Annotated in this window: 102 protein-coding genes, 1 tRNA gene and 1 pseudogene (1 of these 104 cut by a window edge); 46 read left to right on the top strand and 58 right to left on the bottom strand. The window is 71.8% G+C overall.

What is annotated here, in order from left to right:
* Nucleotides 1-563: 563 nt before the first annotated feature.
* The 3 genes from ACFOW4_RS29595 to ACFOW4_RS29585 form a co-directional block, all read right to left on the bottom strand.
* Nucleotides 564-755 carry a hypothetical protein gene (locus ACFOW4_RS29595; RefSeq protein ID WP_377533574.1) on the bottom strand — a complete coding sequence of 64 codons (192 nt, stop codon included), beginning with the start codon at nucleotides 753-755 and terminating at the stop codon, nucleotides 564-566.
* A gap of 142 nt (nucleotides 756-897) precedes the next feature.
* A complete protein-coding gene (locus ACFOW4_RS29590; protein ID WP_377533573.1) occupies nucleotides 898-1,809 on the bottom strand; it encodes a TIGR03620 family F420-dependent LLM class oxidoreductase in 912 nt (303 codons plus the stop codon).
* Nucleotides 1,810-2,010: 201 nt separating this feature from the next.
* Nucleotides 2,011-2,655, bottom strand: coding sequence for a M23 family metallopeptidase (locus ACFOW4_RS29585; protein ID WP_377533572.1), 645 nt, complete (start codon nucleotides 2,653-2,655; stop codon nucleotides 2,011-2,013).
* 126 nt (nucleotides 2,656-2,781) lie between these two features.
* Between ACFOW4_RS29585 and ACFOW4_RS29580 the strand changes: the two genes are divergently transcribed.
* Nucleotides 2,782-2,988, top strand: coding sequence for a hypothetical protein (locus ACFOW4_RS29580; protein ID WP_377533571.1), 207 nt, complete (start codon nucleotides 2,782-2,784; stop codon nucleotides 2,986-2,988).
* Nucleotides 2,989-3,055: 67 nt separating this feature from the next.
* Here the strand turns inward: ACFOW4_RS29580 and ACFOW4_RS29575 are convergent, their stop codons facing one another.
* A complete protein-coding gene (locus ACFOW4_RS29575; RefSeq protein ID WP_377533570.1) occupies nucleotides 3,056-3,703 on the bottom strand; it encodes a CGNR zinc finger domain-containing protein in 648 nt (215 codons plus the stop codon).
* Nucleotides 3,704-3,795: 92 nt separating this feature from the next.
* Here ACFOW4_RS29575 and ACFOW4_RS29570 point away from each other — a divergent pair, with 92 nt between their 5' ends.
* From ACFOW4_RS29570 to ACFOW4_RS29550, 5 genes are all read left to right on the top strand, one after another.
* Nucleotides 3,796-4,542, top strand: a complete 747-nt coding sequence (locus ACFOW4_RS29570; RefSeq protein ID WP_377533569.1) for a metallophosphoesterase — start codon at nucleotides 3,796-3,798, stop codon at nucleotides 4,540-4,542.
* A 2-nt stretch (nucleotides 4,543-4,544) separates the two neighbouring features.
* Complete coding sequence (locus ACFOW4_RS29565; RefSeq protein WP_377533568.1) at nucleotides 4,545-5,213, top strand: LysE family translocator; 669 nt, start codon at nucleotides 4,545-4,547, stop codon at nucleotides 5,211-5,213.
* Between the two features lie 136 nt (nucleotides 5,214-5,349).
* Nucleotides 5,350-6,606 carry a ricin-type beta-trefoil lectin domain protein gene (locus ACFOW4_RS29560; RefSeq protein WP_377533567.1) on the top strand — a complete coding sequence of 419 codons (1,257 nt, stop codon included), beginning with the start codon at nucleotides 5,350-5,352 and terminating at the stop codon, nucleotides 6,604-6,606.
* 85 nt (nucleotides 6,607-6,691) lie between these two features.
* Nucleotides 6,692-7,228: a DUF2231 domain-containing protein gene (locus ACFOW4_RS29555; RefSeq protein ID WP_377533566.1), complete on the top strand. Its 537-nt coding sequence runs from the start codon at nucleotides 6,692-6,694 to the stop codon at nucleotides 7,226-7,228.
* 42 nt (nucleotides 7,229-7,270) lie between these two features.
* A complete protein-coding gene (locus ACFOW4_RS29550; RefSeq protein WP_377533565.1) occupies nucleotides 7,271-7,603 on the top strand; it encodes a nuclear transport factor 2 family protein in 333 nt (110 codons plus the stop codon).
* Here ACFOW4_RS29550 and ACFOW4_RS29545 read toward each other — a convergent pair.
* Both ACFOW4_RS29545 and ACFOW4_RS29540 read right to left on the bottom strand, forming a co-directional pair.
* The gene (locus tag ACFOW4_RS29545) at nucleotides 7,593-8,513 is read right to left on the bottom strand and encodes a LysR family transcriptional regulator (protein ID WP_377533564.1); all 921 of its coding nucleotides are present in this window, start codon (nucleotides 8,511-8,513) and stop codon (nucleotides 7,593-7,595) included. The two genes, ACFOW4_RS29550 and ACFOW4_RS29545, sit on opposite strands and share 11 nt — an antisense overlap.
* A 63-nt stretch (nucleotides 8,514-8,576) precedes the next feature.
* Complete coding sequence (locus ACFOW4_RS29540) at nucleotides 8,577-9,311, bottom strand: SDR family oxidoreductase (protein ID WP_377533563.1); 735 nt, start codon at nucleotides 9,309-9,311, stop codon at nucleotides 8,577-8,579.
* 360 nt (nucleotides 9,312-9,671) lie between these two features.
* Between ACFOW4_RS29540 and ACFOW4_RS29535 the strand changes: the two genes are divergently transcribed.
* Nucleotides 9,672-10,415, top strand: coding sequence for a cellulose binding domain-containing protein (locus ACFOW4_RS29535; RefSeq protein WP_377533562.1), 744 nt, complete (start codon nucleotides 9,672-9,674; stop codon nucleotides 10,413-10,415).
* A gap of 75 nt (nucleotides 10,416-10,490) precedes the next feature.
* Here ACFOW4_RS29535 and ACFOW4_RS29530 read toward each other — a convergent pair whose 3' ends face one another.
* Nucleotides 10,491-11,393 carry a DMT family transporter gene (locus ACFOW4_RS29530; RefSeq protein WP_377533561.1) on the bottom strand — a complete coding sequence of 301 codons (903 nt, stop codon included), beginning with the start codon at nucleotides 11,391-11,393 and terminating at the stop codon, nucleotides 10,491-10,493.
* A 37-nt stretch (nucleotides 11,394-11,430) separates the two neighbouring features.
* Between ACFOW4_RS29530 and ACFOW4_RS29525 the strand changes: the two genes are divergently transcribed.
* Complete coding sequence (locus ACFOW4_RS29525) at nucleotides 11,431-12,843, top strand: PLP-dependent aminotransferase family protein (RefSeq protein ID WP_377533560.1); 1,413 nt, start codon at nucleotides 11,431-11,433, stop codon at nucleotides 12,841-12,843.
* A 10-nt stretch (nucleotides 12,844-12,853) separates the two neighbouring features.
* Here ACFOW4_RS29525 and pdxY read toward each other — a convergent pair whose 3' ends face one another.
* Nucleotides 12,854-13,705 carry a pyridoxal kinase PdxY gene (gene pdxY, locus ACFOW4_RS29520; RefSeq protein ID WP_377533559.1) on the bottom strand — a complete coding sequence of 284 codons (852 nt, stop codon included), beginning with the start codon at nucleotides 13,703-13,705 and terminating at the stop codon, nucleotides 12,854-12,856.
* Nucleotides 13,706-13,849: 144 nt separating this feature from the next.
* Between pdxY and ACFOW4_RS29515 the strand changes: the two genes are divergently transcribed.
* Complete coding sequence (locus ACFOW4_RS29515; protein WP_377533558.1) at nucleotides 13,850-14,149, top strand: GNAT family N-acetyltransferase; 300 nt, start codon at nucleotides 13,850-13,852, stop codon at nucleotides 14,147-14,149.
* Nucleotides 14,150-14,162: 13 nt separating this feature from the next.
* On the opposite strand, the gene ACFOW4_RS29510 is transcribed toward ACFOW4_RS29515, so the two are convergent.
* Nucleotides 14,163-14,483, bottom strand: coding sequence for a hypothetical protein (locus ACFOW4_RS29510; RefSeq protein WP_377533592.1), 321 nt, complete (start codon nucleotides 14,481-14,483; stop codon nucleotides 14,163-14,165).
* Nucleotides 14,484-14,501: 18 nt separating this feature from the next.
* Between ACFOW4_RS29510 and ACFOW4_RS29505 the strand changes: the two genes are divergently transcribed.
* Complete coding sequence (locus ACFOW4_RS29505; protein WP_377533594.1) at nucleotides 14,502-14,699, top strand: hypothetical protein; 198 nt, start codon at nucleotides 14,502-14,504, stop codon at nucleotides 14,697-14,699.
* On the opposite strand, the pseudogene ACFOW4_RS29500 reads toward ACFOW4_RS29505, so the two are convergent.
* Nucleotides 14,645-14,788: pseudogene (locus tag ACFOW4_RS29500) on the bottom strand (low temperature requirement protein A); the annotation flags it as partial. The gene ACFOW4_RS29505 and the pseudogene ACFOW4_RS29500 sit on opposite strands and share 55 nt — an antisense overlap.
* A gap of 145 nt (nucleotides 14,789-14,933) precedes the next feature.
* Here ACFOW4_RS29500 and ACFOW4_RS29495 point away from each other — a divergent pair.
* Nucleotides 14,934-18,272 carry a S8 family serine peptidase gene (locus ACFOW4_RS29495; protein WP_377533557.1) on the top strand — a complete coding sequence of 1,113 codons (3,339 nt, stop codon included), beginning with the start codon at nucleotides 14,934-14,936 and terminating at the stop codon, nucleotides 18,270-18,272.
* A gap of 42 nt (nucleotides 18,273-18,314) precedes the next feature.
* Here the strand turns inward: ACFOW4_RS29495 and ACFOW4_RS29490 are convergent, their stop codons facing one another.
* The 4 genes from ACFOW4_RS29490 to ACFOW4_RS29475 all read right to left on the bottom strand — a co-directional run bounded on the left by ACFOW4_RS29490 (nucleotide 18,315) and on the right by ACFOW4_RS29475 (nucleotide 26,371).
* Entirely contained in the window at nucleotides 18,315-21,179 is a 2,865-nt protein-coding gene (locus tag ACFOW4_RS29490) for a BTAD domain-containing putative transcriptional regulator (protein ID WP_377533556.1), read from the bottom strand.
* Nucleotides 21,180-21,315: 136 nt separating this feature from the next.
* Nucleotides 21,316-21,795, bottom strand: a complete 480-nt coding sequence (locus ACFOW4_RS29485) for a sigma-70 family RNA polymerase sigma factor (RefSeq protein WP_377533555.1) — start codon at nucleotides 21,793-21,795, stop codon at nucleotides 21,316-21,318.
* A 166-nt stretch (nucleotides 21,796-21,961) separates the two neighbouring features.
* The gene (locus ACFOW4_RS29480) at nucleotides 21,962-24,775 is read right to left on the bottom strand and encodes a BTAD domain-containing putative transcriptional regulator (protein ID WP_377533554.1); all 2,814 of its coding nucleotides are present in this window, start codon (nucleotides 24,773-24,775) and stop codon (nucleotides 21,962-21,964) included.
* A 132-nt stretch (nucleotides 24,776-24,907) separates the two neighbouring features.
* The gene (locus ACFOW4_RS29475) at nucleotides 24,908-26,371 is read right to left on the bottom strand and encodes a protein kinase (protein WP_377533553.1); all 1,464 of its coding nucleotides are present in this window, start codon (nucleotides 26,369-26,371) and stop codon (nucleotides 24,908-24,910) included.
* Between the two features lie 303 nt (nucleotides 26,372-26,674).
* On the opposite strand from ACFOW4_RS29475, the gene ACFOW4_RS29470 reads away from it, so the two are divergent.
* Entirely contained in the window at nucleotides 26,675-27,385 is a 711-nt protein-coding gene (locus ACFOW4_RS29470) for a DNA alkylation repair protein (RefSeq protein ID WP_377533552.1), read from the top strand.
* Nucleotides 27,386-27,570: 185 nt separating this feature from the next.
* Entirely contained in the window at nucleotides 27,571-28,038 is a 468-nt protein-coding gene (locus ACFOW4_RS29465; RefSeq protein WP_377533551.1) for a hypothetical protein, read from the top strand.
* A gap of 53 nt (nucleotides 28,039-28,091) precedes the next feature.
* On the opposite strand, the gene ACFOW4_RS29460 is transcribed toward ACFOW4_RS29465, so the two are convergent.
* On the bottom strand, nucleotides 28,092-29,708 hold the full coding sequence (locus ACFOW4_RS29460) for an FAD-binding oxidoreductase (RefSeq protein ID WP_377533550.1): 1,617 nt from the start codon (nucleotides 29,706-29,708) through the stop codon (nucleotides 28,092-28,094).
* Nucleotides 29,709-29,895: 187 nt separating this feature from the next.
* On the opposite strand from ACFOW4_RS29460, the gene ACFOW4_RS29455 reads away from it, so the two are divergent.
* Together ACFOW4_RS29455 and ACFOW4_RS29450 are read left to right on the top strand one after the other, a co-directional pair.
* Nucleotides 29,896-30,234 (top strand): hypothetical protein, encoded by a 339-nt coding sequence (locus tag ACFOW4_RS29455; protein WP_377533549.1) that lies wholly within the window; start codon nucleotides 29,896-29,898, stop codon nucleotides 30,232-30,234.
* A 205-nt stretch (nucleotides 30,235-30,439) separates the two neighbouring features.
* Nucleotides 30,440-31,993: a bifunctional 3-(3-hydroxy-phenyl)propionate/3-hydroxycinnamic acid hydroxylase gene (locus tag ACFOW4_RS29450; RefSeq protein ID WP_377533548.1), complete on the top strand. Its 1,554-nt coding sequence runs from the start codon at nucleotides 30,440-30,442 to the stop codon at nucleotides 31,991-31,993.
* Here ACFOW4_RS29450 and ACFOW4_RS29445 read toward each other — a convergent pair.
* From ACFOW4_RS29445 to ACFOW4_RS29435, 3 genes are all read right to left on the bottom strand, one after another.
* Nucleotides 31,981-33,468 carry a dihydrolipoyl dehydrogenase family protein gene (locus tag ACFOW4_RS29445; protein ID WP_377533547.1) on the bottom strand — a complete coding sequence of 496 codons (1,488 nt, stop codon included), beginning with the start codon at nucleotides 33,466-33,468 and terminating at the stop codon, nucleotides 31,981-31,983. The genes ACFOW4_RS29450 and ACFOW4_RS29445 overlap by 13 nt on opposite strands.
* Nucleotides 33,469-33,573: 105 nt before the next feature.
* Nucleotides 33,574-34,857: a phosphatase PAP2 family protein gene (locus ACFOW4_RS29440; RefSeq protein ID WP_377533546.1), complete on the bottom strand. Its 1,284-nt coding sequence runs from the start codon at nucleotides 34,855-34,857 to the stop codon at nucleotides 33,574-33,576.
* Nucleotides 34,858-35,021: 164 nt separating this feature from the next.
* Nucleotides 35,022-35,609, bottom strand: coding sequence for an AAA family ATPase (locus tag ACFOW4_RS29435; RefSeq protein WP_377533545.1), 588 nt, complete (start codon nucleotides 35,607-35,609; stop codon nucleotides 35,022-35,024).
* Nucleotides 35,610-35,764: 155 nt separating this feature from the next.
* Between ACFOW4_RS29435 and ACFOW4_RS29430 the strand changes: the two genes are divergently transcribed.
* From ACFOW4_RS29430 to ACFOW4_RS29420, 3 genes are all read left to right on the top strand, one after another.
* Entirely contained in the window at nucleotides 35,765-36,403 is a 639-nt protein-coding gene (locus tag ACFOW4_RS29430; RefSeq protein ID WP_377533544.1) for an AraC family transcriptional regulator, read from the top strand.
* Between the two features lie 67 nt (nucleotides 36,404-36,470).
* Nucleotides 36,471-37,289 carry an alpha/beta fold hydrolase gene (locus tag ACFOW4_RS29425; RefSeq protein WP_377533543.1) on the top strand — a complete coding sequence of 273 codons (819 nt, stop codon included), beginning with the start codon at nucleotides 36,471-36,473 and terminating at the stop codon, nucleotides 37,287-37,289.
* 121 nt (nucleotides 37,290-37,410) lie between these two features.
* Nucleotides 37,411-38,124 carry a hypothetical protein gene (locus tag ACFOW4_RS29420; RefSeq protein ID WP_377533542.1) on the top strand — a complete coding sequence of 238 codons (714 nt, stop codon included), beginning with the start codon at nucleotides 37,411-37,413 and terminating at the stop codon, nucleotides 38,122-38,124.
* A gap of 23 nt (nucleotides 38,125-38,147) precedes the next feature.
* Here ACFOW4_RS29420 and ACFOW4_RS29415 read toward each other — a convergent pair whose 3' ends face one another.
* Nucleotides 38,148-38,591: an OsmC family protein gene (locus ACFOW4_RS29415; protein ID WP_377533541.1), complete on the bottom strand. Its 444-nt coding sequence runs from the start codon at nucleotides 38,589-38,591 to the stop codon at nucleotides 38,148-38,150.
* Between the two features lie 673 nt (nucleotides 38,592-39,264).
* Between ACFOW4_RS29415 and ACFOW4_RS29410 the strand changes: the two genes are divergently transcribed.
* Both ACFOW4_RS29410 and ACFOW4_RS29405 read left to right on the top strand, forming a co-directional pair.
* Nucleotides 39,265-39,591 carry an HD domain-containing protein gene (locus ACFOW4_RS29410; protein ID WP_377533540.1) on the top strand — a complete coding sequence of 109 codons (327 nt, stop codon included), beginning with the start codon at nucleotides 39,265-39,267 and terminating at the stop codon, nucleotides 39,589-39,591.
* A complete protein-coding gene (locus tag ACFOW4_RS29405; RefSeq protein ID WP_377533539.1) occupies nucleotides 39,563-40,501 on the top strand; it encodes an NADP-dependent oxidoreductase in 939 nt (312 codons plus the stop codon). The genes ACFOW4_RS29410 and ACFOW4_RS29405 overlap by 29 nt, the downstream gene beginning before the upstream one ends.
* Before the next feature lie 100 nt (nucleotides 40,502-40,601).
* Here the strand turns inward: ACFOW4_RS29405 and ACFOW4_RS29400 are convergent, their stop codons facing one another.
* The 8 genes from ACFOW4_RS29400 to ACFOW4_RS29365 form a co-directional block, all read right to left on the bottom strand.
* Entirely contained in the window at nucleotides 40,602-40,961 is a 360-nt protein-coding gene (locus ACFOW4_RS29400) for a VOC family protein (RefSeq protein ID WP_377533538.1), read from the bottom strand.
* Between the two features lie 139 nt (nucleotides 40,962-41,100).
* Nucleotides 41,101-41,757, bottom strand: coding sequence for a 3-oxoacid CoA-transferase subunit B (locus ACFOW4_RS29395; RefSeq protein ID WP_377533591.1), 657 nt, complete (start codon nucleotides 41,755-41,757; stop codon nucleotides 41,101-41,103).
* A 5-nt stretch (nucleotides 41,758-41,762) separates the two neighbouring features.
* On the bottom strand, nucleotides 41,763-42,461 hold the full coding sequence (locus tag ACFOW4_RS29390; protein ID WP_377533537.1) for a 3-oxoacid CoA-transferase subunit A: 699 nt from the start codon (nucleotides 42,459-42,461) through the stop codon (nucleotides 41,763-41,765).
* Nucleotides 42,462-42,464: 3 nt separating this feature from the next.
* Nucleotides 42,465-43,655, bottom strand: a complete 1,191-nt coding sequence (locus ACFOW4_RS29385; RefSeq protein ID WP_377533536.1) for a thiolase family protein — start codon at nucleotides 43,653-43,655, stop codon at nucleotides 42,465-42,467.
* 2 nt (nucleotides 43,656-43,657) lie between these two features.
* Nucleotides 43,658-44,551, bottom strand: coding sequence for a dioxygenase (locus ACFOW4_RS29380; protein WP_377533535.1), 894 nt, complete (start codon nucleotides 44,549-44,551; stop codon nucleotides 43,658-43,660).
* Nucleotides 44,551-45,609 carry a maleylacetate reductase gene (locus tag ACFOW4_RS29375; protein ID WP_377533533.1) on the bottom strand — a complete coding sequence of 353 codons (1,059 nt, stop codon included), beginning with the start codon at nucleotides 45,607-45,609 and terminating at the stop codon, nucleotides 44,551-44,553. Before ACFOW4_RS29375 ends, ACFOW4_RS29380 begins: the two co-directional genes overlap by 1 nt.
* On the bottom strand, nucleotides 45,606-47,354 hold the full coding sequence (locus ACFOW4_RS29370; protein ID WP_377533532.1) for an FAD-dependent oxidoreductase: 1,749 nt from the start codon (nucleotides 47,352-47,354) through the stop codon (nucleotides 45,606-45,608). Before ACFOW4_RS29370 ends, ACFOW4_RS29375 begins: the two co-directional genes overlap by 4 nt.
* 188 nt (nucleotides 47,355-47,542) lie before the next feature.
* Nucleotides 47,543-48,499 carry a helix-turn-helix domain-containing protein gene (locus ACFOW4_RS29365; protein ID WP_377533531.1) on the bottom strand — a complete coding sequence of 319 codons (957 nt, stop codon included), beginning with the start codon at nucleotides 48,497-48,499 and terminating at the stop codon, nucleotides 47,543-47,545.
* Between the two features lie 153 nt (nucleotides 48,500-48,652).
* Between ACFOW4_RS29365 and ACFOW4_RS29360 the strand changes: the two genes are divergently transcribed.
* From ACFOW4_RS29360 to ACFOW4_RS29350, 3 genes are read left to right on the top strand one after another with little or no spacing between them, the layout of a single operon-like run.
* Nucleotides 48,653-49,777: a CapA family protein gene (locus ACFOW4_RS29360; protein ID WP_377533530.1), complete on the top strand. Its 1,125-nt coding sequence runs from the start codon at nucleotides 48,653-48,655 to the stop codon at nucleotides 49,775-49,777.
* 18 nt (nucleotides 49,778-49,795) lie between these two features.
* Nucleotides 49,796-50,302 (top strand): SigE family RNA polymerase sigma factor, encoded by a 507-nt coding sequence (locus ACFOW4_RS29355; RefSeq protein ID WP_377533529.1) that lies wholly within the window; start codon nucleotides 49,796-49,798, stop codon nucleotides 50,300-50,302.
* Nucleotides 50,299-51,672, top strand: coding sequence for a hypothetical protein (locus ACFOW4_RS29350; protein ID WP_377533528.1), 1,374 nt, complete (start codon nucleotides 50,299-50,301; stop codon nucleotides 51,670-51,672). Before ACFOW4_RS29355 ends, ACFOW4_RS29350 begins: the two co-directional genes overlap by 4 nt.
* 403 nt (nucleotides 51,673-52,075) lie before the next feature.
* On the opposite strand, the gene ACFOW4_RS29345 is transcribed toward ACFOW4_RS29350, so the two are convergent.
* Both ACFOW4_RS29345 and ACFOW4_RS29340 read right to left on the bottom strand, forming a co-directional pair.
* Nucleotides 52,076-53,272, bottom strand: coding sequence for an MFS transporter (locus ACFOW4_RS29345; RefSeq protein WP_377533590.1), 1,197 nt, complete (start codon nucleotides 53,270-53,272; stop codon nucleotides 52,076-52,078).
* Nucleotides 53,273-53,340: 68 nt separating this feature from the next.
* Complete coding sequence (locus tag ACFOW4_RS29340; protein WP_377533527.1) at nucleotides 53,341-53,607, bottom strand: helix-turn-helix domain-containing protein; 267 nt, start codon at nucleotides 53,605-53,607, stop codon at nucleotides 53,341-53,343.
* 75 nt (nucleotides 53,608-53,682) lie between these two features.
* Here ACFOW4_RS29340 and map point away from each other — a divergent pair, with 75 nt between their 5' ends.
* Nucleotides 53,683-54,501, top strand: a complete 819-nt coding sequence (map, locus tag ACFOW4_RS29335) for a type I methionyl aminopeptidase (RefSeq protein WP_377533526.1) — start codon at nucleotides 53,683-53,685, stop codon at nucleotides 54,499-54,501.
* A gap of 56 nt (nucleotides 54,502-54,557) precedes the next feature.
* On the opposite strand, the gene ACFOW4_RS29330 is transcribed toward map, so the two are convergent.
* The 6 genes from ACFOW4_RS29330 to ACFOW4_RS29305 form a co-directional block, all read right to left on the bottom strand.
* Nucleotides 54,558-56,117: a glucoamylase family protein gene (locus ACFOW4_RS29330; protein WP_377533525.1), complete on the bottom strand. Its 1,560-nt coding sequence runs from the start codon at nucleotides 56,115-56,117 to the stop codon at nucleotides 54,558-54,560.
* A gap of 31 nt (nucleotides 56,118-56,148) precedes the next feature.
* A complete protein-coding gene (locus ACFOW4_RS29325; RefSeq protein ID WP_377533524.1) occupies nucleotides 56,149-57,054 on the bottom strand; it encodes a carbohydrate ABC transporter permease in 906 nt (301 codons plus the stop codon).
* A gap of 4 nt (nucleotides 57,055-57,058) precedes the next feature.
* Nucleotides 57,059-57,988, bottom strand: coding sequence for a carbohydrate ABC transporter permease (locus ACFOW4_RS29320; protein ID WP_377533523.1), 930 nt, complete (start codon nucleotides 57,986-57,988; stop codon nucleotides 57,059-57,061).
* A 1-nt stretch (nucleotide 57,989) separates the two neighbouring features.
* On the bottom strand, nucleotides 57,990-59,249 hold the full coding sequence (locus tag ACFOW4_RS29315; RefSeq protein ID WP_377533522.1) for a sugar ABC transporter substrate-binding protein: 1,260 nt from the start codon (nucleotides 59,247-59,249) through the stop codon (nucleotides 57,990-57,992).
* A gap of 73 nt (nucleotides 59,250-59,322) precedes the next feature.
* The gene (locus tag ACFOW4_RS29310; protein ID WP_377533521.1) at nucleotides 59,323-60,357 is read right to left on the bottom strand and encodes a LacI family DNA-binding transcriptional regulator; all 1,035 of its coding nucleotides are present in this window, start codon (nucleotides 60,355-60,357) and stop codon (nucleotides 59,323-59,325) included.
* Nucleotides 60,358-60,644: 287 nt separating this feature from the next.
* Entirely contained in the window at nucleotides 60,645-61,571 is a 927-nt protein-coding gene (locus tag ACFOW4_RS29305; RefSeq protein WP_377533520.1) for a helix-turn-helix transcriptional regulator, read from the bottom strand.
* 334 nt (nucleotides 61,572-61,905) lie between these two features.
* Between ACFOW4_RS29305 and ACFOW4_RS29300 the strand changes: the two genes are divergently transcribed.
* A complete protein-coding gene (locus ACFOW4_RS29300) occupies nucleotides 61,906-64,701 on the top strand; it encodes an AAA family ATPase (protein ID WP_377533519.1) in 2,796 nt (931 codons plus the stop codon).
* A 36-nt stretch (nucleotides 64,702-64,737) separates the two neighbouring features.
* On the opposite strand, the gene ACFOW4_RS29295 is transcribed toward ACFOW4_RS29300, so the two are convergent.
* A complete protein-coding gene (locus tag ACFOW4_RS29295) occupies nucleotides 64,738-65,154 on the bottom strand; it encodes an SRPBCC family protein (RefSeq protein WP_377533518.1) in 417 nt (138 codons plus the stop codon).
* 328 nt (nucleotides 65,155-65,482) lie between these two features.
* Here ACFOW4_RS29295 and ACFOW4_RS29290 point away from each other — a divergent pair, with 328 nt between their 5' ends.
* The 4 genes from ACFOW4_RS29290 to ACFOW4_RS29275 all read left to right on the top strand — a co-directional run bounded on the left by ACFOW4_RS29290 (nucleotide 65,483) and on the right by ACFOW4_RS29275 (nucleotide 69,162).
* Nucleotides 65,483-66,319 carry an alpha/beta fold hydrolase gene (locus ACFOW4_RS29290; protein ID WP_377533517.1) on the top strand — a complete coding sequence of 279 codons (837 nt, stop codon included), beginning with the start codon at nucleotides 65,483-65,485 and terminating at the stop codon, nucleotides 66,317-66,319.
* A 175-nt stretch (nucleotides 66,320-66,494) separates the two neighbouring features.
* Nucleotides 66,495-67,502, top strand: coding sequence for an alcohol dehydrogenase catalytic domain-containing protein (locus tag ACFOW4_RS29285; protein ID WP_377533516.1), 1,008 nt, complete (start codon nucleotides 66,495-66,497; stop codon nucleotides 67,500-67,502).
* Between the two features lie 41 nt (nucleotides 67,503-67,543).
* Complete coding sequence (locus ACFOW4_RS29280; protein WP_377533515.1) at nucleotides 67,544-68,431, top strand: SDR family NAD(P)-dependent oxidoreductase; 888 nt, start codon at nucleotides 67,544-67,546, stop codon at nucleotides 68,429-68,431.
* Entirely contained in the window at nucleotides 68,431-69,162 is a 732-nt protein-coding gene (locus tag ACFOW4_RS29275) for an aldehyde dehydrogenase family protein (RefSeq protein ID WP_377533514.1), read from the top strand. Before ACFOW4_RS29280 ends, ACFOW4_RS29275 begins: the two co-directional genes overlap by 1 nt.
* A 625-nt stretch (nucleotides 69,163-69,787) precedes the next feature.
* Here the strand turns inward: ACFOW4_RS29275 and ACFOW4_RS29270 are convergent.
* Both ACFOW4_RS29270 and rph read right to left on the bottom strand, forming a co-directional pair.
* A complete protein-coding gene (locus ACFOW4_RS29270) occupies nucleotides 69,788-70,339 on the bottom strand; it encodes a hypothetical protein (protein WP_377533513.1) in 552 nt (183 codons plus the stop codon).
* Between the two features lie 149 nt (nucleotides 70,340-70,488).
* Nucleotides 70,489-73,086: a rifamycin-inactivating phosphotransferase gene (rph, locus tag ACFOW4_RS29265; protein ID WP_377533512.1), complete on the bottom strand. Its 2,598-nt coding sequence runs from the start codon at nucleotides 73,084-73,086 to the stop codon at nucleotides 70,489-70,491.
* A 375-nt stretch (nucleotides 73,087-73,461) separates the two neighbouring features.
* Between rph and ACFOW4_RS29260 the strand changes: the two genes are divergently transcribed.
* On the top strand, nucleotides 73,462-73,683 hold the full coding sequence (locus ACFOW4_RS29260; RefSeq protein WP_377533589.1) for a hypothetical protein: 222 nt from the start codon (nucleotides 73,462-73,464) through the stop codon (nucleotides 73,681-73,683).
* 138 nt (nucleotides 73,684-73,821) lie between these two features.
* On the opposite strand, the gene ACFOW4_RS29255 is transcribed toward ACFOW4_RS29260, so the two are convergent.
* The 3 genes from ACFOW4_RS29255 to ACFOW4_RS29245 form a co-directional block, all read right to left on the bottom strand.
* Nucleotides 73,822-73,986 carry a DUF6966 domain-containing protein gene (locus ACFOW4_RS29255; RefSeq protein WP_377533511.1) on the bottom strand — a complete coding sequence of 55 codons (165 nt, stop codon included), beginning with the start codon at nucleotides 73,984-73,986 and terminating at the stop codon, nucleotides 73,822-73,824.
* A 493-nt stretch (nucleotides 73,987-74,479) separates the two neighbouring features.
* On the bottom strand, nucleotides 74,480-74,950 hold the full coding sequence (locus ACFOW4_RS29250; RefSeq protein WP_377533510.1) for a VTT domain-containing protein: 471 nt from the start codon (nucleotides 74,948-74,950) through the stop codon (nucleotides 74,480-74,482).
* Complete coding sequence (locus tag ACFOW4_RS29245; protein WP_377533509.1) at nucleotides 74,947-75,540, bottom strand: CDP-alcohol phosphatidyltransferase family protein; 594 nt, start codon at nucleotides 75,538-75,540, stop codon at nucleotides 74,947-74,949. Before ACFOW4_RS29245 ends, ACFOW4_RS29250 begins: the two co-directional genes overlap by 4 nt.
* Nucleotides 75,541-75,689: 149 nt before the next feature.
* Between ACFOW4_RS29245 and ACFOW4_RS29240 the strand changes: the two genes are divergently transcribed.
* The 3 genes from ACFOW4_RS29240 to ACFOW4_RS29230 all read left to right on the top strand — a co-directional run bounded on the left by ACFOW4_RS29240 (nucleotide 75,690) and on the right by ACFOW4_RS29230 (nucleotide 77,885).
* Nucleotides 75,690-76,787 carry a sensor histidine kinase gene (locus ACFOW4_RS29240; RefSeq protein ID WP_377533508.1) on the top strand — a complete coding sequence of 366 codons (1,098 nt, stop codon included), beginning with the start codon at nucleotides 75,690-75,692 and terminating at the stop codon, nucleotides 76,785-76,787.
* Complete coding sequence (locus ACFOW4_RS29235) at nucleotides 76,784-77,431, top strand: response regulator (protein ID WP_377533507.1); 648 nt, start codon at nucleotides 76,784-76,786, stop codon at nucleotides 77,429-77,431. Before ACFOW4_RS29240 ends, ACFOW4_RS29235 begins: the two co-directional genes overlap by 4 nt.
* A gap of 82 nt (nucleotides 77,432-77,513) precedes the next feature.
* Nucleotides 77,514-77,885, top strand: coding sequence for a hypothetical protein (locus ACFOW4_RS29230; RefSeq protein WP_377533506.1), 372 nt, complete (start codon nucleotides 77,514-77,516; stop codon nucleotides 77,883-77,885).
* A gap of 54 nt (nucleotides 77,886-77,939) precedes the next feature.
* On the opposite strand, the gene ACFOW4_RS29225 is transcribed toward ACFOW4_RS29230, so the two are convergent.
* The 6 genes from ACFOW4_RS29225 to ACFOW4_RS29200 form a co-directional block, all read right to left on the bottom strand.
* Nucleotides 77,940-78,275, bottom strand: coding sequence for a hypothetical protein (locus ACFOW4_RS29225; RefSeq protein WP_377533505.1), 336 nt, complete (start codon nucleotides 78,273-78,275; stop codon nucleotides 77,940-77,942).
* 376 nt (nucleotides 78,276-78,651) lie between these two features.
* Nucleotides 78,652-79,209, bottom strand: coding sequence for a dihydrofolate reductase family protein (locus ACFOW4_RS29220; protein WP_377533504.1), 558 nt, complete (start codon nucleotides 79,207-79,209; stop codon nucleotides 78,652-78,654).
* 42 nt (nucleotides 79,210-79,251) lie between these two features.
* Nucleotides 79,252-80,259, bottom strand: coding sequence for a hypothetical protein (locus tag ACFOW4_RS29215; RefSeq protein ID WP_377533503.1), 1,008 nt, complete (start codon nucleotides 80,257-80,259; stop codon nucleotides 79,252-79,254).
* Between the two features lie 197 nt (nucleotides 80,260-80,456).
* Nucleotides 80,457-80,945, bottom strand: a complete 489-nt coding sequence (gene lepB / locus ACFOW4_RS29210) for a signal peptidase I (RefSeq protein ID WP_377533588.1) — start codon at nucleotides 80,943-80,945, stop codon at nucleotides 80,457-80,459.
* A 540-nt stretch (nucleotides 80,946-81,485) separates the two neighbouring features.
* Nucleotides 81,486-81,560, bottom strand: a tRNA-Val gene (locus ACFOW4_RS29205).
* Between the two features lie 50 nt (nucleotides 81,561-81,610).
* Nucleotides 81,611-82,285 carry a TIGR02611 family protein gene (locus tag ACFOW4_RS29200; protein WP_377533502.1) on the bottom strand — a complete coding sequence of 225 codons (675 nt, stop codon included), beginning with the start codon at nucleotides 82,283-82,285 and terminating at the stop codon, nucleotides 81,611-81,613.
* 294 nt (nucleotides 82,286-82,579) lie between these two features.
* Between ACFOW4_RS29200 and ACFOW4_RS29195 the strand changes: the two genes are divergently transcribed.
* Entirely contained in the window at nucleotides 82,580-83,011 is a 432-nt protein-coding gene (locus ACFOW4_RS29195) for an SsgA family sporulation/cell division regulator (protein ID WP_007457244.1), read from the top strand.
* A 104-nt stretch (nucleotides 83,012-83,115) separates the two neighbouring features.
* Here the strand turns inward: ACFOW4_RS29195 and ACFOW4_RS29190 are convergent, their stop codons facing one another.
* Nucleotides 83,116-83,892, bottom strand: a complete 777-nt coding sequence (locus tag ACFOW4_RS29190) for a RhlG family 3-oxoacyl-ACP reductase (RefSeq protein ID WP_377533501.1) — start codon at nucleotides 83,890-83,892, stop codon at nucleotides 83,116-83,118.
* A 240-nt stretch (nucleotides 83,893-84,132) separates the two neighbouring features.
* Between ACFOW4_RS29190 and ACFOW4_RS29185 the strand changes: the two genes are divergently transcribed.
* From ACFOW4_RS29185 to ACFOW4_RS29175, 3 genes are all read left to right on the top strand, one after another.
* Nucleotides 84,133-85,131 (top strand): helix-turn-helix transcriptional regulator, encoded by a 999-nt coding sequence (locus ACFOW4_RS29185; protein WP_377533500.1) that lies wholly within the window; start codon nucleotides 84,133-84,135, stop codon nucleotides 85,129-85,131.
* A 7-nt stretch (nucleotides 85,132-85,138) separates the two neighbouring features.
* The gene (locus tag ACFOW4_RS29180) at nucleotides 85,139-85,594 is read left to right on the top strand and encodes an RrF2 family transcriptional regulator (protein WP_377533499.1); all 456 of its coding nucleotides are present in this window, start codon (nucleotides 85,139-85,141) and stop codon (nucleotides 85,592-85,594) included.
* Nucleotides 85,595-85,728: 134 nt separating this feature from the next.
* On the top strand, nucleotides 85,729-85,908 hold the full coding sequence (locus ACFOW4_RS29175; protein WP_030333600.1) for a DUF4236 domain-containing protein: 180 nt from the start codon (nucleotides 85,729-85,731) through the stop codon (nucleotides 85,906-85,908).
* Nucleotides 85,909-86,005: 97 nt separating this feature from the next.
* Here the strand turns inward: ACFOW4_RS29175 and ACFOW4_RS29170 are convergent, their stop codons facing one another.
* Together ACFOW4_RS29170 and ACFOW4_RS29165 are read right to left on the bottom strand one after the other, a co-directional pair.
* Nucleotides 86,006-86,890: a hypothetical protein gene (locus tag ACFOW4_RS29170; RefSeq protein ID WP_377533498.1), complete on the bottom strand. Its 885-nt coding sequence runs from the start codon at nucleotides 86,888-86,890 to the stop codon at nucleotides 86,006-86,008.
* Nucleotides 86,891-86,914: 24 nt separating this feature from the next.
* A complete protein-coding gene (locus ACFOW4_RS29165; RefSeq protein ID WP_377533497.1) occupies nucleotides 86,915-87,436 on the bottom strand; it encodes a VOC family protein in 522 nt (173 codons plus the stop codon).
* Nucleotides 87,437-87,486: 50 nt separating this feature from the next.
* Here ACFOW4_RS29165 and ACFOW4_RS29160 point away from each other — a divergent pair, with 50 nt between their 5' ends.
* Together ACFOW4_RS29160 and ACFOW4_RS29155 are read left to right on the top strand one after the other, a co-directional pair.
* A complete protein-coding gene (locus tag ACFOW4_RS29160) occupies nucleotides 87,487-87,948 on the top strand; it encodes a MarR family winged helix-turn-helix transcriptional regulator (protein WP_377533496.1) in 462 nt (153 codons plus the stop codon).
* 57 nt (nucleotides 87,949-88,005) lie between these two features.
* Nucleotides 88,006-89,532, top strand: a complete 1,527-nt coding sequence (locus tag ACFOW4_RS29155; RefSeq protein WP_377533495.1) for a tetratricopeptide repeat protein — start codon at nucleotides 88,006-88,008, stop codon at nucleotides 89,530-89,532.
* Nucleotides 89,533-89,750: 218 nt separating this feature from the next.
* Here ACFOW4_RS29155 and ACFOW4_RS29150 read toward each other — a convergent pair whose 3' ends face one another.
* On the bottom strand, nucleotides 89,751-91,166 hold the full coding sequence (locus ACFOW4_RS29150) for an ATP-binding protein (protein WP_377533587.1): 1,416 nt from the start codon (nucleotides 91,164-91,166) through the stop codon (nucleotides 89,751-89,753).
* A gap of 59 nt (nucleotides 91,167-91,225) precedes the next feature.
* Nucleotides 91,226-91,882: a response regulator transcription factor gene (locus ACFOW4_RS29145; protein WP_377533494.1), complete on the bottom strand. Its 657-nt coding sequence runs from the start codon at nucleotides 91,880-91,882 to the stop codon at nucleotides 91,226-91,228.
* A 97-nt stretch (nucleotides 91,883-91,979) separates the two neighbouring features.
* Here ACFOW4_RS29145 and ACFOW4_RS29140 point away from each other — a divergent pair, with 97 nt between their 5' ends.
* Nucleotides 91,980-93,131 (top strand): outer membrane lipoprotein carrier protein LolA, encoded by a 1,152-nt coding sequence (locus ACFOW4_RS29140; protein WP_377533493.1) that lies wholly within the window; start codon nucleotides 91,980-91,982, stop codon nucleotides 93,129-93,131.
* A gap of 75 nt (nucleotides 93,132-93,206) precedes the next feature.
* On the opposite strand, the gene ACFOW4_RS29135 is transcribed toward ACFOW4_RS29140, so the two are convergent.
* Nucleotides 93,207-93,842: an SGNH/GDSL hydrolase family protein gene (locus tag ACFOW4_RS29135; RefSeq protein WP_377533492.1), complete on the bottom strand. Its 636-nt coding sequence runs from the start codon at nucleotides 93,840-93,842 to the stop codon at nucleotides 93,207-93,209.
* Between the two features lie 223 nt (nucleotides 93,843-94,065).
* Between ACFOW4_RS29135 and ACFOW4_RS29130 the strand changes: the two genes are divergently transcribed.
* Nucleotides 94,066-96,285 (top strand): HelD family protein, encoded by a 2,220-nt coding sequence (locus ACFOW4_RS29130; protein WP_377533586.1) that lies wholly within the window; start codon nucleotides 94,066-94,068, stop codon nucleotides 96,283-96,285.
* 41 nt (nucleotides 96,286-96,326) lie between these two features.
* Here the strand turns inward: ACFOW4_RS29130 and ACFOW4_RS29125 are convergent, their stop codons facing one another.
* Nucleotides 96,327-96,734 (bottom strand): hypothetical protein, encoded by a 408-nt coding sequence (locus ACFOW4_RS29125; protein ID WP_377533491.1) that lies wholly within the window; start codon nucleotides 96,732-96,734, stop codon nucleotides 96,327-96,329.
* A gap of 213 nt (nucleotides 96,735-96,947) precedes the next feature.
* On the opposite strand from ACFOW4_RS29125, the gene ACFOW4_RS29120 reads away from it, so the two are divergent.
* Both ACFOW4_RS29120 and ACFOW4_RS29115 read left to right on the top strand, forming a co-directional pair.
* Nucleotides 96,948-98,990 (top strand): glycerophosphodiester phosphodiesterase family protein, encoded by a 2,043-nt coding sequence (locus tag ACFOW4_RS29120; protein WP_377533490.1) that lies wholly within the window; start codon nucleotides 96,948-96,950, stop codon nucleotides 98,988-98,990.
* 228 nt (nucleotides 98,991-99,218) lie between these two features.
* The gene (locus ACFOW4_RS29115; protein ID WP_377533489.1) at nucleotides 99,219-99,596 is read left to right on the top strand and encodes a hypothetical protein; all 378 of its coding nucleotides are present in this window, start codon (nucleotides 99,219-99,221) and stop codon (nucleotides 99,594-99,596) included.
* A gap of 60 nt (nucleotides 99,597-99,656) precedes the next feature.
* Here ACFOW4_RS29115 and ACFOW4_RS29110 read toward each other — a convergent pair whose 3' ends face one another.
* The 4 genes from ACFOW4_RS29110 to ACFOW4_RS29095 form a co-directional block, all read right to left on the bottom strand.
* Entirely contained in the window at nucleotides 99,657-100,613 is a 957-nt protein-coding gene (locus ACFOW4_RS29110) for a sporulation protein (RefSeq protein ID WP_377533488.1), read from the bottom strand.
* Nucleotides 100,614-100,720: 107 nt separating this feature from the next.
* Complete coding sequence (locus ACFOW4_RS29105) at nucleotides 100,721-101,752, bottom strand: HEAT repeat domain-containing protein (RefSeq protein WP_377533487.1); 1,032 nt, start codon at nucleotides 101,750-101,752, stop codon at nucleotides 100,721-100,723.
* A 45-nt stretch (nucleotides 101,753-101,797) separates the two neighbouring features.
* Nucleotides 101,798-102,574, bottom strand: coding sequence for a DeoR/GlpR family DNA-binding transcription regulator (locus tag ACFOW4_RS29100; protein ID WP_377533486.1), 777 nt, complete (start codon nucleotides 102,572-102,574; stop codon nucleotides 101,798-101,800).
* Nucleotides 102,575-102,610: 36 nt separating this feature from the next.
* On the bottom strand, nucleotides 102,611-104,614 hold the full coding sequence (locus ACFOW4_RS29095; RefSeq protein ID WP_377533485.1) for a beta-galactosidase: 2,004 nt from the start codon (nucleotides 104,612-104,614) through the stop codon (nucleotides 102,611-102,613).
* Nucleotides 104,615-104,895: 281 nt separating this feature from the next.
* On the opposite strand from ACFOW4_RS29095, the gene ACFOW4_RS29090 reads away from it, so the two are divergent.
* The 3 genes in view from ACFOW4_RS29090 to ACFOW4_RS29080 are tightly spaced (at most 22 nt apart) and all read left to right on the top strand, a layout consistent with a single transcriptional unit that may run on beyond the window.
* Nucleotides 104,896-106,227 (top strand): ABC transporter substrate-binding protein, encoded by a 1,332-nt coding sequence (locus ACFOW4_RS29090; protein WP_377533484.1) that lies wholly within the window; start codon nucleotides 104,896-104,898, stop codon nucleotides 106,225-106,227.
* A gap of 22 nt (nucleotides 106,228-106,249) precedes the next feature.
* Nucleotides 106,250-107,206, top strand: coding sequence for a carbohydrate ABC transporter permease (locus ACFOW4_RS29085; protein WP_377533483.1), 957 nt, complete (start codon nucleotides 106,250-106,252; stop codon nucleotides 107,204-107,206).
* Nucleotides 107,203-108,016: the 5' portion of a carbohydrate ABC transporter permease gene (locus ACFOW4_RS29080; RefSeq protein WP_377533482.1), read on the top strand. 101 nt of this gene lie beyond the right edge of the window; only the first 814 of its 915 coding nucleotides appear in the window; its start codon is at nucleotides 107,203-107,205; its stop codon lies beyond the right edge, outside the window. Before ACFOW4_RS29085 ends, ACFOW4_RS29080 begins: the two co-directional genes overlap by 4 nt.

Below are 108,016 nucleotides of genomic sequence, written 5' to 3'. Positions count from 1 at the left end.
TCCGCCGTGTCAAACCGCTGTAACCCGGTTCGAACTGCTTCACACCATATTGCGGGCACCACTGAATCAACCGGCTCGCGCCGCTCTCAACTGTGGATTCGACAAGCCGGCCGCCGCGGTTTCCCGCGTACTCGCCCGGTTCCCTGCCGGTCGTTAACCTTACCCGGTCGGTTTCGCCGCTCCAAATCCGCCTCGCGGCGGATCGGGGGCACCTCCCGGACCGGGATCTGGTGGGTACAACCCACCCGACCCCGAGGTCATTCCGTCCGGTCCGAGCCAGCGGCTCGACCCTTCCGGTCGAGGAAGACAGTACTCCCTCAGGTCGGCGCGCGTGCGAGGACCCCGACGAAGACGCCGTCATCTGCGCAGGAGGCGGGGCGCCAACCGGAGCTACCGCCTCGAACGTCCAGGTCTCGGCCCGTCTGAGGTAGCCCAACGGGCGTCCCTTCGGAGCCTGGCGCAGGGCGGCCCCGTCGGGTGCGGACTCCCGGTCGCGGGTGCCGGCCGAACGGCGTACCGCGTACCGCGTCCCCGGCGGCTCGGCCGCCGGGATCCGCCACGCGCTAGTGGCGGCCCCGCAGCGGTACGACGGCGCTGAGCAGGATCAGCAGGGTCGCCGCGGCGAAGGTGAGTCCGATGCCGACGCCGTCGACCAGCACCCCACCGGCGAGGGGTCCCGCGGCCAGGCTGATCTGCGAGGCGCTGACCAGGATGGCCATTCCGCCCTCGAGCCCGTCGGTGGCCGCCCGCGCCATCCGCCAGCCGACGAGGTGCCCGATCAGCGCGCCCAGCGGCAGGCTGATGACGGTCGCGGCCGAATACCCGCTGCTCGGATGGGCTGGTGCGGCAGACCGGCTGGTCTAGGCGGTGGTGCGATTGATGGAGCGGTCCGACACGTCAGGCGGTGGCACCGCGGGTCAGGGCCGGGAGCAGGCTGGCCAGCTCGCGCCACTGAGGCAGCGGCAGGTCTCCGCCGTCGTCCGGCTGGCTGCGCAGGACGTGGAGGGTGACGTGGTCGGCGCCGGCATCCAGGTGGGCCTGGACACGGCGGGCGACGTCGTCGAGGTCCCCCCAGGCGACCAGCGCGTCGATGAGCCGATCGCTGCCGCCGGGGACGAGGTCCTGCTCGCCGAAGCCCAGGCGGGTCAGGTTCGCGCGGTAGGCGGGGAACCCGATGAACATCCCGATGCCGTCACGCGCCGCCGCGCGGGCCCGGGCGGGATCGCGGTCCAGCACGACCGCCAGGTGCGGGGCGACGACCGGCGCGCTACCCACGCGGGCGCGTTGCCCGGCCGTGTACTCCGGAGTCACCAGGAACGGATGCCAGCCCGAGGTGCGGGCGACGGCGAGGTCGACCATCTTCGGCCCGAGCGCTCCGAGCATCCGGCGGTCGACCGCAACGGGGTGGGGGGCGGTGTCCAGGCCGTCGAGGAACCGGCCCATGGAGACCGTGGGGCTGCCGTAGTCCTGGCCGGCGTTGGCGGCGGAGTGGGCGTTGCTGATCCCCAGGCCCAGCAGGGCGCGGGGTCCGTAGCTGGTGTCGAACGCGATCATCCGGTCGCCGAGGGCGGCCGGGTCGTGGCCCCAGATCGACAGCACACCCAGGGCGACGGTGGCCCGTGGCGCCGAGGCCAACAGGTGGCCCAGGTCGTCAAGTGCCCCCTTCCCGTCGAGGCCGGGGATCCACAGAGCTCGATAGCCCAGTTCGTCGAGCTCGGCGGCGGCTTCCCGTACCTGCGGTCGGGAGGCCCCGCGCAGTTCCATGCTCCAGATCCCGACCGGGCCCAGGGCGTTGCGAATGGCGTCCACGTCGACCTCCTCCAACTTCAGTACCGCTCGGTACAGAAGAGAACCTAGCAGGATCGCAGGGCATTCCCCAATTTTGTACCGACCGGTTCCGCAGGGCCGGAGGGCGGCACGAGGGGTGGGACGGCGCTGGCCGGCGATGGGATCAGGCGCTCGGCGCGGCCGGTGTGCCTCCGGCCCCGCCCCGCCGGACGGCGGCTGCCCTCAGTCGGTGAGGCAGTTGTTGCTCGTCCGCCTGACCGTGTACTCGGTGTCGTCGTTGGTGATGCCGGACGGCGAACCGTCGAAGTGGGCCTCGACCTTGTCCCAGCCCCGACGCTGCTCGTAGTGCAGGTGCGGTGCGCCGGAGTTGCCGGTGCTGCCGACCCGACCGATCTGCTCCCCCTGCGCGACCTCCTGCCCGACCCGAACCAGCGGCGGTTCGAGCAGGTGCAGGTACTGCGTCTCCCACTTGCCGCCGTGGTCGATCTTCACCCAGTAACCGCCGCCGCGGCCACGCGGGCCGTCCGGGTCGTTCGGGGTGCGGCCGCCCAGGGACCCGTTGATGCCCGCCACGGTGACCGTGCCGCCGTACGACGCGAGCACCGACTGACCCCACGCCGGGCCCTCGAGGGGGAACAGGTCCACGTCGTAGTCGCCGTGGCCGGGGTAGGTGCCGAGCTGCCAGGTCTCGCCGCAGGCGACGGGGAGTTGGAAGAGCGGGCGCGGGCCCGGTGGCCGCAGCAGCGGTACGACGACCACGGCGAGGGCGAGGACCGTGACCACCGCGCCGATGGCGATGAGCGCCCGGGAGGTACGGCGGCGGGTGCGTGATCTGGTGCGGTGGCCGGTCGTCACGGGCCCGAGCATGGCAGAGGCCGGCAAGCGTCTCGCTGCCGGGCGATCGCCACGGGCACTCGTTGCGTTTTGCCCGCCAGGCCGAGGGTAGGGGCCAGGGGCCTGCACATCGAAGCTCCCCGAGAGGAATTCGTTTCCGTGGATTCCAGCAAGCCCGAGGAGTGCTGGCGGCACGGCAAGGCGGTCGGAGCGTGGGGCGCCGGTGCCGCTGTGCCGCGGGCAGGAGGGGGTGCAGACACCCCCGGCGTCATCGCGGGTGACTCCGGGATCACCGCCTTCACCGCGTTGCACCAACTGATGGCCGCACACTGGATCTGGGAACGGTTCCCGGCATCGGTCGCCTGACGCACCCACCTGCTGACGAGGGGCTGTCCTCCGCTGTACCGGGAGGGCAGCCCCTCGTCCGGCAAGCTCAGCCCGCGCCGGATGTGGGTGGTGGCGTCGAGGTGGGTCGGCCCGAGGCATCCGACCGGTTCGCCGCGTGGCGCTGGTAGTGCCGAGACACGCGGGCGCGGTTGCCACAGGACGGCTTGCACCACTCCTGGCGTGGATGTTCCTTGACGAAGTAGCGCACGCAGCGCGGCGCCGGGCAGGCGAGTAGTTGGGCACGGGCCGGGCTGGCCAGAAAGTCGATGGCGGCCCGGGCCAGCCCCGCGGTGAGCCGCAGTTGGGCATCGGCCGGCTCGCCGCGCCAGGCGACCGTCGGCGTCGACTCGTCCGGCCAGTTGAGCACGGGCCGGACCGGCAGCCGCCCGGCGGCCTGGTTGAGGTGATCGACGGCGTCCGGAACGGGAAGCAGCGCCGAGGAATCGGCCCGGCTCGGCGGCCCGGGGCGGACCGCCCGTGCGAGGAGGGTACGCACGGCACGCCTCAATGCGACCACGTCGAGCCGGAGTTGCTCGTCGGGCGTGCCGGGCTCGGCATCGTATCCCCGCAGCGGTTCGGCGTGCTCCCGGATCCAGGTTGCCAGTCCGGCGACGTCGGCGAGGTCGTCGACGACGCCGCCGTTGCCGTCGTGCCGGATGGTGCCGGCCAGGGCGAGCACGAGCTGCTGTGACATCAAGTCTCCTCTGGTACCTGCCTGTCTGGCCCGGCTCGACCGAGTTAGCGTCCCTAATGCCAAGGCCAGGGACAACCATTAGGGACAACTCCGTGCTCGTCATCGCACACCTCAGCGACACGCACCTCGACAGCCATCCCCGGTCGGCCGAGCGGACCGCCCGGGTGATGGACTACCTGCACGCCCTGCCGCGACCGGTCGACGCGATCCTGATCAGCGGGGACATCGCCGACCACGGCGAGGTGGCCGAGTACCGGATCGCCGCGAAGCTCTTCGCGTCCCCTCTGCCGGTCCTGGTCTGCCCCGGCAACCACGATGTCCGCGACGCGTACCGCAAGGGCCTGCTCGGTGACGAGGCCGGCGGGAGCGGCCCGATCAACACCCGGTACGACGTGGCCGGCGCGGTCTTCCTGCTCGCCGACTCGTCGGTTCCGGGCGAGGACGACGGCCACCTCGACGCGGAGACCATGGGCTGGCTCGCCGATCAGCTCGGCTCGGTGCCGGCCGGGACGCCGGTCTTCGTCTCCTTCCACCACCCGCCGGTCGCGCTGCACCACCCCGTCATCGACCCGATCCGGTTGCTTCCCGCCGAGCCGCTGGCCGAGCTGCTGGCCGCCCATCCGCAGGTCGTCGCGGTACTCACCGGGCACTTCCACACCGCCGCCGCGAGCACCTTCGCCGGTCGGCCCCTGCGGATCGCGCCCGGCGTCGTCTCCACGCTCCGGCTGCCCTGGGAGGGCGACGGTCCGCTGGTCGACCTGCGACAGCCGCCCGGGGTGGCGTTCCACGTCTACGACGACGCGGGGCTGCTGACCACCCACTACCGGGTGGTGGTCTGAGGATGCGGGGGATCTCCGTACTCGGCTTCCTGGTCGCCCTCGCGCCGATCACCATGACGCCGGGGGCCAGCCTGACCCTGGTCGTGTCGCGGGTCGCCGCTGGTGGGCGCCGGCAGGGTTGGTGGGTGATCCTGGGTACGGTCACCGGGATCTACGTGCACGCGACTCTCGCCGCCGTCGGGCTCGCCGCGCTGGTGCTGCGTTCGTCGCAGGCGTTCTGGATCGTGAAGCTGGCCGGCGCCGCCTATCTGGTCGGGCTCGGACTGTGGCTGCTGTGGTCGGCGACCCGTCGCCGGCACCCGACCGACCCGGCCACGCCGAGCGAGCCCGCCACGCCGAGCGACCCGGCCGCCCGCCGGCCTCGGCGGCTGCCGTGGCAGGGCCACCACCCGTACCTTCAGGGGTTGCTCGGCAATGTGCTCAATCCCAAGGCCGCCGCCGTCTATCTGACCCTCGCTCCGCAGTTCCTCCACTCGCACACTTCGGTGCTGATCCCGATGCTGGTGCTGGCCACGGCGCACGCCGCGCTGCACACCTGCTGGCTCGCCTGCTGGACCGCCATCTCGGGCGCGGCGGCCCGGCTGCTGCGTACCGTCCGGGTGCGTCGGGCACTCGACCGGCTGACCGGCGCGATCCTGGTCGGTCTCGGTATCCGCGCCGCGACGGGCTGATCCGCGAGCGGCCGGCCGAGTTCAGCTCACCTCCACTGATAACACTCTTGACAGACATACGTAACATCGACATGCTTCGTTGGGAGAGCGCTCTCCGGGTCCGTCGGCCGAGCCCTCACCACCTGAGGAGGCTGCCGTGTTCACAGCCCGCCCCGCCCTCCGTGCCCGAGCGATCGCCCTGGCGGTCGCCCTCATCGCCACCGCCGCGGCCCTCGTCCTCCCGGCGCACCCCGACCGGGCCGAGGCCGCCATCGGCCCGATCAGCTGGCAGGACGAGTTCAACGCCCCCGCCGGCGCACCCGTCGACCAGAGCAGGTGGCGGTTCGACATCGGCGGTGGCGGCTGGGGCAACAACGAACGGCAGTACTACACCAACAGCACCAGCAACGCGGTCCACGACGGCCAGGGCAACCTCGTCATCACCGCCCGCCGGGAGAACCCCGCCAACTACCAGTGCCACTACGGGCGCTGCGAGTACACCTCGGCGCGGCTGCTGACCGCCGCCACCTTCACCCAGGCGTACGGCCGGTTCGAGGCCCGCATCAGGATCCCTCGCGGTCAGGGCATCTGGCCGGCGTTCTGGATGCTCGGCACGGGCAGCGGCGGGTGGCCCACCGTCGGCGAGATCGACATCATGGAGAACATCGGCCGGGAACCCAACACCGTCTACGGCACGGTGCACGGACCCGGCTACTCCGGCGCCGGCGGCATCACCGGCAGCCGCACGCTCGCCAGCCCGCTCGCCGACGGCTTCCACACCTACCGGGTCGACTGGGAGCCGAACGTGATCACCTGGTACCTGGACGGGGTTCAGTACCACCGGGTCGACCCCGCCCGGCTCGGTGGCAACCGATGGGTGTTCGACCACCCCTTCTTCATGATCCTCAACGTGGCCGTCGGCGGTAACTGGCCCGGCTACCCGGACGCCTCCACCCAGTTCCCGCAGCAGATGCTCATCGACTACGTCCGGGTGTCCAGCTACACCTCGGGCGGCGGCGAGCCGGCCCCCGGCACCACCCGCATCCGGGGGGCACAGAGCGGCCGCTGCGTCGACATCCCCGGCGCCAACCCGGTCGACGGTGCCAAGCTGCAGATCTGGGACTGCAACACCACCGCCGCGCAGGCCTGGACCTTCGCCAGCGACGGGACCATCCGCGCCATGGGCAAGTGCATGGACCCGGCCTGGGCCGGCACCGCCAACGGGACCGAGGTCAACCTCGTCACCTGCAACGGCAATCCGGCCCAACGCTTCACGCTGAACGCCGCCGGTGACCTGGTCAACCTGAGCGCCAACCGGTGCGTGGACGTCCGGGACGCCAACCCCAACAACGGCGGGAAGCTGCAGTTGTGGGACTGCACCGGCGCCGCCAACCAGAAGTGGTCACGCGCCTAGGAATTCCCCTCCCCGCAGTGGACCGTCCGGTCACCGGATTTCGGGGCTGACACGTTCCGCCGACACCGATAGCGTCCATGCCGACGTGACCGTGGGCCCGTCACCGCCGGAGGAGACGCCGATGTTCGAGGAGTTCATGGGCGTCCCCGCCCACCCGCTCGTGCTCCACGCCGCCGTCGTGTTCGTGCCGCTGCTGGCCGCCCTGACGCTTGGCTACGCGTTCCTCTCCCCCGTCCGTCCCCACACCCGCTGGGTACTGGGGCTGCTCGCCCTCGGCACCCCGGTCGCCGCGCTGTTCGCCAAGCTCTCCGGCGACGCCTTCCTCAACCGCCTCAAGACCGCCAACCGGGTCAGCCCCGAGTACGTGCCGAAGCTGGAGGCCCATCAGCAGTTGGGCAACCTCACGCTCTACGCCACGATCGGGCTGGCGGTCGTGGCGCTGGCCCTGGTCTGGTTCGTCCCGCCACGAGCCGCCGTGGCGGACGCCGCCGGTGGTGGCGGATCCGGCCGGGCGCTGACCGTGTCGTTGCAGGTCCTATCGCTGGTTGCCGCCGGCCTCGGGGTCTACTACGTGATCCGCACCGGCGACTCCGGCGCGAAGGCGGTCTGGACGGGTCTCTGACCCCGCCTCGGCGGGGCTGCGGTTTGCTGAAGAATGAAACCCATGACCTCCACCGACGTTCCTGGCGCGATCCGCGCCTTCATCGACGCGACCAACCACGGTGACCCGGAGGCCTTCGCCGCCGCTTTCACCCAGGACGCCTACCTCAACGACTGGGGCCGCGAGTTCCACGGGCGCGACGGCGTGCGCGACTGGGACCGTACCGACAACATCGGCGTGCAGACGCACTTCACGCTTCTGGCGATCGAGCCCGGCCCGGACCCCGACAGCTACGTCGCCACCCTGAAGGTGAGCGGCAACGGCTACAACGGCACCGGCCCGATGACCTTCCAGCTACGCGACGGTCTGATCGCGAGCCTGCGCATCAGCGGCTGACGCCTCCGGCGCCCCCGCTGTACTCGTCCACGTACTCGTCCACCAGTTCCAGCAGGGCCCTCGTGGCCGCGCCGATCGCGCGCTGCGACGCCGTCGCGACGTGCAACGACCACTCCAGCGACTGGTCGGTGACGGGCAGCGCCCTGCAGAGCGGGCTGCGCGGCACCGCCCGGGTCGGCAGGATCGCCACCCCCAGGCCGTGACTGACGAAGTTCCCCGCCACCGTCACGTCGGTCGCCTCCAGGGCGATGGTCCGCTCCAGGCCGGCGGCACTGAATGCCCGGTCGTTGGCGGTGCGGGTCGCGTAGCCCAGCGGGTAGTCGATGAAGCTCTCGCCGGCCACCTCGGCCAGGGTGACGGAGTCCCGCCGGGCCAGCGGATGATCGGCGGGTACCACCAGGACCTGCGGCAGCCGGACCAGCTCACGGGTCCGCAGGCGCGGGAAGGGGTGCCCGCTGACCCCGAGGAAGGCGACATCCAACTCGCCCTCGACGAGTGAGCGCGCCAGCCCGGCCGACCCGTCCCAGGTGGCCGCCCGCAGGCGCAGGTTCACCTGTGGGTGCTCCGCGTGGAAGCGGCCCAGCAGGCGGGCGAAGTCGATCCCACCCACGCCGCTGAGGGAGCCGACCACCAGCGTCCCGCGCAGTTCCCTGCCCACCTCGTGCACCGCGTCCCGGGCCGCCCGCGCCGCGTCCAGCGTCGCCCGGGCCCGGGGCAGCAGCGCCTCTCCGGCATCGGTGAGCACGACCCGCTGCGCGCTGCGCTCGAAGAGCACCGCCCCCAGCTCACGCTCCAGCGCGGAGATCGCCGCCGACACGGCCGACTGCACGACGTGCAGCCGGGCCGCCGCCCGGGTGAAGCTGCGCTCCCCCGCGACGGCGACGAAGTACTCCAGGTGCCTCAGTTCCACCGCCACACGATGCCACGGTGGGATGACCGGCTGTCCGGGGCTCGGCCGAGAGACCCGCCGGGCTCAGATGGCCCCGCCGTTGGCGTACAGCACCTGGCCGTTGATCCACCGCGCCGGTCCCGCGAGGAAGGCGACGATCTCGGCGATGTCGCCCGGCGTACCGAGGCGCTCCATCGGCGGTTCGGCCGCGATCCGGGCCACGAGCTGCTCGTCCTTGCCCTCGAAGAACAGGGCAGTCGCGATCGGGCCGGGCGCCACCGCGTTCACCGTGACGTCGCGTCCGCGCAGCTCACGCGCCAGGATCAGGGTGATCGCCTCCACGCCGCTCTTGGTCGCGGCGTAGGCGGCGTATCCCGGCCGGGCGAACCGGGTGATCGAGCTGGAGAGGTTGACGATCGCACCGCCGGCGCGCACCCGGCGGGCGGCCTGCTGGTCGACCACGAAGGCCCCCCGCAGGTTGACCCGCAGGACCCGGTCCAGCGCCGCGAGGTCGAGGTCGGCGATCGGGGACACCGGCATGACGCCGGCCGCGTTCACCACGACGTCCACCCCACCGAACTCGCGCTCGGCGGTGTCGAACAGCTCCGCGACGGCGTTCTCGTCGGCCACGTCGGCTCGGACCGCGATGGCCCTGCCGCCCGCGCCGGTCACCTCCGCGACCGCGGAGTCCGCCTCGGCCGTGTTACCCGCGTAGTTCACGACGACCGCGTACCCGTCCGCCGCGAGCCGCTTGACGATCTCCCGGCCGATCCCCCGGGAACCACCGGTGACGATCGCCACACGCTGCGAATTGGTCATGACAATCTGCTCCTCGCTCGGGCTGTCGGTCGGTCGGAGTCCAGCCTCGCGCACGGCCCGGACCACCACCAACGAATCATCGAGATGATCAACATCAGCCTCGCTGATGGTGGCGGGGACGGCGGTAAGCCGCCCGGCGGACGGCCGTGCCGTTCCTCCCCGAACGGGCACGGATCGCCGAGTTGTGTCACCATCCACTGTCGGTAGCTGAGGTCGGCGCCGGGCTGGGCCTGCCGACGCTGTCGGAGCCGCCGTCGAGGGAGATGTTCGAGGCGATACTCGTCGGGCTTCGCCCGCCGCGAGCGGGCGGGTGACATGCGCAGGCGCCTGTCCGGTGGGACCTGAAGGGGGAGAAAGGCAGTGCCGGCAACACCGCCCCAGCCACGGCGTACCGTGCCGATCATCGTGCTGGACCGGATCGTGTCCATCGCCCGGGCCGTACGGCGGGCGCTCCCCGGTCGGGGTCGAGGCTCGTGGGCCACCTGGGTGGCCCTGGTCGCCGCACTCGGGGTACTGGTCGCGACGGCCGTCTCCGTGATCGGGGTGCTGCGCACGCCGGAGGCGCCGGCACCGCTGACGCTCAACACGCCGCCACCCGTCGACGAGGTGGGCACCCCGCCGGTCGGCACCTCGCGGGGGCAGGCACAACCGGCCGCCACCGCCCCGACGACGTCCGCGCCCCCACCAGCCGCCACCACCACCGCGGCCGCACCAACCGTCGGATCGTCGAGCGGCGTGCCGTCTCCGACCGCCCCGACAATCGCACCCACGCCGGCAGCCCTGCGCGCCGACTTCGCCGTCGCGGAGAGGGCTCTGTTCAGCTACCGCGCCGCCGTGACGATCAGCAACGCCGGGCAGGTGCCGGTGCCGCTGTGGAAGCTGGTCATCACCCTGCCGAGGGAGTCGCTGAGCGTCGAGTCGGTCGACGGCGCGCAGGCGAGCCGGGACGGTGCGGTGTGGACGTTCGTGCCGGACGGGAGCACCGGGCAGGTGCCCGGCAGCGGTTCGGTCCAGGTGACGTTCCGGGTCAACGGCACCGCGGTCGGCTCGGCCCCCACCGGCTGCAGCATCGACGGCGCCGCGTGCACCGGCCTGGACGACTGACCGGGCACGTCACCTCTCCGCTCGTTCCGGCGTTTGCAGGTCTCGGCCTGCCCCGGCGCGCCGCACGAGGCTCGGTCAGCGGGTGGACGTCGTGCCCGCCGCGCCGAGGCGTGCCCGGACGGCGACGCCGGCACACAGGACGACGGCCAGGCCGCCCACGATGGTGGTCCAGGTGAGCCGCTCGCCGAGCAGCAGACCGGCCCAGCAGATCGACAGGACGGGCTGGACGAGCTGGACCTGGCTGACGTGGGCCATGGGGCCGATGGCCAGGCCGCGGTACCAGGCGAAGAAGCCCAGGAACATGCTGACGACACCCAGGTAGGCGAAGGCCGCCCACTGCACGGGCGTCCCGGATGGGGGCTGCCGCAGCGCCGACAGGACGGTCAGGAACGCCATCAGCGGAGAGCAGAGCACCAGCGCCCACGACACCGTCTGCCAGGCGCCGAGCTCGCGCGCGAGCAGCCCACCTTCCGCGTACCCGATGGCGGCGGCCACGACGGCGCCGAGCAGGAGCAGGTCCGACCGGCGCAGATGCCCCAGGCCGCCCCACTGGGCCGAGGCGAAGCCCGTCGCCGCCACCGCTCCGACGCCCGCGACGACCCAGAACATCGCCGGGGGCCGCTCGTGGGTGCGCAGCACTGCCATCGCCGCCGTCGCGGCCGGCAGCAAGGCGATGACAACGGCACCATGACTCGCGGGGGCGGTGGTGAGCGCGTACGAGGTGAGCAGGGGGAAGCCGACCACGACCCCACCACCGACCACCGCGAGGCGTGCCCACTGCCGCCCGCCGGGCAGCCGCTGGCGGGCGATGGCAAGGGCGCCGGTGGCGAGGGCGGCCGCGACGAACGCACGGGCCGAGCCGATGAACAGCGGCGACAGACCGCCCACGGCCACCCGGGTGAACGGCAGGGTGAAGGAGAACGCCGCTACTCCGAGCAGCCCCCAGAGGAGGCCGGCGGTGCGCGAGGGCGGTATCACCGAGGCGCGAGGGAGAGTAGCGCTACTATGCCTTGTCATGAATGACGGTAGCAGTTTCCGCATCGCGACGGCGCTGCGGGACTGGGTCGCGACCGCACCGCCCGGCACCCGGCTGCCGTCCACCCGAGCCCTGGTCGCACAACATCAGGCAAGCCCGGTGACGGTGCAGAAGGCGCTGCGCGAGCTGGCGGCCAGGGGCCTCATCGAGAGTCGGCCCGGCGTGGGGACCTTCGTCCGGGCCGCGCGCACGGCCCGCACCGTGGACTACGGGTGGCAGACCGCCGCCCTACGCGCACCGCAGTCCCGGATCCAGATGGTCCCCACGGCTCTGCGCAGCGTTCCGAACGACGTCATCGCCCTGCACGCGGGCTACCCCGATCGCGAGCTCCTGCCCGAGCGGCTGGTCCGGTCGGCCCTGACCCGGGCGGCACGAGGCGACACCGCCCTGTCGCGTCCGCCCGTGGCCGGGCTCCCCGAGCTGCAGTCCTGGTTCGCCCACGAACTCGGCGCCTCGAGCCCGGTCGGCGTCGCCCCGCCCACACCCGGCGACGTCGTCGTCCTGCCCGGCAGCCAGAGTGGGCTGAGTTCCATCTTTCGCGCCCTCGTGACCGGTGGCCGGCCGCTGCTCATGGAGTCCCCGACGTACTGGGGCGCCATCGCCGCGGCCGCGCAGGCCGGCGTCCGCGTCATTCCCGTGCCCACCGGTCCCGATGGCCCGGACCCGGCCGACCTCGACCGCGCCTTCGCCGAGACCGGCGCCCGGCTCTTCTACGCCCAACCCACCTACGCCAACCCGACCGGGGCGCAGTGGTCGACCGAGCGCGCCGAACAGGTCCTGGGTGTCGTCCGAGCGCACGGCGCCTTCCTCGTCGAGGACGACTGGGCCCGCGACTTCGGCATCGGCACCACCCCCCGACCGATCGCCGCCCACGACGACGCCGGTCACGTCCTCTACCTGCGGTCGCTCACCAAGAGCGTCTCGCCGTCGCTGCGCATCGCCGCGGTCATCGCCCGCGGACCGGCCCGCGAGCGCATCCTGGCCGACCGCGGCGCCGAATCGCTGTACGTCAGCGGCCTGCTGCAGGCCGCGGCACTCGACGTCGTCACCCAACCCGCCTGGCAGACCCACCTGCGCGGGGTACGCGAGCAGCTCCGCACCCGCCGCGACCTGCTCGTGACCTGCCTGCGGCACCACGCCCCGCAGGCCCACATCGAGGCGGTGCCCGCCGGCGGGCTGAACCTGTGGCTGCGCCTCCCTGACGGGACCGACCTGCAACAGCTGACCCGGGACTGCGAGCGCGCCGGCGTGCTCGTCGCCCCGGGCACCGACTGGTTCCCTGCCGAGGCCACCGGCGCCTTCCTGCGTCTCAACTACGCCGGACCCAACCCCTCGGCCTACGCGGAAGGTGCTCGCGTCCTGGGGGAGGCTCTGGACCGGTCGACCCCGTAGACGCGGTGGGTCATTGCAGCCGTCGGGCGGTGAACCTGGTCGGCGGCTCCGCGATCGCGTCCTGGGCCGCGATCAGCTGGATCTCCCGGGTGCCGGCCGCGAGGGTCGCCTCGAGGACGGTGAAGACGGAGGCGATGGTGCGTTCCAGTGCCGTCGCGGGCGATCCCGTGGTGCACAGGTGCGCGAGGTACAGCGCCGCCGTGACGTCGCCGCCACCGTTCGGGTTGATGGGCAGTAGCGGCGTGGTCACCGCCCAGGCGCCCTCGTCCGAGACGGCCACCACCTCCAGTGACCCCTCCGGCACGTCGCCGTGGATCACGCTGGTGACCAGGACGTGCCGCGGTCCGGTCGCGCGCACCACGTCGACCGCCTCCAGCACCTCGCTCAGCGAGCTCGTCGTACGGCCGGCGAGGAAGTCCAGCTCGAAGTGGTTCGGGGTGATGATGTCCGCGCGTGGGACCACGACGTCCCGCAGGTACTCCGGGATTCCCGGCCGGACGAACATCCCACGGCCGATGTCGCCCATCACCGGGTCACAGCAGTACACCGCTTCCGGGTTGGCCGCCTTGACCTTGTCCACCGCGTCGAGGATCACCGCGCCCATCGCCGGGTCACCCTGGTAACCGGACAGCACCGCGTCGGCGGTTCCGAGGACTCCGCGGTCCGCGATGCCCGCGACCACGTCGGCCACGTCGGTCGGCGCCAGCAACGGGCCGCGCCACGCGCCGTACCCGGTGTGGTTGGAGAAGTGGACCGTCAGTACCGGCCAGACCTCGTGCCCGAGCCGCTGGAGGGGGAAGACGGCCGCGGAGTTGCCGACGTGGCCGTAGGCGACCGAAGACTGGATGGACAGGATCTTCACCGCACCATCATGGCGGTTGCCGTCGGCGCCACACGTACCGGCCGCCGTTTCTCCTCGAGTGGCCCACCCGCCCGCGGGGTCGGCCGCCGGCGGCGTAACCATGCTCACCAGCCGATCGGCTGGTGAGCGTGGTTGGATGTTCCGGTGCAGTTCACCGTGACAGACGCGCCGAGCCGGGACCGGTTCGAGGCGCGCGACGAGACGGGCGCGCTCGCCGGGGTGGTCACCTACCAGCTGACCGGCGGCGTCATCGCCTACACCCACACCGAGATCGATCCGGAGTTCGAGGGCAAGGGCGTCGGATCGACGCTGGCTCGCGCGGTGATGGACGACGCGCGGGCCAGGGGCCGGACAGTGGTGCCGATCTGCCCGTTCCTCGCCGGGTGGCTGGGCAAGCACCCGGAGTACGAGGACATCGTCGCCCAGTCCCGCAAGATCAAATAGTCGGCACGGGCGCTCAGACCCTGGCGGTACGCACCGCACCGGCCCGGTGCAGGGCGAAGCCGGTGGCCACACCCGCGGCGACGACCGCGGTGAGCAGGACGAGCGTCACGACCGGAGGCAGGTCGAGCAGCGTCACCGCGACCACGGCCGGCACCCCCGACCCGGGCCAGATCACCGCCACGCGCACCCGCCTGGACAGCGCCGCCTGCATGACGGCGGCGCTGAGGAGGTAGCCGGCCAGGCCCGCCGCGAGGATCCCGCGCGTACCGGCCGAGACGTGGTCGTCCCCGGCGTGCGCGATCGCGTGCTCCAATCCGACCGCCGTGGCGGCCAGCGAGATCGCGAGCGGTAGGTGGAGGTAGAGGTAGACGTCGTGGACGTCGTGCCGGGTGGCCGCACCGCCCTCCTCGACCAGGCGCCGCTTCGCCGCACGTCCGGCGCCACCACGGCCACCGAGGCCAGCCAGATCAGCGCGCCCGCCCCGTGGGAGAGCAGGTACGGCCGGATGGTGGCGCGGGAGTCGGCCACGTGCCGCCAGGCGCGCAGATAGCCGACGATCAGCACCAACCGGACCAGCGCGTACGCCGGGGCGAACCACCGCCCGGTCTGCTCGTCGATGCCGTCCACCGAGGCCGCCATCCGCACCACCCCGGCCATGGCGGTCAGGCTCCAGCCGGGTGGCGCGGTCAGCAGCGGGAGTGATCCAGGTCACTTCGGATGAACTTTCACCCTCCGGTCACGTCCGGATCACCCGGATACCCCTCGCGTTCATCCAGGGAGAATGATGCGTTCAGTTCGCAAGATATCGGCGCTGGCACTGCTGGTGCTGGGCGTCTCGGCGGTGGCTCCGGGCGGTCTACCGGCCTCCGCGCAGCCCCGGGTCGCGAAGCCGACGACCGGACCCGCGGTCGCGTCCAAGCCCCGGACGGTCACTCTGCTCACCGGCGACACCGTCCACGTCAGCACCGTGAACGGCCACACGGCCGTCGACGTCGTGCCGGGCAAGGGCCGGGAGAAGATCCCGTTCCTCACCAACAGCGCCGGTGAGGACGTGCAGGTCATCCCCGCTGACGCCGTCGGCCTGCTCAACCGGGGCAAGCTCGACGAGCGGCTCTTCGACATCTCGACGCTTGTCGACTTCGGCTACGACGACACCCGTGCCACCCTGCCGCTCATCGTGCAGCACAGCAGCGCCGCGCCCGCCGACCTGACCGGTGCCCGGACCACCCGGAAGCTCTCCGGGGCGAGCGCCGTCGCGGAGAACCGCGCGGACGCCGTGGCCTTCTGGAACAACCTCACCTCCGCGTCGAACGGCACCGAGCGGCGACTGCGGGCCGGGTTCGACAAGATCTGGCTCGACGGGCTGCGTCAGCCCACCCTCGACGTCAGCGTGCCGCTGACCGGCGCGCCCAAGGCCTGGGAGGCCGGCTGGACGGGAACGGGGGTGAAGGTCGGCGTGGTCGACACCGGCATCGACCAGACACACCCCGACCTGGCCGGTCACGTCGCCGCCGCGGAGAACTTCACCGCCGAGCCGGACGCCCTCGACCGGGTCGGCCACGGCACCCACGTCGCCTCCACCATCGCCGGCAGCGGGGCCGCGTCGGAGGGCCGGTACAAGGGCATGGCGCCCGGCGTCACCCTCTACAGCGCCAAGGTCTGCATGGAGGAGGGCTGCCCGGAGTCGGCGATCCTCGCCGGCATGACCTGGGCGGCGGAGCAGGGCACCAAGGTCATCAACATGAGCCTGGGTGGCCCGGACAGCCCGGGGACCGACCCGCTCGAGGCGGCCCTGACCGACCTCACCCACCGTTACGGCGTGCTCTTCGTCGTCTCCGCGGGCAACGAGGGCCAGGCCGGCGAGTCCACGATCAGCTCGCCCGGCAGCGTGGACGAGGCGCTGACCGTGGGCGCCGTGTCCAAGACGGGCGAGCTGGCCGAGTTCTCCAGCCGCGGCCCGCGCGTGGGCGACGCCGGCATCAAGCCGGACATCACCGGTCCCGGCGTCGGCATCCTCGCCGCCCGCAGTTCGACCTCCGGCCTGTGGCCGAGCGACGAGAACCCGCAGTACACCAGCCTCAACGGCACCTCGATGGCGGCTCCGCACGTGGCCGGCGCGGCGGCGATCCTGGCCCAGCAGCACCCGGACTGGACGCCTGAGCGGATCAAGTCCACCCTGATGGCGGCCGCGCAGCCGAGCGCCACCATCGGTGTCTACGAGCAGGGCGCCGGCTTCCTCAACGTCGCCCGGGCGATCGAGCAGAATGTCACGGCGAGCCCGGTCAGTGTCGCCTTCGAGCGGACCGCCGCCGCACAGCAGCGCACGATCACGTACGCGAACAGCGGCTCCTCCGCCCTCACCCTGGCGGTCTCGCTCGACGCCAAGGACGCCGACGGCGCCCCGGCGCCGGCCGGCCTGTTCAGCCTCAGCGCCTCCTCGGTGACGGTCCCGGCCGGCGGCACGGCCAGCGTGACCGTGAACGTGCAGGCCGACACCGGCCTGCCGGACCGCTACTTCGGCGGTGAGGTGACGGCCACCGGCGGCGGAGCGCAGGTGCAGACCCCGGTCGCCCTCGACATCGCCCGCAGCGCGCTGACCCTCAAGCTGATCGGGCCGGACGGCGGCGCGCCCACGGCCGAGCAGGGCTGGGTGACCGTCCTGACCGACCTGGACCGGCAGACCGTCCTGGTGCTCGGTGACCCCCGCACCAGCACGTACCGGGTCCGCGCGGGCCGCTACCTGCTCCAGACCTACCTGGTGACCGGCGACCCGTACCTGCCGAACATCACCTCGATGGTGCGGCCGAGCCTCGACCTGACCCGGGACCAGGCGCTCACCGTGGACACCCGTACGGCGAAGCCGATCGCGGTGTCGGTGCCGAACGCGAAGGCCACCGCGGTCCACGAGGAGTTCGGCTGGACGATCCGGACCGAGCAGCCGCAGGTCTGGGGCAGCAACGACCCGTTCGGCGTGGTGATGGGCCTCCCGTTGGACCACGCGCGGACCGCGCAGATCGGGGCTGGCACGACGCCTGGCTTCGTTTCCTACGTCAACGGGATCTGGGGCCAGGTGAGCGAGGAGGGCACCCTGTACAACAGCCCGTACGTCTACCGGGTCTACCTGTACGAGCCGGAGAAGATGATGACCGGGCTGACCCGCAAGCTGGGCGCGGGTGACTTCGCCACGGTCCGCTCCCAGGTCGGCGCGGACGTGGCCGGCGTGCCGGTGTCGCGGATGGCGGTCGCGCACGCGCCCGGCAACTCGCCGATCTACCGCGACGAGCGCAACGGCCCGCCGAGCTTCTCCTACGACGCGCCCGCCACCATCACCGAGTACTACAACCAGGACAAGAAGGCGGTGTGGCAGTCGACCTCGTACCAGCTCAGGTACACGTACTACGAGTCGGAGTGGACCAGCTTCAAGCCCGGGCGCACGTACGACGTGAAGTGGGCCAACGGGGTGGCCGGGCCGGTCTTCCCGGAGCCCAACTTCGGCCAGCAGTTCGCCACCCGCTACTTCGGCGACGTGATCGGGGGGCCGGGGCCGCTGCACGGCGACGGCACCGGGCACATGGGCTTCCGGCATGTTCGGGGCGGAAGCGTGCAGGTGAACCTCTACCGCAACGGGGTCAAGATCGGCGACGAAGCGAGCCAGACGCCGTCGGTGTGGCAGGTGCCCGCGGAGACGGGTGACTACCGGCTGGCCGCGACCTTCCACAGCGACCCCGAGTTCACCCTCTCGACGCTGGTCGACGCGGAGTGGACCTTCAAGTCCGGCCACGTGGCCGACGGTGAACTGGTGAAGCTGCCGCTGACGGCGATCCGCTACACCCCGGAGCTCGACATCGACAAGCGGGCGCCGGCCGGTCAGCTGTTCGCGATCCCGGTCTCGCTCGACCGTCAGGTCGGGGCGGCGCCGGGCAAGACCAGGAGCCTGACCGTCGAGGCGTCCTTCGACGACGGCAAGACCTGGCAGCAGCTGACCGTGCGACGGTCCGGCGAGAAGGCGGTGGCCTGGGTGCACAACCCGACCGGCACCGGCTTCGTCTCGCTGCGCGCCGCCGCGGCGGACACCAGCGGTAACACGGTCAAGCAGACCATCATCCGCGCCTACCGGTACTGACGGTGGGTCCCGGACGCGGCGCCCACCGGCGCCGCGTCCGGGTCAGCGGTGCCAGAGCAGCCGGTCGCGGATCCGACGGGCCAGTGGCGAGTCCGTCCCGTCGAGCTCGGCGAGGGCGTCGCTCCACGCCCTCCCGGCCAGGACCGGGTCGCCGTTGGCGGAGTGGAAGTCACCGATGGCGACCAGTACCTCCGCGGTGTGGTGGGTGGCCCGGGCGCCGCGGAAGGTGTCGATCGCCTGCTGCCAGACCGCCATCGCGTGCGGCAGGTCGTCGATCATCGAGTACGTGTGTGCCAGCCACGCCTGGGTGGTGCCCAACCCGTGCAGGTCCCCGATAGCCTCGAACTGCCGCCGCGCCTCGACGAACATGCCCAGCGCCTCGGCGTGCCGGCCGAGCCAGCCCTGCGCCCGCGCGATGGCCAGCAGGGCGTTGGTGGCACCCCGCACGTTGCCCTCGGCGCGAAAGAGCGCCCGCGCGGCCTGGGCGTGCCGGATCGCCTCGGGGTAGCGCCGCTGCTCCAACCGGATCTCGGCGATGTTGTTCTCCACGTGGCCCTGCTCGGTACGGCGGCCGAGCCGGTCGAAGAGCGCCCGGGCGTGCTGCAGGTGCGACAGCCCGCGGTCCAGATCGGCCAGGAAGTAGCAGGCACCGGCGAGGCTGCGGTGCAGCAGTGCCTGGGCGACGAGGTCGCCCCCGGTCCCGGCGAGGCCGGTGCCCACCGTCGACGCCCACGCGGCGAACTGCCCGGTGTCCTGGAAGAAGTTCTGCATTGCCAGCGCGATCTGCCAGGCCGTGCGGCTCCGGCCGCGCTCCCCGGCCCGCGCGACGATGTCGGTCAGTACCCGCTGTTCGGAGGCGAACCAGGCCATCGCCTCGGCCCGGCCGGCGAAGCCGCGTCCCGTGACCCCGTGCTCGGACGGTTCCGGCTCCGGCAGCGGCACCTGCGGTTGCAGGGGCAGGTGCGCCGCGTACGCGCTGAGCTGGTAGTAGTCGTAGACCCGCTCGACGGCGGCGTCCCGCTCGGCCGCGTCGTCGTGCTCCTCCCCCAGCTCCGCGGCATAGGCGCGCAGCAGATCGTGCATCCGCCACCGGCCGTCGCCGTTCTGGACCAGCAGCTGCGCCGCGAGCTCGGCGAGCAGGCCCCGGGCGACGCGCAGGGACAGCCCGCCCAGGGCGGCCGCCCCTTCCGTACTCACCTCCCCGGCCGGGTGCAGGGGCAGCAACCGGAAGAGCCGGGCCGCCCCGGGAGTCAGGGCCCGGTAGGACCAGGAGAAGATCGCCTCCAGATCGGCGTGCGCGTCCCCGAAGCCGGCCAGCCGCCCGTCGGCCTCGGCCAGCTCACCGGCGATCGCGGGGAGGCTTAGCCCGGGCCGGCCGACGCTGCGGGTGGCGACCAGGGCCAGGGCCAGCGGCAACCGCCCGCACCGCGCGATGATCTCGGCGACGGCGGCCGGCTCGGCGGCCGCCACGTCGCCGAGCCGGCGGGCGAGCAGCTCCCGGGCCTCGGCGTCGGTCAGCAGGTCGAGGTGCAGCGCGTGGGCGCCCGCCGGGCCGGCCCCGCCGGTGATCCGGCGGCGGCTGGTGGCGATGACGAGACTGCCGCAGGTGCCGGGCAGCAGGTGGCGGATCTGGTGCCAGTCGCGGCAGTTGTCGAGCAGGATCAGCATCCGGCGCTCGGCCAGGATGCTGCGGTAGAGGCCGGCCTGGGCGTGCAGCTCGGTCGGGATGGCGGCCGGCGCGGCCCCGAGGGACCACAGGAAGCCGCGCAGCGCCTCCTCCGGCGTCATCACCGAGTCGCCGGAGTCGAAACCGCGCAGGTCCGCGTGCAACTGCCCATCGGGGTAGCGGGCCGCCAGCCGGTGCGCCAGGTGCACCGCGAGGGTGGTCTTCCCGACGCCGGGCATTCCGTCGATGACCAGCGTGGTGATCCGCGGATCCGCGGCCAGCAGCTCCTCCGCGTCGGCCAGGACGCCACGGCGGCCGGTGAAGTGGGGGTGGTCGGCCGGTAACTGCGCCGGCCGCTCCGCCCGGGTCGACTGCGACAACTCCGGGTCGGCGGGCGACCACGATTGGGCCTCCGCGCCGCCGGGCGGCGCTCCGGGCCGGATGAAGACCGGTCTGACGCCACGACGCGACCCCGAGCCATCGGCCGGGGCGGCGTGGTCGAGCAGGCTGTCCCGGGCGGCGCGCAGGTCGTCGCCGGGCTGGATGCCGAGCTCGTCGGCGAGCCGGTGCTCGATGACGGCGTAGGCCGCGAGGGCCTCGGCCCGCCGGCCGTCCGCGGCGAGCGCGAGCAGCAGCCGCGCCTGCAGTGCCTCGTCCAGCGGCTCGTACTCGGCGGCCAGCCGGAGCGCGGGCAGCACCGCGTGCACGCAACCGGCCCGCAGGGCGGCGTCGGTCGCCGCCCGGACGGCCGCGAACCGCTCGCCGTCGACAGCGACGAACTCCGGGTGGGCCCGACCGCCGGTCTGCAGGCCCGAGGCGCACCGGTCGCGCCACAGCGCCAGCGCGTCCCGGTAGAGCGCGACGGCCGACTCGCCGGAGCTGCCGCCGGCCTGGGCGACCAGCCGCCGGAAGCGCAGCAGGTCCAACGCCTCTCCGTCGATCCGCAGCCGGTACTCGGCGCCGTCGCGGACCAGCACGGAGCCCGCGGCCCGCGTCGGCAGGCCCGGCTCGAAGCGCCGCCGCAGCATCCCGACGTGCCGGTGCACCACGTTGACCGCGCTCGGTGGAGGGTCGGACTCCCAGAGCAGGTCGACGAGTTCGGCGATGCTGACCGTGCCGCCGGCCCGGGTGAGCAGCAACGCCAGGATCAACCGCTGCTGCCGGGTGCCCAGATCGATCTCCGACTGCCCCCGCCAGGCCCGGACCGGGCCGAGAACGGCGAAGGAGAGTGGGCCGGTCATTGTGCGGTGTTCCCAGGGCTGGTTGGCACGATCGCGCCAGCATGGCAAAGCCCCGGGCCTCGAGGCGGGCGCGCGTCGGGGCGATGTGAGCCACGACTCAGCGAAGGGAGCGCCGACCGGAGGGATTCGTCCTCGTTCAGGCCGCCTTGAGGCCGGTGTGCAGGGCGCGCAGGGCATGGTGGGTCCGGGACTTCACCGTGCCGATCGGCACTCCCAGCCGGCCCGCGACCTCCGCCGGTGACCTCCCGACCAGGTAGACCTCGGAGAGCAGACTGCGCTGCGCCGGGGTCAGCCGGCGCAGGGCGTACCGGATGGCGTACGACGCGAGCGCCGTGCCGGTGGTGTCGTCAGCAGCGGGAATCCAGGTCAGGTCGACGAGATGGACCTCGGTCGGGCGGCCCCGCCGCAGCCGGACGCCGTCGATGACGAGCCGACGGGCGACGGTGCAGAGCCACCGGCGGGCGGCTTCGGGCTCGGCCGGCACCGAGTCGAGGTGCCGCCACGCCCGCAGCATCGTCTCCTGCAACAGGTCCTCGGCGGTCTGTCGCTGGCCGCGGGTCAGCACGAGCAGGAGACGCAGCACGGCACGGGCGTGGTCGGCGTGCAACCCGGTCATGCGCTCGGCCCGGCCGTCCGTTGATTCGTCGGGTGCCGGCAGCACCATATTTCCCCCCACAAGCAGGAGCAGGAGCAACGGTGAATGCGGCACGAGCCTAGGGACGAGCGCTGCAAATGGACTGATGCGCGAGTGCGGATCGAGTGCCGTCGCCGCGCGCAACCGGTCACCGACGCGACGTGACCGCCGAGAGCAGGCCGGCCAGCCGGCGGCCGGTGCGGGTCTGCGCGTACGGGATCAGAGCCGACGCCTCCTGCCACGCCCGTACCGCGGCGTCCTGGTCGCCGGCGGCGGCGAGGGCGTCGCCGAGCAGCGCCAGCACCTCCGCGGCCGGGGCCGACGCCGAGGCTTCGTGGTACGCGACGGCCGCCTCGCGCCAGCAGTCGACCGCCCTGGCGACCTCCTGGCGGGCGGAATGCACCTGGCCGAGCACCTCCCACGCCTCGGCGACGCCGAGGCTGTACCGCGCCCTGCGGGACAACGCCATCGCCTGCTCGGCGCAGCGCACGGCCTCTTCCTCCCGGCCCAGTTCGGCGTTGCTCGCGGCCATGATCACCAGGGCGTCCGCGAACAGCTTGTCGTCTCCGGCCGCCCAGGGCCCCAGCGTCGCGGAGAGCGTCCGGACGACCTCCTCGTGTCGCCCCTGGGCGGCCAGGATCATCGCCCGGTTGAACGTGGCCCGGGTCAGCTCGTCCTGCAGGCCGAGCCGGGCCAGCAGGTCGAGTGCCTGGTCGAGATGCCCGAGCGCGGTCTCGTGCTCGCGCCGGAAGTAGGCCGCCCCGGCCAGGCTGCGGTGCATCCGGGCCTGACCGACCAGGTCGCCGCCCGCCCGGGCGGCCGCGAGGGCCACCTCGCCGGTGGCCGTCCAGTCGGCCCACCTGCCGGTGCGGTCGAAGAAGTGCTGCATGCCCAGGGCGAGCTGCCACGTCTCGGTGTGCCGGCCCTGCCGCGCGGCCCGGCCGACCAGTGCGATCAGGACCTGCCGCTCGGCGCCGAACCAACGGATGGCTTCGCCGGGCCCGGCGAAGCGCAGCGGCGTCTCGCCCGGCCCCGGCTCGATCATCGGTTGGTGCTCGGACGTGAGCAGCTGTCGGTGCGCCTGATAGCAGGTGGCCCGGTAGAACTGCAGGCAGCGCAGCTCCGCGGCGGCGCGCTCGGCCGGGCTGTCGTTCTCCTCGCCGAGTTCCGTGGCGTAGGCCAGCAGCAGGTCGTGGGTGCGGTAGCGGCCCGGCAACTCCTCGCTGATCAGGTGCGCGCGGCTCAGCTCGCCGATCAGCGCCCGCCCGGCCCGCAGCGGGACGCCGGCCAGGCCCGCCGCCCCGGCGATCGAGATGTCGGGGCCGGGATGGATCGGCAACAGCCGGAAGAGCCGCGCGGCCGGGGCGGACAGCGCCTGGTAGGACCAGGAGAAGACGGCACGCAGGCCGGTCTGCGGGTCGTCGCCGTCGAAGCCGTCCAGGCTGCCGGGCGCTCGGGCCAGCTCGGCGGCGATCTGCGCCGGTGGCGTCCGCGGCAGGGTCGCCGCACGGGCGGCCACCACGGCCAGCGCGAGCGGCAGCCGCCCGCAGCTGGCGATGATGGCGTCGATCGCGGCCGGGTCCGCCGCGACGCGGCCGGCGCCGAGTGGCCGCAGGAGCGCCGCCCGGGCCTCGTCGAGGCTCGGCAGGCCGACCGGCAACGGGTGGGCGCCGGCCGCGGTCAGCAGGCCGCTGAGCCGGCTACGGCTGGTGACGATCGCCAGACAGCCGGGGCTGCCCGGCAGCAGGTGGCGGATCTGCTCGGCGTCCCGGCAGTTGTCCAGCACGATCAGCAGGCGCCGGCCAGCGAGGCTGCTGCGGTACATGCCCGCCTGGGCGTGCAGCTCGGAGGGTATGCCCTGCTGCGGCACCCCGAGCGAGCGGAGGAAGCCGCGCAGCGCCTCGGCCGGGCTCATCGCCGGTTCCCGCCCGTCGTATCCGCGCAGGTCGACGTAGAGCTGCCCGTCCGGGTAGTCGGCGGCGAACCGGTGGGCGAGGTGGACGGCGAGGGCGGTCTTGCCGATCCCGGGCATGCCGTCGATCGCGAGCACCGCCGGCCCGCCCGGGCGCGCGACCGCCGCGCGGGCCTCGGCGATGAGGTCGTCGCGGCCGCTGAAGAACGGCAGGTCCGGCGGTAGCTGCGCGGGCCGGGGCAGGAGCGACGGCGCCCCGGTACGCGGGGGCTGGGTGCGCTGGTGCAGCAGCCGGTCGTACGCCTCCCGCAGCTCCTCGCCCGGATCGATGCCCAGGTCGTCGGCGAGCCGGCGGCGCACCACCCGGTACATCTCGACGGCTTCCGCCTGTCGGCCGTCGGCGGCGAGCGCCAGCAGCAACCGGCTCTGCAACGACTCGTCGAGCGGGTGCTGCTCGGCGGCCTGCCGCAGCGGCGCCAGCACCGCGCTCATCCGGCCGCATCGCTCGGCGGCGTCGGCGGCCTCGCGCACGGCCTGGGCGCGTTCGGCCTCCACGGCGAGGAACGCGGGATGCAGGCGGGATGCCGGTTCCAGGCCCGCGGCGCACCGGCCGCGCCACAGCCGCAGCCCGTCGAGGGAATGCCGCAGCGCCAACTCCGGGTCGCCGTCCTGCAGGCTCCGGGCCGCCAGCCGGCTCAGTGAACGGAACTTCAGCAGGTCGAGGGACTCCTCGTCGGTCCGCAGCCGATAGCCCGCGAGCTCGCGAAGGATGTGCCGGCCCGCCGACCGGGTGGGCAGGCCGGGTTCGAACAGCCGCCGGAGCATCCCGACGTGCCGGTGCACGACGTTCGCGGCGCTGGCCGGTGCCTCCTCGTCCCAGAGCAGGTCGACCAGCTCAGCCAGGGAGACCGGTGCACCGGCCCGGGCCAGCAGCAGCGCGAGCACCAGGCGCTGCTGGCGGGCGCCCAGATGCAGCTCGGCGCCGGCGCGGACGACCCTGATCGAGCCGAGCACCGAGAATCCGATCGTCTCGTCCGCCTCCGCCCGCACGCCGGCAACGGTATCCGGCCGCCCGCGACCTGGTCGTTGCGACCACCGGCGGCGACGAGCGGGCCATACCCGGGACGAAGGCCCCGCCACCGGGGATCACGATGTTGGGCGCCGGTATCCGGTACCGGTCGGTCAGCGCTGGACCCGCGGCGCCGCGGTCCCTCCGGTTGTCGACTCCCCGGCCGTCGGTTCCTCGGTCGGGTCGGTCGTCGGTTTGTCGGTCGGATCCGCCGTCGGCTCCTCGGTCGGATCCGCCGTCGGCTCCTGCGTCGGTTCCGCGGTCGGTGCCGTCGTCGTTCCGCCCGTCGGCGCCGTCGTCGTTCCCGGTGAGGCGCTCTGGGACGATGTCGGGCGGGGCGTACCCACACTGCTCCCGCCCGACGGCGTGGGTCGACCCGTCGCCTTGTCGCCCCCGGTACGGGTGGCCGCTCCGGGCGCTCGCACCGGCAGGCCGGCCGGACCGCGGGTGGCCGGTTCGCCGCCACCGGCACCGGGGCTGGATCCGCCCTGCGGTGGCGGCACCGACGACGGCACCGCGGGAGGCACCGACGGCCGCCCGGTCGGTCCCGGCACCAGCCCGGTCGGATCCGCGAACACCAGGACGGCAACCACCGCGGCCAGCAGTCCGAAGAGTGCCGCGAGAGTGGTGTTTCCCCGACTGGCCGCCCGGTTCGGGGCACCGCTGAGCGCCGGCTGCCGAACGGCCGGGTGCACGGTTCGCAGCTCGGTCGAGGCGGCACTGACAACTGCCGTGACCTGCTCATCGGACGGGCCCGCGAGGGCCTGCGCCACGGCGGCCATGGTCGCCGCCGTCGGGAACCGGTGGGTGGGCTCCTTGGCCATCGCGGTGGCCACCAGTTGCCGAACGTCCGCCGGGACGTCCTCGGGCAGCGGCGGCGGTTCGTCCTCGAGGTGCCGCAGCGCCACCGCGACGGCGTTGTCACCCTGGTACGGGGGTCCACCCGCGAGGCAGTGGTAGACCACGGCACCGAGCGCGTAGATGTCGATCGCCGGCGTGGTCTCGTTCCTGGAAACCTGCTCGGGCGCCATGTACAGGGCGGTGCCGACGACCTGGTTCGCCCCGGTCAGGCTCGACGCCTCCTGGGTGACGGCAACGCCGAAGTCGACGAGTACGACGTGTCCGTCGGGTTCGATGATCAGATTGTTGGGCTTGACATCGCGGTGGACGACGCCGGCGTCGTGCGCGGCCTGCAGGGCGCGGGCGGTCTGCGCGGCGACCGACATCGTCTCGGCCGCGTCCAGTCGGCCGGCCTCGGCGATCCGCTCCGACAGAGGCTGCCCCTGCACGCACTCCATCACGATGTAGGCGAGGGCCGGCGCTCCGGGCCGGGACATCTCGCCGTAGTCGTAGACCTGGGCGATACCCGGGTGACGCAGGGCCGCCATCGCGCGGGCCTCGCGGCGGAACCGTTCGCCGAAGCCGGCGTCGGTGACCAGGCGTGGGTGCAGCATCTTGACGGCCACGCACCGGTCCAGGGTTTCGTCGACGGCCCGCCAAACGTCGCCCATACCGCCGCTGGCGATCCTCTCGACCAGGCGGTAACGGTCTCCGACGAGTTGCCCCACACTCGGCATGAACTTCCGGTACCCCGGACCCACCCATCTCAAGCACGGCACACCGCCGGCAGTCGCCGACCCTCGGCGAGACCTTCGTCGGCGGCCGCGTCGAGCAGATCTGATCACGCGTGCGGTGGGGCGGCCGTCGCCGGTCAGGTCGCCGACGGGCAACCCCGCGGCGCCGTCGTAGGCGGGATACCTGGTCGGCGTGGTGGCGAGCCCACCGGCACCCTGCGTGAAGACCTGGACGGCCGCGTCGGGAGTGTTGCCCTCGACGCTGGTCACCAGGTCGGCCCGGCCGTGACGGTAAATTGCACGGCGATGGCCACGACAGCCGACGTCCGTCGCGAACTCGCCAGCCTCGCCGACGGGCGTCGAGCGGAGGCGTCGAGGCGGTTCCTGCAGATGGTCCCGGGCGGGTACGGCGAGGGCGACACGACCATCGGTGTGTCCGTGCCGGAACAGCGCAGGGTGGCCGCACGGCACTGGCGCGACCTCTCGCTGGCCGAGGCAGCAGAGCTGCTGACCAGCGGCGTGCACGAGGAGAGGTTGACGTCGCTGTTCATCCTGGTGCGCAAGTTCAGCAGGGGCGACGAGGAGGAGCGGGGCCGCATCTTCGACGTCGTCCTGGCCAACACCGACCGCATCAACAACTGGGACCTGGTGGACTCCTCCGCGCCGTACATCGTCGGCCCCTGGTTGCTCGACAGGGACCGCGGCGTCCTGGACCGGTTGGCCGGGTCGAGCCTGGTGTGGGACCGGCGCATCGCCGTCATGGCGACGTTCGCCTTCATCAGGGCCGGCGACTTCCACTGGACCTTCCGCCTCGCTGAACGTCTCCTGCGCGACCCTCACGACCTGGTGCACAAGGCGGTGGGCTGGATGCTGCGCGAGGTCGGCAACCGGGACAGAGCGGCGGAGGAGGAGTTCCTGACCCGCCACTACCGGCTCATGCCGCGGGTCATGCTGCGATACGCGATCGAGAAGTTCGAACCACGGCGACGTGGCGAGTATCTGACCGGCGCGGTCTAGACGGCGACAGGGGGCGGACGCCTTGGCGTCCGCCCCCTGTTCGGGCGGGCGAGTTACCGGGCCGCCCTGCGGCTCGCCGAACGAGGTGCGAGCCCGCACTACGGGGTTGCTGAAGCAAACGATCTTCGCCACACTCCCCCTGACCGTTCCGCCGGACCATTGGCGGCCGACCGCCGAGGGATCCCATGCAGCCGTTGCACCCCGAGCCGACCTCACGGCGCCCCGTCTGGACGTGGGCCGGCGCCGCCGCGGGGCTCGCACTCGCCCTCACCGCGTTTCTCAACAACAGCGAACCGCGCACGCCCGCCGCGGCGCGAGCGCCGATCACCGGCACCTTCGTGGTCTCCGGCGTCGTGCTGCTCGGCGACAGGGACTCCTTCACCAGGGACGACCACGGCGGCTGCGCCGGCACCGGCTCCCACGCCGACGTCACCGACGGCGCCCTGGTGCTCATCACGACCACAGCCGGGTTCGCGTCCGGGACGCTGACCGGCCCGCAGGCGTTCAGCGACGGCACCTGCCGATTCCTGTTCTCCGTCCAGGGGGTGCCGGGCGGGCAGACCACCTACCTGGTGATGGTCGGCGAGCACGGCCCCCGTCAGTACACCGAACGGGAGCTGACCGGCGCGCTGGTGAACCTGCGCCTCGACTGAAACCCGGATCGGGGAGGACGCCGCAGTCCGGTGAGTGAGAACTCCGCTCAGGTTCAGGCGCGATCGACGAGCACGCCGGGGTTGAGGATCCAGGACGGGTCGAGCGCGCTCTTGGCGGCGCGTAGGGCGAGCGCGACCGGTTCCGGACGCTGCCGGTCGTACCACGGTCGGTGGTCGCGTCCGACGGCGTGGTGGTGGGTGATGGTGCCGGCGGCGGCGAGCAGCGCGTCGGAGACGGCGTGCTTGATCTCGTCCCACTGGCCGACGGTGGCGCCCCACCGACCGGTCGCGTACAGGCCGAAGTAGGGGGCGGGGCCGTCCGGGTAGACGTGGGTGAAGCGGCAGGTGACGACGCCGCTCGCGCCGACGGTGCGCAGCGCGTCGCCGGCCGCGTCGAGCACGGCGGCGCGCAGGGCGGGGAATCGGTCCCACGTGCAGGCGGTCTCGAACGTCTCCACGATCATCGACCGGGCGGCGAGTGCGTCGCGCTGGTACGGCATTCGCAGGAACGCCGACCGCCAGGCGTCGGCCTCGGCGGGCCGCTGTCGCGGGCCGGACGAGTCGTCGACGCTGGGCGGCTCCGGCAGGACTCCCCCGTGGTCGCGGCACAGCTCGATGGCGCGGTCCAGGGACGGTGTGACCGGATGGTCGGCCGACTCGAATCCGAGCACGAGCACGCCACCGGTGGTGGCGGCACCCGCGTTGAGGAGCGCCTCGGCGGGGTCGAGCAGCCGGCAGTTGCCGGGGTGCAGCGCCGACTGGGCGATGGCCCGGGTGGCTTCGACCGCCTCGTCGTAGTCGGTGAAGTGCACCGAGGCGCCCGCCCGCCAGCGTGGCCGGTCCTGCAGCCGCATCCACGCCTCGGTGATCACGCCGAGCGCGCCCTCCGAGCCGAGGAACAGCCGGTCCGGGGACGGCCCCGCGCCGGAGCCGGGCAGCCGGCGCGACTGGCTGGTACCCGCCGGGGTGACCACGCGCAGTGACTCCACCAGATCGTCGATGTGGGTCAGGGTCAGGACGGTGGCGTAGTGACCGCCGGCACGGGTGGCCAGCCAGCCGCCCAGGGTGGAGAACTCGAACGACTGCGGGAAGTGCCGCAGCGTGAGGTCGTGCCGCCGGAGCTGGTCCTCCAGCGCCGGACCGAACACGCCGGCCTGGATGCGGGCCGCCCGGCTGGTCGGGTCCACCTCCAGCACCCGGTCGAGGCGCCCGAGGTCGAGACTGACCACCGCGGGGTACGCGTCGCCCAGCCGCGGCTCCACGCCGCCGACCACCGACGAGCCGCCGCCGTAGGGGATCACCGCGATGTCCCGGCCCGCACACCAGTCGAGCACGTCGACGACGTCCTGCTCGGTCACCGGCCGGACCACCAGGTCCGGCGGGTCGTGCACCTCCCCGCGCAGGTTGCGGACGACGTCCCGGAAGGCCTTGCCGTGGGTGTGCGCCGCCCGGTCGGCCGGGTTGGTCGAGCACAGCCGGGCGAGCGACGTCGGCGGATCGACCCGCGGCGGGCGCAGGCGGAGTTCGGCCACCGGCGGCGCGACGTGCTCGGTCAGGTCGGCGTCGGGCAGCAGGGTACGCACCCGGTCGGTCAGCGCGGTGGCCTCCGCGCCGGTGACCGCGTCCTCGACGTGCCCCCAGCCCCACCACGAACGGCGTTTCCCGCCCATGTGGCCTCCCGCCGTCCACCATCGCCAGACCGACTCGCCGGTAAGGTACTCGACGGCCGGCATCCCGTCGATGCCGTCGTGTTCGGCGTGAACGTCAGCGCCGCCACCACACCTTGGAGGTGATCGACATGCCAGACAGGCGTTAGTCCCGCGCACGGTGCGCGGGCGGCCGGAAGGCGGTCGTCACATGACCCGTACCGACATTCACCGACCCGAGCGGGTGCAGCAGCGAGACCCGCTGATGCGTCACTGGTTCACCGACACCCACGAACACGGCCGCGGCCCGTGCGACCTCGACGAGTTCCTCGCCTCGCCCGATCGGATCCGCACCCGCTGCTACCGGCAGACGTCGGCCCAGGCTCCGAACCTCTGCGGCTGCCAGCTCTGCACGTTCCAGTCGCAGCGCCGGCTCGGCCGCCGGCAGGAGCGCGTCGCCTGGCGTTCGATCCGTCGTCGGCTCCTCGCCGAGCACCGCGGCGGCGAGAGCGACCTCGACGTGCCCCCGATCCGCGGAAAGGCCTGGTAGAGCCGTGCCGGCCGGCGGCGACGAGTACGACGCCGCCTGCCGCACCAGCGCGACCACAGGTACCTGCGGCGCGCCGGCGTCAGCTCGCCGATCGAGCGGGCCGCACGCCGGCGCGCAACGTCCTGGCGCAGCGGTGGGCCGGAGGCCATTGACCGGCGATTGGTGGTTCTGTCATGACGGTCCCTGCATCCATCCGTGAGGCACGATGATGGTTCCGGTGGTGATCATCGGCGCGGGTCCCACCGGGCTCACCGCCGCGACGCTGCTCGCCCAGTACGGCGTCGAGTGCCTGGTAGTCGAGCGGTGGGGATCGGTCTATCCCCTGCCCCGGGCCGTCGCCCTCGACGACGAGGTGCACCGCATCCTGGCCCGCCTCGGGCTCCACGACGAGTTCGCCGCCATCTCCAGGCCGCACCGGGGTCTGCGCCTCGTCGACCGGACCATGCGGGTGCTGGCCGAATTCCAGCGCGACCCCGCGACGGGACGGCACGGCTATCCCCAGGGCAGCCTGTTCGACCAACCCGAACTGGAGGCGATCCTCCGCCGGAATCTCGCGCGGTACGGCACCGCCACCCTGCGTGGCAACACCGACGTCACCACGCTGACCCAGGACGCGGACGGCGTACGGCTCGACCTCACCGACACGGTCACCGGCGAGCACGCGGTCCTGCGCGCCGAATACGTGCTGGGCTGCGACGGTGCCAACAGCCTGACCCGGGCCTCGATCAGCGCCACGATGCACGACCTCGGGTTCACCCAACGCTGGCTCGTCGTCGATGTGAGCACCGAGGCCGAGCTCGGCCAGTGGGACGGCGTCCACCAGCTCTGCGACCCGGCCCGCCCCGGCACCTACATGCGCGTTGGACGGACCCGCTACCGCTGGGAATTCCGGCTGGCGCCCGGCGAGACCGCCGACGACTTCCGCGACATGACCCGGCTGCATCCGCTGATCGCGCCCTGGACGGGCACCCACCCCGCGGCGGGGCTGGAGGTCGTCCGTGTGGCCGAGTACACCTTCCGCGCGCGCGTCGCCGACCGGTGGCGCGACCGACGGGTGTTCCTGCTCGGTGACGCCGCCCACCTCACCCCACCGTTCATCGGTCAGGGCCTGGGCGCCGGCCTACGCGACGCGATGAACCTCGCCTGGAAACTCGCCGGCGTGCTCGACGGGACGCTGCCCGAGACCGTTCTCCACACCTACGAGATCGAACGCCGGCAGCACGCGCGCACCATGATCAAGCTGGCGAAGGTCATCGGCACCGCGATGACGGCCGGCGGCAGAGCCGGCGACGTCATCCGCCGCGCGGTGGCGCCGCGCCTGCACCTCGTACCCGGCCTCAAGGAACTGGCCACCGACAGCCAGACGCCCCCGCTGCGCCGATCCGACCTGGTGAAACGGCCACGCCTGCGCCACACCCTCGCGGGCCGACTGTGCCCGAACGTGACCCTCGACGGCGAGCGCCGTCTCGACGACGTGGCCGCGGGACGCTTCGCGATCGTGACGGCCACCGAGCCACCCGCCGCACTGCGGGCAGACATCGAACGACGTGGAGCGGTGCTCGTCGAGGCCCGACCCGGCAGTGAACTACACCGATGGCTGACGAACGGCCGCGCCCACGCGGCACTCGTCCGCCCGGACGGCACCGTCCTCGGTGCCGCCCGCCGCTTGAGCGTGGTGTGCGCCGTCCTGGCCGGTCTCGACCGAAACGTTTGGCGACGAACCACCGGCCAGCCGGGCAGAGGCGGTCACATGGGGTAGTCAGGCGTACCGGGACCCGGCATGGGCCCCTCGCCGGCGGTCGCCGCGGGCCGGTCGGTGGGCCGTCCGTAGGCTTCGAGCAGTCGCAGCCAGACCTCGCTGACGGTCGGGTAGGCGGGCACGGCGTGCCAGAGCCGGTCGAGCGGCACCTCGCCGACGATCGCGATCGTCGCCGCGTGCAGGAGTTCGCCCGCGTCGGGACCGACGAACGTGACGCCGAGCAGAACGTGGCGCTTCTCGTCGACGACCATGCGGGCCGTTCCCGCGTAGTCATCGGCACGCACGCTGGCACCCGCCACGCGACCCAGGTCGTAGTCGACCACCCGGATGTCGTAACCCGCCCTGCGGGCCGCCTCGGAGGTCAGGCCGACGGAGGCGACCTCCGGGTCGGTGAAGGTCACCTGCGGCACCGCCTCGTGGTCGGCGGTCGCGACGTGGGTGCCCCACGGCAGGTCCGAAACCGGCGCACCGGCCGCTCGGGCGCAGATGACGTCCCCCGCGGCCCGCGCCTGGTACTTGCCCTGGTGGGTGAGGAGCGCGCGACGGTTCACGTCGCCGACGGCGTAGAGCCAGGCGATGCCGGGTACGCGCATCGTGTCGTCGGTCTCCATCCAGCCGCCGGGAACGAGACCGATCGTCTCCAGGCCGATGTCGCGGGTACGCGGTCTGCGGCCCGTCGCGACGAGCACCTCCTCGACGGTGATGGTGGACCCGCCCCCGGTCTCGACGCTGACCCCGTTCTCGTCGCGGGTCACCCGGGTGGTCTCGGTGTCGAGCAGCACGGTGGCGCCCAGTTCCCGCAGCGACTTCGCGACGCTCTCCCCCGCGAACGGTTCCATGCTCGGCAGAAGGGCGCCCCGGGAGATCAGGGTGACCGCCGTGCCGAATCCCGCGTAGGCGGTCGCCATCTCGACGCCGACGACGCCACCACCGATGATCGCGAGGCTCGCCGGAACCCTCTTCGCGCTCGTCGCCTCCCGGCTCGTCCAGGGACGGGCGGCTCTCAGCCCGTCGATGTCCGGAATGAGCGCGTCGGAACCTGTGCTCACCACCACCGCGTGGCGGGCGGTCAGCGACTCCGTCCGGCCATCCGGGGCGGTGACCGTGACCTGCTGCGGGCCCGTGATGCGGCCATGACCGCGAAGCAGGGAGACGCCCGAGTCGGCGACCCACTCCACCTGGCCCTCGTCGGACCAGTTGCTGGCGAACGAGTCGCGACGGGCGAGGACGGCCTGCACGTCGAGCTCACCGGTCACGGCCTGCCGGGCGCCGGAGACCTGCCGGGCGGCCCGGAGCGCCTGCGCGGGGCGCAGCAACGCCTTGGAGGGCATGCAGGCCCAGTACGAGCATTCACCTCCGACGAGTTCGCTCTCGACGAGGACGGCGCTGAGCCCACCCCGCACGGCCCGGTCGGCCACGTTCTCACCGACCGGGCCCGCGCCCAGCACGATGACGTCGTATTCGGTTGATTCCATTCGACTGCTCTCATCGCTTGCTCGGCGTACCACTTCGGCCATTCTGCGTCATGGACCCCGCCGAGCACCGCCGCCTCGTCAACGCCGTGCGCGGCGGCCTGCGGGTCACCGCCGTGGCCGGAAGTAGTTCCTGATCGTGTACGCCGTGACCTGCGCGCCGATCTTCGCCCCCTCGACGTCGGCCGTGCGGGTGTGGATGCCGCCCCAGATGCGGGCCTCGATGACCTCGGCGACGGCCTGCGAGAAGCTGCCGAAGTACCGGGTGGTGCCCGATGCTTCGCTGTAGGCGCTGAAGGAGATGTCGTCTCGGCCGAAGACGTGTCGCAGTGCCGACATGCTCGCCGCGGTGAAGCAGGTGTGCCCGGAGGCGAAGTTCGGGTGCGGCGGCGTGACGAGGAGCGGCATCCAGGTGGGATCAGCGTCGGTGGCCGGGTTGCCGTCGGTGTCGGCCAGCTGGATGGCGGTGACCGGCCGCCAGGACATCCAGGCACCCTTCTCGTTGTAACAGGCGGTGGTGGCGTCGGCCTCGGCGAGGTCGACCAGCGCGAACATCCGCGCCGTCTGCAGCACGCTCAGCCGCTGGCTCGTGGCGAGCTGACGCTTGATCTCCCATTCGCCCAGGTGCCGGTCGTGCCACCAGACAGCGGCCTGCGTCTGGTCGACTGTTCGGATGGTGCTGTTGACTGCGCCGATCGCCTTGACCTCGTTGACGTCGCGGGCGTACTGGTCACTCGTGAGCGCCGGCGGGCCGGACGAGCGGAACATTGAGGCGCTGGGGATGAGGAACGGCTTCAGGTTCGCCACCCAGGCCCCGTCGTTGGCGTTGGTCGGCGGGGTGGGCCGCCACTGGCCGGGGCCGGTGCCGACCGGCCAGGCCGGGTCCCCGAACGCCCCGTCGTCGCGCCGGGCGCTGATCATGGCGGCGGCCGTCCGGCTGCCCACGGAGATTCCACGCCGCTTCGCGATGCCGTCGGGGATCGCGGTCAACCACTCGTCGTACTGCGTCCGCAGCCGGGCCTGCTGAGAGGGAAACAGGGAGTCGAGCACGTGGAAGGCCGCCGTTCCGACCGCCGCGTCCACCGACTCCCGGCCGTTGGTGTGTGGTGCGGACAGGTACGGCTGGTACGGCCGGCCGGCGATGGCGTTGACCGCGTCGTAGACGGCCCCGTGCACCATCGCGAAGCTACGCGCCTGGACCTGCGGCTGCTGACTCGCGACATCCCAGATCGCGGTCTGCGCGTTACGGTCCCACACGATGACGGCGTTGCCCGAGGTGCTGGTGTCGGCCGCGGAGGCGGCAGAGGTGACCGCGGCCGGCGACCCGGCGGCGAGGATACCGGCGACGGCCGCGCAGACGACCCTCCGGCGCGTGCGAACCTGACGTGTCACGGTGGGCCCCCTTGCCGGCGATCACGGACGTGACCGCCGCATGGATGTGAGTGCCTTGTGGTGAGGCAACCTACCGCGCCGGGGCACGTCGGGATGCCCCGTTTCGCATTGACGCCGGTGAAATCTCTGGTGTCCTTGCGCGAAGCACGCGACGGGCATTGCCGTCACCGATGTCCTGGTCGGCTACCGCGTGCCCGCTGGAGTGGTCCACGCAACCAGCGATCCGCGGCGGCGTGGCTGTGCAGGCGGACAACGGGCAGGTCGGGGCGCCGGACCAGCAGTTCCTCGACGCGCGCCGCAGCTCGGGAATGGGTGTTCCACGCCCATCGGACGATGTGCTCACGATCGGTGAACATGGTCCACAGCGGTGGTTCGATGTTGCCGTTCCACAGCTGCTGCCGACGCAGACGGCGCACGACGGTTCTCCGGACGATCTGGCGCATCACCGAGGTTCTGGGCAGGTCCAGCCAGACGAGGAGGTCGGCGCGGTCGGCGAGGTGGGTGCGCACGGTTCTGTACTGCCACTCGGTCACCCAGCAGGGACCCGCGCTGAAGCGGTGGACATCGTCCTCGAACGAGGGACGCTTCGTCCAGGACGGCCCATGGAAGAGGCCGTCGATTTCGACGTGCTGTATCTCCAGGAGGGCGGCCACCCGGGCGGCGAGCGTCGTCTTTCCGGATCCCGACGTCCCGGCGATCAGGACCCGTCGAGGTCGGACGGGCAGGGGGTCGACGGCGCCCAGCAGCGGCATGAGGATGAGGGTAGGTCCCACGCGCCCGTGGGAGACTGGACGCGCAGGTCAGCGCCCTGGGGGAGGCGAAAATGCCGTTGGAGAACGAGGACCGGCCGTCGGACTCGCCCTACATTCACCGTGTGTGGCGGAGCCACGCCACCGGAGTCGCGCAGATGACCTCGATCGCAACGTCGCACTGGGAACTCGTGTTCTGGGAGCAGGGCGGCCGTCGCCACGCCGCCGTACGCGGACCGGAGACCGCGGCCTCAAACGCCGAGGTACCCGATGGGTCGGCCTCGTTCGGCATCACGTTCGCGCACGGCACCTACATGCCGCACCTGCCTCCGGCGCGTCTGGTCGACTCCGGCCAGGAGAGCCCACACGCGACCGCGTCCACGTTCCTGCTGCGCGGCCAGGAGTGGCACATTCCCGACTTCGACAGCGCCGAGCAGTTCGTCGCCCGGCTTGTCCGGGAGGGCGTCATCCTGCGCGACCCGCTCATCGACGAGGTCGTGGCGGGCGGAATTCCGGAGATCGGGACGCGATCGGTCCAGCGCCGGGTGGCCGCGGCGACCGGGCTCACGCAGGCCAGCATCCGGCAGATCGAGCGCGCCCGGCAGGCCGCGGCGCTGCTCGGCGAGGGTGCCGCCCCACTCGAGGTGGTCGACCGGCTCGGCTACTACGACCAACCGCACCTCGCCCGATCACTCCAGCGCTTCATCGGCCGCACCGCGACCGCGCTGCGCCGCCCGGATGCCGCCGAGCAGCCCCTGTCGCTTCTGTACAAGATCGGCGACGCGCCCCACTCGTAGCCTCATGGCATCGCGGCACCCGGCCGCGAGGGAGACATCCCGTACCGCCAGCACGAGAGGCAGTCAGATGACCGAGAACGTCAGCGCGGCCGCGGTGTCCGCCGACGGCACCGTGATCGCGTTCACCGCGTGGGGCCAGGGCGAGCCGCTGATCATCGTCGACGGGGCGACGGCCTATCCGGCCATCAACCCGACCAACGAGGAGGTCGGGCGGCTGCTCAGCGACGAGTTCCGGACGTACGCCTACGACCGTCGCGGACGCGGCCAGAGCACCGACACCGCGCCGTACGCCGTGCAGCGCGAAATCGAGGACCTCGCCGCGCTCATCGACGTCGCGGGCGCGCCGGCGACCGTGTTCGGCTGGTCGTCCGGCGCGGTCCTCGCGCTCGACGCCGCGGCCGCCGGTCTGCCCATCGCGCGGCTCGCGCTGTTCGAGCCGCCGTTCGTCGTCGACGACAGCCGTCCGCCGTTGCCGGCCGACTACGTGGAACGCCTCGACGCCGCCGTGGCCGACGGGCGCCCCGGCGACGCCGCGGAGCTGTTCATGACCGCGGCGGTCGGTATGCCCGCCGAGGCCGTCCAGGGCATGCGGCACAGCGAGTTCTGGCCGATCCTGGAGGCGGTCGCGCCGACGATCGCCTACGACGGTCGGATCATGGGGACCACGATGTCCGGCGCCCCGCTGCCCCGTGACCGGTGGGCGTCCGTCACCGTGCCCACGCTGGTGATGCACGGCACCGACACCTTCCCCTTCATCATCGACGGAGCCCGGGCGCTCGCTGAGCTGCTGCCGACCGCCACCCTGCAGGCGGTCAAGGGTGAGCAGCACAGCGCCCCCGCCGACGTGCTCGCCTCCGCGCTGCGCGACTTCGCACAGGCCGGCTAGGCAACGAGGCAGGACAGCCGAACCGCAGGCCGTGGCCGTCGTCCACCCCCGTCACCGGACGAGGGTGGTTCGACGCACTAGCATGGCCGCGATCCGGACGGCTCTGCTGAAACGAGGCGACATGGGATGGCTCCGGCAGTTGCTGGGCGGCGGGCGGGTCCAGCTCGACGCGGGGCGGCAGCAGGTGCTGCTACGCGACGTCCAGCAGCGGTACGGGGCCCACGTGCGGATCCGCTTTCCCGAGCAGGTCGAAGCGGTCACGGGCCTGCTGGACAGCGATGACGGCCTGGTGGTGGCGGCCCGGATCGTGAGCCAGGTCGCCGACGAGGCCCACGCGGACCTCCAGGCCCAGGCCCACGAGCTGCACCGGCGGACGGGCCGGCGACTCCTTGTGCACCGCCGGAACTACCGGCCGCTGTGGAAGGAGGCCGGCCCGGCGCTGCGGTGGCCACTGTTCGCGTTGCCGAGCGGCTTCCACCCGTACGCGCAGCTGGCCGCCGCCGTCGCCGTGGTCGGCGGTCACGCGTCCCGGCTCGACCGGGTGACCGACCCGAACCCGCTCCTGACCCGCGTGTTCGAGGTGCTCGACCTCACCACCGCCGGCTGGGAGTACGGCCGGGTGCGGGTCGACACCGACGCCGCCGCCCTGGCCGATCGACTGATCACCAGCGCCGCGCAGGTCCTCGCCGCCATGGACGACCCGCCCCGGCTGCCACCTCCGGTCCGTGAGCTCATGCGCCGCAGGACCATCCTCGACGTGCACGATGCGGCGGGCCCGCGCGCGGTGGGTCGGATCGACCTGGGCGCGACGATGCGGGAGCGCCTCCTGGCCTGACGGCGAGCCCGGCGCCGGGAGCCTCAGTCCCCGGTGGTAGCGGCGGCTTCGACGATCGAGACGCGGGTGCCCAGTTCGACGGTACGGGAGACCGTGCAGAGCCGGTCGTGCGACTGCTGCAACGACCTGGGCAGCGCCTCGCGTGCCCGGTCGCCGTCCTCACCCGCCGGGAACGTCACGGTGAACTCGACCTTGAGGTTCTCCATCCGGTTGCCTCCGGTGTCGTCCCGGACCTTGTCGCCGGTGACGTCGACGGAGAATCGGGTCGGCTCGGCGCGGCGGCTCGTGATGTGGTCCACGTCCATCGCGGTACAGCCGCCGATCGCCGCCAGGAGCAGTTCCACCGGCGTGAAGATGCCGTCGTCACCCGCGCCTATCGTCATCGATCCGCCCCGGGCGTTCCGCACGACGTACTTCCCCACACTGGTGCGCTCGATCTCCACCGAGCGGAAGGTGTCCTGACTCATGACAGGGAAGTTACCCGGCCCACTGGTCCCCAGGGCGCGTGCCGCCGTCATCCGCCTTCACGACCGAGTTCACGAGCACGTCAGGTGCAGGGTCGTCCCGGCGTCTGCGTGCCCCAGAGACGGCGCCGTCGACCGCGATCCGGACCCGAGGCTCGACGTGACGTCCGCGCCGGTCGGTGACAGCAACACGATCCGGTGGTCGGCACCGCGCGGTGAGCGGCCCGACCCCGGCGGCACTGACCGCCGTCCGATCGGCGAAACAGGAGGCATGGACACCGTCTATTGGTAGCGCGCCATTCCTGGAGATGACGCGGATCCTCGTGGGCGGGGTTGCTCACGTCACCACCATTGCAGGTGAACGAAATTCCCGTGATGTTCGGCTGATTGCGCGCACTTCGGGTTTGTTCAAGAAACGCCGGAGCCGTTGCAGAAACTGGTCTCCGAAATTTTCCTGCCGCCACCGGTGCCCGGTCGACCCACGGCATGAACCCGACACCGGGCGCCTGAGGGAACGGGCCGTGACGGACGACGCGAAGTCGCAGGCCACGTGCCGGACCGACCGCGGGAACTGGCGCTGCGCGTGGTGGAGAAAAGCATTGGGACGTCGCCCTGTCTGGAAATAAGTGATTCCAGGCCGGACGAAGGCGGCGCTGTACGACGATCGGTGGGAAGCATGGAGGTGAAGCACTTTCCGAAAGGTCAGAGGTCATGCCAGAGGTCATCGCGGGGTTACCACCACTCCCGACGGGTCTTCCTCTTCAGCCTGATTCACGCTCACAAGCTTGGCGTGAAACCGGACCCGGAGCTGCTCTATCTGGCGGCCATGTTCCACGACACCGGCCTCCTGACTCCCTTTTCCGATCCCCGGCTTCCAGCGCGTGACGACGGTCGAACGCATGGCCGGTTCGCCCTGGCCGAGCTGATCGGACACAGGCTCACCCACCAGCCCACCGACAGGAAAGGATTCGAGCATGCGAGCGATCACCGTGCGAGACCGTGAAGCGGGTGTCCAGGGCCTCACCCTGACCGACATGCCTCACCCCCACGTTGCGGAGAACGACGCCATCGTGCGCGTACACGCCGCAGGCTTCACCCCAGGAGAGCTCGACTGGCCGGCAACGTGGACCGATCGCGCCGGTCGCGACCGGACACCCAGCATCCCCGGGCACGAGTTGTCTGGAGTTGTGGTCGAGCTCGGCTACGGAACCACCGGCCTCACCGTGGGCCAGCGGGTGTTCGGACTGACCGACTGGGCCCGCAACGGATCCCTGGCCGAGTACGCCGCGGTGGAGGCGCGCAACCTCGCCCCCCTCGCGGCCGACATCGACCACACCGTGGCCGCCGCGCTGCCCATCTCCGGACTGACCGCATGGCAGGGGCTGTTCGTCCACGCCCACCTCACGACCGGCCAGACCGTCCTCATTCACGGCGCCGCGGGCGGCGTCGGCTCGATCGCCGTTCAACTCGCGCGGGAGGTGGGCGCCCACGTGATCGGCACCGGCCGGGCGGACGACCGTGAGGTGGCGCTCGGCCTCGGCGCGCAGACCTTTCTCGACCTGGACGTCGACGATCTGCAGCAGGTCGGCCAGGTGGACGTGGTGTTCGACGTCATCGGCGGCGACATCCTCGAGCGATCGACCGAACTGGTACGCCCGGGCGGCACGCTCGTCACCATCGCCGTGCCACCTGCGGTGCAGCCCAAGGACGGGCGAGCCATCTTCTTCGTCGTCGAACCTGATCGCGCCCAGCTGACCGACCTCGCCGAGCGCGTCCGGACCGGACGGCTGAAGCCCATCGTCGGCGCCGTGCGACCGCTTTCCGAAACGGCCTCCGCGTTCAGCCGCCGACGCCGCACGCCCGGCAAGACGATCATTCAGGTCGCGGACGAACAAGGAACGCAGCAATCGTGACGGTGGTGGGTGAACGGTAGCCTCCGTGGGACGCGACCAACGCGTCCGCCACGATGTCAGCGTCGGCTTCTGCGACGTCCGCTGGGACCCCCGATCGGGGTCAGACGTCGGCTTCGAGGGCGAAGGTGTTGCCGTCCGGATCCTGGAACCACGCGATCCGTCCACCACCGGCCCGAGCAGTGATTCCCTTGGCGTCGTGTTCGAACTGGTCGTAGCGGACGAACTCGACGCCGGACGAGACGAGCTCGTCGACGATCTGGTCGATGTCGTCGACGTACCACGTCGCCAGGGTCGCCGGGGTCTTCCCGGCAGTGGCCGACTGGTAGACATTCAGCGCCGGCCCACCACCGGAACCGTAGACGCGGCTGCCGTCGGCGATGGTGGCGCTGGGGCCGGACCGCAGCACCGGTAGGCCCAGTCTGCCTTCGTAGAACGCGATCGCCTTCTCGATGTCGGACACGGCGATCGAGGCTCTGAGGTGATACCTGCTCAAGGGCATGCACCACTCTGTCACGAGCGGGCGATGGGCCGGTCCCGCTTCAGGGCGCCTCGGGTGGGCCGGGTGACGTCGTCCCGGGCTGCGTGTGGGGTGCCGGTCGTCAGGCCCCTTCCCGGGTGCGATCCAGCAGCGGCACCCCGAGAAGACGCGTCAGCTCGTCGAACGTGACGTCGAACAGCTCCCGTACTGCCACGCCCCCGTCCTCGATGAGGAACACCGCGAGGTCGGTGTAGACGCGGCTGACGCACCCCACGCCGGTCAGCGGGTAGGTGCACTCCGGCACCAGCTTCGGAACCCCGTCCCGCGACAGCAGATCCATCATCACGAATGTCTCCTTGGCGCCGATGGCGAGGTCCATCGCGCCGCCGACGGCCGGAATGTCGTCGGGCCGGCCGGTGTGCCAGTTCGCGAGATCGCCGCGGGCCGACACCTGGTAGGCGCCGAGCACGCAGACGTCCAGGTGGCCGCCGCGCATCATGGCGAAGGAGTCGGCATGGTGGAAGTACGAGGCGCCGGGCAGTTCGGTCACGGGTACCTTGCCGGCGTTGATGAGGTCGAGATCGACCGCGTCCCCCTGCGCCTCGGGCCCCATGCCCAGCATGCCGTTCTCCGTGTGCAGCACGATGCCGCTGCCCGGGGCGAGGTGATTGCTGATCCGGGTCGGCAGCCCGATGCCGAGGTTCACGAAGGCGCCGTGCGGGATGTCGCGGGCGACGCGGGCGGCGAGGTCGTCCTTGCCGAGCCCGCGCCGGCTCACCCCGGTCACTGACCCGCTCCGACCGGCTCGGGTGCCGGCTCTGGCGCCGGGACGCGGACGATGCGGTCGACGTAGATGCCGGGCGTGACGATGACCTCGGGGTCGAGCGCGCCGACCGGCACCAGGTCCTCGACCTGCACCACCGTCGTCGTCGCGGCCGCCGCCATGATCGGACCGAAGTTGCGGGCGGTCTTGCGGTAGACCAGGTTGCCGAGCCCGTCGGCCCGGTGCGCCTTTACCAGCGCGTAGTCCGCCCCCAGCGGGTACTCCAGCACGTAGTGCCTTCCGTCGATCTCGCGGACCTCCTTGCCTTCGGCCAGGGAGGTCCCGTAGCCGGTGGGGGTGTAGAAGGCTCCGATGCCGGCACCGGCGGCGCGGATCCGCTCGGCGAGGTTGCCCTGCGGTACGAGCTCCAGCTCGATCTCGCCGGCCCGGTACTTCTGGTCGAAGTGCCAGGAGTCCCGCTGGCGGGGGTAGGAGCACACGATCTTGCGTACGCGACCCGCGCTGATCAGCGCGGCCAGGCCCACGTCCCCGTTGCCGGCGTTGTTGTTCACGACGGTGAGGTCCGTGGCGCCCGACGCGAGGAGCGCCTCGATGAGCTCGACGGGCTGACCGGCGGTGCCGAATCCGCCGATCATCACCGTGGCGCCGTCGGCGATCCCCGCGACCGCCGCGGTCGGGTCGTCCAGGATGCTGGCCATGACTCAGGCGTCCAGGTTCTCGAGGACCATGGCGAGTGCCTGCCCGACCCCGATGCAGATCGCGGCGACCCCCCACCGCTCGCCGGAGGCCCGCAGCGAGTGAGCGAGCGTGCCGAGCACCCGGGTGCCGGAGGCGCCCAACGGATGACCGATGGCGATGGCGCCGCCGTGTGCGTTGACGATGTCCGGGTCGACGCCCCAGGCGTTGATGCACGCGACGGTCTGAGCGGCGAACGCCTCGTTCAGCTCGACCGCACCCACGTCACCCCAGCCGATGCCGGCGCGCTTGAGGGCCAGGTTGGCGGCCTCCACCGGCGCGAACCCGAAGTACCGCGGGTCGTTCGCGGCCGCACCGCGCCCGGCGACGCGCGCCAGCGGCGGACGACCGACGATCTGCTCGGCGGACGGGCTGCCCAGCAGCACCGCGGACGCGCCGTCGTTGAGGGGCGAGGAGTTCCCGGCGGTCACCGTGCCGTCCTGCTCGCGGAACACCGGTTTGAGGGCGGCGAGCTTCGCCAGGCTGGTGTCGGACCGGATGGACTCGTCGCGGGCGAGCTCCACCCCGGGCACGCCGACGACGAGGTCGTCGTAGAACCCGGCCTCCCAGGCCCGGGCAGCCGCCTGGTGCGAACGCAGCGCGAAGGCGTCCTGCGCGTCGCGGCCGACCCGCTCACGGATCGCGAGCAGCTCGGTGGCCTCGCCCAGCGAGACCGTCCACTCCGGATTCATCCGCGGGTTCACCAGGCGCCAGCCGAGGGTGGTGGACACCAGCGTCGCGTCCCCGGCCGGGTACGCCTTCGCCGGCTTGGGCAGCACCCAGGGCGCCCGGCTCATCGACTCCACACCGCCGACCAGCACCACGTCCGCCTCACCCAGGGCGATCTGCCTCGACGCGACGATGGCGGCGTCCAGGCTGGAGCCGCACAGTCGGTTCACCGTCGAGGCCGGCACCGACGTGGGCAGGCCGGCCAGCAGGCCGGCCATCCGGGCGACGTTGCGGTTGTCCTCCCCGGCACCGTTGGCGTTGCCCAGCACGATCTCGTCGACGCGGTCCGGTTCGAGCGCGGGCGCGCGCTCGAACAGCGTCCGCAGCACGTGCGCCGCCAGGTCGTCCGGCCGCACACCGGCCAACGCACCGCCGTACCTGCCGAACGGGGTCCGCACGGCGTCGTACAGATAGACGTCGGTGGGCATGGTCAGGCCCCCTCTCCTGCCGCGGTCGCGGGCGCCAGGACGATGTCGAACCGCACGCGTGACCACGCGCGGTCTGCCAGGTCGCGGCCGTCGGGGGTGGGGGAACCGGCCGGCTGGGGCGCGAAGTCCTTCACCAACGAGTCCCGTACCCCGAAGACGCTGTCGCGGTCCAGCAGCTCGTCGCCGCGGACGAAGATGTGCGTCACCAGGGTCCTGAGGCCCTCCGCCTGGATCATGAAGTGCAGGTGGGAGGCCCGCATCGGGGACCGTCCGGTGGCGGCCAGCAGCCGGCCGACCGGGCCGTCGTGCGGGATCGGGTACGGCGTCGGAGTGACGGCCCAGAAGCGGTAGCCGCCGTCCGCGTCGCTGTACAGGTGGCCACGGGCGGCGACCCGGTCGTCGCCGTACTGGACGTCGTAGAAGCCGTCCTCGTCGGCCTCCCAGACCTCGATCCGCGCATGCGGGACCGGCTTGCCGTCCGTGTCGGTGACCGTGCCCTCGACCCAGCACGGCTGGCCGGACGCCCCGGCCGCGATGTCACCGCCGAGCTCGATCTTCGGCGAGCCGTCGACGAAGAACGGGCCGAACACCGTCGCCTCGGTGGCGTCGCCGTACGCCTCGTTGTTCACGGTGATGGTCTGCATCGAGGCGCCCAGCACGTCGGAGAGCAGGATGAACTCCTGACGCCGATCGTCGGTGATGTGCCCGGTGGCCGTGAGGAACTCGATGGCGCTCTGCCACTCGCGCTCGGTCAGCCGCACCTCCCGCACGAAGGCGTGCAGGTGTCGGGTGAGTGCCTGCATCAGCTCCCTGACCCGCTGATCGGGCGCGTCGTCGAACGACGCGACCACCCGTTCGACGAGCTGTGACTCGCGGTTCTGCTGCTCCGGGGTCATTACGGCTCCCCTCCGTTCCATGCTCGGCGTAGTAGATCTTCGAGGTTGTCGCGGGTGACCGGCGTCGGATTGTTCGGCGGCACGGCCGCCAGAACGACGTCGACGGCAGCCGGGATGTCGGTCTCGCGCAGCCCGTAGTCCCGCAGGGCGCGAGGTGCGGCCACCTGCACCCGCAGGCGCAGCAACCCCTCCAGGGCGGACTTCGCACCGAAGGCCGCCGCCATCCGCTGCTCGTTGTCGGGGACCGACGGCGCGTTGAACGCGAGGACGTACGGCAGCACCACGGCGTGGGTCTGCGCGTGCGGGAGGTTGTACATCCCGCCGAGCACGTGGCAGATCTTGTGGTGCAGCCCGGAGCCGGCCGAGGCGAACGCCACGGCGGCCAGGTAGGCCCCGTACAGCGTCTGCTCGCGCCCCTCGATGCCCCGCGGATCGCGCACGACCTCGGGGAGTCCCTGGCGCAGGGCGCGGATGCCCTCCAGCGCGAGCGCCTGGTCGATCGGGTCGACCCGCGGCGCCCACATCGAGTCGACGCAGTGCGCCAGCGCGTTCAGCCCGGAGGCCACGCTCAGCGGCACCGGCAGGGAGAGCATCAGGCTGGCGTCGTAGACGATGGACCGTGGCAGTACGCGGGCGTCGACCCCGGTGGTCTTGCGGCCACCCTCGGTCAGCCCCCAGACGTGGGTGGCCTCCGAGCCCGCGTACGTGGTCGGGACGGCGACGATGGGCAGGCCGGTGGTCAGCGCCACCGCCTTGGCCAGGCCGGTGGTGGAGCCGCCGCCGATGCTGACGATGGCGTCGACGCCGTGCGCCTCGGCGGCCGTGCGGGCCCGCGCGGCGACGTCGGTGGGCACATGCATCGCCACCTCGGTGTGGCGCACCGCGCCCGGCAGGGCGGCCACCAACGGGTCGGCCAGCGCGCTGTCGGCCTCCGCGGCGATCACCATCGGGCGGGCCGCGCCGAGCCGGGCCACCTCGTCGGCCACGTGACGCGCCGCCGCGTACGGCGCGAAGACCACCCGCTGCGGCAGGGTCTCGTGCGTGAAGCCGCCGCTCACGCCACACCGCCCCGGCCGAGGATCGCCGACATCGCCTCGCGCAGTGCCCGCTCCGGATCGGCGGGCAGCCGCATCGACCGCCAGGCGATGTGCTTGTCCGGGCGTACCAGGAGCACGCCGTCCTCCTCGATCTCCCGCACCCGCGCCCAGTCGTAGTACAGGTCGGTCACCGCACGCCCGGGGCCGATCACCACGGCCTCCAGCGGTACGCCGAACTCCTGGCCGACCTTCTCGGCGGCGGCCACCCACGGCTCCCCCGCGATGCCGGTGAACACCGTGAACCGGGTCATCGGCGCCAGGTCGAGCGTGGAGACCTTGCGCCGGGCATCGCCCACCCAGGCGTGCGGCAGCCGCGACCCCGGGACCGTGGACGCCTCGTAGTACAGCTCCGGGTCCCGGCTCGGTTCCGACCGGCGGGTGCCGTCGGAGACCACCGCCTCGGACTCGTAGAACTGCCCCAGCTCGACACCGTGCGCGTTGAACTCGTAGTGCTTGAGCTCCATCGCCGACACCAGTGCGGCCCGCTTGGCCGCCCCCTCGGGGGTGTTGGACTTGCGCTCCTCGATGCGCGCGGCCATCTCCGCCTCGTCCGCGGCGTCGAGCAGGCCCAGCGCCTCGAAGAACTGGACGAACTCGCGGCTGGACCTGTTGGCGCGCTGCACGATCTGCCGGGCCACCGGCGCGCGTTCGACCGAGTAGGTCTCCAGCAGCGAAGGCGCGGCCTGCTCGCGGAGGACGGCCGCCAGCTTCCAGGCGAGGTTGTAGGAGTCCTGGATCGAGGTGTTCGACCCGAGACCGTTGCTCGGCGGGTGGCGGTGGACCGCGTCCCCGACACAGAACACCCGACCTGCCTGCAGATGGGTCGCGTACATCTCGTTGTTGCCCCACAGCGACGTGCCGGTGATCTCCACCTCGATGTCGGGCAGCCCCAGCAGGTTGCGCACGATCTGGATGGCGGCGGCCTCGTCGACTACCGGTGGGGGTTGGCTGATGTCGTAGCCCCAGACGACGAGCCACTCGTTCCAGGGCCGCACCATCCGCACCAGCCCGGCCCCGATCCCGCCGACGTTCGAACCCGGCTGGATCACCCAGTAGAGCACCGACGGCCGGTGTCCGACGTACGCCGAGATGTCGGCCTTGAAGGTGATGTTCATCGAGCCGGCGATGTCCATCGCGCCTTCCATCGGAAGGGCGAGGTCGGCGGCGACCTTTGAGCGGGCGCCGTCGGCACCGATGAGGTACCTGGCCCGGATCGTGTACTCCTCGCCGGTGAGGCGGTCGCGAACCTCGACGCTGACACCGTCGGCGTCCTGCCGATGCCCCAGGTACTCCGTGGAGAACCGGGCCTGGGTCCCCCGCATTGCGGCGTTGCGCACCAGGATCGGCTCCAGGTGGGTCTGGGGAATGTCGACCGGCAGGCACGGTGACGCGAGCCGGTAGTCACCCCGCCGGACGGGATGCGTGCCCCAGGTGAGGATCCGTCCGATCTCCTCGCCCGCGATCGAGGTGCAGAAGACGGTGTCGCCCATCAGCTCGTGCGGAGTGGCGTCGGCGAGCACCTGGTCCTCGATGCCCAGGTCCCGGAAGATCTCCATCGCGCGCTGGTTGGTGATGTGCGCCCGCGGTGTGTTGGCCGTCCACCGGTACTTCGTGATCATGATGTTCGGGATTCCCAACGTGGACAGGAACAGCGCTGCTCCTGCCCCCGCGGGACCCGAGCCGATGACCACGACGTCGGTCGTCACCGTCGATCCCTGGGGTAGCGGCGTTGCGGCCATCCCGTCGCTGAACTCTGCCATCGGATCCCCCACTCCACTGCCCGGCGTGTGGCCCTGGCCACTCGCCCGACCAGTGTGCGGCGGTGCTCCGCCGCCGCAGCAAGGGCTGAGGCCCGAACACGGCGGAAAGACGAAGCTGTGGCGGAATCCGAGAACTAGTTGAGCCGGCCCGCCCGGGCCTGCCGACGCAGATCCGTGGCGCGCAGCCCGAACCGCGCCCGGAACGCCTGCGAGAAGTGGGTCGCCGACCCGAAGCCGCAGCGCGCCGCGACCTCGCCGACCGGCAACTGCGGCGAGGACGCGAGCAGCGCACGTGCGCGGTCCAGCCGCCGCGCCAGCACGAACTGCGGCAGCGTCGTGCCCGAGGCGGCGAACGCCCGGGACAGGTGGCGTTCACTGATGCCGACCCCGGCCGCGACCCGGGCAGCGGTCAGGCCGCTGTCGGTCAGGTGATCCTCGATGAACGCACGCGCGTTGGCCAGATGCACCGTGCCGAGGTCGACGCGGCGGCTGCCTGCCATGCTCGCGAGCAGGTCGAGCGCGATTCTCTCGTCGAGAGGCTCGCCTCCCCCGGGACGCAGGGCACGGTCGACCAGCCTCGCGAACGTCCGTGCCGGCACGTCTCCCCCGTTGAAGTCACGCACCAAGGGGGAGCTGAGCGAGGCCAGGCCGGTCAGCTCCCGGAAGATCGGACGTGGCACCTTGATCGCGAGTTCCTCCAGGCCACGGGAGAAACCGCGCATGAACGGACGATCGGCATCGCAGATGAGGACCTGGCCTGGCCGCAGGGTGAGCACCCCGTCGTCGTGGTAGAAGAACGCCTCCCCGACGAGGGTCAGGTAGACCGCGACCGCGTCCGCCGGATGCTTGCGGATCACCTCGGCCGGACGTTCGACGACGTGCGCGTTGCCGCGGACGCGGGCCAGGTGCATCTGGTCGAGCTGGAGGTTGAGCTCGGCCCCGTCGAACGGCGCCTCACCGAGCGTGTGACAGCGCAGACCGATCAGCGCGCAGGCGTTGTGGTGCTCCCACAACGCGATCCTCTGGGCCTCCGGAAGCCCGGTGGTGCTGAAGCTCACCGGCTGCGGGGCGGTCGCCGAACCCGTCGTCACGCTCACCCCCACCTGTGTCCGCCCAACGGTACTACGGCCACCGGAGCGGGACGAGTGACACATAAGCCCATGACGAAACGCCTTTCGCCATTCGGCGCCGCGAGCTGGCGCAATGCCCTGGTGAGGGCCGGGCGCAGTGGGGAAAGCGGCCGGATGGCCGACGACGCGCTGACCCTCCTCCTCGCAGGCGACGTGATGACCGGCCGGGGGGTGGACCGCATCCTGCCTCGGCCGGGCCCGTCCGACCTTCGCGAAGGCGCGGTCCGCGACGCGGAGACCTACGTCGGGCTGGCCGAGTCGGCCAGCGGGCCGATTCCCCGGCCGGTGCCACCACGGTGGCCCTGGGGCGTCGCCCTGTCACTGCTGGACCAGCTGCGGCCGGACGCCCGGATCGTGAACCTGGAGGCCGCGGTGACCGGCCGGGGCGAGCACGCGCCGGCCAAGGCCGTGCACTACCGGATGCACCCGGACAACGTGTCCTGCCTGGCCGCCGCCCGGCTCGACGTGTGCGCGCTGGCCAACAACCACGTGCTGGACTTCGGCCCGGTCGGGCTCGCCGACACCCTCGACGCGCTGGCCGGGGCGGGGATCGCCGCCGCCGGCGCCGGCCGGGACGCCGCGGCGGCGTGGGAGCCGGCCCGGGTGGACCTCGGCCGGGGTCGCCGCCTGCTGGTCTTCTCGGTGGCCGCCCCGTCGAGCGGGGTGCCCCCGCACTGGGCGGCCACCCCCGACGGGCCCGGGGTGGCGTACCTGCCGGAGACCTCCGCCGCCACGGCCGAGCAGGTGGCGGGGCGGATCGCCGCCGAGGCCGAGCGCGCCGACCGGGTGCTGGTCTCCGTGCACTGGGGCACCAACTGGGGGTACGAGGTTCCGGCCGAGCACGTCGAGTTCGCGCGCTGCCTGATCGACGCCGGCGTGGACGTGGTGCACGGGCACTCGTCGCACCATCCCCGGCCGGTCGAGGTCTACCGGGATCGGCTGATCCTCTACGGCTGCGGGGATCTGGTCGACGACTACGAGGGCATCAGCGGGCAGGAGGCGTACCGGCCCGAACTGCGGCTGCTCTGGCTGCCCGCCCTCGACCCGGACACCGGCCTGCTACGCGGACTGCGGGCGGCTCCGCTGCGGATCCGCCGGATGCGCCTGGAGATCGCGAGCCCCGACGAGGCGCGCTGGCTCGCCGATCTGCTCAGCCGCCTGGGCACCCCCTTCGAGGTCGCCGCCGACGGGTTGCTCACCCAATCCCCACAACCGAATGGGGTCCCGGGCCACTCCTAGTGTTGATGGGAGGCCGGGTTGCGGAGTGAACGGGAGTACGTCGAGTACGTGCAGGCACGCATGCCGTGGCTGCGACGGCTGGCGTACCGGCTGTGCGGGCAGTGGTCGACGGCGGACGACCTCGTGCAGGAGTGCCTCGTCGCGCTGTACCGGCACTGGCGGAAGGCGTCGGCAGCGGACTCGCTCGACGCCTACGTCCGGGCGATGCTGGTCCACGCCTACCTGGCCGAGCGCGAGCGGTCCTGGACCCGCCGGGTCCGGCCCGTGGCCGACGTGATCGGGCCTTCGACGGCACCGCTGGCCGGCGCCGACCACCGCGTCGACCTGCTGGCTGCCCTCACGAAGCTGTCCGGCGGGCAGCGCGCGGTGCTCGTCCTGCGGTACTGGGAGGACCTCGACGTCGCTCAGACCGCCGCGGCGCTGGGCTGCTCGGCGGGGACCGTCAAGAGCCAGACCTCGTACGCCATCGCGGCACTGCGCCGCCTACTGCCGAACTACGTGCCGGGAGGGTCGGACACGCCATGAGAGACCTGTTCGCCACCCTGCCGGACGATCCGCCGCCGTTGCCGCCCGGCTACCTGGACGCCGTGCTCGTCCGGGGCCGCCGCTCGGTTCGGCGCCAGCGGATCGGCGCCGCCGCGGTGTGCGCCGTCGTCGTGCTCCTCCTGGCCGTCCTCGTCGCGCCCGGCGTCCAGCTTCCCGTCCAGCCGGCAGCCCCGTCGGCGAAGCCCGGCCTGCCCGACCGGTTCGCCGGGTACTCGATCCTCACCAGCACCGTCGCGCAGGCCCCAGCCGGCCGCGCGATCGCTCTCTACGTCTACGGCAACGGCGAGTCGTTCAACATGTTCCAGCCGCTGGTCGTCGGAGCCGACGGGGACACGTACCGGCGCGTCGACGCCATGGATGAGCGGAACCGCCCGTCGGCGCTGCTCGCCCCGGACGGCACCCGCGTGCTGCTCGGCGACGACCGCGGCGCGACCGGCGACCTGATTCTCGTCGACCTGACCACGGGCGAGCGCCGATCGATCCCGCTCGGCGACCGGGTCGGCGTGCGGCTGCTGGCCTGGTCGCCCGACGGCCGCCACGTCGCGTACAGCGCCGCGCCCCTCACCCGCTCCGGCGAGTTCGGCAGCATCAACTTCGTCGACCCCGAGGTGGCCCGCGTCGGCACGCTGCGGCTGCTCGACCTGTCGACCGGACGCAGCACCGAGGTGCCGGCGATCAGACCGCCGTGGACGGCGGCGTTCGCGCCGGACAGTCGCCGCCTCGCCGTGCAGGTCGGCCAGCAGGCCCGTCTCATCGACCTCGAGGGCCGCGAGTACGGCAACGTCCCCGTCGCGGCGGGACGCGAGCTCGCCGCCGACGTCGGCTGGTCACCGGACGGCCGGTTCCTCGCCACCGTCCCCTGGCTCTCGGACGGTCCTTTCAACGGCACCACCGGCGGCGACACCGGCCACGGCAACTTCCTGTGGAAGGTCCGCGACGTCGAATTCGTACCCCTCGCGGGCGCCGGCACGCCACCGGCGCCGGTCCCGGACGTCGTGCAACTGCTCGGCTGGCGTACGCCGGGCAGCGTGGTCGTCGCGACCATCGACACCGCAGGTCACGCATCGCTCGTCGAGGTGCAGCTCGGCGCCGGAACCCGGCGGACCCTGTCCCACTTCGACACCGGTCGTACCTGCGAGCTGGGCCTTCAGGGCTGCGAGCTGGCGGACCTGCACCTCGCCGCCGGTCTGCTGCCCGACCTGACCGTCCGGGACGCCGGTCGCCCGCGGCGCGGCCCCCGGCAGCTGGTCGCCCACGCCGTCATCGGCGTGGTCGTCCTCGGCGCCGCGTTCCTGCTGTGGCGCCGGGCACGTCCGTCGAAGCAGCGCCGACGACCGGGTGTGGAATAGCCGCTCGTGGACCGGCGCCGCCTCGGTGTCAGGCGGCCGGCTTCGCCTCGGCGGGCAAGTTGACGCTCGGCTGCTCGGCAGAGGCAGCGGCTCGGCGGACCGCGAGCGTCTCCCGGATCCGCCGCCGGGCCGCCCGGCATCGCTGCTCGTCAGCGTAGCCGCGGCGATTTCCCCCATAGATCATGTCCGACTCCTGAAGACACGGGGCGCGGCAGGCATCCCGATACCCGGAACGGCAGCCAAGCCGTGGGCCCGACTCTGCCCGAGCCACGCGCACAACGACCCCTTGTTAAGTTGCTTGACAAAGCAAACATACCGGTGACCGGCTCGCTGACCAACCACTCCCCTATGATCACGGCCACAGAGCGTGGTCATCCGATGACCCAGAACCAGTCAGCCGGGGCTATCGCTGGGAAAGTACGGCCCTTCCGGGGTGACCCACAGGTGCCGGCTTCACCGGGCCGTCGGCCTTGGGCGCACGGGTCGGGACGAGCGCCGTGAGGAGCAGGCCGATGACCGCCGCCGCGACCGCGACGATGAACGCGGTCCGGAACGCCGCCTCCGAGGGCAGCGTCGCCGCGCCGACAGTGATCGTCACCTGTGCCAGGATCACGACCAGGACCGCGCTCGCGGCGGCGCTTCCGACGGAGCGCATCAGCATGTTGACTCCGTTGGCCGAGGCCGTCTCGGTCACCGGGACCGCATCGGTGATCAGCTTTGCCGTCGCCGCGGTTGAGATGCCGGCACCGGCGCCGATGACGGCCGAGGCGATGACGAAGTCACCGACGCTGTCCATCCGTAGGGTGACGTAGATGTAGCCGACGGCGATGACGATCGCCCCCAGCATCATGGCCATCCGGGCCCCCAACCGGGTGATCAGGCGGACCGCGACGGGAGTCAGCAGCAGGGCCACCACTCCGTTCGGGGCGACGGCGAGCCCTGACCACACCAGGCTCTGACCGAACCCGTAGCCGGTGGCGGTCGGGGCCTGCAGGATCTGCGGAAAGACGAAAAGCATGCCGTAGATCGCGAATCCGATCGCGACGGTGGCGAGGTTGGTCATCAGCACCGGTCGCCGTGCGGAGAGCCGCATGTCGACAAGGGGTGACCTGGCACGCAGCTGGTGCCAGCCCCAGGCGAGCAGGGTGACGACGGCCACCGCACCGAGGCCGAGGGTACGGCTGCTGCCCCACCCCCACTGCCCCCCTTGAACGGTCGACAGCAGGAGGCCGATCAACCCCAGGGTCAGCCCGGTGGCACCGACCACGTCGAAGCGCCCCACGGCCCGCTGTGGCGACTCCGGCACCACAAGCGCGACCAGGAGAGCGCAGAGCAGGCCCAGCCCGGCCGATCCCCAGAACAGCACATGCCAGTTGAAGTGCTCGGCGATGAGACCGGCCAGCGGGATGCCCGCTGCGGCACCAACGCCGAGCGTCCCGGTCAGGAGCGCGATCGCCCCGCCGACCCGGTGGATCGGCAGGGCCTCCCGGAAGATGCCCAGGGCGAGCGGGATCGTCGCGATCGCGAAGCCCTGCAACCCCCGACCGATCACCATCAGCCACAGCGAACTGGTCAGGGCGGAGAGGACCGCCGCGGCCAGCGTCAGCAGAAGGAGGTCGAGTCCCTCCGGCGACTACCCCGCCCGCCGCGGTACTGAGCGGCCGGTTTCTAGGACGCCTGGCGGACGGGCATGTCGGCCAGCCAGACGTCGGCCAGGTCGCTGAGCGGGACGTCGAGGGCCTGACTCAGGCACACCACGGTGCCGAACGCCGGTGCGGGAAGGCGGCCCGCCTCGATCTTGCGCAGCGTCTCGGGGGAGATGCCGGCCGCCAGCGCCACCTCGACGAGGCTGCGGCCGGCCCGCGCGGCCCGGAGGGCGGCTCCGACGCGCTGGCCTGCGGCGATCTGCTCGGCCGTGAGTGGTTGGCGAACCATGCCAGCAGGATATCCCTCGGAGCACCCCGGACCCGGCGTGGTATAAAAATACCGCATACGGAGAGGGAGGCTGTCGTGATCGAGCTCAAGTCCGCCGAGGAGATCGGGCGGATGGCGGTGACCGGCAAGTTCGTCGGCGAACTGCTCGCCGAGCTGAGCGGTGTCGCCGCAGTCGGCGTCAACCTGATGGACCTCGAACACCACGCCCGCCGCCGGATCGCCGAACGCGGCGCCGAATCCTGCTACTGGGACTACGCCCCCTCGTTCGGCCGCGGCCCGTTCCGCAACGTGCTGTGCCTGTCGGTGAACGACGCGGTGCTGCACGGCCTGCCGCACGACTACGTTCTGCGGGACGGTGACCTGCTCAGCATCGACATGGCGGCCAGCATCGACGGCTGGGCCGCCGACTCCGCGCTATCCGTCATCGTCGGCACCCCCGACCCGGCCGACCTCAAGCTGGTCGAGGCCACCGAGGTCGCACTGGAGGCCGCGATCAACGCTGCCCAGCCCGGCGGCCGCATCGGTGACGTCTCCGCCGCGATCGGCGAGGTCGCCCACTCCTACGGCTACGGCGTCAACGCCGAGTTCGGCGGCCACGGCATCGGCCGCACCATGCACGAGGCCCCGCACGTCCCCAACAAGGGCCGCACCGGCCGCGGCATGAAACTCCACCCCGGTCTGACCATCGCCATCGAGCCCTGGTTCTGCCGCTCCACCGACAAGATCCGGTTCGACAAAGACGGCTGGACGATCCGCTCCGCCGACGGCTCCCGCACCGCCCACTCCGAACACACGGTCGCCATCACGGACTCCGGCCCCCAGGTCCTGACCCGCCGCCCCGCGCAGGGCGCCACCTCGGCCGACCCGACCGAGAAGTCCGCCACGACTTCCTGACGACGATCCGGCGTCCTCCGCGGCCGGAGCCGGCGAGGCTCCGGCCGCGGATCCACCTACTGCCGCGCGGGTACGGAGAACTCCTCGATCCGCATCACCGGGCGCAGGAACCGCTCGGCGCCGCCACGAGTGAATTCCTTGCGCAGGACGTCGCCGCCGTACAGGTTGCCGAGCGCAGCCATGATCATGCCCTGGTCGAGGGCCAGGTACCGCTTGGCCACGGTGCCACTGCGCACGGCCACCGCGTCGTAGAAGCCGCCGGGCCCGTAGCTGTCGAACTGGCTGCGCAGCCGCGCCAGCTCCGCCCGCGCCTCGGCGGGCGCGTAGCGCATGGCGAGGAACACCGCGTGCGGGGTCACCACACCATCGCCGTACGCGGCAGGCTGCGGCTGGGCGGGACGGCCCTCGCAGCCGGCGAAGCCGTAGTCGACGCTGGTGCGTTCCTGGTCGCTGGTGTAGCCGTTGGTGTCGAGCCCCATGGCGTCCACGCCGTACTCCCGGTAACCGCCCTGCGGGTCCGAGGCCGGCGAGAAGCCCCAGTGGCCGTACTTCGCGTCGTCCATGCCGTGCGCGATCTGGCCGCGTACGTAGACCGGGTGGTTGCGGCCCCAGCTGTCCGGGCCCCACTGCTCCTCGGGCACGAACATGTCCGGCATGAGCTCCTCGAACATGTCGCCGCCCCAGGTCGGCACGAACTGCAGGCCCTGATACCGGTAGGCGCCCTCGAAGACCGGCACGTCCAGGTACTCCCGCCACTGGCCGACCGGACGCATCTCCTGCCAGGACCAGTCACAGGTGTCGGGGAAGGTACGCCACGGCGCGAAGTAGTGCGCGGGCGGCACCTGGCCGAGGGCGATCGCCACGTAGCTGATCATCCGGGTCTCGCTGTTGAACGACCCGTACGTGTGGCAGGTGTAGTGGACGTCCGGGCCGCGGTGCTGGTAGTTGCCCGCGGTGGAACAGCCCGGGGGCGGCTCGACCCAGAAGCCGCCGCGCATCAGCCCGGCCGGGACGTCCGGGCCGCGCGCCGTCGAGTCGTAGAAGAAGGCGAAGTCCATGGCCCTGAGCAGCGGGTCGGACCTGTGACGCAGCTGCGGCACGGCGTTGTGGACGATCATCAGGGCCGCGGCGAGCCAGGCGTTGTCCACGCTGGACGCGAACGGGTAGACCGATGATCCGTCCTCCGGCCAGGTACGCAGCAGTTGCAGCGTGGACGGGTCGTACCAGTTGTAGTACATGCCGGAGTCGGGGTGCCGCTCCAACCTCGCGAGCGAGTCGAGGGCGCGCGAGATACGCCGCACCTGCTCGCGCTCGCCGATGACGTGCAGCTTGCGGGCCGCGACCGCCGACCAGATGTACGCCCCGATGTTGGTGGGCGAGGTGTACCGCGCACGGCTGGTGGGCGACAGGTCACCGCCGATGTTGTCCGCGGGCAGGCCGGTGGTCGGGTCGGCCATGGCGGCCATGGAGCGCCAGGTGTCGGCCGCCCAGGAGGCGGCCCCGGTGGGCGCGCCGACCCCGGCGGATGGTGGCGCGGCGGCGGCGCTGGCCGCGCCGGAGGCCGCGAGGGTGAGTGCGAGCGCCGCCGACAGGGCGACGCGGGCGGGACGGATCATGTGGCTACCTCCGGAGGTGGTTCCGGGCCGGCTACTTGAGGCCGGTGGTGGCGATGCCGCGGACGAAGTGCCGTTGCAGCAGGAGGAAGACGATCAGCACGGGCAGCACCACCACCACGGAGCCGGCGAGCAGCAGCCCGAACTTCGTCTGGTTCTGGCCCACGCTGAACAGGGCGAGGGCGACCGGGAGCGTGTACTTGTCCTCGGTCGTGGCCACCACGAGGGGCCACAGGAAACTGTTCCAGAAGGTGAGGAAGCTGAGGATGCCCAGCGCGGCGAGCGCCGGACGGCACAGCGGCAGGACGATACGCAGGAAGATGCGCAGCTCGCCGGCGCCGTCCACCCGCGCGGACTCGATCAGCTCGTCGGGGATGGAGAGCATGAACTGGCGCATCAGGAACGCCCCCAGCGCCCACGCCAGGAAGGGCAGCACCAGACCGGCGTACGTGTTGGTGAGGCCCATGTTGGCGACCAGCACGAACAGCGGCACGAAGGTCACCATGCCGGGGACCATCACCGATCCCAGCACCAGTCCGAACAGCGCCCTGCGGCCCGGAAAGCGCAGCTTGGCCAGGGCGTAGCCGACCGCCGAGCAGAACATCAGATTGCCGAGAGTGATCAGGATGGCGACGATCGCCGAGTTCAGGAAGTACCGGGGAAAGCTCAGCCGGGCGAACAGCTCCCGGTAGTTGTCGAGCGTCGGATGGTGCGGCCACCAGGTGGTGGGGACGAGCCGGATCTCACCCTCGGGCTTCAGTGACGACAGCAGCATCCACACGAACGGGCCGACCATGACCAGCAGCCCCACCACCAACAGGGTGTGCAGGACGATGCTGGCCACCCGGTCACGGGTACGCCGGGTCGAGCGCGGCCGCGCCGACTCGGGCGCCTCCGATGCTCGTTGCCCACGCTGGGATGCCCTCATCGAGGTCGACATCGGATCACCTTCCCTCGTCGGAGCGCAGCAGCCGGAACCACAGGATCGACATCAGCACGATCGCCAGGAAGAGGACGTAGCTCATCGCCGACGCGTAGCCGTAGTTGCCGAAGCCGAACTGGTTGTAGATGTGGTACGACACCGACAACGTCGAGTTGAGCGGCCCGCCCTGGGTCATCACCAGTGGCTCCTCGAAGAACTGCAGGTAGCCGATGGTGCCGATGACCCCCACGAAGAGCAGCGTCGGCCGTAGAGCGGGCAGGGTCACGTACCGCAGTTGCTGCCAGCCGGTCGCCCCGTCGATCCGCGCCGCCTCGTACAGCTCCTGTGGAATGGCCTGGAGCCCCGCCAGGAAGATCACCATCTGGTAGCCGAGGTTGCGCCAGGCGGCCATCACGATCAGCGACGGCAGCGCGAGCCGGGTGTCGTAGAGCCAGTTCGGCCCGTCCACGCCGACCAGTCGCAGCAGGCTGTTGAGCAGGCCGGAATCGGGTTGCAGCAGGAAGCGCCAGACCACGGCGATCGCCACGATGCTGGTCACGACCGGCAGGTAGTAGCCGACGCGGAACAGCGACCGGAACCGGGTCAGGCCCGCGTTCAGCCCGAGCGCGGCGGCCAGCCCGCACACCATCGTCAGCGGCACGCCGGCAAGCACGAAGATGGCGGTGTTCACCGCTGATTTGACGAACAGCTCATCGTTGAACAGCCGACTGTAGTTCTGGATGCCGACGACGTTGACGGCGAGTGGGTTGCGCAGATCTGCGCTGCGGAGGTCGGTGAAGCTCATCAGCAGCGACGCGATCACCGGTCCGGCCATGAAGACCAGGAAGAGGACGGTGAACGGCAGGGCGAAGCCCCAGCCGACAAGGGCCCGGCGGAGGCGCGGGACACCGCGCCCCCGCCGGGTGGTCGCGTCGGACGCGGCCGTGGTCATGTCAGGCCCCGGTGCCGATCGAGGTGGCCTGCTGCTGCATCGCCTTCGCGGCGTCCTCCGCCTTCACGCCCGTCTTGCACATCTTCTCGACCTCGGCGTCGATCGCCGCCGACACCTGCTCCCAGGTGGCGATGGTGGGCGGAGACTTGGCGTCCTCGAGCTGCCTGCCGAACGCCGACAGCTGCGGGTCGCCGCTGAGCGCCGGGTCGTCCCAGCCCTTCTTGACCGCGGGCAGGTCGTTGACCGTCTTGTACCACTTGGCCTGCACCTCGGGCCGGGACAGGTAGGAGACGAACTTCCACCCGCCGTCGCGGTTCTTGGCGTCCTTGAAGACCGCCAGGTCGCCGCCCCCGACGAACGACGTGCCCGACTGCTGGGTGGGCATCGGCCACAGGTCGTACTTGCCGGCGCCGCCCTGGTCCTTGAGGACCGAGATGTGCCAGGGGCCCGAGACGAACGCCCCGATCTCGCCCTTGACGAAGGCCGGTTCCAGAGAGCCCTGCGGCAGGTCCTTCGGGGCCAGCCCCTCGTCGAAGAAGGACTTGTAGTAGGCGAAGGCCTCGACCGCCTCCGGGCTGTCGAGGGTGAACTTGCCGTCCTTGGCCACATCGCCGCCGTTCTGCCACACGAACGGCATGACGGTCTGCCACGAGCCGGTCTGGCCGGGCTGGAGGTTGACGCCCCACTTGGCGCCGCCCTTGTCCTTGAGCGCCTTGATCGCCGACTTGAGCTCGTCCCAGCTCTTCGGAGGGGTGCTCACCCCGGCCTTGGCGGCGGCCGCCTTGTTCACGTAGAGCAGCCGCGTCTCCACGTACCAGGGCACGCCGTAGGAGGTGCCGTCGACGACCGTGGTGTTCCAGGCGCCCTCGTAGAAGTCGTCCTTCTTGACCAGGTCCGGCGGGGTCACGTCGAGCCCGCCGGTCTGGGCGAACTCCCCCATCCAGGTGGTGCCGATGAGGCTGACATCCGGCGTCTGCTTACCGGCGATCGCGGTGGCCAACTTGTCGTGTGCCCCGTCCCAGGGCACGGCGGTCACCGTGACCTTGGCGTCCGGGTTGTCCTTCATGAAGTCCTCGGCGAGCACCGAGAGCTTCTCGCCCTCGGTGCCCATCGCCCAGACGGTGATGTCGCCCGTCGCCTTGCCCTCCCCGACGGGCTTTGCCGTGTCCTGACCGCCTCCGCCGCCGTCGCGGCCGCAGCCGGCCAGCGCCAGCGCGGCCACCAGGGCCACCGCGACGCCCCTGCGGGTTCCTGACTTCATCACGAAACCTCCGTCTTGGCATGATGTCCGCCGGTCACGTCCGGCGGGCGGGTGCGGAAAACCAGGAATCTCCTCATGAGCCGAAACCGCCCGCCGCCGGGTTGGCCGGGCAGCCGCAGCTGCGGCGCAGGACGAGTTCGGTGGGCAGCACGACGTCGCGGGAGGCGGCGCGCTCGGGGTCGTCCACCGCGGTGAGGATCAGCCGGGCCGCCTCCGCGGCCAGCTCGCGGACCGGCTGGCGGACGGTGGTCAGCGCCGGATTGACCAGCGCGGCGACCGGGGCGTCGTCGAACCCGGTGATGACGACGTCCTGCGGCACCCGCAGGCCCCGACCGAGTGCTCCGACGAGGACGCCGAGTGCGATCTCGTCGTTGGCGCAGACCACGCCGCCGGGTCGCGCGTCGTGGTCGCGCAGGAGTTGCTCGGCGGCGAGCACGCCGTCGGCCTGCTGCATGCTCACCGCGATCGGCGCGGCCGGTGGAGTCACCCCCGCCGACCGGTGAGCCGCGAGGAAGGCGACCCACCGTTCGCTCACGTCGGGCGATCCCTCGGGATTACCTACGAACACCAGGTCGGTGAGCTCGTGGTCGACCAGCAGGTGACGGGTGAGCGCCGACATGCTGCCGGCGTTGTCGGCCCGCACCGACGGCACCACGCCGGGCCCCGTGCCGGCGACGACCACCACCGGCACGGTCTCAGCCAATCGGAGCAGGGCCAGCTCCGAGATCGTGCCGCCGATGACCGCGACGCCGTCCACCCGGCGGCCCATCTCCAGCACCTGCTGGTCGGAGTCGGAGCGCAGATGGGTGCAGAGGATGTGGACACTGGCGCGCGAGGGTACGGCCTCGGACTCGAACCCCTGGATCAGCTCGGTGAAGTACGGACCGGACAGGCCTGGGAACACCAGACCGAGGGCGCCGTGCCGCCCAGCGGCCAATGCACGGCCGAGATGGTCGGGGCGGTAGCCGTGCTTCTCGATCGCCTCCAGCACCCGGCGGCGCATCTCCTCCGACACCTGGCCGGTGCCGTTGGAGACCCGGGAAACGGTCGCGACCGAGACACCGGCCAGCCGGGCGATCTCCCGGACGGTGAGCCGACTGTTGCCCATGAATCCTCGATCCGTAACCTGCGGTCGACAGAAACCGGTTTCAGGCGACCATATGCAGGTACGTCGAAGTTCACAAGTGTCCGGTCCACAATCTCCGGTGAGCGGAACTCTGCCCGGTATGTCGATGGCACCAGAGGTGCGGAGGCGGATGCCTCGGCGGCAGCCAGGAGTGAGCCGACAGACGGCGCGGCACGTCGAGACGCATGCAGCTCAATCGCCGGTGCCTCGACGTCAAGAGGACGGGGCTTGGAGCAGCAGACGGCGCACTCAGCCGCCGGGGACCTGCCCTACGTCGTTCCCGCCGGACCGGCGACCGTACCCGCGCCGTCCTGCCCGGTTACTCCGGCACGGCCGGCGCGACGGGGGTCGACGCCGGTCGAGCGGCTGCCGGCCAGCTTCTGCAGGTGCCGCATGGCCGCCTGAGAGGTGGGATCGGAGGCCGGGATCAGGACGTTGAGCGTCTGATCGCCGTCCTCGATCGTCCGCACCGCCTCGACGTGCAGCCGGATCGGGCCGACGACCGGATGCTCGATCACCTTCGAGTCGACGACCGCCTTCTTCGCCACGTGCCGATCCGACCACAGTTGGGTGAAGACCTCGCTCTTCGCGCCGAGTTCCTCGACGAGTTCCGCCGTCCGTTGGTCGTACGGGTGGCGGCCGTAGTCCATCCGCAGCATGCCGACGAGACCGGCTGCGGCGGCCCCCCAGTCACGGTGGATGGTCCGCGCCTTTTGGGAGAGCAGGACCCAACGAACCGCATTTCTCTCACGTGCCGGCATCGCGTTGAAATCGTGTATGAGAAGACGCGCGGTCGGATTCGCGGCGAGAATGTTCGTCCGTCGGCCAAGCAGGACGGCGGGGACTGCGCCGAGCGATTCCATGAGGCGGAGCATCCCGACGCGTACCCGTTGCGTCTCCGGCGGGTGCTTCGGGCGCGTGTCGCGCCGGGCCAGGTCGAACATGTGCTCGCGGGCGGCGTCGTCCAGGCACAGCACGTCGGCGAGGGCGTGCAGGACGTTATCCGACGGCGCCTCCCGTTTGCCCTGCTCAAGCTTGATATAGTAGTCGACGCTCACGCCGACCCGCTGCGCCACTTCCTCGCGCCGCAGCCCACGGACACGGCGCGACGGCGCGGATCGCAGGTCGCCGCTCGTCGGCACGACAGCGCCTCGTCGCGCGCGCAGGAAAGATCCCAGAGTGAGGTCGTGCACCACTTGAACCCGTTCTTGTCAGAGCACCACTTGACCCGCCCTCAGCAGAATTGCTCGGCAATTCTACAAGGTGGTACTGGCAGTCCCAGGAAGGACAGGCCCACCCAGGTCGGGCCGCCGACGTTGTCGCCCTGCTTTCCTTGCACGGGGGCAACTGAGGCGGAAGAAGGCAGTCAGTCGATGATGTGGTCGAAAATGCGACGGCGCCGGTCGGCGCGGCTGGCGGACGACCGCCGCACCGATACCCCCGCGCCAGCCGTCCACACCCGGTGAGGCGAGCTTGAACCCGGGCGCCGCTGGCGAATTGTCCTACGAGCGCGGTCAGGAGGTGCCCGGCATGGATCGTTCCGAAGCGCCGACGTGGTCGTTGATCGGCCGTGACGAGGAGCTCGCGGTTGCCCGCAGGTTCCTGCGCCAGGCGACGGTCAACGGCGGGTCGATGGTGGTGTCCGGGGAGCCCGGGGTGGGCAAGACGGCACTGCTCGACGCGGTCGCGGAGTGTGCCACGGAGACGGGGATGCGCGTGCTCCGCGCGGCCGGGGTGGCGTTCGAGGCGGACATCAGCTACTCCAGCCTGAACCAGCTGCTGTTCCCGCTCTACGACGCCTTCGCCGAGCTCCCGCCCGTGCACCGTGAGGCGCTCCGGGTGGCGCTCGGATTCGGCGACGGCCAGCCGCCGGACCGGCTGCTCGTGTCCAACGCGGTGCTGCTCCTGCTTCGTTCCATGGCCACGGTCCGGCCGCTGCTGCTGATCGTCGACGACCTCCCCTGGGTCGACCGGTCCAGTTCGGCGGTGCTCGGGTTCGTCGCACGCCGGCTGGTCGGCACCAGCGTGGGCTTCCTGGCCGCGGCCCGGTCGCACACCGCGAGTTTCTTCGAGCAGGGTGGAATCCCCGAACTCGAGCTGCAGCCCCTGCGGCCGGATGCTGCCGGCGAACTGATCAGCCAACGTTTTCCCGAACTCGCCCCGGCGGTCCGGCGACGGTTGCTCTCCGAGGCTCGCGGGAATCCGCTCGCCCTCCTGGAGCTGCCCTCCGCGCTGAGCGGGCCGCAACGTCTCGCCGCGGCCTCCCTGCCCGCCGTCCTGCCGTTGACCCGACGGCTGCAGACACTCTTCGCGAGGCGGGTGGCCGACCTGCCCGAGGCTTGCCGCCGGCTCATGCTGCTCGGCGCGTTGGACGGTACGGGCGACCTCGGCGTACTCCTCGATGCGGCGAGCGACCACGACCTTGACGATCTCGAACCGGCCGAGCGCGACCAGCTGGTCCGGGTCCGCAGCAGCACCCGCCGCTTCGCCTTCCGGCATCCCCTGATCGAGTCGGCGGTCGTCGAGGTGGCCACCAGCGGCGAACTGCGCTGGGCACACAGCGCCCTGGCCCGCACGCTCGTCGGGCAGCCGGAGCGCAGGGCCTGGCACCTCGGCGAGGCGGCGGTCGGGCCGGACGAGCGGGTCGCCGCTCTGCTGGAGCAGGCCGCGCACCAGATCCTGCGCCGCGGTGACGCCGTGGGTGCGGTCGCGTCGTTGACCCGGTCGGCCGACCTGACCCCGGATCCCGTGGACCGCGGTCGACGGCTGGCGCAGGCCGCCTATATCGGCGCCGACGCCGGCGGTGAACTCACCAACGCCTCGCGACTGCTCGACGACGCTCGGCGGGCCAGTCCGGGCGGCTCGTTGTACGCCACCACGGCTACCGTGCACCTGCTGCTCAACAGCGACGGAGACGTCCGGACCGCACACCGGCTGCTGGTCGGCGCCATCGAGGCGGGGGGCCATGGCTACGACGCCGACGACGAAGCCCTGATCGAAGCGTTGCGCACGCTCCTGCTCGTCTGCTTCTTCACCGGTGAGCCCGCCAGGTGGGAGCCGTTCTTCGCCGCGCTCAACCGGCTGACGCCCCGGGCGCCCGAGCTGCTCGAGGTGGCGGCCGCCACCTTCAGCGACCCGGCCCGCAGGGGGCATGCGGTGGCCGGCCGGCTCGACGCGCTCGTCGCCGGTACGAGCGTCGAGGTCGACCCGACGGAGATCGTCCGCATCGGCATCGCCGCGATCTACCTGGACCGGCTCGGCGGCTGCCGAGAGGCCGACTGGCGAATTGTCCGGCTCGGTCGGGAGGGCGCCGCGCCGGCTCGCCGCCACCTCGGCGCGCTGTTGCACCTCTGCATGGACGACTACCACAGCGGGCGGTGGGGCGAGGCCGCGGAGCTCGCGGACGAGGGCTGCCGACTCTGCGACGAGCACGGGTTCGGGTTCTTCCGCTGGTACTTCCAGTACATCCAGGCGCTGCTCGCCGCCGCGCGAGGAGACGCCGAGGCCAGTGATGCGTTGACCGAACGCATGCTGCGCTTCGCGGTGCCCCGCGGTGCCCGGGCGGCGGAGTTCTACGCCTACCACGTGCGGGGGCTCAACGACCTGGCCCGAGGTGACTTCGAGAGCGCGTACCAGCACGCCACGCTGCTCAGTCCCGCGGGCACGCTCGCGCCGTACGTACCGCACGCGCTGTGGGGTTGCCTGGATCTGGTGGAGGCGGCGGTCCGTACCAACCGGTTTCCCGAGGCCGCGGCGCACGCCGCCAGCCTCAGGGAGGCGGAGCTCGCCGGGTTGTCGCCGCGACTCGCGCTGCTCAGCGCGGCGGCGTCCGCCCTCGCCGCCCCGGACGACCGTGCCGAGGAACTCTTCGAGGTGGCGTTGGCGCTGCCCGACATCGAGCGCTGGAGATTCGATCTGGCGCGGGTGCGGCTGGCGTACGGGGAGCGGTTGCGCCGCATCAGAGCGACGGCGAAGTCCCGGACCCAGCTCCGGATGGCTCTGGCCACCTTCGAGCGGCTGGACGCCCGGCCGTGGGTCGAACGCGCGAGCAACGAGTTGCGTGCCACCGGCCTCGCGAAGCCGAGGAACGAACCACACCCCGCCGTGCTCACCCCGCAGGAACGGGAGATCGCGGAACTGGCGGCCTCCGGTCTGACGAACAAGCAGATCGGCGAGAAGCTGTTCCTCTCGCACCGGACGGTCGGCACTCACCTGTACCAGATCTTTCCCAAACTGGGCATCACGTCCCGGGCCGCGCTCCGCGACGCGCTCGCGGCGCTGGACGGGGTTGCGCCCGGGGAGGTCGGAGAGGCACCCGCACCGTAGTGGCCGGACGATGCCGTCAGGTCCCGGAGCCATGTCTCACGCCGACGTCTCGGTAGCTTCCGTCAGCTGCTTCAGTCGCAGCAGCGCGTCCTGGTGGGCGTAGTAGAGCTCCTGCGCCTGGGCGTTGCGCATTACCACCGTCGTCAGTTCGCGCTCGACCTTCCTCGCGATCACCCGGGTGCCCGGCGGCACCGGGACGAGGAACCACTCCTGGTAGATGCTCATGTCCGGCGAGGAGCCGATCCACCCGAACCGGATGTCGGGCTCGTACTCGGACAGCACGGCCTCCAGACGGATCCCGTACATCTCGATCTCGAACGCGGCGCCCAGAAAGATGCCGCTCGGGACGTGCGCACGTCGTACCTCGGGAAGCCAGGTGGGCCACCGTGGGACGTCGACCAGGTGGGCGTACACCCGTTCGGGCGACGCGGCGATGGTGGTCTCGCCGTGCATGGAGGATTCCGCGCGGGGAGCTGTGAAATCCGTTGAGCGGTAGCTGTCCCTGCGTGCCCAGGACACGCCGCGGCCGGCCGGTGTGTGAAGCATGTCGTTCTCCCGTTCCCGTTACCTCCGGCACGCACTGATCGCGCGGGTGCCGAAACCCTCCGCACCTTGCCTGACCCAGCCTGTCCGGAATGGCTCGCCGGGTGACCGGTCAAACGACTTGGCGGATGACTGGCCTTCCGACGGGACGGGCCTTCAGTCATGTGACAGATGCCGTCGCGGGCCTCGGTGCCGGACTCTGGTGATCACCGCAGACGCTCAGGGAAAGGGAACACACATGCCGTACATCACGGTGGGCGAAGAGAACAGCACGGCGATCGAGCTGTACTACGAGGACCACGGCAGCGGTCAGCCGGTCGTGCTGATCCACGGTTTTCCGCTCAGCGGGCACTCGTGGGAGAAGCAGTCGGCTGAGTTGCTGCGGGCCGGCTACCGGGTCGTCACGTACGACCGTCGCGGCTTCGGCCAGTCCAGCCAGACCACCCTCGGGTACGACTACGACACCTTCGCCGCGGACCTGAACGTCCTCATGGAGACGCTCGACCTGACCGACGCCGTACTGGTCGGCTTCTCCATGGGTACCGGTGAGGTCGCCCGGTACGTGGGCCGCTACGGGTCGTCGCGGCTCGCGAAGGTGGCCTTCCTCGCCTCGCTGGAGCCGTACCTGCTCAAGACCGACGAGAACCCGACCGGCGCCGCGCCCCGGGAGTTCTTCGAGGGCATCGCCGAGCAGGTGCGCAAGGACCGGTACGCCTACTACACGGCCTTCTACGCCGACTTCTACAACCTCGACGAGAACCTGGGCAGCAGGATCAGCGAGGAGGCCGTCCGCAACAGCTGGGCCGTCGCCGCCAGTGGCGGCTGGTACGCGGCCGCCGCCGCCCCGATGACCTGGTTCACCGACTTCCGGGACGACATCCGCACGATCGACGTTCCGGCGCTGATCCTGCACGGCACCGCCGACCGCATCCTGCCGATCGACGCCACCGGACGCCCGTTCCACGAGGCGCTCCCCCGCGCGGACTACGTCGAGATCGACGGCGCGCCCCACGGCCTGCTCTGGACCCACGCCGACGAGGTCAACGAGGCGCTGCTCGCCTTCCTCGCCAAGTGACGGCCTGAGGAACGGCTCACATGGCGGGCGGGCAGACCGCGATCGCGCTCCCGCCCGCCCGCCCGCCCGCCATGGTCGCACCACGGCCGCGCGTAACTCGCGTCGCGCCGCCGCTTCCCCGACTTCGGCCGCCCGACGGGCGGCTGATCAACTGACCCACAAGGAGCAACCAACCATGTACGCCGCTGTCGCCACCGCGGTCGACGCCCCGTTGTCGCTCGTCGAACGTGACGTGCCCACTCCCGGACCCGGCGAGGTCCTGGTCCGGATGACCGCCTGTGGGGTGTGTTTCACCGACCTGAACCTGCTCCGCGGCCACTTTCCGTTCGCTCGTTTCCCCGTGGTGCCGGGCCACGAGATCACCGGTGTCGTCGAGGCGATCGGAGCGGGCGTCACCTTCCCGACGGTCGGTACGGCGGTGGGGGCGCAGTTCCTGGCCGACTCGTGCGGGCACTGCGACTACTGCGTACGGGGTGACCAGATCCTCTGCCTGGCAAAGCGGATCACCGGTATCGTCGTCGACGGTGGGTACGCCGACTACGCGGTGTTGAAGGCGGGGTTCGTGACGCCGCTGCCGGCCGGACTGGACCCGGTCGCGGCGGCACCGCTGATGTGCGCCGGCATCACGGCGTTCAACGGGCTGCGGCAGGCCGGGACCCGCCCGGAGTCGCGGGTGGCCGTCATCGGCTCCGGCGGCATCGGCGCACTGGCGATCCGCTACGCCACCGCGATGGGTGCTCGCGTCGCGGTCCTCGGTCATTCCCGCCGCGCGGAGGAGCAGGTGCTGTCGCTGGGCGCGGAGCGCTTCATCGTGTCCGGCGAGCAGGACCCCGCCGCGGCGCTGAAGGACTGGGACGGGGGCGCGAACGTGATCCTCAACGCCGCGCCCACCACCGCCGCCGCGGCGGCCGCGTTCGGCGGGCTCGCCCCCGACGGCACGCTGGTGCTCTGCGGCTACGACAACACCCCGCTGAGCCTGCCCACCCAGCCGATGGTCCTCAACCGGCTGCACGTGATGGCCAACCCGTCCGGGTCGCCACACGACCTCCGCGACACCCTCGCCTTCTCCGCCGCGCACGGGATCCTCCCCGAGATCACCCGCATCTCCCTCGACCAGGCGCCGGCGACCCTGGCCGCCATGGCGTCGGGGACCGCGCACGGCCGCAACGTCATCGTCTTCTGACCACCCACGGTCAGCATCGAGCATCGAAGGGAAGACATCCCATGTCCGTCGTACTGATCACCGGTGCCTCCAGCGGCTTCGGCGCGCTCATCGCCCGGGCGCTCGCCCGCGCCGGCCACACCGTCTACGCCAGCATGCGTGCCACCGCCGGCCGCAACGCGGCGGTGGTCGCCGAGGCCGCCGTCTTCTCCCGCGACAACAACGTCGACCTGCGCACCATCGAACTCGACGTGCAGTCGCAGGAGTCGGCCGAAGCCGCCGTCGCCGAGATCGTCGCCGAGCACGGTGCGCTCGACGTCCTGATCCACAACGCCGGGCACATGGTCACCGGGCCGACCGAGGCGTTCACGCCCGAGGAGATCGCCCACGTCTACGACATCAACGTCCTCGGCACCCAGCGGGTGAACCGAGCCGCGCTGCCCAGCATGCGTGCCCGCCGCAACGGTCTCGTGGTCTGGATCGGTTCGAGCAGCACCCGGGGCGGCACCCCGCCGTACCTGGGCCCGTACTTCGCGGCGAAGGCCGGCATGGACGCCCTGGCCGTCAGCTACGCCGCCGAGCTGGCCCGTTTCAACATCGAGACCAGCATCATCGTGCCGGGCTCCTTCACCCACGGCACGAACCACTTCGCCAACAGCGGCCGCCCGGCGGACGAGGCGACCGTCGACGCCTACGAGGAACGGTACGCGGGCCTCATGGAGCAGGTCTCGCAGCGGCTGGCGGAGCTCGCGCCGCCGGACGCCGACGTCGCCGAGGTGGCTGCGGCTGTCGTGCGGGTCGTGGAGGCGCCGCACGGCAAGCGGCCGTTCCGGGTGCACATCGACCCCGCCGACGACGGTTCCGAGGTCGTCAGTGTGGTCGCCGACCGGATCCGCACCGAGTTCCTCAGGCGCATCGGCCTCGACGACCTGCTCCACCCGCACAACTGATGGACAGCGCGGATGCGATCGACGTGAGGGACGCGGCGGCCGAACTGGCCGACGTCCGCGCGGCGGTGGACGCGGCTCAGGCCGCGTACCCCGGCTGGGCGGCGACCGACGCGGAGACGCGCCGGTCGCTGCTCCTGGGCGCGGCGGACCTGCTCGAGCGGCACACGGAGGCGCTGGCCGGCATTCTGCGTCAGGAGACGGCAGGCAGCCGTGCGTGGGCGGAGTTCAACATCCGCCTGGCCGCCGGCCAGCTACGGCAGGGCGCGGCGATGGCGACCCGACCGGTCGCGCAACTCCTCTCCACCCACGTGCACCGCGCGACCGCGGTCCGCCAGCCGGCCGGCGTGGTCGTGTCGTTCGTGCCGTGGAACGGTTCGATGGTCCTCTGCGCCCGCGCGATCGCCCTGGCGCTGGCCGTCGGCAACACGGTGCTGATCCGGCCCAGGGCGGCGCCGATCACCTCCGGGCTGATCCTCGCCGACGTGCTCGCCGATGCCGGGCTGCCGACCGGCGTCGTCAACGTGGTCACCAACGCCGGGGCGGACGCCTCGGCGGTGGTCGAGGCACTGATCGCCGACCCCCGGGTACGCCGGGCCACCTTGACCGGGTCGACCTGGGTCAGACGGGTGGTCGGGCGGCCCGCCGGCGAGCACGTCCGCCCGACCGCGGAGTCGGACGGCACGAGCCCGGTCCTGACACCCGAGGCCGCGGGCGTGGGAGCGGCCGGCTGAGCGGGGCAGCCACGCGGTTCCCGAGCGAGCACACCGCCGGGCCCGCTGCGCCCGCTGGCGCGGTCATCGACGGTGACCGCGCCGGCGGGTACGGGACGAGCCGCTGCCTCACGCTCCCTGGCGCCAGCCCTGGGTGCCTCCGCCGGGGCCGTCGACGGGTCGGAGAACACCGCGGCCACCGTCCTGGCTGATGTCACCCGTCGCCCCGGCGCCACCGGGTCCGGTGCGCCCGGCGGCTTTGCGGCGCCGTACCGCGGCGGCTCCGGCCGCTCCCGCCGCGAGCAACGCCGCCATCAGTGGCCATGGAGTACGACGACGAGCCGGGGTTTGCTGCTTCTTCGGAGTACGACGACGAGCCGCGGCTTCTTGGGGCCGCCTCAGGTAGCTCTGCGCTCTCATTTCCTCATTGTCGCCACCCGCGCCGGCCCATGGAGGCGAAATCATCGCCTGCGAATGCCCCGACCGGCGATCCGGCGTTCCCGTCAGGACGATGCAAGCTCCACTCGCCGCCCCTGGCCATACTCGTCCGCATCGTCATCCGTGACGACAGCTGCCACCAGCGGCGTGTGAATCTCGACGAGAGTTTCCGGCACCGCGCGATGATGACCTGCCCTCGTCGCTCCGCTCATGTTGCGGTATCGGGAGATCGAGTCGCCGCTGCCGAGCCCGACAAGCCGTTGACGAACCGCTGGCCTGCGTATCGAGCGAGCACCTGAACCACGTGGTCTGGTGACGCACGCAGCGAGTCCAGCGACAGCAGGATGATGGAGGACCGGCCGTCGACCCTGTTCTGATATTCCGCGACGGCCCCCAGATCGGCGTCGGCCGATGGCACCAACAGCAGTCGCGGCGCGCCGGCACCGTCCAACGTCCCCTGATATGGCTCAAGTATCAACGCGTCGATCGACGCCCATGGCACGGACCGGTCGAGGCCTGCCACGCGCAGCCGGACTCCCGACCCATCCAGCGTGATCGGCGCGGGACGGAACGAACTGGCAAGACTGGCAAGAGCACCCAAGGCCATGATCAGGCCGACAACCAGGAGAGCCGCGGAGCCCACCGGCACAAGCAGGATTCTCAGCTCCCACCCGTTCTGGGAAGCCCAGATGATGCCGAGGCCGCCCAAGAGGAAGAAGGCGGTCCAGAACAAAGGGGGACGACGGCGGCGAAGCTCCATGGAGATCTCCACAGATTGGGGGCAGATGCTCCTTGGCCAATGGTCCCGGAGCAAGATCGCGCAGAACCTAGCAGTTGGTTTCCGGGATGACAACTGCTCATGCACCTGCAGGGTGGCGGTGCGGCGGCGGGCCTTCGGTGGGTGGTCAGTCAGGGCAGTATCTCGACGTACCCGTCGCTTCCGTGCACGCGGATCCGCTGCCCGTCGCGAATCAACCGGGTGGCGTCCACGACGCTGACGACAGCCGGCAGGCCGTACTCCCGTGCGATCACCGCGCCGTGGGTCATCGGTCCTCCGACCTCCGTCACCAGGCCCGCGATGGCGACGAAGAGGGGCGTCCAGCTCGGGTCCGTGTGGGCCGTGACGAGGATGTCGCCCGGTTCGAGATCGGCCTGGGCGATGTCCAGGATGACGCGGGCCCGCCCCTCGATGGTCCCGGCGGAGACCGGTACGCCCACCAGGGCGCCGGTCGGCACGTCGTCGCGCCGGTACGCCCCGCCGACGACCTCGCCATCGGAGGTCAGCACCCGCGGCGGCGTCAGCGCCTGGTACGACCGGAACGCCTCCTTGCGCTGCTGGATCAGCGTGTCATCCACCTGGTGCGAGCGCACGACGTCGTTGAACTCCTGGAACGTGAGGTAGAAGACGTCCTCCCGCTCGGGGAGCACGTTGGCCCGCACCAGGCGCTCGGCCTCCTGGAGCAGGGCCTGCTTGTAGACGAAGTAGCGGCTGACGATGTCGTACTTCGGGTACTCCCGGTAGCCGATGAACGTGCGGACCCGGTCGATCATCCGCTTGGTCTCGTCGGCCTTCCGCACCCCGTCCGGCAGGGCCCGCAGGCGCACCAGCACCTCCTGTGCCTTCTTCTGCGCCTCCTGCCGTCCCTGCTCGAAGCGCCGCCTGGCGGCACCCGGCTCGAAGTTCCGGACGTTGTCGAGGAGCACGGGCACGAGCGTGGAGGGACGCTCGCGCCAACGCGGCCTCGTGATGTCGATCTCGCCGACGCAGCGCATGCCGTACCGGTCGAGGTAGGCCTCGATGGCGTCGCGCGCCTCGGTCCCGCCCGCGAGCTTTGGCAGCTCGTCCAGGAAGCCCTCGTCTTCGACGCCCCGCAGGAACGCCACCACCTCCGGATGCGGGCGGATCACGTCCGCGACGTCGAGCAGCGCCAGCCCCATCTCCGACGTGACGTTGCCGGGAGCGGACAGCGTGAGGGTGTCGGCCGCGTTCTTCTCGCCCAGCCACTCCCGCAGCCGGTCGTTGAGCCACCAGGTGGCGTCCATCCCCGCCATGATCGCCTGGATGTTCAACGGATCACTGAGGACCCGCTTGTGCTCCTGGAAGGCCTCCAGCAGGAAGTCGAACAGTGCCGGTCCGGTCAACGTGGCGATGTCGCGCCGGAGGGCGGCGATGGACGCCTGGCTGCGCTCCACCAGCTCGGTGACGATGGCCGGATCGGTCTCGATCGGGGCGGACGCGCCGCCGACCGGCGGGCCGCCGGAACCGACGTCCGGGAGCGACGGGACGAAGTCGCCGCGGTCGAGGATCGTCTCCAGCGCGTCCCTGGTCAGCGGATCGGACCGCCCCGCCAGTTCCAGGAAACCGGCGCGACTCGCGGGCGAGGCCAGGTGCCGGGTGACGTCGACGAACAGCCTCCCGCCGGCCTCGTGCATCGACGCCATGGCCGTCAGCTGCCACATGGAGAACCCCAGTGGCTTCATGGGGTCGGTCATCATCTGCTGGTGACCGACGGAGAGGTAGACGTGGTTCTCCCGATCGGGGGCCACGGGGATGGGGAAGAGCGTGGTGATCGGCCGGCTCTGCACGATGTGGAAGTCATCGTCGAGCAGGCACCATTCGATGTCCTGCGGGCGGCCGACTTGCGCTTCGATCCGCCGCCCGAGCCGCACGAGCCGCACGACCTGCGCATCCGTCAGCGCCGGCTGCTCCTGCCGCTGCGGTTCGATCGCCACTTCCCGCGTACCGCCACCCGGCAGGGCGTGTACGGCACGCTGCTTGGCGGCGACCGCCCTGGCGACGACCTCGCCGTCGCGCACCGTGAAGACGTCCGGGTTCACCCGGCCGGACACCAGGGCCTCGCCGAGGCCGAAGCTGGCGTCCACGGTGGCGACCTTCCGGTTGCCCGTGACCGGGTCGGCCGTGAACAGGATGCCGGCCGCGTCCGGAAAGACCATCTGCTGTACGACCACGGCCATCTGGACCTTCCGGTGGTCGAAGCCGTTGCGCAGGCGGTAGGTCACGGCCCGCTCGGTGAACAGCGACGCCCAGCACCGGCTGACGTGCTCAACGATCGCCGCCGGCCCCACGACGTTGAGGTACGTGTCCTGCTGGCCCGCGAACGAGGCCGTCGGCATGTCCTCTGCCGTCGCACTGGATCGCACGGCGTAGGCGGCCTGCTCGCCGGACTGGACGAGCGCGCCGGTGATCGCCGCCGCCACATCGCCCGGGATGGCGATCCCCTCGATGGTCCGGCGGACCTCCGCGCTGAGCGAGCGGATCGCCTCCCGGTCGTCCGGTTTCAGGCGCGACAGCCGGTCGAGCCGGTCGTCGATCGACGGCGCTTCCGCCATGATCCGCCGGAAGGCGGCCGTCGTGACGCAGAAGCCAGCCGGTACGCGGATGCCGTCGATCCGCGACAGCGCGCCCAGGTGCGCGGCCTTGCCGCCAACGATCGCCACCTGCGTCTCGTCGACCTCTTGAAGATCCAAAACGTACCGCTCGTTCACCGCGATACCTCCGAGGCAGCCGATCCCGTCAGCGGTTCGAAATCGCCACGTCCCCCGTACATCGACAACACACCCACGTCGCGCCCCCCATTGCCTCGTCGGTGCTGGTCCGGCCGCCGATTCTGCGGCAGGACCCGGGTCTTGCCGCAAGCCCCCCTGTGCGCTATACGTTAGAAGTGGCAGGGAGTAGATCTCCCTGCCTTTGCTCTTGTCGTCCGCCGCGGGCTGAGATCGTCATGAACCCTGCCGCGCTTCCGACCGACCCGTCGTGTCACGCACCGATCGGGCACGGTGCCGGGTCCGTCATCGGAGTGGGAGGCTGCACGGGTGGGACTGGACAAGAAGGTCGCGGCTCGGCTGGCCGATGCGCGCCTGATGGAGTGGCGACGCCTCGGCCATGCCGAGTGGCGCGCAATGCTCGATGACAAGGAGCTACGCCAGGTCGTCGGCGAGGACGGCCGGCAGTACAGCGTGGTCAGTTGGGCCCTGGATGACGGCGACGGGCGTATCCGCATGTCGGTAGCCGTGGACGACGGCGGCTGGTCCGCACTCGTACCGCTGGTGCGAGACGTGACCATGGATCCGGTCGGCAGTTGATGCTCCGTCCCGAAGGAACGCTCACAACGTCATCAGACCCGGGGATCGGGCCTCTCATCAACGTCGACGCAAAGGTGCAACGCGTCGATACCAGCATCACCCAGAGGAACCACCGAGGCTGCCGTCGCCTGCAACCCGTTACAAGACATCGCTCACTTCAACTCGGCCCTGACCGTCATGGAGCCGGGACCGAAGGCGGTCGAACGCATCGTGTTGGGGTAGGACGCCATTGGCGTCCTGCAGGACGTAATCCTGGAAGCTGCCCATACCTCCCCGGTACATCTTCAGGATGGTGTCCAGCACGGCCTCCCGTGCCGACTTGTCCCCCTAGGCGTCGTCGAGAGCGCGCGCGAACCGCCGCATCCCTTCGCAGACCGGCCCTCCGCCCGGGGCCGCGAGCGCCAGCTCGGAGATCTCCCACACGATCGTCCGAACAGGATCAGGGTCTGCTTCGTGAGGGGCCACGCGTCCACCACCTTTGTTCCAGGGTCCTTGGCAAGGCTCCACCAGGGTGTGACCAACGAGAGGCGACCCACGCCGGCGTTTCAGCCACGGCGGGAGGCTATCCCAGCTCCACTACGTCAGCCACCGACGTCGCCTCTGCGATCCATTCCTCCCACGACAGCCCGTGCTTCTCGGCCAGACACCGGGCGCGGTAGAGCCGCGCGCATGCGCAGCAAAGACCCTCGCAGGTCTCGACGGCTGAGCGCGACCGCCGGGTACTGACGTCCCTCGCTGCCCTCTCGCCTGCCTGGCGCCTCATGACCCCCTGCCGCTCGGGTGCGACAAGCGGGGGTCAGGCCAGCGCCGCTGGCAGGACGAGGAGGGCGAAACGGAGCACCCGCCCGAGTAGGCACGCGACGGCGAACTCCCAGTGCCGAAGGCCCGCGGTGCCGGCGGCGAGGCTGACTACGGCCAGCGGTGGAACACCGACCGCGGCGGAGACGAGCACCGTCGGTAGGGCGGTGCGGCGGCGGGAAAGCCAGCGCCGGATGCGCCCGGCCCAACGGGCGTCCCGGGCCGCCGCGCGACCTGAACGACTTCGATGCGTGAGCTTCTGGGCCAGCCGCCCCGTTCCGCGACGCGCGGCTTCGAACAGGAGCAGTTTGCCGGCGGTCTGCCCGCACGCCAGGGCGAGGACGGCGACCAGAGCGTGGCCGCCGCGATGTCCGGCGACCACCGCGTAGGCTTCGGCATTCACGACCGGGACGAGGGCCGAGGCGAAGCCATACCCGAGCGCCACCGCCGCCTCGGCGAGCCCGTTCATGTTCGGTCGTCCCGTTCGAGCAGCCGGATCACCGCCGCGGTTGACCACAGCTTGACCGCGACGACGGCGACGGCGACGGTCAGCGCGAGCCGGTACTGCCCGAACGTGATGGCGCCGACAACCCCGGAGGTGTTGGCGGCCTTGGCGAGCGGCGACCAGTTCAACGCCCAGACCCGCCGGTCGACCAGGTAGAAGTAGTTGGGGCTGATCACGGGCCAGCACAGGAACGCCAGCGACAGCATGGTGTCCAGCACCAGGAACGAGAGCAGGAACACCAGGGCCACGGCCGCGACGTCGGGCACGAGTGAGACCAGACCCACGCAGAGCACGGCGGTGCACGCGCGGTCGCTCACGATATCGAGGACGGCCCCCGCCCGGGTCTCCTGTCCGAGCCGGCGGGCGGCCCAGCCGTCAAGCACGTCGCCGAGCCAGTAGATGCCGTACGCCACCGCCAGCAGTCCCACGGAGCCGGCGACAATGGCGGCGACCCCGACGGCGACAGCGGCGACCGTGCGGACGGCGGTGATGTAGTTGGGAACCGTACGGAGAGGGCCGACGCTGATGGCGGCGCGGGGGTCAGCAAGAGTCACCTCTGCAGCGTCGTGTGGTGAGCGTCCCGGGCGGAACGTGCCGCGGTGCCGACCTGGTCGCGGGGGCGGCACCGGGGTGCCGGCCGATCTGGTACCGGGGTACCTGGCCGATTTTCGGGCTGGTCGCCGAGACTGTGCAGGTGAGGACCATGAACCGGGAATGGTTGCGCGACCCCGAGCGCGTACGCCGGCTCGTTTACGGCGCGGCGGGCTCGATCATCGCCGTCGTCGTCACGACCGTCGAGGGGGGCCTGTCCGTGCCGGCGGGCTGGGCGCGGCTGGTGCTGCCCGTCGGCCTCGGGGCCGTGGCGCTGCGGCCCCGCTACCGGGCCCTGGTCTTCGCGGTCTGCGCCGGGTTCGTGGCGATGGTGAGCACCGGAGAGTCGGTGCAGTTGGGCCTCGCCGCGGCCGGCCTCGTGTTCCTCTCGACCTGCGAAGACCCGGCGCGGCGCCCTTGGCTGGCATGGGTCATCGGCTTGACCGGCGCCGCCGGCGCCCTCGCTGTCGCGCTGCTGGACCAGCGTGGGCTGTACGAGCAGCCGATCGTCTTCGTGACGGCCGGCTACCTCCTGGCGGTCCTGTTCCGATCATGGTCACGCGGCTACGCCCTCACCCGGGAGGCCGGCGAGCTGCGCGGCCAGGCGGCCTGGCTCGAGCAGCGCACGAACCTGGCCCGCGAGCTGCATGACGTGGTCGGCCACCACGTCACCGCGATGGTGGTCCAGGCCGAGGCGGGCCAGCTCAGTGCCGACCCGGGGGCGGCGCTGCGGGCGATCGCGGACAGCGGACGCACCGCACTGAGCGAGCTCGACACGCTCGTCGTGCACCTGCGCGACCCGGACGCGGCGATCGCGGTGAGCGCGCCGCCACGCCTGTCCGACATCGACGAGCTACTCGCGCAGCCGCTGCGCCAGCAGGGCGTGACGGTGCAGGTACGTCTGGACCCCGAGCCGGGCCTGGACGAGGTCGGCGTGTTGACCGTCTACCGCATCGCCCAGGAGGCCCTCACCAACATCGCCCGCCACGCGAAAGCCACGGCCGCCTGCGTCGAACTGGTCCGCATCGGCGACCGCGCCTGCCTGCGGGTCAGCGACGACGGCATCGGGCCGCCCCCCGCACCCACGCGCGGCTCGGGCCTGCTCGGCATAGAGGAGCGCGTGCGCGCTCGCGGTGGGAGCTGGAAGCTGAGCCAGCGACCCGGCGGCGGCACCATCGTGCAGGCCAACCTGCCGGTGGCGCAGCCATGATCCGTGTCGCGATCGCCGACGACCAGCAGCTGGTCCGCGACGGCTTCAGCCTGATCCTGCGTTCCCAACCCGACATCCACGTCGCGGCTGAGGCCGCCGACGGCCGGCAGCTCCTCGACGCCGTGCGTCGCGACTCCCGCATCGACGTCGCCCTCGTCGACATCCGCATGCCGGTACTCGACGGCCTGCAGGCCACCCGCGAGCTGGCTGCGATCCCGCACGCCCCGGCCGTGATCGTCGTAACCACCTTCGACGACGACGCCTACGTCCTGGACGCCATCGCCGCCGGCGCGCGCGGATTCCTGCTCAAGCGGGGCAGCGCCCGCGACCTGATCGCCGCAGTGCGCACCGTCGCGGCCGGGGAGGCCATCCTCTCGGCCGAGGTCACCGGCGCCGTCCTCGACCGGGTACGCGCGACCGGGCCGGCCACCCGGGTGGAACTGGAGGCCTACCAGCTGACCGCTCGGGAGACCGACGTGCTCGCCCTGATCGGTGCCGGACTCAACAACACCGAGATCGCAGAACGCCTCTACCTCTCCATGAGCACCGTCAAGACCCACGTCACCAACGTGCTGGCCAAGACCGGCAGCCGCGACCGCGTACGAGCCGCCATCCTGGCGATCCAGGCCGGCCTTGCACCATGACAAGAACCTTGATGGACGTACGAAGTCCTCCCACCCCTGTCGGCAGTGGGCGAGCGTCGTAGGTGGCTGGCACGCTGGGCCCATGATTCGAGGGACGTTGATTGCCGAGAGCCTGCGCCCATCTACCGACCTTCGAGTGACATGGCTCTGCATTGTCCGGGTTCGACGTGAGGACGTATCGAAGTCGGCCTCGGATGCGCAGCCGATGGTGTGGACCCTCCTCGACTTCGAGGCGGCGGACGAGGCCGCCGATGAGATAGGGCGCGCGCTTTCCGAGTCGCTGGCTCCCGACGGCGGCTGGTACGCCGACTTCAGCGTTGGCGACGACCGGGTGGTGGTCTTTTCCGACCGGGTGTTCCGCTATCGACGAGACGACCGAGCAAGGCGAGCGGAGGCCGTCGAGTACGGCCGGACGGTGGGCGTTCCGGAGCACCAGTTGGACTGGAGCGACTGATCTGGAAGCAACATCCACGTGGTTCCCAGACGGGCACGGTCGAAGCCGCTGGCTTCAGCCCTGGTCCGCTCCGATACCTGGCAGGTCGAGATAGGCCAGCAGCCGCATGACTCCGGCAAGGTGTTGCAGGTCGTGCCAGAGCACCGGCGGGTCGTCCGCCGGACGGCGCAGCAGCGCACGCAGTTCGGCAAGGTCGTCGCTGGTCTGCCCGACGTCGATTCCCGCTGCCGGGTCGTTGCCGACCTCGAACGCGGCCCGCAGGTCGACGTTCCAGTAGGGGTCGACACCGACGCGAGACAGATCGATTTCCGCTCCGAACCGCTCCTCCACCGCGTCCAGCAGCATTCCGCACACCTCGCGAAGGTTCTGAACCCTCAGCAGGTCGGCCACGTCCACCACCCTCCGACAACGCCCGTAGAGAACGACTGCGGTTGCTGTACTTCGCTGCTGTATGACAGCAGAACGGCCACCTCCCGTTTCCGGGAAATGGCCTTTGACCTGCGTGGGCGATACTGGGATCGAACCAGTGACCTCTTCGGTGTGAACGCGGTTGCGGTGCATTGTCTGCTGTCATCGGTTGTCATCCGGTGCCTATCAGTTCGGCTGCGACCCCGCCTGCGGTCGCGACTTGTCGACGGCAGGCAACGCGCTCGCTGCCTTATTGCTGCCTTCAGAGTGGTCGACCTCCGACGACCTGATTACGGCCTGGCGAGCGCGAGGAGGACGCCGCGCTGCCGGTGAGCTGGCGGCGATGGACTCCTGTGATTCAGCGCGCGCGGCGGTAGTGCATGGCCACCGCGCCGTTGCGGAGCGGCTTCGCCGAGAGCAGCTCGAGCTGGCGCGTGCCGGGCAGCCCGCCCTGGTACAGCGTCGGGCCGTGGCCGGCGATCCTGGGATGGACGAGCAGCTTGTACTCGTCGATCAGGTCCAGCCGGTCGAGCTCGGTCGCGAGCTTGCCGCTTCCGAGGAGGACCCCGGCCGGGGTCGCGTCCTTGAGCTTCTGCACGCCCTCGCGCAGATCACCGGTGATGTGGTGGCTATTGGTCCACGGGAAGTCCTTGCGCGTCGACGACACCACGTACTTGGGTTTGGCCCCCAGCTTGACCGCCCACTCGCGCATGGCCGGCGGCGCCTCCTCGTCGCCGCGGGCGACGGCCGGCCAGTAGCTCTCCATCATCTCGTAGGTGACGCGACCCCACAGCATTGCCCCGCCCTCGTCCATGAGACGGGTGAAGAAGGCGTGCGTCTCGTCGTCGGCAATCCCCTCCTGGTGGTCGACGCAACCGTCCAGGGTGAGGTTGAGGCTGAAGGTGAGGAGTCCCATGGCCGGCGAGTCTAACGCCACTCCACCGCCCGTCGGCGCTCATCAACTCTCGGAGCGGCGCTCCGCCACGGCGGCGTCGAACCAGTCCCGCAGGTCCTCCGCAGCCGGCGGGGTGCGCGGGTCCGCCGGGTCGGGGTTGCGCAGGTGGTAGACCTTCCCCATGAGCGGCCTCAGCGAGCTGATCGGCTCGAGGTCGTGGCCACGCCCGGCCAGCACCGGCTGACCCTCATACACGTATCCCCGGGTTTCCCCGTGCCCCACCTGCCAGCTCAGCCCAGGTACGGCGTGGCGGACGCACTCCGCGGCGTAGAACGCGACCGCGTCGATCAGCGTGAGGGACTCGTCCGACCAGATGTGCGGGGCGAGGAGCGCACTCCGCCCGTACCACATCGGCAGGACGGCGTCCGTCGGGCGTTGGAAGACGCTCCCACTCTCGAGGATCACCTTCTCCCGGGGAGCATCGGCGGGGCGCAACTCGAGGCGTCCGATGGCCCAGCCCCAGATCGGGGCCAGGCTGTCGCGGGAATGGTCGAGCCGTTGCGGCCTGCCGGTGCGGGCGGCCTGGTCGTGCAGCCAGGCGAGCCGTTCGTCTCCGGGGGCCAGGTAGCGCCGCAGGAAGTCCTCGTCGGACCCGGCCGCGGTGCTGAGGACCATCCCGGCAGGCGTCCGGTCGTCCTCGTCCGACGAGATCATGTCGAGGAGCTCGCCGAGCGGCGCGCCGGTGACATCGCCCTCCTCGACGACGAACCGACCGCCGGTCGCCTGCGCCACCTCCTGCAGCACCTCGACGACCCGCGTCACCTCGGCCCGGAATCCGGCGGCCGGCAGCAGGGGGAGGGCGTCCCAGATCGAGACGACCAGCTCACTGACGCCCGTCTTGCCGGGGTGCACGAACCACTGCGTGCCGAGCCGCTCCCCCTCCCAGACCAACTCGGCGTACTCCCCGCCGGCGACACCCTCGTGGAGATCCGGATCGTCACCGAAGACCCTGCTGAGCAGGGCGACCACGGTCGCCCTGCTCAGCTCGGCCCCGGACGGGATGACACCCATTTCCAGGCTCACTGCAACTATGCCCCGCTCGGTGCGTGGATCGTGAAATCGATGTTGTTGTTCTTCAGGCACTCCAACAGCGGAGGGCGGACTATGGGCAGCGGCGTCCAATATTGAGGGACAGTGCCGGGCCCTGTGCGCGCTTCGGCCTCACAGTAGGTAATCGGCGATCCAGGCACCTCGCCCCGGCTGCGTGCTCAGCGCTTGACGACGCCGATCACGTTATCCACCGGCACAGGGCCGTTGTGCGAGGAGTCGTTGGCCGCCTCTCGGTAGTCGCCGAGGAGGTAGAGCTTGCCCGCGGGCACGGTGATGGGCTCGAACGTCGCTGGGTCCCCGAAAGCAAGTGGTTTGACGTAGGGCTCGTCCTGGCCGGTGCCGTTACGGATGATCCGGCCCTGAGCGTCGCAGCAGGCGATGGTGTCGCCCGGTACCGCCACCACTCGTAAGATCCGTGACGCTCCATCGGGGTTCCAGCCGTAGCTGTCCGGTGGATCGAACACCACAATATCGCCCGTGCGCGGCTGGTATTCGCCCGGCTTCACCACCTTGGCGGTGACAACAGACCCCTCCGTGATCGTTGGCTCCATGGTGGGCGAGCTGACCTCGTATCGCTTGTTCCGGCCATCATCGCCGAGCGACCCGCAGGCGGTCAGCGACACGACGAATCCGACCAGGACGACCATCTTCCGCACGCCCGGATCATGCCAGCCACCGCGGCCGCACCGTGACCAGGTCTCCGGGCTCAAGCGTCATCGTCGCTCGCTCGCCGGAGTCCAGGTCGTGATACACCGCCCGGACTCGCCCGCTGATCAGTACAGCGTTTCGGTCTTGTGGCGTGGTAGTGGTTACCGCGAGGCTTCGTGGCGTCTGGCCGGAACTCCAGGTAGGCCAGGAACTGGTAGCTGTCGCCGCATGGGTGACCAGTCTCGGTGAGCGACTGTCGCCAGCCTCCATCGCGGAGTGCTTCCGCTTGACGTCGGCAGTGCTCCGCTCGGCCGTTCGCGACCGGATCCTCGGCTTCAACCCGTGCGAAGAGGTGTCGGGGCACGTCAGCATCAAGCCCTACCCGAAGTCGAAGGCGGGTCGGCGTTCGGTACCGATCCCACCGTTCGCGGTTCAGGCGCTCACTCTATCGCTGCCTTCTCGCTGCCTCCGGGCAGCGATTGCCCCTCAGACACGAGTCAAGGCCCCTCGATCGAGGGGCCTTGAACTTGCCATATTCATGGTGGGCGATACTGGGATCGAACCAGTGACCTCTTCGGTGTGAACGAAGCGCTCTCCCGCTGAGCTAATCGCCCTCAGCGACGATGACTCTACCTGATCGTGGGACGGGACCGGAAATCCGGGGTCAGTGCGTCGCGAGGTACTGCATCGTCCGGGCCACCAGGTCGATGCCGAGGCTGTACTTGAGCGAGAGCCAGAGCACCACGGCGACGAAGGCGAGGCCGACGGCGCCGAGCAGGAGGCGTACCGGCAGTGACTGTCGGGTGACCCAACGCGTCCAGCCGTGCACGTGTCGGCGGGTGAAGCCGAGCAGCCGACGGGCCCAGTGGTATTCGACGGCCCAGATGCCCAGCCCCGCGATGACCAGCAGCCAGCCGGGCCCGGGCAGCGGGATGAGGGCGATGCCGAGGGTCACCACCAGCGCCCCGGCGATGGAGATGAAGATCTTGAGGGCGATCCGGCCGGTGGGGTTGGCGCGGATCAGTTCGAGGGTGGTGGAGATCCGCTCCTGCCAGCGGGGGCGTCGCGGCGGATCGGCGACCGCGGTGCCACCCCCGCCGCGCCTCGCACCGTCACCGTCCCGCCCGGCACCGCCGGGACGGCCACCGCCGGACCCGTCGGCGCGGGACCGACCCGCGCCGGGCCGACCGGCGCCAGCATCAGAAGACCGCCCCGCACCAGAACCGCCGGACCCCGGCCGACCGGGTCGTTCGTGCTGCTCCATCGGCACCCCGTACCCCCGCTTTTCGGCTGCTCGGACCGCGACGTTCGGCGTGCCGGACGCTGCGGACGGATCCACTGAGGATCGCTTCGCCACCATTTCACCCCCCAGTGTCGCCCGGGCCCGTCACTGCAAGCGCCGACTGGACGTTACCGGAGTAAGTCGACGACTGAACCACCCGATGCCGGGCGGGATCACGCACTGGGCAGAACCGGAAATCCTACATGAATCCTCACATTCACGCGGACGATCCGACCCCCTTCCCACCACTGGGTGAAGTCAGCGTATGGCGGAGCGTAGCCAGGAGTAGCACCTGAGTATGGGAAAAGCGGGACACGCGCGTTCCGCAGCGGTGCCGGGGGGAGAACGTCCATGAGTGTCATCCGACCGACGACCGTAGAGGTCGAGACGTCGCTAAGGCTCGTCGCACCTGACGCCACCGCCTTGCCGGTGCGTGCCAGTCTGCGCTACGACCCTGCTGACCCGTATGCGGTCCATGTCCTGTTCCATGCCGAATCCGCCGGCGGCGAGGCGGTGAGCTGGTCCTTCGCCCGCGAACTGCTGGTCACCGGCCTCGACGAACCGGCCGGCATCGGCGATGTCCGGGTCTGGCCCTGGGCCACCCCGCGCGGCGACTTCGTCGCGCTGGCCCTCTCGTCACCGGACGGCAACGCCCTCTTCGAGGTGCCGCGCAGCGTCCTGGTGCGTTTCCTTCGACGGACCTACGTCGTCGTCCCGCGCGGCCGCGAGGCCGAGCACCTGGACGTCGACACGGCGGTGAACCGGCTGCTCGCCGGTCGCTGAAACACCGGTAACACCGGCCACACGGGGCCGCGCGGATCTGCCGAGTCCGCGCGGCTCCCGCACACCCGGGGGTACGCGGACAGCGTCGCGCCCCCGGGTGGCGCTCAGCCGTGCGTGGTGATGCCGCCGTCGACGGGGATCACCGCGCCGGTGAGGTACGCGCCGGCGCGCGAGGAGAGGTAGATGGCCGTGCCGGCCATGTCCTCCGGGCGCCCGATCCGTCCCAGTGGTACCTGCTGCTCGATGGTGGTCCGGGTGGTCGGGTCGTTCAGCGCGAACGCCATCATCTTGCTCTCGAACGGCCCGGGCGCGATCGCGTTGACCGTGATCCGCTCGCCGGCGAGCTGGTGGGCCAGGCTGCGGGTGAGCATGTGCACGGCCGCCTTGGTGGCGGAGTAGGCGTACACCTCCATCCAAGGCACCCGGATGCCGTCGATCGACCCGATGTTGATCACGCGGGCGGGGTCGTCGTCGGTGGCGGCGGCGCGCAGCTCGGGCAGGAGCGCGGTGGTGAGGCGGAAGACGGCCTTGACGTTAACCGCCCAGAGCTTGTCGAACGCGGCCTCGGGGTAGTTCTCCAGCGGCGCCCCCCAGGTCGCGCCGGCGTTGTTGACCAGCACGTCGAGTCGGGGGAAGCGCTCCCGCACGGCGGCGGCCAGTTCCTCGGCCCCGGCGTCGTGGCCGAGGTCGGCCGGGATCGCCTCGCACCGCCCCTCGGCGGAGAGTTCCTTGGCCACCGCCTCGCAGACGTCGGCCTTCCGCGACGAGATGATGACGCGGGCGCCGGCCCGGACGAACCCCTGGGCGATCATCAGACCGATCCCCCGCGACCCACCGGTGACCAGGACCGTCTTGCCTTCGACCGAGAACAGTTGAGTCATGCCCATCCCATCGAGTCGGCGGGTGCGCCGGTCCGACGTGCGTCCGGCGGGCGCCGGGCGCGGAGCGCGGACCGGGCGGCGCTACCGCCGGGTAACGTAGCCCGGCCGCCGGGACCACGACAAGCCCCCCGACCGGCGAGCCACCGCCCGGGGCGCGCATCGAACGAGTCGGCGTCGCGGGGACCAGAGTGGACCCGGTCGAGATGCGGTGACCTGCGGATGCGGCTACGGTCGCAGGCGATGCTCTCTCCGATTTCCCTCCCCGCGGCGATGATCGGCACGGCACCACCCGTACCCGACGAGATAGCCATGGCCTCCCTGGCCGACCTGGCCCGTGACCCGGGCTGGTGTCGACCGGTGCTCGTCGAACGCGACCTGCTGATCCTGACCACGCGTGGGCACGGCGACGCCGAGCTGGATTTCCACATGCTGCCCTGCCGTCCCGGCACCCTGCTGCGGGTCCGCGCCGGCCAGGCGCTGCGCTGCGCCGGCCCGCAGTTCGACGCCACCGTGGTGAGCTGGGACGCCGAGGCGGTGCGCGGTCTGGACGTCGACCCGGACGCGCTGCCCACCTGGCGGCAACTCGCCGGCGAGGACGAGGACGCGGTCATCAGCGAGGTGAGCCAGTTGGCGGTGGACTGCCAGCGGCACCGCGACACGCCCGCCGCCCGTGGCCTGCTGCGCCACCAGTTGGCCGTGCTGCTGCTCCGGCTGGCGCTGCCCGACTCGGGGCAGCCGGCCCCCCGCCCGGAGGCGGAGACGTTCGCCCGGCTGTGTCGGGAGGTGGAGCACGGCTACCAGCACACCCGACGGGTGGAGGACTACGCGTCCCAGCTCGGCTGCTCGGTGCGTACCCTGACCCGCGCCTGCCTGGCCGTCACCGGCCGCAGCGCCAAGCAGGTCATCGACGAGCGGGTCGCGTTGCAGGCCAGTCGGCTGCTCGCCGCGACGGACGAGCCGATCGCCCGGATCGGCCGCCGCCTCGGCTTCACCGAGCCCACCAACTTCGGCCGCTTCTTCACCCGCGAGGTGGGGGTCAGCCCCGGGGCGTTCCGGGCCGCCCGGGACCAGCCGCCGGCCGGCCGGGTGGTCCGCCCCCGGTCACCGGTCGAGTCCTCGGCCGCCAACGCCGGCCGGTTCCGGCCGACCGTGCTGAGCGAGCCGGCGAACGGCGCCACCGGGCACGGCAACCGACCGGGGTCGCCCGGCGGGCCGGGCGCCGGTGCCGGGCGGGCATGATGACCGGGTGCAGATCTCCGCGCGCGGCGACTACGCGGTACGGGCGGCACTGAGCCTCGCCGCCGCGTACCCCTCGCTGCTGTCCACCCAGGTCATCGCGGCGGAGCAGGACATGCCGCGCAAGTTCCTGGAGGCGGTCCTGGCCGACCTGCGCCGGGCCGGGATCGTCCGGGCCCAGCGCGGCGCCGAGGGTGGCTACACCCTCGCTCGCCCGCCCCGCGAGGTGACCGTGGGCGCGGTGCTGCGCGCGGTGGAGGGTCCGCTGGCCGGGGTACGCGGCCTGCGCCCGGAGGAGACCCGGTACGAGGGTGCGGCGGAGAACCTGCCCAGGCTCTGGGTGGCGGTACGCGCCGCCGTCCGCCGGGTGGTCGACGAGGTGAGCCTCGCCGAGATCGTCAGCGGTCGCCTGCCCGCCCACGTCCGCAGGCTCACCGCCCTCCCCGACGCCTGGGAACCCCGCTGACCCCTGCTCACAGTAGGGATTGACGCCGCCCAACGCTCCGTCCATGCCGGACGATCAAGAGGGTTTCGGATTTCGGTGGTTCGGGCATGTTCGATCTCGACACGGCAGGGAACGGTGACGAGGGGAGTCCTCCGATGGGCCTCATGTTTCGCAAGCGCAAGAAGTACGGTCCGATCATCCTGAACTTCACCGAGAACGGCTTCTCCTCGTGGAGCATCAAGATCGGTCGCTGGTCCTGGAACTCCAAGGCCAGGGCGCACCGGGTCGACCTGCCGGGTCCGCTGTCCTGGAAGCAGGACAAGTCCCGGTCGTAGCGTCCCGGGGGTCGAGCGGGGTGCCGGTGACTCACCGGCACCCCGCTCGGCGTTCGCGGACCGCCGGAAACGGCCGGCCGTGGTCAGCCGGCCGTGGTCAGGTCGTGGCGGAGGCGATGACCTCGTCGCCGGCGAGCCGGCCGGAGTCGCGCTCGCGGCGCAGTGCGCCCGAGTCGAGCAGGCCGGTCAGCGCGCCGGTGGCGTCGGCGGCCCGGTAGACGGTCGCGGTGGCCGCGTGCCGGCGCAGCTCGGTGACCGTGAGCGGGCCGCGGCGGCGTAGCTCGGCCAGCAGCTCGGCGGCCAGCGGCTCGGGGTCGGGATCGGCCGTGGCGTCGACCGGCGCGGCCTGCGGGTCGGCCGGGTCGCGGTAGGCCAAGCCGGCGGTCGCGCCGGCTGCCCAGAGCGCCTCCTTGACCGCGTCCAGGCTGCGGTCCGAGCGGGTGGCGAGGGCGAGCACGGAGGGCGTGGTGCCGGCCGACGGCACCAGCTCCACCTCGGTGACCAGCGGGAAGCCGGCGGCGGTCAGTGCATCCCGGACGCTGGCGCCGGCGTACAACAGCAGCTCACCGGCCCGGCCGTTGGCGGCGGCGGCCAGCACCGCGGGGTCGGCGGCGCCGGGCACGGCCACGAAGCAGAACAGCGGGGCACCGGCCGCGCCGGCCGCCTTCACCGCGACCGGCAGCCGCTCGGGCGTGCCCGGCAGCACGTGCAGGGTCACCTCCGCGGGCAGCCCTGCTTCGAGCGGGCCCAGCCGGGCCGGCAGGTCCGCCGCCGCGTCGGCGAGCACCAGGACCGTCAGCCGACGCCCGCGGAGCCGGTCGGCGTGCGCGGCGACCACCGCCAGCGCGGCGGCGGCGCCGTCCGCGTCGCCGACGTACGCGACGGTGGCCCGCCGGGAGCGGTTCAGCGCCCCCGGCAGCCAGCTCTCGAGCTGACGGGCCAGCAGGTCACGAAGGAGTGCGGCGGTGCGGTCGGTCGGCATCGGTCCGTTCTACCGTACGGCCGGTCAGGCCGGGACGGAGATCCCCACCCCACCGCGGGTCTGACCGCCGTAGCGCTGCCGTTCGGCGGCCAGGTCGAGCCGGCCGATCCGCTTGCGGGCGGCCAGCGCGGCGTCGTCCAACCGGTCGGCCGGGACCAGCCAGACCACCTCGAACTCCAGGCCGTCCGGGTCCTGCCCGTAGAGGCTCTTGGTGGTGCCGTGATCGGAGGTGCCGACCAGCGCACCGGCGGCGGACAGCCGTTCGGCGGTGGCGGCCAGCTCGTCGAGGGTGTCCACCTCCCAGGCCAGGTGGTAGAGCCCGACGGTGCTCCGGCCGGCGGTCGACGGGCCCGCGCCGGCGCCGACCTCGAAGAGGCCGAGGTCGTGGTCGTTGGTGGAGTCGGGGGCCTGGAGGAAGGTGGCGCCCCGGAATCCGTCCGGGGTCATCGCGACCGGGCGGAAGCCCAGCACCTCGCGGTAGAAGGCGACACTGCGGGCGAGGTCACTGACGTAGAGGACCGCGTGGTTGAGCCGGTGGATTCCCATGGCACCCACGGTACCGCGATTTAGTTGAACTCTCAACCAAAGTGGGTATGATGGCCGTCATGACCCGGTGGTTGGACTCCGACGAGCAGCGCACGTGGCGGGCGTTCCTGACCGCCTCCCGGGCGCTGATGGACACGCTCGACCGGGAGCTGCAACGCGACGCGGGCATGCCGCACGCCTACTACGAGATCCTGGTCCGGCTCTCGGAGGCGCCCGGGCGCCGGCTGCGGATGAGCGAGCTGGCCGAGGCGGCCGGGTCGTCGCGCAGCCGGCTCTCGCACGCTGTGGCCCGCCTGGAGGCCGCCGGCTGGGTCCGCCGCGAGGAGTGCCCGACCGACCGACGCGGGCAGGTCGCGCTGCTCACCGACGCCGGATTCGCCACCCTCGCCGCCGCCGCGCCGGGCCACGTCGAGGGGGTACGCCGGCACCTGTTCGACGCGCTGAGCCCCGCCCAGGTCGACCAGCTGCGCCGGATCAGCGAGACGCTGGCCGAGCACCTGACGAGATCCTGACCGATCGACACCGGCGCGGGTCTTGTACTTACCGTCGTCGGATGAGCACGATGGGGCGTGGCATCCGGCTTCGGCGAACTGACTGATCAGGCGCACCACCTGGTGTCGGCCGGCGACCTGGCCGCTGCCCAGCGGCTGCTCTCCGACGCGCTCACCGACGCCGACCCCCGCCCGGCCAACGCCACTCCCGAGCTGGCCGAGGCGGCCAGCCTCCAGGCACGGGTGCTGGTGGCCCTCGGCGAGCCGCACTCCGCCCGGGGCTGGGCCGCCTTCGCGTACGCGGCCACCACCCGGTTGCACGGCCGCTCCGACCCGCGCACGGTGGCCGCCGCGGCGACCCTGGCAGCGGTGCTGCACCGGGTCGGCAGCCACTCCCGGGCCGCCCGGCTCTACCAGGACGTCATCATCGAGCTGACCGCACAGGACGGTCCCGAGTCGCTGCGGGTGCTCGCCGCGCACGCCGACCTGGCCACCGTGGAGTACGCCCGGGGGCAGTGCACAGTGGCCCGCGACCGCCTCCAGGACGCCTGGGAGCTGCACCGCGAGATCTACGGCGACGGGCATCCCAGCGGCATCAAGATGCTGGCCCGGCTCGGGGCGATGCAGCGCGACTGCGGCGAGTTCGCCGAGGCGCACGACAACCTGGCCCTCGCCCGCGAGCTGTGCCGGCAGCACCTGGCCGCCGACGACTCGCTCGCCGTCCAGGTGGCGGCGCTGGCCCGGGCGGCCGCCAACCCCGACCATGTCTGCGCGCAGAGTCCGCCCACCGCCCGGGACACCCCGGTGGTGCCGGCCGCCCGCACCCCGCCGCACCACGACGGGCCCGTCGAGTCCGGGTACCACCCACCGGAGCCGGAGCACGTCGGCCCGGCCGCCGCCGGCGCGGTGCCGACCCAGCGGCAGCCAGCCGACCCCGCCGACGCCTCGGAGGCCCCGTGGGGGCCGGCCGACCCGGCCGTGCCCCCGTCGGTGGTGGGGCTGACGGGCGGCCCGGCCGAGGAGGCCGCCGGGGTGCACCGGCTGTACCGGCCGGGCGCGGAGCCCGAGCCGTACCAGCCGTCCCGACTGCTGCCCGTGCCGGTGCACCGGGCGTCCCCGCCGCCCCGCAACCGGCTGGTACCCGTGCTGATCGGCGGGGTGGTCGTGGTCCTGCTGGGCGCGGCGGCGGTGATCGCGGGCGTGGCGCGGGTCGACGGCGACGACGACCCTCCCCCGCCGGCCGGCACCGCCTCCTCCAGCGCCCCGCCCACCGGCTCCACCGCACCCGCACCGGCCGGCGCCGCACCGACCCCGAGCACCACCGGAGCGCCGCTGGGCAGCCCACCCACGGCGGTGACCCTGCGCGACACCCGGGACAGCATCACGCTGCGCTGGTCGTACCCGGCGGGCGGCGAGGGGCCGGTGGTGATCGCCGGCGGTCGGGCCGGCGAGGGCCGCAACGTCTTCGCCACGCTGCCCGCCGGCACCACCAGCTACGTCGTGTACGCGCTGAACCGCACCAACGACTACTGCTTCACCGTCGCCGTCGTGTGGTCCACCGACACGGTCGCCAGTTCCAGAGAGGTCTGCACCCGCCGTCGCTGAACCGGGGTGGCGGAGGTGACGGTGCGTCAGGGCCGGCGCGCTGGCCCGTGCATGTCTTCCTCGCTTTGCTCTGCTTCAACCCGCGCAACACCGGCTGTGAGCAGCGATAACGTCGAACCGAGGGCTGCAGTCCCGGACGGCCGAGGTCACCGACGGTGACTGTTGCGTGGGGTGAAGCAGAGCAAAGGACGCGGCGAGGGTCACCCCGTCCGGCCGCGTTACCGGGAGGGGGTCGACGGCTCGTCGGCGCTGGGCGGCAGCGCCGGCAGCAGCAGGCGTACCCGCAGACCCGACCCTGCGCCCACCGGATCGCCGGGCAAGGCGGCGGCCTCGGCGTGCGCCGGACCGGCGTCGGTCAGGGTGATGCTGCCGCCGGCACGGCGGACCAGTTCGCGCACGATGGCCAGGCCCAGGCCGGCCCCGCCGTCGTCGCGCGCGCGCCCGTCGTCGAGCCGGGTGAACCGGTCGAAGACCCGGTCCCGGTCCCCCGCCGGGATCCCCGGGCCGTCGTCGGTCACCGTCACCAGGTGGTACGCCCTGCCGTCGGGCGTAGCGGGTGCCGGCGCGGCGGTCAGCACCACGCTGTCACGGGCGTGCCGGACCGCGTTGTCGACCAGGTTGGCCAGCACCCGACGCAGTTCGCCGGCGTCGCCGACCGTCCAGAGCGGTTGGTCGGGCGGCGCCACCCGCACCGGCGGTGACGGGCAGCGCGACGCCACGTCGGCCAGCAGCTCACCCAGCTCGACCGGCCCTGTGCCGCGTGCCGGCGGCGCCTCGTCGAGGCGGGCCAGCAGCAGCAGGTCGTCGACCAGCCGGCTCAGCCGTTCCGTGTCGGCGAGCAGGTTGGTGGTCACCGCCGCCCAGTCGGTACGCCCGGCGAGCCGCTGCGCCACCTCCAACTCGGTACGGATGTTGGTCAGCGGGCTGCGCAGCTCGTGGGCGGCGTCGGAGACGAAGGCCCGCTGCCGGTCCCGCGCGGACGCCAACCGGTCCAGCATCCCGTTGAGAGTCAGCGCCAGTCGGTGGATCTCGTCGGCCGAGGCGGGTACCGGCAGGCGCTCCGTCCCGGCCCGTCCGGTGATCTCCTCGGCGCCGCGGCGCAGCACCTCCACCGGCCGCAGGGTCGCGCCCACCACCCGCCAGGCCACCGCGGCGAGAGCCGCCACCAGCAGCGGGAAGGCCACCAGCAGGATGGTCCGCACCACGTCGATGCTGTGCCGCACGTCGGCCATCGAGCGGGCCACCAGCACGGTGAGCGGGTCGGCCGACGTGCCGGCGGGCACCGTCACCACCCGGACCGGCCCGGCCAGCCCCACCCGCTCCCCCGGTACCTCCAGCCGCTGGCGCCGGTCCCGGTCCAGCCGCCCGGGCTGGACCATGGGCACCAGCCGGTCGGCGTCGATCGACGCGGCCCGGATCCGGCCCTGGGCGTCGACCACCTGGACGCGGACCTGACCCCCGGCGACCGGGAGCGGATCGGGCAGCGCGTCCTCGGCGGCGAGCAGCGCGACCGCGTCCCCGGTCCGGAACGCCTCCGTGTCGACGGTGCGCTGGAGCACGTAACCGAGGGTGCCGAGCAGCACCACCCCGCCGAGGGCCAGCCCGACGGTGAGCCCGAGCACCCCGATCGCCATCAACCGGCCGCGCAGCCCGAGCACCGGCAGCCAACCGGGGCGGCGCCACCGGGAGCGGATCATGTCGCCAGCCGGTAGCCGGCGCCCCGGACGGTCTCCAGCCGGTCCCGGCCGAGCTTGCGTCGCAGGTAGCCGACGTACACCTCGACGGCGTTGGGCGCGGTCTGCAGGCTGGCGTCCCAGACGTGGTCCAGCAGCTCGGTCTTGGACACCACCTGACCGGGCCGACGCATCAGGTAGTCCAGCAACGCGAACTCGCGGGCGGTGAGCGCCACCTCGGCATCGGCCCGGGTCACCCGCCGCCGGGCCGGGTCGAGCCGCAGGTCGCCGACGGCCAGCACCGCCGGACGCTCCGGCGCGCCCCGGCGCAGCAGCGCGCGCAACCGGGCCAGCAGCACCACGTACGAGAAGGGCTTGGTGAGGTAGTCGTCGGCGCCGCAGTCCAGGCCGTCGGCCTCGTCGTACTCGCCGTCCTTCGCGGAGAGCATCAGCACCGGCAGCCAGTGCTGCTCGGCGCGCAGTCGCCGGACCACCTCGTAGCCGGAGAGGCCGGGCAGCATCACGTCGAGGACCATCGCGTCGTACCCGCCGTGCCGGGCGGCGTCCAACCCGGCCGGGCCGGTGGCCGCCACGTCGACCGCGAACCCCTCCGCCTGCAGGCCACGTTGCAGGGCGGCCGCCAACCGGGCCTCGTCCTCCACCACCAGCAACCGCACGGGTCAAGGGTGCCACCGGAGTCAACCGTGGCGTACCGGCGTCCTCAGCACACTCACAGCCCCGACCGGGCAGGATGTCGGGCAGGAGGTACCCACCATGTCCGTTCTGTACAGCCGTCCCGTCCTGCGCTGGCTGGTCCCGGCGACCGCGGCCGTCGCCGTCATCGGTGGCGGGGCCGCGATCGGCACGTTCGCCGCCGAGGCCGAACCGAGCCTGCCGCCCCGCACCGCCGCCCAACTCCTGGTCGACCTGCAGACCTCGCGGTTGGAGGGGCTCTCCGGCACCGTCGTGCAGCGCGCCGACCTCGGCCTGCCGCCGCTGGTGGGGCTGGTGCCCGGCAACGAGCTGACCACCCTGCTGACCGGCACGCACACCCTGCGGGTCTGGCACTCCGGGCCGGACCGGCAGCGGGTGGCGCTGCTGGACACGCTCGGCGAGCAGGACGTGATCCGCAACGGCCGGGACGTCTGGACCTGGCAGAGCCGCGGCAACACGGCGACCCACCGCACGCTCGGCGCCGACGCCGCCGGAAAGCCGGCGCCCGAGGCCGGGCAGAGCCTGCCGGCGACCCCGCGCGAGGCCGCCGACCTGGCGCTGTCCGCGATCGACCCGAGCACCCAGGTCACCGTGGGTCGCTCGGCCACCGTGGCCGGGCGCGACGCCTACGAGCTGGTGCTCCAACCGCGCGACGGCGCCTCGCTGGTACACCAGTTGCGGATCGCCATCGACGCCAGGGAGCACGTGCCGCTGCGCTTCGAGGTGCTGGCGAAGGGCAGCGACCAGCCGGCGTTCGAGGTGGCCTTCACCCAGGTCGACTACCGGCGGCCGGACGCCGACCAGTTCGCCTTCAACCCGCCGCCCGGCGTCACCGTCACCGAGGAGTCCGCCGAGCGGCCGGCCGCCGGCAAGCCGGACCGCAGGGAGACCGTCGGCGACCCGCGGGTACGCGCCGTGGGTACCGGCTGGACCACCGTGCTGGTCGCCCGCACCGACGGCGTCACCGGCGGCAAGCCCGCCGGCGTGAGCGGCGGTAAGCCGGCCGAGGCCGCTGGCGGCAAGCCGGCGGGCGGGGGCGCCCCGGACGTGGACGTGTCGAAGCTGCTCGGCGGGCTGCCCGCGGTCAGCGGCGACTGGGGCAGTGGCCGGCTGCTCACCGGCAAGCTGTTCAGCGTGCTGCTCACCGACGACGGCCGGGTGCTGGCCGGCGCGGTCACCCCGGAGCGGCTCTACCAGGTCGCCCGCGGCTGAACCCCGACATCGCGCCGGGTCGACCCGCTGGTCGGCCCGGCGCTTCGTCGCGCCGCACCGGACTGCGGCCCCGGGTCAGGCGGTGACGGTCGCGTCGAGGGCGGTGAGGAAGGCCTCCGCGAGCACCGCGTGCCCGGCCAGGAACGGGTGCACCCGGTCGTCGGCCCAGCGCGTCGCCGGGCTGACCGCCAACACCCGGTCGAACGCCGCCTGGGTGGGCACGTGGACCGCGTCGAACTCCTTGGCCAGCCCGTCGACCACGGCGGCGTACCGGTCGGTGTCGGCGCGCTGCGGCTCGGCCCGGTCCGGCTCGATGAGGTACGGGTCGGCGAGGACCAGCCGACAGCCGGTGGCGTCCACCGCGCGGCGCAGCAGCCCGCGCAGGGTGCGCTCGTACTCGTCAATCGGGACGGCCTCGTCCGGCCGGTCGCCGTAGCCGCGCCAGATGTCGTTGATGCCGATCATCACCGAGAGCCAGTCCGGGTGTTGGGCGACCGCGTCGTCCTCCCAGCGGGCGGCCAGGTGCCGGACCGTGTCACCACTCACACCGCGGTTGACCCACTCCAGCTCCAGCCCGGGGAAGCGGGCGGTGACCAGCGCGCGGACCAGGCTCACGTAGCCGCTGCCGTACGGCGCGGCGGCATCGCGGCGACCGCAGTCGGTGATGCTGTCGCCGATGAAGACGACCCGTTGCCCGGTCCGCAGGATCATGCGCCGCCACCTCGCGATCACCGGGCGCATCTCACCGGCCGGCTTGGTCGCAGCCGGCGTGACGCGCTATCTTCAACAGTTCGAGGGCACAAAAAAGAACGGCCAATAAGCCGTTCCTGCGGGGAATTCTATTCTTTAGGGAGACGGCTTGTCAAGGCACCCCGGCGATTCCGGTGAATTGCCGCTCGACGACGAGATCGGCCGCGAGCAGGAGTACATCTCGATGCTCTACGGGCGGCTGGACGGGCTGCGTGAGCAGGCCGGTCGCCGGCTCACCGACGCGCTGCGCACCAGCGGCGGCACCCAGCAGGACCGTTCCCAGCGCGACAGCGCGGTGCGGATGTACGCCGAGCAGATCGAGCAGTTCTCCGCCGTGGAGAACGGGCTCTGCTTCGGCCGGCTGGACGGCGACGACGGCGCCCGTCACTACATCGGCCGGATCGGCATCTTCGACACCACCGGCGACTACGACCCGCTGCTGATGGACTGGCGGGCCCCCGCCGCCCGGCCGTTCTACCTCGCCACCGCCGCCAACCCGCAGGGCGTACGCCGCCGCCGGCACCTGCGTACCCGGCAGCGGAAGGTGACCGGGCTCAACGACGAGGTGCTCGACATCGACACCGCCGCCCCCAACGGCCACGAGGAGCTGACCGGCGAGGCGTCGCTGCTCGCCGCGCTCAACGCCGGCCGGACCGGTCGGATGCGCGACATCGTGGAAACCATCCAGGCCGAGCAGGACCGGATCATCCGGGCCGACCTGCCCGGTGTGATGGTGGTGCAGGGCGGCCCGGGCACCGGCAAGACCGCGGTGGCGCTGCACCGGGCGGCGTACCTCCTCTACACCCACCGGCGGGAACTCTCCAGCCGCGGCGTGCTGCTGGTCGGCCCGAACGCGACGTTCCTGCGCTACATCTCCCAGGTGCTGCCCACCCTCGCGGAGACCGGCGTGCTGTTGCGTACCCCCGGCGACCTCTTCCCCGGGGTGAGCGCGCGACGCGTCGAGTCCGCCGAGGCCGCCGCCCTCAAGGGCCGGGCGGTGCTGACCGAGGTGCTGGCCGCGGCCGTACGGGACCGGCAGTGGGTGCCGGACGAGCCGCTGGAGATCGAGGTGGAGCGTGAGGCGCTGACCCTGCACCCGGAGACCGTGCGGGAGGCCCGGGACCGGGTCCGCCGCGCCGACCGGCCGCACAACCTGGCCCGGGCGCTGTTCGACGTGGAGATCGTGCACGCCCTCGCCGACCAGGTCGCCGAGCGGATCGGCGCCGACCCGCTGGGCGGGGAGAACCTGCTCGACGAGGCGGACCGGGCCGAGATCCGCCGGGAGCTGCGCGAGGAACCGGAGGTACGGGCCGCACTGGACCGGCTCTGGCCGGTGCTCACCCCGCAACGGCTGCTCGCCGACCTGTACGCCGACCCGGAGCGGATCGCCACCGCCGCGCCGATGCTCACCGACGCCGAGCGGGCACTGCTGCACCGCGAGCCGGGCGGCTGGACGCCGGCCGACGTGCCGCTGCTAGACGAGGCCGCCGAGTTGCTCGGCGAGGACGAGCGGGCCGCCGCCGCCCGCCGGGAGCGGATCCGGTCACTGCAACGGGAGTACGCCGAGGGCGTGCTGGAGATCGCCCGCGGTTCCCGCTCGATCGACGTGGAGGACGAGGCGGACGGTGGTGAGATCCTCGGCGTCACCGACCTGATCGACGCCGAGCGGCTGCTGGAACGGCAGGAGGAGGCCGACCGGCTGACCACCGCGCAGCGCGCGGCGGCCGACCGGACCTGGGCGTTCGGCCACGTCATCGTGGACGAGGCGCAGGAGCTGTCGCCGATGGCGTGGCGGCTGCTGATGCGCCGCTGCCCGAGCCGGTCGATGACGATCGTCGGCGACGTGGCGCAGACCGGGGCGCTCAGCGGCACGCCCTCCTGGGCCGAGGCGCTCGCGCCGTACGTGGCGCAGCGCTGGCGGCTCACCGAGCTGACCGTCAGCTACCGCACGCCGGCGGAGATCATGGCGGTCGCCGCGGACGTGCTCGCCGAGATCGACCCGGCGCTGCGTCCGCCGCGCTCGGTCCGCGAGAGCGGCGTACCGCCGTGGGACCGCGCGGTGCCCGACGACCAACTGGCGGCCGAACTGGTCAACGCGGCGGGCCGGGAGGCGGCCGGCCTGACCGACGGCCGGCTCGGCGTGATCGTGCCGGCCGGCCGGGTGGACGAACTGGGTGGGGCGCTCACCGCCGCCCTGCCGGAGGCGGCCGTCGGCGAGCATCCGGAGCTGGAGAGCCGGGTGGTGGTGCTGACCGTCGCGCAGGCCAAGGGCCTGGAGTTCGACTCGGTGCTGGTGGTCGACCCGGACCGGATCGTCGCCGAGTCCCCCCGCGGGCGCAGCGACCTCTACGTCGCCCTGACCCGGGCCACCCAACGCCTGGGCGTCCTGCGCCCCGACCTCTGATCGACGGGCGGCGCCCCGGGGACGGGGCGCCGCCCGGGCGGTCAGTCGTCGATGGGCTTGGCCGGGCCGGTGGCGATGGTGGACTGGTCGCTGGTGCCGCCGCCCGTCGGGGTGCTCAGGCCGCCGGTGGTGGCGTCCCCGGTGGTGGTTGGCGCCACCTTGCCGCGGTGCCGCTCCGGCTGCCGGGCCACCCGCCGCACGCTGGCCGGGCCGGCGGTGCCGCCGGTGGTGGTCACCGCGCCCTGCCCCCCGGTCGGGCCGCCGTCGCGCAGCACCTGCGGGTCGACCCGCTCGTGTGCCGGATCCAACGGGTCGTCCCGCTGGATCTGGCTCTGCACGTCGGTCTGGGGCACCGTCACCTCGTCGAGGGCGCCCTCGCCGTACACGCCGCCGGCGATCCGGGCCTCGGCCCGGCGGGCCGCGTCCTGCCGTATGTCGTCCTCACGCACGTTCATCACCTCGCAGAAGGTCTCCGGTATCTGTCTGCGTGCCCGGCCACCGACCGCCCAAACCCGCCGCACCGGGGCCGGCCACCGGCTGGCGGTAAGGCCGTCCCCGGTTCACCGCCGCGCCGCCCGCCGGCCGCCTGCACGCCGTCGGCGGTGTCCATGCTGGGCCGGCGACCGGTGGGAAACGCCCGCCGGCAAGGAGGGGATGACAGCGTGCGCACAGTACGCCGTACAGCCGTCGCAGCCGTGGTGGCCGCGACGGTGACGACCGGGCTCGCGGCGCCCGCCCAGGCGAAGCCGCGACCGGACCGGACATTCGACGTGCAGGCCCACCGCGGCGGTCTCGGGCTGCGGGTGGAGAACACCCTCGCCTCCTTCGGCAACGCCCTCCAGCTCGGGGTGACCACCCTGGAACTGGACGTGCAGATCACCGAGGACGGCCAGGCCGTGGTCACCCACGACCGGAAGATCAGCGGCGCCAAGTGCGTCGACACGGCCCCGGTGACCCCCGGCGACCCGGAGTTCCCGTACGTCGGCAGGTACGTCAACACGCTCACCCTGGCCCAGGTGCGCAGCCTCGACTGCGGGTCGAAGACGCTGCCGGACAAGCCGGGTCAGCTCGCCGTGCCGGGCGCCCGGATGCCGCTGCTGCGCGAGGTCTTCGCGCTGGTCAACCGGTACCGGGCGAAGGACGTCACGCTGAACGTGGAGACCAAGGTGGAGGCGGGCGCGCCGACCGAGACCGCGCCCCGCGAGCAGTTCGTCCGGGTCACCGCGGCCGAGGTGCGCGCCGCCGGGCTGCTCAAGCAGGTCACCATCCAGAGCTTCGACTGGGGCGCGCTGATGCGTATGCGTCAGGTCGAGCCGAAGCTGCCGTTGGTCGCCCTGACCAACTACGACTTCCTGCAGACCGGCCAGCCGGGCGCCTCGCCCTGGCTCGGCGGGCTGGACATCGACGAGTTCGGCGGCGATCCCATCCGGGCGATCCGCAGCTTCGGCGCGAGCGCCTTCTCCCCGGTGCACGGCTTCCCGCAGAACGGCACGGTCACCGACCCCGGCTACCGGCCGTACGTCACGAAGGACATGGTCGCCGAGGCGCACCGGTACGGGATCAAGGTGATCCCGTGGACGGTTGACGACGTGCCGACGATGGCCAAGCTGATCGACGACGGCGTGGACGGCATCATCACCGACTACCCGGACCGGCTGCGCGGCCTGCTCGCGGAGCGCGGTTACCGGCTGCCGGAGGCGTACGCGGCGCCGTTCGACATCCAGGCCCATCGCGGCGGTCGGGCCACCCGGCCGGAGAACACCCTGCCAGCCTTCGCCAACGCGCTGGCCAACCGGGCCATCTCCACTCTCGAGCTGGACACCGGCGTCACCGCCGACGGCCAACTGGTGGTGCTGCACGACCGTACGGTCAACGGCTCGCACTGCGTGGACACCGCCCCGGTGCGCCCCGGCGACCCGCAGTTCCCGTACGTCGGCAAGCCGGTGCACCAGTTGACCCTCGCCCAGCTCAAGACCGTCGACTGCGGTACGCGGACGCTGCCCGAACTGCCCGCCCAGGTGCCCGCCCCGGGTGCCCGGATTCCCACCCTGGACGAGGTCTTCGCCCTGGTGAAGGCCAGTAGCCGCAGCGACATCGGGATGAACATCGAAACGAAGATCAGCCCGGTGGTCGACGACACCGAGCCGTACCGCAGCTTCACCCGCAAGCTGGTCGGGGCGATCCAGCGGGCCGGCTTCACCGGCCGGGCCACCATCCAGTCCTTCGACTGGCGCACCATCAGCTACGCCCGCCAGCTCGACCGGCGCATCGGCACTGTCGCGCTGGTCTGGCAGTACGGCCCGGCCGAATGCGCCACGCTCGCCGACGAGTGCTCGCTTGAGGCCGTGTACGGCGACCCGTCGGTCAAGAGCCCCTGGACCGGTGGGTTGGACTGGTGGAGGTACCAGGACCTGGGCAAGCTGACCCGGGCCGTCGGCGCGGGCACGGTGTCGGCCAACTGGCAGGTGCACGACCCGCACCAGGGCACGGTGGCCTCGGCCGACTGGTACCTGCGGGAGAACCCGGCGTACTTCCACGGACCGGACGTGCGGACCCTGCAGACCCGCTACGGCCTCAAGGTGATCCCGTACACCGTCGACGACGCGGCCGTGATGCAGCGGGTGATCGACCTCGGGGTGGACGGCATCATCACCGACGACCCGGACCTGCTGGTGAGCGTCGCGATCCGCAACGGCCTGCGCTGACGTACCCCGCCGGTGGTGCCCCGCGCAGGGGCGCCACCGGCGGTGCGCGTGCGCGCCCGACCCGTTCGCCGGCCGGCACATTTCCGGCCGGCGGCCGGTGTTACCTGCCCCCCGGCCTCGGGTAGTCGGAGGGTGCCCCCGCCATGAACGCGAACCGTGCCGTGGCCGAAACGCGGTAGCGGGGCGAGGGACTGCAGGTACGACTCATCGCATCCTGAGGAGGACCAGATGAGCACGCAGGCTGCATCCACCAGGCCGATGAACCGGCCGGCGCCGGAGGCGCAGAACCGCCCGGCGATGCAGGAAGCGCAGACCCGGCCGATGCCGATCATGAACGACGGGCGTCGGAACGACATGCAGGCACCCGGCACGGAGAGCAAGCAGGCGTTCAAGACGACCGAGTTCTGGATCTACATCGCCGCCGTGATCGCCGTGCTGGGCGCCTCGCAGGTGGTCGGTAAGAACTCGGCCGGGGTGGACATCTTCCGGGCCGACAACGCCTGGTTCCTGATCACCCTGCTGACGCTGGGTTACCTCGGTAGCCGTGGTCTGGCCAAGGCCGGCAGCAACTACCGCAGCGCGGAGGAGCGCAAGGCCCGGCACTGACCGGGTACGTGACACGCGATGGCCCCCGGGACAGGTCCCGGGGGCCATCGTCGTGTGTGGTCACTCGTCGAAGCCGCCGAAGTCCCCACCGAAGTCGCCCTCGAAGGCGTCCTCGATCATCTCGCCGGCGATCATGCCGCCGGCGACACCGAGCGCGGCACCGGCGACCATGCCGCCCATGCCGTGCCCCCGACCGTGCCCGCGCCCGTGGCCCGGCCCGAAGCCCTGCGATCGCAGGCTGCCGTAGCGGGAGGTGGTTTCGCGCAGCCAGCCGTCGACCACCTGCGCCCAGTCCACCCGGTCGGCGTCGGCGTGCGAGACCTGGTAGCGGCCGAAGGCGTCGTGGCCGGCGCTGAGGAAGCCGCCGCGCTTGTCGCACTCGAGGATCACGTCCACGCCGCGCTGGCTGGTCACGAAGGTCAGCTCGACCTCGGTGACGGTGCCCGCGTACTGCGCGGCGGCGTAGAACTCGATCTCCTGGTAGAACGGCAGCGTCTGCTGCACGCCCCGGATGTGGCCGCGCTCCAGGTCGGCGTGCTTGAACCGGAAACCGAGCCGCTGGAAGGCCTCCAGGATCCGCTCGTGCACCGGCAGCGGGTGCACCGCGACGTGGTCCAGGTCGCTCTTGTCCACCGCGCGGGCCACCGCCAGCTCGGTGCGCAGGCCCATCGTCATGCCGTGCAGGCGCTGGCCGTACACGTCGGTGATCGGCGTCTCCCACGGCACCGGCAGCTGGAACGGGATCGACAGCTGCTGCTTCGGGGCGAGCTGGAGCGGACCGCTGACCACCATGCGGTGGAACTCCATGGTGCCGGCGTACTCGGCGTCGTGCCCCTCGACCTCGACCCGGGTGACCAGGCCGAGCACCACCTGCTCGACGGCCGCCGGGCCATCCCCGCCGAGCAGGTTGACCTGCCCGTCGAGGGTCAGGCCGGGGCGGGTGTTCGGGTTCGTCAGCACGGTGTCGACGCTGGGGCCGCCGACGCCGAACGCGCTCAACATCTTCTTGAAGACCATCGGAACTCCCGTACGACCGCGCGACCGCTCCAGGGTGGAGTCGGACGTTGACTCGGCGGCACCCTACCCAGGGGCCCTGTGAGGTCGCTGTGAAGTGCCCGAACGGCTCACGTCGTCGAGACGTCGTCGACGGCCAACTGGGCGGCCAGGTACGGGTCGCCGCCGGCCCGGGTCAGCAGCTCCTCCACGAACCAGTACCCGGCGCGGTTGCCCGGCCCCCCGGCGACCTCGAGGCGGAGGCCGAGGTCGAAGCGCTCACCGAGCAGTGCCCCGTCCAGGTCCGGTCGAAGCTCGTGCAGGGCCTCCAGGAGCCGCCACGCTGTCTCGTCGCGGTGCACCCGGCGCAGCGGGTCACACTCGCGCAGTGCCTCGGCCACGCCATCGTCGGCCGGGTCGAACCCGCGCAGGAGCGGCAGCAGCCACGGGTGCGCGAGAAACGCGGCAGCCTCGAAGGTGGACGCCGCGACCTTGTCCTCGGCGAGCAGCACGCGGACCAACGGGAGGGCCCGAGCGTCGCGGCGTCGGGCCAGCCCGCGCACACCCTCCTGCCGCACCGCGCGGTGCTCGTCGCGGGTCCGTTCCCACAGCGCCTGCCGAACGGCCTCCCCGTCGGCGGTGCTCATCCGCCCCAACGCGAACGTCGCCCAGTTGCGCACCTCGGGGTTGAGGTCGTCGCACAGGGCGATCAACGCCGCCACGCCGGGCCCCTCCGGGTGTGCACCGAGCACCCCCGGCAACGCGGTGGCGACCCGGAACCGTACGTCGGCGTCGCGGCTGCCGGCCAGGGCCACCAGCACCGGCACCGCCCGACCGTCGCCGGTGGCACCGAGCGCCCGGGCGATGGACCAGTGCACGTCGGGATCCGACTCGGCCGCCGCCAGGTCGACGAGTGCCGCTGCCGCGTCCCCGCGTACCTGCTCGTGCAGCTCACTGGCCAGGCCGAGCAGATCGCAGGCCGCCGCCCGGACCGTCGGCTGGGGATCGGCGAGCTGCGTGACGGCCACCCGTACGGCCGCCGCACCCGACCCGGCCGCCCGGCGCAGCAGCTCCCAGCTCTCGTCGTGCTCGGCCAACTGCACAGCCCGTTGCGACGCGGCCACCGCCTGCTGGAACAATTCCGCGACCTCGTGCGAATTCACCGGCGGACGGTTTCACGGCGGACCCGCCAGCGGCAAACGGAAACCTCAGTCGACGTCTACGACGAGCAGTTCCCCCACCTGCTCGCCGATGGCGGTACGCGCCTCCGACGGCAGCCGACCGTCGGTGATGAGCACGTCGGCGGCCTCCAGCGGGGCGATGGTGGCGATGCCGATGGTCTCCCACTTGGTGTGGTCGGCCAGCACCACCAGCCGGCGGGCCGCCCCGATCAGGCACCGGTTGATCCCGGCCTCCAGCAGGTTCGGCGTGGTCAAGCCGGTCCGTGGGCTGAGCCCGTGCACACCGAGGAAGAGCAGGTCGACGTTGAGCGCGCTGATGGCCGCCTCGGCGACCGGCCCGGTCAGCGCGTCCGACGGGGTGCGGATGCCGCCGGTGAGCACGACGGTCTGGTCGGCGCGCGGGTTCTGGTAGAGCGCGTCGGCCACCGGGATCGAGTTGGTGACCACGGTCAGACCTCGGACGTCGGAGAGCAGCGTGGCCAGCGCTGCCGTGGTGGTGCCGGCGGAGAGCGCGATGGCCATGCCCGGCTCGACCATGGTCGCGGCCCGCCCGGCGATGGCGCGCTTCTCCGCCTGCTGGCGGATCGATTTGGCGGCGAAGCCGGGCTCCTCGGCCGAGCCCGGCCCGGCCAGCGTCGCGCCGCCGTGCACCTTGTCCACCAGGCCGCGCTCGGCCAGCGCCTCCAGGTCCCGCCGGATGGTCATGTCGGACACGCCGAACCGACTGACCAGGTGGCTCACCCGCACGCCACCGCGCTGGCGGATCAGATCGAGGATGGCGGTCTGCCGCTGCTGGGCGAGCATCTGGGGAACCTCCTTCGCGCCGTCACTGTCGCATGCTCAGGCGGGGTCGACAGCCCGGTCCTCCCGGACCACGACCACCTCACCGGCCGGCAGCTTCAGCTCACCGGCACACCGTGCCCCGGTCAACAGTTCGGTACCGGTGACGGGGAGGCGTACCTCGGCATCGGTGTGGTTGATGGCGAACAGCCAGCTCCGCTCGCCGTCGCGGCGGCGGACCACCTCGACGCCGGTGGGCACCTGGGCCGCCGGGCGGACGCCGGCCTCGTCGACCAGGCGGGCGACCAGGCGGTCGGTGCCCTGCTCGTCCAGCCGGGTGCCCACGTACCAGGCCGCGCCGGCGCCGACCGGGTGGCGGGTCACCGCCGGTACGCCGGGCAGCGGCCCGTCGACGTACGAGGCGAGCACCTCGGCGCCCTCCGGGTGCAGCCACTCGGTCCACACGTCGGCCACGCCGCCGTCGTCCAACCGGACCTGCTCACCCTCACGCAACGGGAAGAACTCCTCGGTCCGCAGGCCGAGCAGCTCGCGGAACGCGCCGGGATAGCCGCCCAACCGGATGTGGTCGTTCTCGTCGACGATGCCGCTGAAGTAGGTGACCGCTGCGGTGCCGCCGGAGGCGACGAACCGGCGCAGCGCGTCGGCGTCGGCGTCGCGGACCAGGTAGAGGGTGGGCACCAGGACCAGCCGGTAGCCGCTGAGGTCGGTCGACGGGTGGACGATGTCGGCGGTGATGCCGGCACGCCACAGCGAGGCGTAGAGGGCCGTGAGCCGGTCGGCGTAGCGGACGTCGACGCTGGGGTGCGAGTCGAGCTCGACGCCCCACCACGCCTCCCAGTCGAAGAGGATGGCGACCTCGGCGTCCACCCGGCTGCCGCGTACCTCGGCCAGCGCCTTGAGGTCGGCGCCGAGCTGGCAGACCTCGCGGAACACCTTGGTCTCCGGCCCGGCGTGCGGCACCAGCGCGGAGTGGAACTTCTCGGCGCCGGCCCGGGATGCCCGCCACTGGAAGAACAGCACCCCGTCGGCGCCCCGGGCCACGTGCGCGAGGCTGTTGCGGCGCAGCTGCCCCGGCAGCTTGGCCACGTTGCGCGGCTGCCAGTTCACCGCGCTGGTGGAGTGCTCCATCAGCAGCCACGGGTCACCGCCGGCGACGCCACGGGTGTGGTCGGCGGAGAGCGCGAGCCCCACGTGGGCCTGCGGGTCGGCGGCGGTCAGGTAGTGGTCGTTGGCGACCACGTCCACGTCGTCGGCCCAGGAGTTGTAGTCCATGTACTTGATGCCGGTGCCGATCATGAAGTTCGTGGTGATCGGCTGGCGGACCAGCTCGCTGAGGAACGCCCGCTCGGCGCGCAGCTGGGCGCGCTGCTCGTCGGAGGAGAAGCGCAGGAAGTCCAGCTGCTGGGTCGGGTTGGCGAAGGTCGGCGCGGTGCGCGGCGGGTTGACCTCGGCCCAGTCGCCGTAGCGCTGGCTCCAGAAGGCGGTGCCCCAGGCGGCGTTGAGACCGTCCAGGTCGCCGTAGCGCTCGCGCAGCCAGCCGCGGAACGCCTCGGCGCTGACGTCGCAGTAGCAGTGCACGTTGTGGCAGCCCAGCTCGTTGGAGATGTGCCACATGACGACCGCGGGGTGCTCGGCGTACCGGCCGGCGACCGCCCGGACCAGTTCCAGCGACCGCTCCCGGAACACGGGCGAGCTGGGGCAGTACGCCTGCCGTCCACCGGGCCAGAGGATGGTGCCGTCGGCCTGCCGGGGCAGGGTCTCCGGGTGCGCCCGGGCCAGCCACGGCGGCGGGCTGGCGGTGGCGGTGGCGAGGTCGACCTGGATGCCGCCGTCGTGCAGCAGGTCCAGCACCCGGTCGAGCCAGCCGAACTCGTACCGCCCGGGGGTGGGCTCGAGCAGCGCCCAGGAGAAGATGCCGACCGAGACCAGGTTGACCCCGGCCCGGCGCATCAGCTCGACGTCTTCCGCCCACGTCTGCTCGGGCCACTGCTCGGGGTTGTAGTCGCCGCCGAAGTAGATGTCCGCACCCTGCCATCGCCGCATGAGAGCTGAGGGTGCACCGACCTGCGGGCCGAAGTCAACAGGTTCCAACATCGACTTCGTTTCCAACGTTTACCCGATAACAGCCCTGTCACGACTGGGTTCTGGGAGGCATATGGCCCTCTTGACAGAGCCGCGCGGAGGGGTAGCTTGAGGCCCCACTGGCAGTTCGTGTTTGCCAATGTGGATTCTCGGTGGATCCCGATGTGCGATCACGACGCCGGATCTGCCACCACCACTGACGGCCCTTGGGCGTAGCACCTCTTCATCCGCAGGAGGCACAGATGTCCCGTCCCCGATCCCAAGCCGAGTACCTGGCCCGGCTCGTACCGCCCTCCGTCGCCGGCCTGAACCGACGCTCGCTGCTGGCCGGCGCGGCCGGCACCGGCGCGCTGCTCGGCACCGGCCTGCTCGCCGGATGCGGTGACGACTCCGGCTCCGGCGGGTCCGACTCGAAGGACGTGTCGGTCGGCTCCAACCAGTCCGACCCGAAGCCCAAGGACGTCATCGCCAAGGTCATGGACGGGTTCAAGACCTCGTCCGGCGTCACGCCCGCGGTGAACACGGTCGACCACAACACGTACCAGGAGAACATCAACAACTACCTGCAGGGCAAGCCGGACGACGTGTTCATGTGGTTCGCCGGCTACCGGATGCGCTTCTTCGCCGCCAAGGGCCTGGCCGGCGACGTCAGCGACGTGTGGGGCAAGCTCTCCGGCTTCTCCGACGCCTTCAAGAAGGCCTCCACCGGCGACGACGGCAAGCAGTACTTCGTGCCGTCGTCGTACTACCCGTGGGCGGTGTTCTACCGCAAGTCGGTCTGGAAGCAGTACGGCTACCAGGTGCCCACGACCCTGGACCAGCTCACCACGCTGAGCGCCCAGATGAAGAAGGACGGCCTCACCCCCATCGCCTTCGCCGACAAGGACGGCTGGCCGGCGATGGGCACCTTCGACATCCTCAACCTGCGGATCAACGGCTACCAGTTCCACGTCGACCTGATGGCCGGCAAGGAGGCCTGGACCTCCGACAAGGTCAAGAAGGTCTTCGACACCTGGGCCGGTCTGCTCCCCCTGCACCAACCCGACAGCCTCGGCCGCACCTGGCAGGAGGCGGCGCAGTCGCTGCAGCAGAAGAAGAGCGGCATGTACCTGCTCGGTCTCTTCGTCGCCCAGCAGTTCAGCAACGAGGAGCAGAACGACCTCGACTTCTTCACCTTCCCGGAGATCGACCCGGCGATCGGGGCCAAGGCCCTGGACGCGCCGATCGACGGCTACATGATGGCTCGCAAGCCCAAGTCCGAGGCGAACGCCAAGAAGCTGCTGGAGTACGTGGGCGGCAAGGACGCCGCGAACATCACGGTGAAGAACGACCCGAGCACCCTCGTGGCCAACACCGGCGCGGACACCAGCGGTTACACCGCGCTGCAGAAGAAGGCCGCCGAGCTGGTCGGCTCGGCCACCGAGATCGCCCAGTTCCTGGACCGCGACACCCGGCCGGACTTCGCCTCGACGGTGATCATCCCGGCGATCCAGCAGTTCATCAAGACCCCCAAGGACATCGACGGGCTCACCTCGAGCATCGAGAACCAGAAGAAGTCGATCTTCACCGAATAGACGGCGGAAGGGGGAGGACATCGTGTCCGACCTGCCCCTGATCCAAGCGGATCGCGCCGTTCCGTCGCCGGCAGCGGCCACCCCCACGGGTGGCCGTCGCCGGCGGCTACGGCTCCTGTCCCGCACCGACCGCGTGGTCATCACGCTGATGGTGCTCGTCCCGCTGCTGCTCGTCACCGGGCTGGTCTGGCTGCCGGCGGTGGCCACCGTGCTGCTCTCCGGTACCGACTGGGACGGCATCGGCCCTCTGAGTGACATCGACTTCGTCGGCGGCCGCAACTACAGCGACGTGGTCAACATCTACCCGCCGTTCGTACCGGCGATCCAGCACAACCTGCTCTGGTTGGCCGTGCTGTTCCTGGTGGCCACCCCGTTCGGCATGTTCCTGGCCGTCCTGCTCGACAAGGAGCTGCGCGGCAGCCGCTTCTACCAGACCGCGCTGTACATGCCGGTGGTGCTCTCGCTGGCGCTGATCGGCTTCGTCTGGCAGCTGCTCTACTCCCGCGACCAGGGTCTGATCAACGCGGTGTTCGGCAGCAACATCGACTGGTACGGCGACTCCAACGTCAACATCTGGGCGGTCATGGTCGCCTCCGGGTGGCGACACGTCGGCTACATCATGCTGCTGTACCTGGCCGGGTTGAAGGGCGTCGACCCGTCGCTGCGCGAGGCAGCCGCGGTCGACGGCGCCTCGGAGAGCCGGGCGTTCTTCCGGGTGGTCTTCCCGGTGATGCGACCCATCAACATCATCGTGCTGGTGGTGACCGTGATCGAGTCGCTGCGGGCGTTCGACCTGGTCTGGGTGGTCAACAAGGGTCGCAACGGGTTGGAGCTGATCTCCGCGCTGGTGACCCAGAACGTGGTGGGTGAGGCGAGCCGGATCGGCTTCGGCTCGGCGCTGGCGACCATCATGCTGGTCGTCTCGCTGGTGTTCATCACCATCTACCTGGCCACCGTGATGAGGGAGGACCGGCGATGAGCACCGCGACCGTGACCCGGCAGCCGGATCAGACCGCCGAGGCGCCGGTCCGGCGCCGCAAGCTGACCCCGCTGCGGCTGCTGCTGCACGGCTTCCTCATCGTCGTCTCGCTGGCCTGGCTCTTCCCGATCGTCTGGGCGGTGCTGTCCTCGCTGCGCTCCTACCAGTACACCGCCGCCAACGGCTACGTCTCCTTCGGCGGCTGGACCTTCGACAACTACATCACGGCCTGGAAGACCGCCGAGTTCGGCCAGCACTTCCTCAACTCCGTCTACATCACGGTGCCGGCGGTGCTGCTGACGCTCTTCCTCGCCTCGTGCGTGGCGTTCGTCATCGCCCGGTTCAGCTGGAAGCTCAACATCGTGCTGCTCGGGCTCTTCACCGCGGCCAACCTGCTGCCCCAGCAGGCGCTGCTGATCCCGCTGTTCCGGCTCTTCACCGAGGTGCCGCTGCCCGAGTTCATGAGTGACTCGGAGCTGCTCTACGACAGCTACTGGGGGCTGATCCTGATCAACGTCGCCTTCCAGTGCGGCTTCTGCGTCTTCGTGCTGAGCAACTACATGAAGGCGCTGCCGCACGAGCTCTACGAGGCGGCGATGGTCGACGGGGCCAGCGTGTGGCGGCAGTACTGGCAGGTCACCATGCCGCTGTGCCGCCCGGCCCTGGCCGCCCTGGCGACGCTGGAGGTGACCTGGATCTACAACGAGTTCTTCTGGGCCACCGTGCTGATGCGCACCGGGGACAAGTTCCCGGTCACCAGCTCACTGAACAACCTGCGTGGCGAGTTCTTCACCGACAACAACCTGGTCT

Origin of the sequence: Micromonospora sp. GCM10011542 (assembly GCF_042650685.1) — a bacterium.
In the GTDB taxonomy this organism is placed as follows: domain Bacteria; phylum Actinomycetota; class Actinomycetes; order Mycobacteriales; family Micromonosporaceae; genus Micromonospora.
Note: the sequence above shows the minus strand (reverse complement) of the source record. Positions and strands in the feature narration are given on the sequence as shown.

Coding starts and splice junctions, on each gene's coding strand:
- ACFOW4_RS29215 (WP_377533503.1), bottom strand. CDS start 80,259: ATGGGTGTCATCCCGTCCGGGGCCGAGCTGAGCAGGGCGACCGTGGTC.
- ACFOW4_RS29360 (WP_377533530.1), top strand. CDS start 48,653: ATGGCCGACGACGCGCTGACCCTCCTCCTCGCAGGCGACGTGATGACC.
- ACFOW4_RS29115 (WP_377533489.1), top strand. CDS start 99,219: ATGAGCACGCAGGCTGCATCCACCAGGCCGATGAACCGGCCGGCGCCG.
- ACFOW4_RS29135 (WP_377533492.1), bottom strand. CDS start 93,842: ATGATCCTGCGGACCGGGCAACGGGTCGTCTTCATCGGCGACAGCATC.
- ACFOW4_RS29110 (WP_377533488.1), bottom strand. CDS start 100,613: ATGGTCTTCAAGAAGATGTTGAGCGCGTTCGGCGTCGGCGGCCCCAGC.
- ACFOW4_RS29190 (WP_377533501.1), bottom strand. CDS start 83,892: ATGACTCAACTGTTCTCGGTCGAAGGCAAGACGGTCCTGGTCACCGGT.
- ACFOW4_RS29470 (WP_377533552.1), top strand. CDS start 26,675: ATGGCCACGACAGCCGACGTCCGTCGCGAACTCGCCAGCCTCGCCGAC.
- ACFOW4_RS29320 (WP_377533523.1), bottom strand. CDS start 57,988: ATGACCACGGCCGCGTCCGACGCGACCACCCGGCGGGGGCGCGGTGTC.
- ACFOW4_RS29425 (WP_377533543.1), top strand. CDS start 36,471: ATGACCGAGAACGTCAGCGCGGCCGCGGTGTCCGCCGACGGCACCGTG.
- ACFOW4_RS29460 (WP_377533550.1), bottom strand. CDS start 29,708: ATGGGCGGGAAACGCCGTTCGTGGTGGGGCTGGGGGCACGTCGAGGAC.
- ACFOW4_RS29465 (WP_377533551.1), top strand. CDS start 27,571: ATGCAGCCGTTGCACCCCGAGCCGACCTCACGGCGCCCCGTCTGGACG.
- ACFOW4_RS29325 (WP_377533524.1), bottom strand. CDS start 57,054: ATGTCGACCTCGATGAGGGCATCCCAGCGTGGGCAACGAGCATCGGAG.
- ACFOW4_RS29405 (WP_377533539.1), top strand. CDS start 39,563: ATGCGAGCGATCACCGTGCGAGACCGTGAAGCGGGTGTCCAGGGCCTC.
- ACFOW4_RS29330 (WP_377533525.1), bottom strand. CDS start 56,117: ATGATCCGTCCCGCCCGCGTCGCCCTGTCGGCGGCGCTCGCACTCACC.
- ACFOW4_RS29475 (WP_377533553.1), bottom strand. CDS start 26,371: ATGCCGAGTGTGGGGCAACTCGTCGGAGACCGTTACCGCCTGGTCGAG.
- ACFOW4_RS29350 (WP_377533528.1), top strand. CDS start 50,299: ATGAGAGACCTGTTCGCCACCCTGCCGGACGATCCGCCGCCGTTGCCG.
- ACFOW4_RS29165 (WP_377533497.1), bottom strand. CDS start 87,436: ATGGGAATCCACCGGCTCAACCACGCGGTCCTCTACGTCAGTGACCTC.
- ACFOW4_RS29100 (WP_377533486.1), bottom strand. CDS start 102,574: ATGCTCGCCCAGCAGCGGCAGACCGCCATCCTCGATCTGATCCGCCAG.
- ACFOW4_RS29260 (WP_377533589.1), top strand. CDS start 73,462: ATGGAGTGGCGACGCCTCGGCCATGCCGAGTGGCGCGCAATGCTCGAT.
- ACFOW4_RS29235 (WP_377533507.1), top strand. CDS start 76,784: ATGATCCGTGTCGCGATCGCCGACGACCAGCAGCTGGTCCGCGACGGC.
- ACFOW4_RS29380 (WP_377533535.1), bottom strand. CDS start 44,551: ATGACCCCGGAGCAGCAGAACCGCGAGTCACAGCTCGTCGAACGGGTG.
- ACFOW4_RS29295 (WP_377533518.1), bottom strand. CDS start 65,154: ATGCACGGCGAGACCACCATCGCCGCGTCGCCCGAACGGGTGTACGCC.
- ACFOW4_RS29585 (WP_377533572.1), bottom strand. CDS start 2,655: ATGCTCGGGCCCGTGACGACCGGCCACCGCACCAGATCACGCACCCGC.
- lepB (WP_377533588.1), bottom strand. CDS start 80,945: ATGGTCGTCCTGGTCGGATTCGTCGTGTCGCTGACCGCCTGCGGGTCG.
- ACFOW4_RS29280 (WP_377533515.1), top strand. CDS start 67,544: ATGTCCGTCGTACTGATCACCGGTGCCTCCAGCGGCTTCGGCGCGCTC.
- ACFOW4_RS29150 (WP_377533587.1), bottom strand. CDS start 91,166: ATGGCGATCGGGGTGCTCGGGCTCACCGTCGGGCTGGCCCTCGGCGGG.
- ACFOW4_RS29175 (WP_030333600.1), top strand. CDS start 85,729: ATGGGCCTCATGTTTCGCAAGCGCAAGAAGTACGGTCCGATCATCCTG.
- ACFOW4_RS29450 (WP_377533548.1), top strand. CDS start 30,440: ATGATGGTTCCGGTGGTGATCATCGGCGCGGGTCCCACCGGGCTCACC.
- ACFOW4_RS29315 (WP_377533522.1), bottom strand. CDS start 59,249: ATGAAGTCAGGAACCCGCAGGGGCGTCGCGGTGGCCCTGGTGGCCGCG.
- ACFOW4_RS29575 (WP_377533570.1), bottom strand. CDS start 3,703: ATGTCACAGCAGCTCGTGCTCGCCCTGGCCGGCACCATCCGGCACGAC.
- ACFOW4_RS29445 (WP_377533547.1), bottom strand. CDS start 33,468: ATGGAATCAACCGAATACGACGTCATCGTGCTGGGCGCGGGCCCGGTC.
- ACFOW4_RS29130 (WP_377533586.1), top strand. CDS start 94,066: ATGCTCTACGGGCGGCTGGACGGGCTGCGTGAGCAGGCCGGTCGCCGG.
- ACFOW4_RS29285 (WP_377533516.1), top strand. CDS start 66,495: ATGTACGCCGCTGTCGCCACCGCGGTCGACGCCCCGTTGTCGCTCGTC.
- ACFOW4_RS29170 (WP_377533498.1), bottom strand. CDS start 86,890: ATGCCGACCGACCGCACCGCCGCACTCCTTCGTGACCTGCTGGCCCGT.
- ACFOW4_RS29195 (WP_007457244.1), top strand. CDS start 82,580: ATGAGTGTCATCCGACCGACGACCGTAGAGGTCGAGACGTCGCTAAGG.
- ACFOW4_RS29275 (WP_377533514.1), top strand. CDS start 68,431: ATGGACAGCGCGGATGCGATCGACGTGAGGGACGCGGCGGCCGAACTG.
- ACFOW4_RS29090 (WP_377533484.1), top strand. CDS start 104,896: ATGTCCCGTCCCCGATCCCAAGCCGAGTACCTGGCCCGGCTCGTACCG.
- ACFOW4_RS29565 (WP_377533568.1), top strand. CDS start 4,545: ATGCGGGGGATCTCCGTACTCGGCTTCCTGGTCGCCCTCGCGCCGATC.
- ACFOW4_RS29185 (WP_377533500.1), top strand. CDS start 84,133: ATGCTCTCTCCGATTTCCCTCCCCGCGGCGATGATCGGCACGGCACCA.
- ACFOW4_RS29525 (WP_377533560.1), top strand. CDS start 11,431: ATGAATGACGGTAGCAGTTTCCGCATCGCGACGGCGCTGCGGGACTGG.
- ACFOW4_RS29240 (WP_377533508.1), top strand. CDS start 75,690: ATGAACCGGGAATGGTTGCGCGACCCCGAGCGCGTACGCCGGCTCGTT.
- ACFOW4_RS29540 (WP_377533563.1), bottom strand. CDS start 9,311: ATGACCAATTCGCAGCGTGTGGCGATCGTCACCGGTGGTTCCCGGGGG.
- ACFOW4_RS29310 (WP_377533521.1), bottom strand. CDS start 60,357: ATGGGCAACAGTCGGCTCACCGTCCGGGAGATCGCCCGGCTGGCCGGT.
- ACFOW4_RS29270 (WP_377533513.1), bottom strand. CDS start 70,339: ATGGAGCTTCGCCGCCGTCGTCCCCCTTTGTTCTGGACCGCCTTCTTC.
- ACFOW4_RS29485 (WP_377533555.1), bottom strand. CDS start 21,795: ATGACCGGGTTGCACGCCGACCACGCCCGTGCCGTGCTGCGTCTCCTG.
- ACFOW4_RS29300 (WP_377533519.1), top strand. CDS start 61,906: ATGGATCGTTCCGAAGCGCCGACGTGGTCGTTGATCGGCCGTGACGAG.
- ACFOW4_RS29455 (WP_377533549.1), top strand. CDS start 29,896: ATGACCCGTACCGACATTCACCGACCCGAGCGGGTGCAGCAGCGAGAC.
- ACFOW4_RS29390 (WP_377533537.1), bottom strand. CDS start 42,461: ATGGCCAGCATCCTGGACGACCCGACCGCGGCGGTCGCGGGGATCGCC.
- ACFOW4_RS29495 (WP_377533557.1), top strand. CDS start 14,934: ATGCGTTCAGTTCGCAAGATATCGGCGCTGGCACTGCTGGTGCTGGGC.
- ACFOW4_RS29550 (WP_377533565.1), top strand. CDS start 7,271: ATGACCTCCACCGACGTTCCTGGCGCGATCCGCGCCTTCATCGACGCG.
- ACFOW4_RS29230 (WP_377533506.1), top strand. CDS start 77,514: ATGATTCGAGGGACGTTGATTGCCGAGAGCCTGCGCCCATCTACCGAC.
- ACFOW4_RS29435 (WP_377533545.1), bottom strand. CDS start 35,609: ATGCCGCTGCTGGGCGCCGTCGACCCCCTGCCCGTCCGACCTCGACGG.
- ACFOW4_RS29595 (WP_377533574.1), bottom strand. CDS start 755: ATGGCGCGGGCGGCCACCGACGGGCTCGAGGGCGGAATGGCCATCCTG.
- ACFOW4_RS29410 (WP_377533540.1), top strand. CDS start 39,265: ATGGAGGTGAAGCACTTTCCGAAAGGTCAGAGGTCATGCCAGAGGTCA.
- ACFOW4_RS29420 (WP_377533542.1), top strand. CDS start 37,411: ATGGGATGGCTCCGGCAGTTGCTGGGCGGCGGGCGGGTCCAGCTCGAC.
- ACFOW4_RS29490 (WP_377533556.1), bottom strand. CDS start 21,179: ATGACCGGCCCACTCTCCTTCGCCGTTCTCGGCCCGGTCCGGGCCTGG.
- ACFOW4_RS29095 (WP_377533485.1), bottom strand. CDS start 104,614: ATGCGGCGATGGCAGGGTGCGGACATCTACTTCGGCGGCGACTACAAC.
- ACFOW4_RS29415 (WP_377533541.1), bottom strand. CDS start 38,591: ATGAGTCAGGACACCTTCCGCTCGGTGGAGATCGAGCGCACCAGTGTG.
- ACFOW4_RS29250 (WP_377533510.1), bottom strand. CDS start 74,950: ATGAACGGGCTCGCCGAGGCGGCGGTGGCGCTCGGGTATGGCTTCGCC.
- ACFOW4_RS29290 (WP_377533517.1), top strand. CDS start 65,483: ATGCCGTACATCACGGTGGGCGAAGAGAACAGCACGGCGATCGAGCTG.
- ACFOW4_RS29340 (WP_377533527.1), bottom strand. CDS start 53,607: ATGGTTCGCCAACCACTCACGGCCGAGCAGATCGCCGCAGGCCAGCGC.
- ACFOW4_RS29220 (WP_377533504.1), bottom strand. CDS start 79,209: ATGGGACTCCTCACCTTCAGCCTCAACCTCACCCTGGACGGTTGCGTC.
- ACFOW4_RS29160 (WP_377533496.1), top strand. CDS start 87,487: ATGGCCGTCATGACCCGGTGGTTGGACTCCGACGAGCAGCGCACGTGG.
- ACFOW4_RS29385 (WP_377533536.1), bottom strand. CDS start 43,655: ATGCCCACCGACGTCTATCTGTACGACGCCGTGCGGACCCCGTTCGGC.
- ACFOW4_RS29430 (WP_377533544.1), top strand. CDS start 35,765: ATGACCTCGATCGCAACGTCGCACTGGGAACTCGTGTTCTGGGAGCAG.
- ACFOW4_RS29140 (WP_377533493.1), top strand. CDS start 91,980: ATGTCCGTTCTGTACAGCCGTCCCGTCCTGCGCTGGCTGGTCCCGGCG.